This is a genomic window from Peptoniphilus gorbachii, assembly GCF_016908115.1.
GTDB lineage: Bacteria > Bacillota > Clostridia > Tissierellales > Peptoniphilaceae > Peptoniphilus_A > Peptoniphilus_A gorbachii.
On the sequence record NZ_JAFBDH010000007.1, the window covers coordinates 1 to 106,775 of the forward strand.

A 106,775-nucleotide genomic window follows, 5' to 3' on the forward strand; every position below is an offset into this window, starting at 1 on the left:
TATACAACTGTACACATTCTTTTTTAAATTCATAACTATATTTCATAAAAAATACCCTCCTTACTGGTTTGTCCAGTAAAGAGGGTACATATCATAATCCACAGTCTTTTTCTTTTTTATATTTTATAAATTTTTCGAAGAAAAAGTATCCCATTCTGATAGGTCGCCTGCTTCGTAACCTTTTTTAAACCAGCGAGTTCTCTCTTCGCTAGAACCGTGAGTAAAGGACTCTGGTCTTACATAGCCTTGAGCTCTTTTTTGCAAGGTGTCATCGCCAATGGACCAAGCAGCTGATATTGCTTCGTCAATGTCTCCTGGGTCAAGATAGCCCTGGTCCTTTTGATATCTTGCAACAACTCCTGCAAGATAATCTGCTTGAAGTTCTAGTCTAACTGTTAGGGCATTTCCATCTTTTTCAGATAATTTCCCCATCATTTCTTGATACTGACTCATAATTCCTGTAACTTCTTGCACATGGTGACCAACTTCGTGACTTATTACGTAGGACAAAATAAAGTCGCCTTCATCGGCACCAAAATCTTTTATAAGTGAATCATAAAAGGAAAGATCCATGTATAGAGTCTCGTCTCTTGAACAGTAAAAAGGTCCCATACCTGAGCTTGCAAGTCCACAACCAGATTTTACTTGACCCTTAAATATTTTTAACTTAGGCTCTCTATAATTAATACCTTCCTTTTTTAAAATAGAGTGCCAAGCATCTTCTGTATCTGCAAGAACTACGGCTGAATAATCGTATAATTCTTGTTCCTTTTCTGAAAGCTCATAATTTTGCGTACTTTGTGGCTCACTGCTTCCTCCAAAGCCAGATCTAATTGCATCTCTTGGACTTCCTGTAATTAAAAAAACAATTAGTGCTATTAAAAGTCCACCGCCACCAAGGGCTACTCCGCCGCCTCTACTTCTGCTGACATTTGAACTTTGTCTTCGTCCTCTCCATTTCATAATATCCCTCCTTTTTTTATTTTACCCAAAAAGCCATAAAAGAACTCTATTGGAATAAATTTGTCCATATAATATAATTAATTAAGTGGTGAATATGAAAAAACTTTTTATAATAAGTTCTAAGTCTGGCAGGTCTTATGACGAGAAATTTGAAAGAGAACTTTTAAAATATTTTGATAAAGATGAAATAAAAGTCACAAAAAAAGCTTGTGACACAGTAAAATTTGCACAGGACTTTAGAGATAAGGGCGGCGAAATTTTATACATAAGGGGTGGCGACGGTGCCCTATCGGAAGTTGCCTCTGTCCTTTGCGGAAGTGGGACTGCCCTTGGACTAATACCTGGCGGCACAGGTAACGACTTTTCCAAAAATTTTTCTTACCATAATTTTAAGCTAGAAAATATTTTTGCTTATGAAATTTCTCCCATTGACCTAATAGAAGTTAACGGTAAAATCTGCATCAATGTCACAAGTCTAGGCTTTGACACCAATGTCTTGAAATACACTTACCAGCTTTTGAAAAATAAAAAAGCAAGTGGCAAGCTGGCTTATCTCTATGGAGTCTTAAAATCTGTAATAAATTTGGAAAATTTAGATTTAAAAATTTCCTGCCTTGATGAAAAAAATGAAGAAGTGAATTTATCTGGCAGTTTTTTAATTTCAGCACTTTGCAATGGCTCTTATTATGGCAATGGTTTTAATCCTTCACCTAGAGGAAAAATTGACGATGGCATTTTAAATTTAATTTTGGCAGAAAAGATGGGTCCCCTTAGGATAGCAAGCTTATTTACTTCCTATAGAAAGGGAAAGCATCTTGGTAAAAGTGGCGTGAGAGAAATTTTAACGAGATCAGGAAAAATTTCATCGGACAGAGAATTTTTATATAACATTGATGGAGAAATTTATTCTGGAAGGGAAATTAAGTATAAAATTTTGGAAAAAAAATTAAAATGGATTTATTTTAAAGGAGTGAAAAAATGAAAGTAGGAGTATTTGCAGGGACTTTTGTTGATACAAAAATGGGAGAAGAAATTTTAAGAGAAAGGGGTTTTGAAACTTTAAGCTATCCAATTTCTAAAAACCCAAAGGATCAATCTCTTCTTCAATATTATTCAAGAGAAGAGCTTACAAATATTGTTGAAGAAAAAATTATTAGGGCAAAAAATAGTGGAGCCGAAAAAATTTTCATCTACTGCAATTCTCTTTCTGCTTCAATTGATTTAGATAAAATATATAAGAGTCAGGGCATACAAATAATTAGTCCAATGGATTTTTATGAAAATTTAGATGCTAAATACCAAAAGCTTGTAATCCTTGCTGCAAATTCAAAGTCAGCCCACGAAGTTGATAAAATTATTTCAAAAAAGATTTTTAGGGACACAACTTCAATAGGTATGCTTGAAATTGTTGAAGAAATTGAGAAAAAAACACCGCCAGAAGAAATTGTAAAAAAACTTGGCATGAAAGAACTCTTTAATTTTTTTAATTCCATGAGTAAAAAGCCAGATGCAATAATTCTTGCCTGCACTCATTTCCCATACATGAAAGACGAATTTAAAAAATTGACAGACATAGAAATTTTAGACCCAGCAGAAGACATGATAAAAAGATTAAAAAGTGCATAATAAAAGAGCTGTTTTCGCAGCTCTTTTTTTTTATCCACAAATCTTGATAACTTTTGACAAATTGTGGATAAAATTGTATATTTATTGTAAAAATCTAGTTAAAAATTTGAAAATATAGACATTTTTTATGTTTAATGATAATTTTTTCAAAATGTGCATGAATTGTGCACTATTTTTTAAGAGGGAGCTTCAATTATCTGTGGATAATGTGCATAACTTTGGGGATAAAGTGGTTATCACAAAATTAGCTGTGGAAAAAATTTTTTAAAATCTTTTAATTTTCTTCTAATTCCATCCAAGATTCATAAAGCTCTTCTAAAGTGTTTGCAAGGCTTTGACGCTCTATTGATAAATCATTTGCTAGTTGATAATCGCTGTAAGTCTCTTGATCTTGCAGTTTTTCATCTATTGTGGATAACTTTTTTTCTATGTCGGCAATTTCTTCTTCAAGCTTTTCTTTTTTCTTGCGAAGGACCTTATTTTTTTTGCGTTCTTCTCTTTCTTCCTTTTTTTCCTTGGCAATTTCTGTCTTAGACTTGTATTCATCATCTAAAGTTTCAACTTCTGTTGTTTTTTCTAAGTAATAATCATAGTTGCCTAAAAATACATTTATGCCGTCCTCTTTCATTTCAAAAATCTTGTCCACAGTTTTATTTAAAAAATATCTGTCGTGAGAAATAGAAAGGACAGTGCCTTCATATTTTAAAAGAGCATCTTCTAATATTTCCTTTGAGTCAATATCTAGGTGGTTTGTTGGTTCGTCAAGTACGAGAAAGTTTGCACCCTTTAACATAATTTTTAAAAGGGATAATCTTCCACGTTCACCACCAGAAAGTTCATCAACAGTTTTAAAAATATCGTCGCCTACAAAGAGAAATTCTGCCAAATATTTTCTTACTTGAAAATGTTCAAGCTTTGGAAATTCGTCCCATATTTCATCCATAACAGTTTTTTCTAAACTTAAATTGTCAAGTTCTTGGTAGAAAAAAGCTATATCAACATTGGAACCAATTTTAACCTCTCCAGAGCTTGGATTTAATTTTCCTGCAATAATTTTAAAGAGGGTGGACTTGCCAACACCATTTGGGCCAATTAAACCAATTTTGTCCTGTTTATAGACAAAGGCATTTAAATCGTGAAAAACTAAATGGTCATCGAAGGATTTTGACAGATCCTTTATCTCTAGGACGTCTCTGCCAGAAGTTTTATTTGTGGCAAAGGAAAGATTTGTTTTTTTATTTGATGTAGGCATTTCGATTTTTTGCATCTTATCTAGCATTTTTTTTCGGCTTTTGCCCTGCTTAATAAATCTGTCACGACCAAGGTTCATGTATCTCTTTATAATTTCTTCTTGTCTTTTTATTTCCTTTTGTTGGTCATCGTATTGTCTTTTCAAAACCTCAAAATCTTTTTTTCTCTGTTTAATGTAATTGTCATAGTTGCCAGAATAAGTTTTTGTAGCACCATTTTCTAGTAGGACAATTTTTGAAACAATATTATTTAAAAAATATCTATCGTGGCTAATTATAATAATTGCCTTGTCCACATCCTTTAAATATTTCTCCAGCCAAGAAATTGCATCAATATCTAAGTGGTTGGTAGGTTCGTCAAGAAGAAGTAAATCTGCATCTTCAAGTAGGAGCATGGCAAGAGCAACACGAGATTTTTGCCCACCAGATAAAGTTTTTATGTCCTTATCAAAATCATCTTCACTAAAACCAAGACCGATTAAGGTTCCCCTAATCCTTGAGTGAAAAGAGTAGCCATCTCTTTTGTGAAACTCGTCTTGCATCCTTTGATATTTATTTAATTCCTCTTCCAAATTTTCTGGATTTTCTGCAATAATATGCTCTTGGGCTCTAAGATTTTTTTCCAGCTCAATTAAATCAGAAAAAATATAAAGGCAGTTGTCATAAATGCTGCCCTCTTGATGAAGACTTAATTGTTGCTCCAAGTATCCAATTTTTAAATCTTTTTTTCTAAAGATTTCCCCATCATCATAGGATAGATTTTCTGTAATTATATTAAAAAGAGTGGACTTGCCACTGCCGTTAATTCCAATAAGGCCAATTTTGTCGCGGTCTTCCACTATTAAATTTCCATCTCTAATAGTTTCCTCGTCTATGTAGGATTTTTTTATATTCGTTAAACTAAGTATTGGCATAATGACCTCCTATCTATATTTTAACAAATAATGAAAAGCATTAAAAGACGGAGACTTGTGGACCAGTTGACAAAATAAAATGAAAAAAACAGCAAATTTTGATTTTATTTTGTTTATTCTAACAAATAAAATCAAAAAAAGGCAAAATTTTGATTTTGTTTTGACTTTTCTGACAAATAAAATCAAAAAATGAGAGACTTTTAATTTTATTTTCCAAATCTATCAGCAAAAAATTAAAAATCCATAAAAAATAATAAAGCAGAAAAAATTAAAAAACCAAAAAGTTTTAAGCGAGCAAAAAAATTTATGCAAATAAAAAAGTTGTGCCCTTGACACAACTCATAATAATATAAATATTAAGCTTCAGAATATCCAAGATTTTTTGAAAATTCTATGCCGCAGTTTTTTACCGCTTCTATATATTCTTTTTTTGTAGCTTCAGTAACTCTTTCCTTTGGAATTACAACTCCAATAGCCCCAACTAAATTATCCTTATAATTAAAAACTGGAGCGCCAATTCCAATGGCATCTTCAATGTATTCTGAATCAGAAACTGAAATTTTTTTGTTCCTAATTTCCATTAAATCTTTTCTTAAGGCATCTTTATTTACAGGCGCATCTAAATAATTAGAAAGATCTTTTTTTAAGTAATAATTGATGTATTCTTCAGGTTGAAAAGCTAAAATTGTCTTTCTAATTGCTCCCTTATGAAGATCTATTTCAATTCCAAAATTTTCTACGATTTTTAGTGTATGTTTGCCTTCAGCCTTTGAAAGCATAAGGCCCTTATCTCCAGATTTTATTATGAAGAAAGAATCTTCCATAGTTATTTCAGATAAATTTTCAAGGACAGATTTTCCAACAGCTTGTGGATCTAGCTTTGAGGATGCCTTTATGCCAAGAGGGATAAGGGCTGGACCAAGGGCATAGAGGTGGGTTCTATCGTCTTTTGATACATAGCCTACTTCAATTAATGTAGATAAAATTCTATGGGCTGTGCTTGGTGGTATATTTAAAAATTCAGAAATTTCTGCAATTGTAAGTTCGCGATTTTCATTTTTTAATATGTCTAAAACATTTGCTGCTTTAACTAAACTTTGGATCATTTTTTCACCTTCCATTAAAATTATATCATATAATGGAAAGTATTTCACTAAAAGAAATAAAAAACATATTTTAGTAGTAACATATTATAAAAAAATATAAAGATATGCCAGATGTATAATCTGGCATATCTTTTAATATAGAAAGGTTAACACGCGACTTAACGTAATTGACAAGTGTCAACTTATTTTTAGCTTTGTCTATTATAATAAAGTCCCATCCATTAATATAGCTATTGCAATAGTTATTTGTATTTAACTTTTTATTCAAAAAGAATAAGGTTATTAGAGAACCTTCTTGAAGGTTATTTTCTAAATATGATTGTAGATTTAGATGGGACAATATTAACATAAAGTTATTGTCTTTTTTCAAATTATCTAGTTCTTTTTTATCAAAAGAACTAATAGAATTGTATATTTTTTTATCACGAATTCTAAATTCAAATATATTTATTTCATCTGAAGTATTATAAAGATAAAAAGTTTTTTTATCTTCAAATATTAAAGATTTTTTATCTTTTAAATTTAAAAGTCTATAAATATAGTTATTTTGAAAATAAGAATCTATTGGTAATAATAAAAAATTTAGCAAGATAATTAAAGTTAAAAATAAAAAAGTTTTATTTTTATCCTTCATAATAAGGTAATTGTTCCTTAAATCCTTTTTTATCATTTTGGTACCAATACTTTAAATGTTCTATTGCTTCATGAGCTTTAGATTTTGCAGCTAAATCAGAATTGAACCCTTGATGGGCTTGTACATAAAAATTTTCTTGTAACGAAATTGAATTGTTAATAATTTCTTTAGCAGCTAAAACATCGATATTATTAGATGTATTTTGACTTCTTAAGTCTTCTGTTAATTCAGCTTCATGACTAAAAACATCTAATCCTAAACCGAGTATTTTATTTTCTCTATATAATTTTAAAAGAACATTTTCAGGAGCAATTTCTCCTCTAGTAACATTGATAAATATAAAATTCTTTTTATTTTTTCTCAAATATTCCTCATTAAAATAATTTACATTGTAAAATTTAGAATCTTTTATTTTTGTTAAATTCATTACATTTACTATAATATCTGATTCTAATATGGCATCTTCTTTACATATAAAATTAAAATCTTTATATTTTTCCATAGATTTTAATTCTTCACTTCTAATGTCTACGGCTTGAACAGTAAAACCTATATCTTTAAAGTATTGGTATACTTTAGAACCAATTTTACCAACACCATAAACTGTTACAATTCTGTTTTTACTAATTTCAATAAATGAATTAGTTTTATTCCTTTCAAAAGACTGAGTATTTTTAATATATTCGTTTAACAAACCGCAAGTACATAGTCCAAATTTTAGAGCAGTTTGAGCAACAGCATTGACACAATATTCTCGAAGAGATGCAATATTCAACTTGTCTTGATATTCTTCAAGATGATCATATCCAGCACTTCTTGTAATAATATTATTTTTATGTGTACTGTTAATATATTTATCAGGTAAAATAGAGTGTGTTTTTGTAGTTATAATTTCAGGTAACTCTATATTATTTTCTGATAAATATTCTTGAACTGTTAAAGGAGTTATAAGCGAGTTAAAATTTTTGGGTAAAACATTTTCTTTAATTAAATTATTTGTTTCTATTTCTAGATAGTTAGCTTCTTTTCCCAAAGCTTCAAAATGTATAATATCATAACTCATAGGGCACCTCATTTATGTTGATTTCCTTGCATTTTTCCTGGTGTCCACCATTTAAATACAAGAGCAATAACTGTAAGCACAATAAAAGCAGCCCACATTACTAGAGTTGTGTACATAGGGTATTTTCCACCAAAACTTATAAAAAGTGGTGGTAAAACTTGTAATGCAATAGCTATTGGACGATTTAATAAATCAGTAAGTCCAGTATCTTCCAAACCTCTAGATTTTTGATCTGGGTCAACAACTCTATTTAATAAAACACCAGTAGCAACAACCCCATTTGATCTACCAAAGTTTAATATTCCTCTTTCAAACCAGTTTTTAGATGAAGCATATTTACTAACATATAAGAACCACATTACATTTAGAATAAATCCAAATATAAATGTAATTGCTAGTGGTGCTAGATTTGATGCAATTACACCAAGATTTAATGAAGAAACAGCAGAAACTACTAATAAGTCTGTAGAAGAACCACTAATTCTTTGCATTGTAGATCTGTCTACATACTCCTGAGTTCCAGTAACTTTAATAATTCCTTGAACTAAGTAACCAGCAGCTAAGGCTAGAACAAATACAGGAATTGACAACCAATCTATCTTGCTTTTTATGAATACAGAAGCAACTCTTCCCAAATATGCAGCAAATAATGCTATGGATAAGTGGAAAACTAATGAATCTAATGACATATTAGAAACAGTAAGATTTCCAGAAGATTTTTGTTTATCTTTAGGAATTAAACCTTTTTTTATTTCTTCTGGTAGTTCTTTTGGAGAATCAACAAAGTTTGTATACTTCTTTCTAGTTCCCCAGTTTATTAACATCATTCCTACAATAATACCGCCAACTAAACCAACGGTAGCAGACGTATTGCCTAGATCCAAAAATTCAGGGTATCCCATTTCCTTATACATAGCACCAAGGGCTGCAGCAGTTCCATGACCGCCATAGAAGCCTGTAGCTAAAACAAGACCGAAAGAATCATGTAGATTCCATATTTTATTCAATATGCCCAATGTTAAAGCCATACCAGCTGCATATTGAAGGATTAGAATACCTGTATTTTGATAGAAGAATCCTCCTACTCCTTTTAAGTCTTCTTTTGTAAAAGAATCATCTCCAATAGGAGTGCAAGCAAAAACGATTGCTATAAGTACACCAGAATATTTAGACAATTGATCAGAGAAAGGTAAAACATTAAAGCCACTAGGACCTAAAGCTAATCCTATGAATCCTCCAATCAATGATGCTGGCATAAGTAAGCTTTGGAAAATTTTTACTTTTGCCCTTAAAAATTGACCAATTACCATTAATAAGCCTAGTAAAGCAGCATCTTGCAATAAGTCCCATAATGAAAATTCCATAAATTCACCTCAAAAGTAAAATTATCCGGATATTTATAATTTTTATCTTTAATTAGATAAAGAATAGAATTCTATAAAACTATTATAATGTGACATAATGGAACTTGTCAAGGGAATAATCAAAAATAATCGTCAATACGGAACATAAGTTAAAATAAAAAAATTATTGTGATATATTTTAGTTAGTTTTTATATTAGGTGAGTTTATGACGTTTGGAGATAATATTAAAAGTCTAAGAATAGAGAGAAATTTGACTCAAAAAGATCTTGCGGGGAAATTAAATTTATCCAGACCAACCATTGGGAGATATGAAACTGATGAAAGGTTTCCAGATAAAGAAACAATAATTAAGCTTGCAGAATTATTTGATGTTTCCATAGATGAAATGTTTGGCAGGAAAAATTCTAAAAACAATCATGTTTTTATGGAAGAGCAAAGTTCATTTAAAGAAAATAAAATTTATAATATACTTTGTCAAAAAGATATTGATAGAACTTTTTTGAATGACGAAACTTTCATAGAAGATCTTATTGAATTTGGTTATAAAGCAGCTATAAAAATAAAATTAGCTAAAGAAAAAAATAAATAATATATGAAAATCTACAGTTAGCTGTAGATTTTTTATTTTGTGACTTTAGTCAGTTGAGCACACGCAACGCGTGCGAAACATAAAACTACCCGCTATGCGGGTAGGCAACAATAGGTTATACCAAAAATCATCTTCGTATTATAATAGAGTTGTTCAGACCTAAAATAATAAGAGGTGATTAATATGGCACAAAAGGCAAATTCATTATCACACACAAAATGGATGTGTAAATATCATATTGTCTTTACACCAAAGTATAGACGAAAAATAGTATTTAATCAATACCGAGATAGTTTGGGAGAAATATTTAGGACATTATGCAAATACAAAGGAGTAGAAATAATAGAAGGACATTTAATGCCAGATCATGTGCATATGTTAGTTAGTATTCCCCCAAAAATATCAGTGTAAAGTTTCATGGGATACTTGAAAGGAAAAAGTGCACTAATGATGTTTGACAAGCATGCAAACCTAAAATACAAATTTGGAAATAGACATTTTTGGGCAGAGGGATATTATGTAAGTACGGTAGGATTGAATGAACAAACAATAGCAAAGTATATAAGAGAGCAAGAGCAACACGATATATCAATGGATAAATTGAGTGTAAAAGAATACGAAGATCCATTCAAAAGGAGATGAATAAAGCCCTTTCGGGGCTGGCTAAAGAGGCAAAAACAATAAGGTTTGAACAAAGTGAAAACCAGCGCCTTGAGACGCTGGTTGGTATCACTCGGGCTTATAGCCCGTGATCAAACCACCCGTTTTACGGGTGGTTATGATTTCTAATTCGAAATAATTCAAAATAGAGTTGACTTTTATTAAAAATTTTATATAATTAAATTAAATATTTAGATAATTATCAAAATAGATTAGAAGGTGTAATATGTTTTCTGACACTTTTAAGGCCCTATCAGACCCTGTAAGGCTTGAAATTTTAAATATGTTAAAGAAAAATGGAAGGATGAATGCAGGAGAAATTTCAGATAAATTTGATCTTTCCAAGGCGACAATTTCCCATCATTTAAAAATTTTAAGAGAGCAGGATTTGATTTACGAAGAAAAAGAAAAAAATTTTATTTATTACGAATTAAACACTTCTGTATTTGAAGATATACTGACTTGGATTGTAAAATTTAGAGGAGAAGACAATGAAAAATAAATTTAGATTTAGGAAAAACAGCATAGTTTCAATAATTGCATCACTTGCAATTTTAATAATTTTTAATGCCCTCTTTTATAGCAAAATGCCAGCCGAGCTTCCAACTCACTGGAACTTTCAAGGGCAAGCTGATGACTACGGCTCAAAATTTCACGCCATGGTAACGATTCAGGGATTTTTAGTCCTTATGAATTTATTTCTCTGCTTTATGCTTGATAACGACCCAAAAAACGAGAGGCAAAACAATTTTTTAATGACTTTAAGCAAGATGTCCTTGCCAATAATGATGATAGTAATTTATGTCATAACAATTTTAGCTGGCCTTGGAAAAGATATAAATACATCAGTTATAATTTCTATTTTAATGGGAATCCTATTTATAGCCATTGGAAATTATATGCCAAAGGTCAAGAGAAATTACACTATGGGCATAAAACTTCCTTGGACCTTAAATAGCGACGAAAATTGGAGGAGGACTCACAGGTTTGGCGGTCTTTGCTTTATATTTATGGGACTATGTTTTTTTGCTATGCCCTTTGTCAAAAGCGAATTAATAATAATTATACCTATTGCAATAGTTGTAGTTCTTCCAATGATTTACTCCTACTATCTTTACACTAAGGGAATCTAAAAAAAAGCCAGTGCATCTCGCATTGGCTTCTTTAAATTATTTTTATCTTTAAAAATTATTTGCTATCTTAAAATATTTTTTAATACAACTTTCTATTATTTCTTGAAACTTCTAGGGGAAGTTTTTCCCTTTCTCTCTTTACTTTTTCATTTTCCAATTTTATTACAGCAAGATTTTCTTCTTCGTCAAGGTCTACTATTATTTCTCCGCCTGGTGACACACATAGGGAGTGGGCGTAGGCATTTTTTGAAAGGTCAGCATCTCTTGCCATGGCAGGAGAAACTACATAACACTGAGCATCTACTGCACGAGCTCTATTTAATAAGTGGAAGTGTCTTTCGCCAGTTTTTTTCATAAAAGTTGATGGGACAAAAATTACTTCTGCACCAAAATCTCTGAAACTTTGGAAAAGTTCTGGAAATCTAAGGTCAAAACAAATGGCAAGACCAAAAATTCCATATTCTGTTTCAAAAACGCCTAGAGACTTGCCGCCAGAAATGGTATCAGATTCCTTGTAGCCTTCAATATCAAAGAGGTTGATCTTTGAATATCTGTAAATTTCTTTTCCATCTCTATCAAAAACATAGGAGCGATTGAAAATTTTTTCACCAGCTTTAATTGGTATTGAGCCGCCAATCAAGTAAATTTTATTTTCTTTTGCCACTTGGCTCATTTTTTTATAAGTTTCACCAAAATCTTCCTCTGCAAATTTTTTAAAAAAAGAATTGTGGTAGGGGCAGTTCCACATTTCTGGAAGACATATTACATGAGCCCCTTTATTTTTTGCCTGAGATACATATTCTTCCATGGTCTTTAAATTTTTTTCCTTATCAGAAGTAGCTGGTAGCTGAATTATTCCTACATTAAAATCTTTCATATTCACCTCAAATTATGTTAAAAAAGCCAAGGCATAAAACTACAAGTCCAAGGACTATTCTGTAATAGCCAAAGGGAATGAAGTCATGTTCACGAACATAGCCAAGGAATTTTTTAATTACAATAAGGGCAACGATATAAGAAATTACGCCACCAAGTAGAATTAAAAACCACTCCTTTAAGCTAAAGGAAAAGCCAATTTTTAAAATTTTAAGGGCAGTTGCTCCAAGCATAGTTGGAACTGCTAGATAAAAAGAAAATTTTGCTGAGCTTGTCCTTGAACAACCTAGTAGCATGGCACCAATAATTGTTGCTGCAGAACGAGATGTTCCTGGCACCATGGCAAGACATTGGAAAAATCCAATTAAAAGTGCAGTCTTTAGTCCAATGTCATTTAAGCTTTCATACTTAAAAGCCTTATTTTTATTATTTTTTTCCATGAAAATAATTATTATTCCATAAAAAATTAGGGCAATGGCAACTGTAATTGGATTAAAAAGATGAGCGTCTATAAAATCATCTAGTAAAAACCCAAAAAAGGCTGCGGGAAGAAATCCCACGATTATCTTTGCAATTAGCCTCATAGTTTCAAGGTCTCTGTACTTAAATTTTTCCTTAAAAGATAAACTATCGTACTTTTCTTCGCCAAGAACTGGTGCAAGCTTTCCCTTGGCAATGGGATTGATGTCGTAGAAGTATAAATAAACTACGGCAAGAATTGCGCCAAGCTGAATAATTACGCTAAAGGCATTGGAAAAGGACTTTGGCTCAAGTTTTATAAAGCTGTCTGCTATTATTAGGTGACCTGTTGATGAAACAGGCAAAAATTCTGTGAGTCCTTCAATAATACCAAGGACAATTACTTTTATTATGTCTAAAATCATATTTACCTCCAAAATTTATCAAGGCTATTATAACATTTGATTGTAAAAATATAAATAAGGCTCTTGTCACAAAGACAAGAGCCTAAATTTTATTCACTTCTTTGTAAATTTAAGAATTTTGTAAATTCTTTCTTAAACATTAATTCAACTGTTCCCGTAGGACCATTTCTGTGCTTGGCAATAATTACTTCACCAATGTTTGGCTTTTCTGATTCTTCCTTTGTGTAATATTCATCTCTATATAAAAACATTACTATGTCGGCGTCTTGTTCTATGGCACCAGATTCACGAAGATCTGATAAAATTGGTCTGTGGTCAGTTCTAAGTTCTGGGGCACGAGAAAGTTGTGATAAGGCAATAACTGGCACTTCAAGTTCCTTTGCAATAGCCTTTAAATTTCTTGAAATTGCAGAAATTTCTTGTTGTCTTGATTCAGCACGTGAACTCATTTGCATAAGTTGAAGATAATCTATTACTATTAAGTCAAGTCCCTTTTCTACCTTCATCCTTCTACACTTGGCTTTTAGTTCTAGTGGGGAGATACCAGCTGTATCGTCAATTTCCATTTTTAAATTGGAAATAATTGGCATTGTGTTAATTATTTTTGTCCACTCTTCTTCGTTTAAGTTACCGGAAATAACTTTTTGAAGATCTACATGGGCATTTGATGAAATAATTCTTTGGAAAAGCTGGTTTTTACTCATTTCAAGAGAAAAAACTGCAACAGATGCACCACCTCTTAGGGCTGCATTAGTGGCAATATTTACCATGAGGGCAGTTTTACCCATGGAAGGTCTTGCTGCAAGTAAAATTAAATCGGACTTTTGAAGACCTGAAATTTTTCTATCAAGATCTACAAAGCCTGTTGTAAGTCCAGTAAGGGCATTGGGATTTTGTGCCTTTTTTTCCAAATCAGAAAAGGATTCAAGGGCAATATTTTTTATATTTACAAGCCCATTTTTTGTGGAGTCCTGAGTAATATCAAATACAGATTTTTCTGCAAGCTCAATGATAAGATCTGCCTTAGCATCAGAAGAATAGGCAGCAGAAATAATTTTATCAGAGGCATTTATCAATTCTCTAAGTATTCCCTTTTCCTTAATAATTTTGCAGTAAGATCTAATATTTGAAACTGCAGTTACATTAGAAGACAAATCAGCAAGATAAGTTATGCCGCCAACTTCTTCTAGAGAGTCAGTTTTTTTCAGTTCTTCTGCAATAGTTATTACATCAGCAGGTTCATTTCTGTTGTAAATATTTAAAATTGCATCATAAATTTTTCTATGAGCATCTTGATAAAAATCTTCAGTTTTTAAAATTTCAATTGAGGCAGTTATTGCCTCTTTTGAAAGCATCATAGAGCCAAGAGCAGATTCCTCTGTCTCTAAACTGTGAGGTGGCATTTTTAAATTTTCTAGTGAATTTAAATTTAGTTGGTCCTTTGCATCCATATCAATCAAGATTCCGGTCTAACATTTACCTTTAAAGTTGCAACTACATCTGGATATAATTTGATGTCTATATTTTTCATGCCAGCTTCTTTAATATTTTCAGACAAGTCAATTTTTTTCTTGTCTACTTCAATTTTATATTCACTCTTTAAATTTTTTGCAATATCTGCTGAAGTTATTGCGCCAAAAAGTCTTCCGCCTTCGCCAGCCTTTGCCTTAATAGTAAGAGTTATTTCTTCAATTTTTTTCTTAACTTCATTTGCCTTTGCACGGTTTTCTTTTTCTAATTTTTCTTCTTCAATTTTATTTTTCTTCCAGATTTCCATATTTTCTGGAGTAGCTTCAATGGCAACTCCCCTTGGGATTAAAAAGTTTCTAGCATAGCCAGTTTTTGCGTTAACTATGCTTCCCTTAGCTCCTAAGTTTTTGTCGTCCTTTAATAAAATTACTTTCATGTTATTCCTCGCTTTTATTTTCTTCTAAATATTTATCAATTGCGTCTATTAAAATCTTTTCTGCTTCATCTAAATCAGTAGTATCAACTTGGGCTCCAGCCATATTTAAGTGGCCGCCACCTCCGATTTTTTCAAGAATAAGTTGCACTGAAACAACTTCTCCACGAGACCTGCCTGATATATGAGTTTTGCCATCGTTAATTGTTAAAACAAAGGATGCATCAATGCCATTTATATCAAGTAGGGCATCGGCAGCTTGTGCAGCCACAAGGACGGAATTTTTTGCCGCCTTTTCAAATCTCGACACAGCAATATTGTCGTGGATAATTTTTGTATTGTGAATTACATCTGCCCTGTAAAGCATTGTGTCTAAGTCATCTTGGAAAAGAGACTTAACCTTTAACATATTTGCACCGGCTCTTTTTAAAACAGAAGCAGCTTCAAAAGTTCTCACACCAGTTTGGAAAGAGAAATTTTTTGTATCAACTACTATACCACTCATGAGAGCATCAGCTTCAAAGTGAGTCAAATTTAAGTCATCAGACATATAAGATAACATTTCAGTTATTAATTCACAAGTTGAAGAAGCATAAGGTTCCAAATATGTTAAAACTGGATTTTCAACAAATTCCTTGCCCCTTCTGTGATGGTCGATTACAACTATTTGACCAGTTTTCTTTAAAAGGTCAGGATACTCTGTAAAGGATGGCTTGTGATTGTCTACTAAAATTATTAGAGAAGAATGCTTTATAGTATTCATGGCAGTATCTCTAGAAATCACCTTTTCATAAATTTCTGGCTCCTCTTCCTTCATTCTATCAATTAAATTATCAATTGATGGATTGGACTTTTCAAGAACTATAAAGCCTTCTTTATTTCTATTTAAAGTGGCACGAAGACAACCTATGGCTGCACCAATGGCATCCATGTCTGGATTTTGGTGGCCCATAATATAGACATTTTCAGATCTGTCAATTAATTGTTTTAGGGCTTCACCTATAACTCTTGCCTTAACCTTATTTCTCTTTTCAACAGCCTTGGACTTTCCACCAAAGAATTCATAATTGTCATCAACTTTTACAACAGCTTGATCTCCACCACGTCCTAGGGCAAGATCAAGAGATGAGTCAGATTCAATATAGGCATCTTTAAAATTAAGTCCAAAGGAAGAAACTCCAATAGATAAAGTTATGGGAATTGAATTCCCCTTATTTAAGTCTCTCAAATCATCTAAGATGTCAAACCTCTTATCTTTTAAAGAATTAAGGGATTTAAAAGTCATGACAACAAGATATAAATCTTCGTCAACTTTTCTAACTAAAGCGTCATATTCTTCAAAGTATTGAGAAATAGTGGAGTCAATGTCTGCTATAAGTAGGGGTCTAATTTCTGATGGAGCAGAACTTACTGCCTCAGAGAAATTGTCCACTTCAATTTTTGCAATAATTGGATATTCAGAAATGTATTTATCCTTTAAGCCTTGGTAGGCAGTATTATCTACAAAATAAAGTAAAACAGACTTACCTTCATTTTTTTCAGATTTATTTTCCACAACATTTGTGTAGACGCTAAAGGATCTCTTGTTTATCTCAATGGGAAGTGTATTTTCACCATTTTTATTTAAGATATTTGAGATATCAATATCTTTAACTAAATTTTCAAGGTCTTTATCAATTAGACTCTTTTCATTAAATAAATTTATAAAAGGAGTATTGTACCAGAGAATTTTAGCCTTTTCATCAGTAACTACCAAGGGAAAAGGCATATCAAAAATAGCTTTTTTAGTCAAAGAATCAAATTTTTCATTTAAATTTTCAATATGTTTTATTGTCTCTTCATTCTTATTTTTGATATCAGAATAAGTTACATAAATAACATAAGCTAAAGCAAAAACGGAAATAAGACCAAGAATTGGCTTTAGAAATATTAAAACAATAACAACTGCTATACCAAAAATAAGATAGGGGAGAAAATCATTAATTTTATAATTATCTTTCATATTATTCCCACTTAATTTATTTTTCTAAAATTAATAATTTGGTCAAGAGCGCCAAGTATCATAACAAATATTTGTAGTGTTGATATAGCTAAGCAAAGACCAATTAATAAAAATTGTAAAAAACTTTTAAAAGCAAATCTCGTCATGAAAAATTTAAGGACACTTATTCCAGCTACAAAAAGCATAAAATAAAGTAAATTCATTAAATTTAAGGTAAAAATTTCACCGCTTGTTCCAAAATAATCACCAGCTAAAGCAAAAATTGCAAGTGTTGCAAGAGATAGCAAAATTATTTCTCTTGGAAATTTTAAAAATTCAAGAGAAGATGGTTGCATTATAAACTTTCCCTTGGAAAGGAGAGTTCTGCCAGCTGTTGTATAAGTTATATATGAAGTAACTACAGATAAAATTATTAAAATAGAAGGAAATATTTGTAAAAATCCCTTGTAATAAATTTCTGCACTTTGAGAAAAAGCTGTTAAATCACCTTGAGAAAGACCAGCATCTTTTGCAATATTTGTATAAAAACTTGTAATTGCATTAATAGTTTCCCTTGAATTTAAAACTTCACTATTTATGCCAAAGGCAAAAAATAATACCATTATAGATGTAAAAAATATAAGAGATGTTGCAAGAATTGTAGCTGCAACAGATCTATTTGTAGATATCATATAGTGAAAAATTAAGATGAAGGGTCCAAAAATTGTAAAAATTATTATTGCTTCAATTGGTCCTAAAATAGCACCGATTAAGAAGACAACTGCAATTAAAGTCGCCATCACTTTTATAATTCCTTCTTTTACAGATTCAACTACATACATAGAAGGAAATAAAATATAAAGAAAGGGAAAAATCATTCCAATCATGGAAATAATTATAGACCTGGTAAAAAGTCTAAAGAGTCCCTTAAAATCAGTTTCTTTTTCCAATAAATCAACTCCTGTCCTCTTCATTTTACCACAGAATTAGAATTTGATAAAGAAATCTAAATTTAGGTAAAAATTATAAAAATAAAAAATAAAGTTGGCGATAAAGTCTTGGCAAATTTTATAAAAAAAGCCAGGGCAATCCCTAGCTTTAAAAATTAGTAAATAATTAAGTTGTCGCCATCCTTATACATAAAGAAGCTGTCGTAAATTCCATCAGGGCTGTTCTCTAAGTCCAGTAAAAAGTCCTCTATATTTTCCATGACTTCATCAGTAATTTCCAAATCCTCGTAGCGAAAAGTAATGCCCGATAGGATAATTTTCTTTTCCTCCATAAATTCCTTCCTTTCTCAAAAAATAATTAAAAAACAAAAACTACACTTAATAAATAACTTAAAAAAGAAAAAAATTATATAGAAAAAAGTTCCCCTAAAGGAACTTTAAAATTAATTGCTAAAATATGCAAGGAAGAGGGCACCTGGACCTGTATGAGTGCCAACAACGCTTCCTATTTGTATAAATTCTGGAGAAGAAATTTTATCTTCCCAAAGATCTTTTGTCTCTCTCAAATATTTTTCAATCTTTTCACTGTCTCTACCTGTGTAGCCAAGTTTTAGAGGCATAGAAAAATCAATTGACCCATGTTTTTCTATTTCGCTAATAAATAAGTTGTTGGCATTTTTTATTCCCTTTGCCTTGCCAACAGATTCTATTGCACCATCTTCCATGGAAAGAAGTACCTTGACAGAGAAGAGTCCACCTATAAGGGCAGATGCCTTTGAAATTCTTCCGCCTCTTTCAAGATATTCCAAGGTGTCAACTAAAACTACAAGTCTAAGTCTTTTCTTTGCTTCCTCCAAAAGTTCGGCAATTTCTCTTGCAGATTTACCTTCTCTTACAAGTCTCATGGCGTAATCAACGAGAGCTCCCTCTGCATTTGAAACATTTAAGCTATCTACAATAAAAATTTTATCTTCAAGACCCTCACTAGCTATCTTTGCACTTTGATAAGTTCCAGATAATTTTGACGATAAAACAATAACTACAGCTTCATCACCCTTATCTACAACTTCTTTGTAGGCCTCAATAAAAGCCATAGGAGTTGGTTGACTTGTCTTTGGAAATTCTTCTTTCCTTTCAAGCCTTTCATAAAATTCATCCTTTGTAATATCAACTGAATCTAAAAAGTCTTCCTCTCCAAAAGTAACATGAAGAGGAACTACAATTAAGTCCTTCTTAATATTTTCTTCTATGTCACAAGTTGATCCTACAATTATTTTTACTGCCATATATTTCCTCACAATTATTTATATTTTATCCATTTTACTATTATACATAATAAATATTAAAAATCCTTTTATAAATTATTAACATTTCATTAATTATTCACATATTTACTATCTTGTGTAAGCTTTAGTATAAAGAAAAGTATCTGAGCTGTCAATATAGATACAAAGGCATCTATAAAGTTTTTGTGGTAAAATATTAAGTGAAATTGGTTTTATTTGGGGAGATGATTTTATTAATAGATATTCAAAAATTACTAACAAGACAAAGAGAGAAATTGTCCTTTTAAAGGCTAAACCCTGCAAGTGGGGCAAGTGTACTTTTTGTGATTATATAGAAGACAACGAAGTGGACAGTAAAAAAATTGACGAGATAAATTTTGAAGTCTTAAAAAATGTTACTGGAGAATTTGGAGTCTTAGAAGTCATTGACTCAGCCTCAGTTTTTGATTTGACAGAATCTACTCTTAGAGAAATAAAAAGAATTGTTGAGGAAAAAAATATAAGGCGCTTATTTTTTGAAGCCCACTGGATTTATAGAAATAGGCTTCATGAAATGAGAGTTTTTTTTAAAGTTCCCATAACTTTTAAAACAGGCATAGAAACTTTTGACAATGACTTTAGAGAAAAAGTCCTAAAAAAGGGTGCAGACTTTAAAGATTATAGAGAAGTGAAAAAATATTTTGACTCGCCTTGTGTAATGGTTGGCATAAAGGGACAGACGAGAGAAATGATTGATCGCGACATGGAAATTATAAAAAACTTCTCCCACGCAACAGTAAATATTTTTATGAATAACTCAACTGATATAAAAAGAGACGAAGAACTTGTAAAGTGGTTCGTAGAAAAATATAGGTATCTTGAAGATGATCCAAGAGTTGATATTTTATTTGAAAATACAGACTTTGGTGTGGGCTAAAAAAGACGCTGTAGATAAACAGCGCCTTTTTTCATTCATACTTCTTATATTTTAATATTTTATAAATAGTTAAAATAGATAAAGAACTAAGAAAAATAAAAACATGATTTTGTGGTGATTCAGATGCCATTGGAGAAATAAAATCTCCTATAAAAAATTCTAGCAAAACTAAAATAATATAAATTATAGCAAGACATTTTATATGGTTACTAAACTTAAAACTATAAAATTTTTCAAAAAAGCTTAAAATAACTAAGCTTAAAACACTATATATCAAGACAGCTATTTTATTTATTGGATAAAAATAGTTTGCAAAGGAAAGTGCTATAAAGACGAATAGATATAAGATGTGTAAGTTTTTATTTTTTAAAAAATCCATAATAAATCCCTTTCAATTAAGATAGTATTATTTTAACAAAAAATAGGGATTTGTGATTTGAAAATTAAAATTTATAGCATAAAAAATACCCGGTGGAAAATTCACCGAGTTTATTTTTATTGAGAATATTTTATTTTAGATAAATAACATTGTTATCATGTCTTGGACATGAAGTGGTGCTTCTGGTCCAACAGGAAGTCCTATTAGATACCATACTATCATTAAAATTGTCCAACCCAACAAGAAGAACATTGAATATGGAAGCATCATAGATGTAAGAGTTCCAAGTCCAGAGTCCTCGTCGTATTTTTGCATGAAAACAACGATCATTGCAAAGTAAGACATAAGTGGTGTGATGATATTTGTTGAAGAGTCACCAATTCTATAGGCAACTTGTGTAAGTGCAGGTGAAAGTTCAAGATTATACATCATTGGCACAAATATTGGAGCCATAATTGCCCATTTTGCAGAAGCTGATCCCATAAATAGGTTTAAGAAAGCTGAAAGCAAGATGAACATAATTAATAGTGGGAGTCCCTTTAAGTTAATAGAATCCAAGAAGTCTGCTCCGTTTTTTGCAAGGATAAGACCTAAGTTTGTTTTATTAAAGTAAGATACAAACTGTGCAGCAAAGAAAGCAAGAACAAGGTATCCACCCATGCCCTTCATTGCCTTTGTCATTGCATCCACAAGGTCGTGGGAAGTTTTTATAGTTCCAACAGTTTTACCATAAGCGATACCAGGAATCATAAATAATAGTAGCATAGCTGGTATAAGTCCGTGACCTAAGAAAAACTTAAGAGTTTTAATGTCTTTTCCATCTTCTACTGCTCTAAATGGGGCATTTGCTGGGAACATTAAGACTGCCATAACCACAACAAAAATTATAAAAGCTATAAGAGCATTTCTAAGGCCCTTCTTTTCCAAATCAGTTAGTGGACTTTCGTCAGCCTTGTAAGATCCATGGTATTCTCCTAAGTTCTTTTCTACAATTCTATTAGTTACAAGAGTACCAATTATTGTGATTAAGAAAGTTGATACAAATAGGAAGTACCAGTTACAAGTAGCGGCAAGAGTCATATCTATACCACCAGCTTTTAGGGCTTCATTTGTAATATTTGTAAGTAGTGGGTCAGTTGTACCAAGTAATAAGTTGGCAGAAAAACCACCACTTACGCCTGCAAAAGCTGCGGCAATACCGGCAAGGGGATGACGACCTGCATTTGCAAATATAAGTGCTCCTAGTGGAACTACTACTAGGTATCCAGCGTCAGATGCAATATTTGATATAACGCCAGCAAATACAACTGTGGCAGTTAAAAGTGTAGGGTTTACATTTGATAGAAGTCTTTTTAAAGTTGCATTAAAAAGTCCACTGTTTTCTGCAACACCAACACCAAGCATAGCTACAAGAACTGTTCCTAGTGGAGCAAAGCCTGTAAAATTTTCTGTTGCAGAGTTAAAGATATAAGCAAGGCCTTCCCAATTTAATAGAGAAACAGCTTCTTTAGTTACTTCTTCTCCAGCTTTTGCGTCGAAATATGTAACATTCAAGCCTGCTTTTGCTGCAAAATGTGATACTATGATTACGATTACACTAAGTATTGCAAAAATCATGGCTGGATGAGGTAATTTATTACCAATTCTTTCTACGCCTTTCAGAAAACCGCCGACATCATTTTGGTCTTTTATTTTTTTGTTTTTTTCTGTCATATAATCCTCCTTATTAATAAAAATAATATTCTCAAATTTTATATTATAGTATATTTGTTATACTTGCAACAAAAAATTAACAATATTACCGTTTTTGGCATTACTTTAATAGATTAAATTAAATGATTTATTTTAAAACAAAAGTAAAAACATTTATAAACTTCTATTTGCTTATAAATTTGTAAATTCTGGGAAGGAGAAGAATAATTTTATTTCCAAATTTTAACACTTTATGCTAAAATAGACTAAAAGAAGGTGACAAATAAATGAAAGAATACAGTTCCTTTGAAATTCTTGGACCCATAATGGTTGGTCCATCATCATCTCACACTGCAGGCGCTTGCAAAATAGCAAGAGTTGCAGCAAAAATTTGTCCTAATAATTATGAAAGTGTAGAATTTTATCTACACGGTTCCTTTGCATATACGTATAAGGGACACGGAACAGATAGAGCTCTTTTGGGTGGAATTATGGGCTTTAAGACATATGATAATTCTATTAGAAGGGCTTATGAAATTGCAGATGAAAGAGGGATTAAATACTCTTTTATTCCAATGAATTTGGGAGAAGAATATCATCCAAATACTGTTAAAATAAAATTTAATTATAAAGATGGAAATAGCGAATACGTAATTGGCTCTTCAATTGGAGGAGGCAATATGATAATCGTTGATATAAATGGAATAAAAGTTGAGTTTGACGGAAAATTCCCGACATTTTTATTCCAATACGACGAACAAAAGGGCGTTATCGCCGAAGTTTCAACAGCTTTAGCTAATGATAACTACAATATTGAATCTATTAACACAAGTAAGGACGAACTTACAAATATTGTAACTCTTACAGTGGAATTAGACGAAAATGCCAATGAAAACTTAAAAAATCTTTTGTTAAATAATCCTAGATATTTAACTTCAAAATATGTGGAGGTTTAAATGTTAAATACTGCTAAAGAAATTATAGAAGTATGTGAAAGTGAAAATCTTCACCTTTATGACTTAGTATTAAAGGGAGAGACAAAGGCCCTTAAAATGACTGAAGAAGAGATGAAGAAAAAGCTACAAGAAATTTTAGATGTTATGAAAGCGTCATCTCATGAAACACTAGATAAAACTTATGACACTGAATATAAAATGATAGACGGCTTCGCAAAAAAGATGAACGACTATCAAAAAGAAAAAGATCCTTTAACTAGTAAATTTCTAGTTAGGACAATGGCTATGGCCTTTTCCACATCGGAAACCAATGCAAATATGGGAACTATTGCAGCAGCGCCAACTGCTGGAAGTTCTGGTATTATGCCTGCAGCCTTAATGGCAGCAAGGGACAAATATGGTTTAGATGATGAGACTTTAATAAATGGACTCTTGACATCAATAGGAATAGGGCAAATTATTGGTAAATATGCAACATTCGCCGGTGCTGAAGGTGGATGCCAAGCTGAATGTGGTTCTGCCAGTGCTATGGCAGCTGCCGCAGTAACTGAAATGCTTGGCGGAAGCGTAGAAGAAGCACTAAATGCAGCCAGCATTACACTTATTAATGTAATGGGGCTAGCCTGCGATCCAATAGCAGGACTAGTAGAGTATCCATGTACTTTTAGAAATGCCTCAGGAGTTATGAATTCTTTCATATCAGTTGATATGGCCCTTGCAGGTATAAAATCTATTGTACCTTTTGACGAAGTTTGTCAAGCAATGGGTGAAGTAGGGCATCTACTACATGAATCTATTAGGGAGACTGGTCTTGGCGGACTAGCAGGTACAAAAACCGGACAATGTATTAGAGCCGAGTTTTTGAATATTAAGGAGGATTAAAATGACAGAAAAAAAGAAAAAAATAGGTCTAATTCCTAGACTTATTATTGCTATTGCGCTAGGTATTCTAGTTGGACAATATTGCCCTGCAGTAGTAACTAAAATTGCAATCACAATCTCTGGATTATTTGGAAAGTTCTTAAATTTCATTATTCCATTAATGATCATTGCCTTTGTATCTAAGGGTATTGCAGACCTATCTGAAGGTGCTGGTAAACTTTTAGGAGCTACAGTTGCGCTTGCCTATGCATCAACACTAATTGCGGGATCTCTATCCTACACTATGGCAAGAAACATATTCCCAAGCTTTATTAAACCAGAACTTGCAGAACAAGTTCAAAAAGCAACTGCAAATGAAATTGCACCTTTCTTTGAAATTCCGCTAGGAGCTTTCATTGATGTAACTGCAGCACTTGTACTTGCATTTATGCTAGGACTTACAGTTTCAGCACTAAGAGCAAAGGGAAGCGGAGAAGTTTTCTATAAGGGAATTAACGAATTCAACGAAATCATAAATTTAGTATTAGCAAGATTCGTAATACCTCTACTTCCATTCTTTATCTTTGGTAACTTCTGTAACCTATCATATTCAGGTTCAGTATTTGCAATTCTTGGAATATTCTGGAAAATATTCCTATGCATTATTATTTTGCACTTACTTTATATGGTTATTTTATTTGTTGCAGCAGGATCATACACAGGAAGAAACCCATTCAAATGCTTAAAAGCAGCAGTTCCAGCTTACTTAACAGCTGTAGGAACTCAATCTTCAGCAGCAACTATTCCTGTTAACGTTGCTTGTAACAGAAAAATGGGCGTAACAAGACAAATTAGAGAATTCTGTATCCCACTATGTGCAACAGTTCACTTAGCTGGATCAATGATTACTCTAACAGCTTGTGTATTTACATTACTTACAATGTTCGATATGCCTCACTCTTTCCCACTAATTCTTAAATTTATTTGTATCCTAGGAGTTGCTATGGTAGCAGCACCAGGAGCACCAGGTGGAGCAGTAATGAGTGCACTTCCATTCTTACCAGTAGTAGGAATTGATTCATCAGGAACACTTGCTACAATTTTAATTTCACTATATCTAACTCAAGACTCTTTTGGTACAGCAGCTAACGTAACTGGCGATAACGCTATTTCTATGGCAGTTGAAAAAATCTATTACAAGTACATTGTAAAAAGACCTATTCCAGAAGAAAACTTCGAAGAAGAAGCAAGATTAGATATTTAACAAAAATGCATATTTACCTAGAAAAAGCTATGTCAATGACATAGCTTTTTTGTTTATAAAATATATTTTTTAAACAATTAAAGAATTAAAATAAATTTGTTATAATAAAATTAAAGGTTGGTGTTATATGAAAACTGTACTTATAACAGGTGCCTCAAGAGGAATTGGAAGAGATATTGCAAAGAGGCTTGCAAAAGAAGATTACAGAATAATAATTAATTATAATAAATCAGAAGAAGAAGCAAAAAAATTAGAAGAAGAAATTAGAACTATGGGAAAAGATGCCCTTGCAATAAAGGCAGATGTTACAAAGTTTTCTGAAGTTGAGAATATGTTTAAGGAAGTGGCAAAAAAATTTAAGGGCGTTGACATACTTATAAATAATGCAGGAATTTCTAGCTACGCACTTTTTCAAGATATTGATGAAAAAACTTGGGATAATATTTTTGATGTAAATGTTAAGGGAGTTTATAATTCCATTCACGCAGCTCTTCCCTATATGTTAGAAAAACATTCTGGAAAAATTTTAAATATGTCATCTATTTGGGGTATAGTTGGTGGATCTATGGAGAGCCACTATTCTGCAAGTAAGGGTGCCATAAATGCCCTTACAAAAGCTTTGGCACAAGAACTTGGCTACTCTGGCATAACAGTTAATGCTATTGCACCAGGGGCAGTTGATACACCAATGACAAAGGAAATAGGAGAAGAAAATTTGTGTATTCTTTCAGAAGAAATTCCCATGGGACGACTTGCCACAACTGAAGAAATTGCAGAGCTAGTTGCCTTTATGGTTTCAGAGAAAAATTCTTATATGACGGGACAAATCATTTCTCCAAATGGTGGAATGATAGTCTATTAATTTATAAAAAAGAGGTATTTACAATGAAAATTTTATTTATTTACAATCCAAATTCTGGCGACGAAAGTGGAGAAGAGTTTATTGGAGAAGTTCAAAAGTATTTAGAAGGATATTTTGAGGAGATAATTTTAAAGGGAACAAAAAAAGAAGGCGATGGCACAAAATTTGTCCAAGAGACAAAAGATGTAGATGCCATTGGAGTTTATGGTGGAGATGGAACTGTAAATGAAGTTTTACTTGGCATGAATAAAGTTTCTTCAAAGGCTAAGCTTTTAGTCTTGCCAGGCGGAACTGGAAACTTATTTGCCAAAAAACTTGGAATTGATGATGACAAAGAAGCTGCTTTAAGATCCATTGATTTTACTAAGTCAAAAAAGGTTGACCTTGGAAAAGTTAATGAGAATATTTTTAGCCTTTTTGCGTCAATAGGTGCAGTGCCAGAAGCAATTCACGAAGTCTCTTCAGAAGAAAAATCAAAATTTGGGGGACTTGCCTATATAAAGAAGTCCATAGAAAAATTAGCTTCATCAGAAGAATATCAGTTTCAAGTGAAATCTGATGCTGGAAATTATTCTGGACCAGTAGATCACTTAATAGTTGGCTTATCAAATAAAATTGGGAATATAGAATTTACAAGTGAAAATGAAGAAATGGATAATGGAAAGGCAAATTTATTTATACTTACAAGGGACAGCATTAAAGACAGACTAGAAGCTTTAAAGGATTCTATTATTGGAGAAGTTGAAGAAGGCGAAAATGTAGTTCACTATTCTGTAAAAGATGTGGAAATAAATTCAATAGATGGAGAAGATGTTACTCTTGATATTGATGGAGATAAGGGTCCAAATTTGCCAGTAAAAATAGAAATTTTAAAGGAAGCAGTGGAAGTTTATCTCCCAAGAGAGGTGCAGAATGACTAAGGTTTTATATGCCAAGGATTATGTTGATAAAAAGAACAAGGAATTAATTGAAAAAGTAAAAAATTTAAAATCTAAGCCAATTATTTCTATAATTAGAGTGGGCAATGACTACGGCAGCCTTGCCTATGAAAAGGGAATAAAAAAGACGGCTGAAAAAATTGGAGTCCAAGTTGATTCAAATGAGTTTTCAAAAGATTCAAGTGAAGAAGAAGTTATTGAGAGAATAAAAAAGTTAAATGAGGATAAAAAAATTGGGGGTATTCTAATTTTTAGACCTCTTCCAGAAAATTTTAATGAGGAAAAAATTTCTCTTGCCCTTGATCCAAAAAAGGATATAGATTGTATGCACCCAGTAAATATGGCAAAAGTTTTTAGCGGCGATGTAAGTGGATTTACTCCCCTTGCTCCAAAGGCTTCCTACGAACTTTTAAAATTTTATGGCTATGACTTAAAGGGAAAGGAAACAGTTATTATAAACCACTCTAATGTTGTGGGTAAGCCTCTTGCCATGTTTTTATTAAAGGATCTTGCCACAGTTACAATTTGTCATGTTGGCACAAGGGACTTAAAAAAGCACACAAAATCAGCAGATATAATTTTTACAGCCATGGGACGTGCCGAAAGTTTAGATGATACTTATTTTAATGAAGATGCTATCGTAATTGACATTGGAACTTCAAAAAATAAGGAAGGAAAATATAAGGGCGACTTAGACGAAAAGTCTGTAGATGGAAAAATAAGTGCCTACTCACCAGTTCCTGGAGGAATTGGCAGTATTACAAATCTTCTTTTAATTGAAAATGTAGTAAATTATTATTAAAAATTTCAGCTCTCCAAATTTTCTGGAGAGTTTTTTATTTTTAAATTTGTTATAATGAAAAAAAGGAGAAAAAAATGATAACAAATAATGTAATATTAGTTAGGCCCTATGCCTTTAATTTTAATAAAGAGACAGCCGTGGATAATGTCTACCAAGAATGTCCAAAGAAAATATCAGAAGATGAAATAAAAAATAAAGCTTTAGAGGAATTTGACCAAGCCCTTAGGCTTCTTCGTGAAAATAATATTCATGTAGATGTAATAGAAGATTTTGACGAGACTACGCCTGATTCAATTTTTCCCAACAATGTCTTTGTGACTTTCCCTGGAAAAGTTTTTATTTCACAAATGTATGCCAATAATAGAAGTAGAGAATATAAAAAGATTTTACCTCAGCTTAAAAAAATTATTGACTACAATAAAGCTCATGTAATTGATTTTAGAAATGATGAGGGAAAAGTATTAGAAGGGACAGGCGCCCTTGTCATAGATAGGTGGAAGGGTATTTGTTATGGAAGCCTTTCAAAACGCTGTGACAAGAGTGAATTTTTAAGGTTTGCTAAAATTTTTAATTTAAAGCCAATTTATTTTAGGTCAGAAGATAAGGGCAAGGACATTTACCACACAAATGTGGTCATGATGGTGGCAGAAAAATTTGCAATTATTGCAGATAATTTAATAGTAGAAAATAAAGAGGAAGTTCTAAAGTCCCTTAGAGATTCTGGCAAGGAAATTATTTCTTTAGGGGAAGATGAATTTAATAATTACGCAGCAAATGCTATTGAATTAAAAGGTCATGACAAAAATATTCTTGTGCTTTCAAAATCTGCCTATGACGTCCTTAGCAGTGAACACAAAAAAATAATTGAAAAATACGATAAAATTTTAGCCATTGATGTTAAGACTATAGAAAAATATGGCGGTGGCTCCATAAGATGTATGATTGCAGAAAATTTCTTTGACATAAGGGAGCTTTGATATGAAATTATTAAAATTCTTGCTTTTTATATTCTTTGCAATTTTTTGGGCAAGGGAAATCCCTGAAAATTTTAAAAATTATAAAGAAGACAAGTCTAGGAAAAATTTATTGCCACTCTTAGGACGACTTATAATGGTTATAGATTGTATGATTTTAGCAGCAGCGATTTATCTTTAAAAGTTAAAAACCGAAAGGGAGATAAATGAAGAGAAAAATAATAAATATAATAGAAATTATTCTTGCCATAATCTTGCTGGCAAGCCTTTATAGGATTTACAACTACAAGAAGGAGGACAGGGCCTTTAAGTCTGCCACAAGAGAAGTCCAAGAAAAATTTGAAAGGGAAGAAGTAAAGGCTGATTCCAAAACTAAAGAGAAAGAAAAAAGGGACCAGGAAGCCATAGAAAAATTTGAAGAACTTAGAAAAGAATATCCTTCTATTGTGGGATGGATTAGGGTTGGTGGAACAGAAATAGACTATCCTATTGTAAAGGGAAGTGATAACGACTACTACCTAAACCACAATTACAAGGATGACTACAATGTTTTTGGCGCCATTTTTATGGATTATAGAAATAAGGAAGATTTTTCAGACCAAAACACAATTATCTACGGCCACAATAATGTTAGGGCTGGAAACTTTAAGGACCTTCACAAGTACGAAGAAGAAAATTTCTTTAAGGAAGATAAGTTTATAGAAATTTATTCTCTTTCTGGTTACAAAAAATACAAGGTCTTTGCAGTTTATAATGCTGACCCCTATGACAAGTTTAGGAGTCCATCTTATTCAGAAGAAGATGGGAAAAAACTTATTTCATACATTAAAGAGAGAAATATTTTAAAGACAGAAGTGCCAAGTGAAATTAAGGATATTTTAACTCTTCAAACTTGTTCTCCAAAAGACACAAGACTTGTGGTGCAGGGAAAATTAGTAGAAGATTAAAATTTATATTTTTAATATGCCTTATTTTACAAAAATCATAAAGATTGTTATAATATAAACAATTGGGAGGTGTTGATTTGTCCAAGAATGCAAGGGGCATTTCTGAAACTGTTATAAGAAGAATGCCAGTTTATCATAGATATTTAAAAGAATTAATTGACACAGGAATCGAGAGAGTTTCTTCTAAAGAACTTAGTCAGATTACTGGATTTAGTGCTTCGCAAATTAGACAGGACTTAAATAATTTTGGCGGTTTTGGTCAACAAGGTTATGGATATAATACAAAGGCTCTAAAGGAACAGGTTGATAAAATTCTTGGAATAGATAGATCTTATAAAAGTATTGTAATTGGTGCAGGTAGACTGGGACAGGCAATAGCAAGATACAATGGTTTTAGAGATTCTGGTTTTAATGTAACTTCTCTCTTTGATATAAAAGACGACATAGAAGATATAAGTGGTATTAAAGTTAGAAATATGAAAGATTTAGAAAAATACATAAAAGATGAGAAAGTTGATGTTGCAATTATAACAGTGCCAAAGGAATCCTTGGAAGATGTAGCGAATAGAGTTATAAATGCAGGTGTTAAGGGAATTTGGAATTTTGCACCCTATGATTTAAAGGGACCTCAAGGTGTAATAGTTGAAAATATTAGACTTAATGACTCTCTTCTTACACTTTCTTATTTTATGAAAGAAATTGGCTGACCTATTATTTATTAATAGGTTTTTTATTTATGGGAGAATTTAATGAAGATAAAATTTGATGGAGATTTTTGTATTATAAGTGAATTAGAAGAATTTAATCCAAGAGACATTTTCACTTGTGGTCAAGCCTTTAGATGGTATGAAGAAAGTGACGGCTCTTTTACTTTTATAACCCATGGAAAAGTTGTAAATGCAAAAAAAGTCGCTGACGAAATATTTTTAAAAGGAGTTGATAAAAATTCCTTTGATGAAATTTTTTATAATTACTTTGATCTTTCTCGTGACTATAAACTTGTAATGGAAGAACTTGCAAAAGATCCTGTAATGAAAAATGCAACAGACTATGGCAAAGGTATAAGAATTTTAAATCAAGACAAATTCGAGACAATTATTTCCTTTATAATTTCTGCAAACAATCAAATACCAAGAATAAAAAAAGCCATAGAAAAAATTTCTGAAATGTATGGCGATTATCTTGGAGAAGATGAAAATAGAAAATATTATTCCTTTCCAAGTGCCGAAAAACTTTCTCTTGCAAGACCAGAAGAATTAAGAGAATTTGCAAGAGTTGGCTTTAGGGACAAAAGAATTGTTGAAACTGCAAATTTAATAAAAGATAGAATCGTAGATATTGATGAAATAGAAAAAATGGAACTCGAAGATGCAAGGCGTGCCCTACAAGTTCTACCTGGAGTTGGACCAAAGGTTGCCGACTGCATCCTTCTCTTTGCTTTTGACAGAAAGGAGTCCTTCCCTGTAGATGTTTGGATAAAAAGAGTTATGGAAGAACTTTATTTAAAAGAAGTAACACCAAAATCAAAAATTGCCATGAGGGGACGAGAAGTCTTTGGCAAAAACGCAGGCTTTGCCAACCAATATTTATTTTATTATGGCAGAGAAAACAAGTTGGGAAAGTAGCTTGTTATGTTAGGAGTTTTTGTTAATGCCATAGCTGTTTTAATTGTGGGACTTTTGGGTGCCTTTATCGGATAAAAATTTCCAGTGAGAATCCAGGAGTCAATTATGAAATTTTTGCCCCTCTGCGTCTTGGTAATGGGAGTGGAGTCTGCCATGAAGGGCAACATTATTGTTTCTATAATTTCTCTTGTCCTTGGAGTAATTGTCGGCGAGCTATTGGACCTTGATGGAAAATTAAATAATTTTGCCAATTCCATAAAAGGAAAATTCATCAGTGGAGAAGAAGATAAGTTTGCAGAAGGTTTTATCTCTGCCAGCTTAATTTTCTGCGTAGGGTATATGACAATACTTGGCTCTATTGACGCAGGACTAAAGGGCGACAATGAAATTTTATTTGCCAAGGCAACTATGGACGCTTTCACTGCCTTTTTCCTCGCCACGATCTTTGGCAGGGGCGTGTCCTTATCAGCCCTTCCAATTTTTATCTATCAGGGGATTTTAGTTTTCCTCTCAGGCTTTTTGGCACCAATACTCTCGCCAGAAATAGCTGCAAATTTGTCGGGCACTGGCGGCATTATGATTATTGCCATTTGCCTTTCCATGTTAAAACTTGTTGACTACAAAATTGCAAATTCACTTCCAGCAATTTTTGTCCCCATAATTTATGGCGTAATACTTAAAATATTTTAAATAAAGGACTGAGTTTTCCTGCTCAGTCCTTTCTCTTTGGAAAAATTTTTTTATAATAGCGAAAATTTATTTTCAAAATTTTTCTCAGTTAAATTTATTTTTTAAAAATTTCTAGTCTTTCTATCCTATCAAAGGCCTCGTTGATCTTGTTCTTATTAACTGTAACTGCAATTCTTATAAAGCCCTTGCCGGCTGGTCCAAAGGCTTCGCCGTCAATTAAATTTACATGGGTCTTTTCTAAAATTTCTCTTAGGACTTCTTTTGTAGTCATGCCTGGTACAGAAATTTTTGGAAAGATATAAAAAGTTCCCTGTGGCTTTAAAACTTCTACATGCTTTAATTTTTTTAGCCTCTCATAGGCGAGATACATCCTCTCCTTGTACTCTTCATAGAGGGGTGGGCAAATGGTCTTTCTATTGGCAATGCCAAGAGCACCTGCGTACTGGCAAATTGTTGGCACTGAATAAACTATGTTCTCGTGAATGTAGGTCATGGTCTTTATTAAGTCTTTATTAGCAAGAATGGCGCCAAGCCTCCAACCAGTCATGACGAAGTCCTTGGACATGGATGTAATTGAAATTACATTTTTAAATTCTTCATCATAGGAAATCATGGGCTTGAATTTGCTTTCGTAGGAATAAATTGTGTAGATGTCGTCGCAAATCACAAGAAGCTTATATTTTTTTGCCATTTCATAAATTTCTTTTAGAGTCTTATCACTATAGACAGCGCCTGTTGGATTGTTAGGCGTGTTTATTATTAAAGCCTTAGTTTTTGCAGTGATTAATTTTTCAATTTCTCTTGGCTCAATATTAAAGTTATTTTCAAAATTTGTTTCATAAATTACTGGCACGCCACCCGTCATTTCAATTTGGTCTGGATAAACGCTAAAGTAAGGCGATGGCACAATGACTTCGTCGCCTGGATTTATTATTGCTTCTAAAATTATATAGAGGGCTTCAGTGCCAGACATAGTAATTAAAATTTCCTTGGGATCACACTTTACACCATAGTCTTCTAAATATGCCTTGGCAATTTCTTTTCTAAGCCCAAGATAACCTTGTGGATCTGCGTAGTGAGTAAAGCCCTTCATCTGTGAGTCGTAGGCTTCCTTTATAATCATCTCGTCTGTCCTAAGGTCTGGATCGCCTAAGGCAAAATTTATAAAGTCAGGATATATATTTGAATAGTCACTTGAATAAATTGACTCTTTAATATTTTTATATTTTTCTTGAATAAATTCTTTCATATTTTCCTCCCTCCTTAGTATTTTAACACAAAAATTTTTTATTTAAGCTCATGCTTTTAATTCCTTAAATATTAAAGTTGTCTATGTTATAATTAAATAAATATAGATAAAATAATAATCGTAATAAATATAAACATAGGAGGAATCCTTTTGGATAAAATTTTAGTAAAACCAAATGGCCCATTAAAGGGAAATGTTAGAATATCAGGTGCAAAAAATGCTGCCCTACCAATACTTGCAGCTACAATACTTGGAACAGAAGAGATTATTTTGGAAGATGTGCCTGAACTTAAAGATGTTGAAATAATTACAGAAGTTTTACGAAAACTTGGTCTTAAAATAAATAAAGAAGGAAATAAGCTTGTAATTGATCCAAGTGGACTTAATTCTTATAAAACTGATTATGAACTTATGAGCAAGATGAGAGCATCTTTTCTTGTTATGGGACCACTTCTTGCAAAATTAAATAAGGCTTACAACTCCCTACCTGGTGGTTGCAATATTGGTTCAAGACCTATTGACTTACACTTAAAGGGTTTTAGAGCACTAGGAGCCAATATAGAAATGACTCATGGTGAAATTAAAGCTGAGTGTGACAAACTAGTTGGCACAAGAATTTATTTGGACTTCCCTTCTGTTGGTGCAACTGAAAATATTATGACTGCTGCAGTTTTGGCTGAAGGCGAAACTGTGATGGAAAACTGTGCCATGGAACCAGAAATAGTTGATTTAGCAAACTTTTTAAATAAAATGGGTGCTAAGGTAATGGGAGCAGGAACTTCTACTATTAGAATTAGGGGAGTGGAAAAGTTAAGAGGCTGCACTCATCAAGTTATTCCAGATAGAATTGAAGCAGGCACTTTTATGGTGGCAGCTGCAATTACTGCTGGTGATATTACAATTCAAAATATTATTACCTCTCACTTAAAGCCAGTTATTGCAAAGTTAGAAGAAACTGGTGCAAAGATAATTGAAAATGGTGATACAGTTAGGGTTATTGGATCAGATGAAATAAAGCCAATTGAAATAAAAACCCTTCCACATCCAGGTTTTCCAACAGACTTACAAGCACAATTTATGGCACTATTAACTCAAGCTGAAGGACAATCCTCTATTATCGAAACTGTTTTTGAAAATAGATTTATGCACGCAGAGGAATTAAAGAAAATGGGTGCAAAAATTAAGGTAGTAGATAGAGAAGCTATACTTTTGGGTAAAAGTAAACTATACGGATCCAAGGTTGCTGCAACAGATTTAAGAGCAGGAGCTGCGCTTATTCTTGCAGGTCTCGTATCTGAAGGAGAAACAGAAATTTCTGAAATCCATCATATTGATAGGGGATACGAAAAAATTGAAGAAAAATTTAGAAATCTTGGAGCAGATATAAAAAGAGTTTAGAAAACAGAAAGGAAGACGATAATGAAGAAAAAGTTAATAATAGCAATGCTTATAGTGCTGTCGGTTTTTATGGTAGCTTGTTCCAATAAAAAAGAAGAAGCCCAAGGGGAAGGCAAAATTTTAAAGGTTGCAGTTTCAGAAGACACTACAACACTTGAGCCAAATGCACTTTCTGATGACTACGAAGAAAATATTTTAATTCAAGTTTATGATACTTTGGTTAAGAGAAATTCCAAGGGTGAGCTTGTAAATTCTCTTGCAGAAACAATTGAAAACCCAGACCCACAAAGTTTTAAAATTAAGCTTAAAGAGGGAGTTAAGTTTTCCAATGGAGATCCTCTTACTGCTGATGATGTAATTTTCACTCTTCAAAGAGCAGCAAAAAGTGACAGATACAAATCTTTTTATGGAAAGATAGATCCAAATTCTTATAATAAAGAAGATGATTTGACTTTCTCCTTTAAATTAACTGAAGCTGATGCAGCCTTTTTAAATTCACTATCACATCCAGCTGTATCAATTTTATCAAAAAAATATGTTGAAGGTGGAGCAGATCTTACTACTGCACCAATGGGAACTGGTCCTTTTGTCTTAGACGAATGGGTTCAAAATGACCATGCAACTTTTTCAGTAAATGAAAATTATTGGGGCAATAAGCCAAAAATTGCTGGCATTGAAATGAAAGTTATTCCAGAAGCTTCACAGAGAATAATTGAGCTTGAAAGTGGTGGAGTTGACCTAGCATATAAAATCGATCCATCAGAAATTTCTAATATAGAAGAAAATAAGGATTTACAACTTTTTAGAAGGCTAGATAATTCAGTTCACTTTATTGGATTTAATGTGGAAAAAGCTCCTTTTGACAAGAAAGAAGCAAGGGAAGCTATGGTAAATGCCATTGACACTAAGACAATTTTTGAAACTGTCTATATGAACAGTGGAAAACTTGCAACAAGCCCGATAAATCCTAACTTCAAGTATTCTATTGCTGATTCATTAAAAGAAAATACAGTAAATAAAGAAAAAGCAAAAGAACTTTTTGCTGCAGCAGGTATTGGAGAAGGAACAAATATTAAAATCTACACATCTGATAACCAACAAAGAGTTAATGTTGCAACTATGATGCAAGACCAACTTAAAGATTATGGTATTGGTCTTAGCGTAGAAAGACTTGAATGGGGTGCCTTTGTAGATGCAGTTAGAAATAAAGAACATGATATGTTTATCATGAGTTGGAACCCATCAATTGTAGATGCACACTATGAACTTTTCCAACCTTTCCATTCTGAAAATAAAGGTAAGGAGCCAAATGTTACATTCTTTGGCAATGCAGAACTTGATAATTTAATAAAAGAAGGTATTTCAACAATTGATGATGCCAAGAGAGCTGATATTTATAAGAGAGCTCAAGAGCTAATCAATAAAGAATATCCATGGTTATACATCTGCTATGGCGAGACACTTGTTGCTGGTTCTAATAAAGTAGAAGGTCTTGATCTTCTTCCAAAATATCCACAAGAACTTAAAGATGTAACACTTTTAGAAAAATAATTTTTTTAAAATTCACCAAGGTCTTCTTTGGTGAATTTTGTCTTTTCTACAGAAGAAAGGATTAGATATGACTAAATATATATTAAAGAGACTTTTAATTTTAATACCTACACTTTTAGGTGTAAGTTTTATAGTTTTCTTGCTCCTATACTTGTCGCCAGGAGATGCAGCTCTTGCAGTGGCAGGGCCTAATGCAACAAAGGAAGCAGTAGATTCTATTAGAGAAAGTCTTGGACTTAATGAACCCTTTATAGTGCAATATGGAAATTATTTAAAAAATTTAATTTTTCATTTTGATCTTGGCACAAGTTATCATTCAGGAAGACCTGTTACTGATACTCTTATTAGGGTCTTTCCGACAACTTTAAAACTTGCAGGCGGCGCCCTCATCATTGCTATAATTATGGGAATAATTTTTGGAGTTATTGCAGCCTTAAAGAAAAATACTTTTATTGACTCAATAATTACAGCCTTTGGAATGATTGGTCTTGCAATGCCAATTTTTTGGTCAGGACTTTTACTTATAATTGTATTTTCTACAAAGCTAAAAATTCTTCCAGCATCAGGATTTTCATCTTTTAAGCAGATGATACTGCCTTGGTTTGCTTTAGGATTTCAGTCTTCAGCTGTAATTATGAGAATGACAAGATCTGCCATGTTAGATGTCCTTGATAAGGACTACATTAGGACTGCTTATGCCAAGGGACTTTCAAAAACAAAAATTATTTTTGTCCATGCCCTAAAAAATGCAATGATTCCTGTTATAACAACTATTGGACTTCAAGCAGGAGGACTTCTTGGCGGAAGTATTTTAACAGAAACTATTTTTTCTATTCCAGGCATTGGAAGACTAATGGTTGATTCAGTAAAAACTCGTGATTATCCAATAATTCTTGGGGCAATTATGCTTATAGCCATAGTTTATTCTGTAATATCAATTGCAGTAGATATTCTCTATGGATTTATAAATCCAAGGATAAAGTCAGAGTACAAGTAGGTGAATTATGCTAAAAAGACTAAAAACATTTTTTAAATACTACAGCAGAAATAAAATTGCTGTGGCAGCACTTATAATTTTAATTTTAATAATTTTTGCTGCAATTTTTGCCGACCTACTTTCACCCTACGATTACACAGAGCAGTTTCCTAAGGACAACTTTTTAAGACCAAGTAGTGAGCATTTAATGGGAACAGATAATTTTGGACGGGATATTTTTTCAAGAGTTCTTCATGGGGCGCAAGTTTCCCTTAGAATTGGATTTTCATCTGTAATTATTTCAACAGTAATTGGAGTAATCATTGGTGCCTTGGCAGGTTACTATGAGGGAATTTTTGACGCAATAATTATGAGAGTTATGGATACAATTTTATCCATTCCACAACTCGTACTTGCCATTGCCCTTGCAGCAACACTTGGTGGCGGCATGAGAAATTTGATTTTAGCAGTTTCTCTTTCTTCAATTCCATCTTATGCAAGGATTGTTAGAAGTCAGGTTATGTCTGTGAAAAATTTAGAATATATTGAATCGGCAAGACTTGCTGGAGTAAAGACTTTTAAATTAATTTTTGCAGAAATTCTTCCCAATTGTTTTGCACCCATAATTGTGCAAGCTACAATTGGTGTTGGAACTGCAATTTTATCTGCAGCATCACTTTCCTTTATTGGCATGGGAATTATGCCACCAGAAGCAGAATGGGGACAAATGCTTTCTGAGGGTAGAGCTTATATAAGAAATTATCCACACATAACTTTATTTCCGGGCATAGCAATCGCCCTTACAATTTTAGTGTTAAATATTGTTGGCGATGCCTTTAGAGATGCCTTCGATCCAAAGTTCAGGAGGTAATATGTTATTAGAAATAAAAGACCTTGAAGTTTTTTTTAAAAGCTCCCAAGGTATAGTAAAAGCTGTAAACAAAGTTAATATAAATACTCGTGAAAAAATGACAACTGCCATAGTAGGAGAATCTGGCTCAGGTAAATCTGTAACTTCACTTGCAATTATGGGTCTTATTGACAAATCATCTCTTGAAAAAATTTCTGGAGAAATAAATTTTGAGGGGAAAAATCTTTTAAAGCTTTCAGGAGAAGAATTAAGACACATAAGAGGTAATGAAATCTCTATGATTTTCCAAGAACCCATGACGTCACTAAACCCTGCCCTAAAAATTGGCTACCAAATGTCAGAAGTTTTTAGGACACACTTTGACATGGATAAGAAGACCGCAAAGGAAAAATCTCTTGAAATGATAAAAAAAGTTGAAATAGATAGGGCAGAAGATGTTTACAATTCCTATCCTCATGAACTTTCTGGTGGCATGAGACAGAGAATTATGATTGCTATGGCACTTTCTTCTTCTCCAAAACTTTTAATAGCAGATGAACCTACAACAGCACTTGATGTTACTATTCAAAAGGAAGTTTTGGAGCTAATGAAAAAGTTAAAGGAAGACATGAATACTTCTATTATTTTTATTACTCACGACCTTGCTGTAGTTTCAGACATTGCTGATTATGTAAATGTAATATATGCAGGTAAAGTTGTTGAAAGAGCTAAGGCAGAAGATATTTTTAAAAATCCTCTTCATCCCTATACAAGAGGACTTATTAAAGCAATACCTACTGCTCACAAGAAAAAAGATGAGCTCTATACAATTAGAGGTTCTGTGCCAAATCCTATTGATTTACCTGAATCTTGCTATTTCTGTGACAGATGTGACGAGAAGATGAAAATTTGCGGAGAAAAAATTCCTGAAGAAGTTGACATTGATGGTCATTTAGTTAGCTGCTTTTTGTATAGGTGATAAAATGAGCGACAAAATAATTTTAGAAGTTAAAAACTTGAATAAAGAATTTAAAATTAGTGGAGGCAAAAGCTTTAAGGCAGTTAATAATATTTCCTTTGACCTAAAAACTTCTCATACCCTAGGAGTTGTTGGGGAAAGTGGCTCAGGCAAGTCAACTCTTGCCAGATGCATTATGGGACTTTATCCTGATGCCAGTGGCGAAATAATTTATAAGGGGAAAAATATTTTAAAGGAAAATCAAAGAGAACTAAAGGCATATAGAAAAGATGTGCAGATGATTTTTCAAGATCCCTATTCATCTCTTAATCCAAGAAAAAAATGTAAGGACATAATTGCCTCTGGCATAAGAAATTTTTTAGGAGAAAAAGATAAGAAAAAGATTTACAAAAAAGTTCTTGAAACCATGGAAATTTGTGGACTGTCAGAATATCATATGGAAAGATATCCTCACGAATTTTCTGGAGGTCAAAGACAGAGAATTTCTATTGCAAGGGCACTTGCAGTTGATCCAAAAATAATTGTGGCAGATGAGCCAACTTCTGCTCTTGATGTTTCCATTCAAGCACAAATAATAAACCTTCTTGAAGATTTGCAAAGAGATTTAGGTCTTTCTATGATTTTTATTTCTCACGATCTTTCTGTTGTAAGACATGTAGCTGAAGAAGTTCTTGTTATGTATCATGGAAAATGCGTGGAGTATAATGAGTCTGAAGAAGTTTTTGAAAATCCAAAAGAAGACTATACAAAAAAGTTATTGTCAGCAGTTCCAGGAAAGACACTTGCAGCAATAGAAGATGTGTAGAATTTTTTTCTCTTGGGTATTATAATTAGATAAAGTAGATAAACTGTAGGCTTCTACAGTTTTTTATTTTGGAGGTGAAAAGATGCCTAGTGAAAAGGAAAGAAAAATTTTTTTTAACGACTATGAAAATAATATTGACCTTCCCCTTGATATAATTGAGGATATTTATAATAAAAATGAAGATGGAGTAAAAACAAAGACGAGTGAAAATATTGAACTAGAAAAGGAAAGACAAGAAGAAAATTTTATAAGTGATCCAATAGATAATAATTGCGAGGAAGACATAGAAGAAAATAAAGAAAAGGATCAAGATGAAAAAGGATTAGATAGTGAAAATAAATACGATTCAAATTATTTAGATAGAATTGATGAAGTAGAAGAAATTTTGGAAGAAATTTGTGAATCTATTCCATCCTATGCCTATGAGTATCTTAATGGTGGTATAATTCTTACAGAAGAGAGGAAGTTCCATCAAGAATCTTATGCAGAAGACCTCCTTATAATGGGCGAGTATCAAAGGTCAATTCTTGGCAATATGATAAAAATTTATTACGGGTCCTTTATGGATTTGTATAGATTTTCGCCAAGAGAGAGATTAAAAGAAAAACTAGAAGAAGTTTTACTTCACGAGTTTACTCACCACTTGGAGTTTCTTGCTAATGAGTGGGGACTTGTAATTGAAGACAATAAATTTTTAGAAGAATATAGAAAAAGGAAGCAAAATGAATAAAATTTTAGGGTATTTTTATAGGGCTCTGGGCAAATTTTTTGACCTGGTCTTAACTTTTTTAATTGTAATAGTAAATATTGCTGTAGATTTATTTTCAGCTGTAAGAAGACTTTTCTTATATGTAATTTCAATGGGTGGATGTTTAATAATAATATTACTTTTAAATCCCTTTGCCTGGCAGGGACTTGCAAGAAATAAGTGGCTGTCAACTTTAATAATTTTGGCTATATTTGTGCCCCTACTTGGTAATGTCTCAGAATCTTTTTTGAAATACATACATTATATGGTGACAGAATTTTTCTACGACAGGGCAGATCATTATCTCCTTGGAAAAGAAAATGAATTTGAAAGTATTTCTGGCTACGGCAGGGCTTATTGGGAGAAAAAAGAAAGAGAAAGAATTAGACAAGAGGAAGAAAAGAGAAAGAGAAGAGAAGAAGAATTTAGAGAGAGATTTAAAGATTTTGGAGGCTTTACTTGGACAACTTTCGATGATTTTTCTCAGTTTGATGAATTTTTTAGACAGCAAGGTTACGGTGGCTTTTACGAAAATCAAGGTTCTTATGGTAATAACTATGGTGGATCTTATGGAAATCAATCACAAGGAGGAAGCTACGGCTTTAAGGACCAATACGAAAGTGCCTGCGACACTCTTGGAGTAAATTATAACGCAGATAAATATGAAGTGAAGCTTGCCTACAGAAAGATGGCAAAAAAATATCACCCTGACTTAAATAAAGAAGATGGCGCAAAAGAAAAATTCCAAAAAATAAATGCAGCCTACGAATTTTTAAATGACTCAAATATTGAGATGTATAAAAAAATGTCTGGCGCAAATTAAATATTTTAGACAAAAAGAAAGGACCGCGAGAGTCCTTTTTTGGTGCTTAGATTTTTAAATTTTACAACTATCTAATATATAAGAAAAATGTTTTAACTAACTTCGAAAAAATTATTTAATAATTTCTTCTGCCATCTTATAAAATTCATTTACATCCATATCGTCTCCAGCCATTAAAGAATATTGGACTCCCTTGTAGTCAAAGATTAGGTGCTTTGAAGCATCTTCTTCTCTTTTATCGGAACCAATAGCTAGGTTAAAGAAAGGATCATTTTTTGACCTTTCAAGTTCTTCTTTTGTCGCATCTTTTTCATCTGGTAAAACTACACTTTCTAATCTTGAGTAATAAACTTTAACGCCCTTAACATCTCTCATTTCATGATAAAATTGTTTATCAACAGTTTTTGCATTGTCGGGATTCTTGTCAATTGAAAGGATTACTCTGTCGCCGCTATCATTTTTGTAGTCAACATCAATTGCCTTTCTTTTATTTAGTTTTGCTCCAGTGTCATCCATATCTGCCATGTTAACCATTGTGATTCCGTCAAATTTATAGTCGCCTAAATTTTCTGGAGCATAAGTTTCAAAGCCAGCCTTCTTTTCTGCCTTAGCCATGTCAGTGTAATTTGTGTAGTTGTAATATGATGTTGAAGATGAAATTGTTCCAGTAATTTTTCCTGCAGCAAAAACTCCCACTGAAAGGACAAGGGCAGCAGCTGCCACTAATACAAATCTTTTTTTCATTTTAAATTCTCCTTTTTCTCCTTGTGAATTGATTTCTAGATCAATTTTATTTTTTAGATAAGTAGAAGGAGCAGAATTTTCTACACTTTTTTCTAATTTGTCTTTTATATAGTCATCAAAATTATTAAAATTATTCATAAATACTCTCCTTCTCGCCAAAGTCTTGGTCTATTTTCATTATTTCTTTCTTTAAATTTTTTCGAGCTCTAAAAAGTCTAGACTTAACTGTGCCCTTAAAGGTCTTTAAAATTTTTGCAATTTCTTCTATGGAGAAGTCGTCGTAATAAAATAGGACCAGGACTTCTCTTTCTTTGGGATTTAATTTTAAGAGGGCTGATTCAACTTCATTATTTAATACAAATTCATCTTCTCCACTTGAAATAAGCTTTGAGTCAGCCTTTTCAAAAACAAATTCGTCGGGGAATTCTCTCTTTCTATTTTTATATCTTGTATAGCAAGAATTTTTTAAAATTGAAAAAATCCAAGGTCTTAATTTGTTAAATTCCTTCAAGTTAATTATGTTTTTATAAATTGAAATGAAGCTGTCTTGGAGGACATCTTCTGCCTCCTCTTTATTTCCCAAAATGAGTAGGGCAGTTCGGTACAAAATTAAGTAGTATTCTTCGTATAAGAGATCAAAGGAATCTTTGTCGCCTTTTTTTAATTTTTTAAAATTTTCTATATTAAATTTTTGCTGATTCATTTCAACCTCCTTTAGATGCATCTACTTATATGACTATTTAGGATGGAAAAAGGTTCATTTTTTTACAAAAAAAAATCTCCACTTAAGTGGAGAAATTAATTTAAAGTTTTATCAGAAATCCAGCCCCTCATGTTTTCACCAGAGATAGTGTTTTTTACTTCTACATGGCACCAAATTCTCTCACCCTGCTCGATTTTTGTCTCTAAGACATAGAGTTCAGTTCCCTTTTCCAAAATCTTTATAATTTCAGAATCTACACTTGCTTCCTTTCTTAGGTTTGCCTTTTCTGTGGCAACATTTCTGTAAGTGTGAAGGAGTTCAGAAGATTTTTTTGCAGTTTGAGCTGCATCTGTATAGTCATTTTCTTTTTCAAAATTTTCTTTTTGATTTTTATTTTTGCTTAAGTCAATGGCATTTTTACTTTCCATTTCTTTTTTTAGACTTGTTGCTTTTGCAGATTCAGGCACAACACCGAGATAGGAATTTAATAAAAGCATGGCTTCATTAACTTTATTTTCTTTATAGGCATTTTTTACCTGAGTCAAAATAATATTATCTATGGAAAGTAGCTTGTCTTGGGCTGCCTTATAATTTTTTTCATCTTCTTGGACTACTTTTTTGAAATTATAAGCAGAGTCTATATAATTTTCATTTTTATAAAATTCAAGTCCACTTTGATAAAATTCATCAGATTGAACTAATTTTTTAAGTTTTTCCATTTCATTTGAAATTTCAGGACTAGTCTTTTCCTTTGTAGCTTCCTTGTATAAATCTAGGGCGCTTCTATATTCGCCACTTAGGGCAAGACCTCTTGCATCTTCAATTTTATTTTCATTTCTCGATACTTTTACAAAATTAATTATAAAGAGAGAAATTATTGACAAAATAATTATTAAAATTATGGAGAAAAATATTGTCCTAGCAGAAAACTTTTTTGGTTTTTTTGTGCTAACTTCATTAGTTCTGTCGCTTTTTAGGCTCTCAGTATTGGGAGCAATCTTTGATAAATTTGTTTGAGTCAAGTGAGTTTCTAGGGTTTTTAAATTTATGTCCGAAGTTGACCTTGTGTTTTCAAGAACATTTAAAATTTTTGAATTTATTAGTGGTTCTGTCAAATTGTTTAAGACAAAATTTTTATTTCTGCCACAAAAATCACATTCACTTTTTTCTTGTTCATTTATAAAACCACAGACACAGCGCCAAAAATCAATTCTATTTTCACCATAGGTTTTTATTCCATCGCCAAGAGTCTCCTTTATTTGAGCACGCTTTTTTTCTGGAATTACTGGCAGATTCATTTCATGTTTTTTGTCTGAACAAGTTATGGTTTTTCCGTCACAAGTGTATTTTGAAATGTATATGTCTATTGCCCTTGCATCATAAAATCTTTCATCTAATAAAAAAGGCTCCAAGAAATATCTTGTATAGGGCTCAATATTTACAGCTTGTGAAAAATAAAACTCTCTGCCATTAAATAAATAGGAACTTTCTATAGATTTAAATTTCACAGCAAATTCAATGTTAGTAATAAAAGAGTCTTGTGCATTTAATATGTCAATAGCTATTGCAAAATCGCCACTGGTAAGTTCTGCATTGGCAATTTGAATTTTTTCCTTTGTATTAAAGCTAATTTTAGTTGGAAGTGTTCTAAAAAAACTCATAAAGATTCCTTTCTATTTATTACTTAATTATAAGATACTTGAAAAATTTTTACAATATTACTTCTATTTACTAAATTAGGGCTTTAGCATATAATTTAATTATATGAGAGGAGAAGATGAAATGAGTTTAAAAGAAAAATATATTGACCTAAATCATGAAAAAATTTTTTATCTTGAAAATGAAAATAAATCTGACAAAAATATTCTAGTTATACATGGAAATATGTACTCATCTTCTTGTTTTATTGAAATTATAAAAAAATTGGAGGACTATCACATATTTGCTCCCGACATGAGGGGATATGGAAATAGCTCCTATAATAATAAAATTACTACAATAGATGATTTTGCAAAGGATCTTAAAGAATTTATCATAAAACTTGATATAAAAAATTTTACCCTAGTTTCTTGGTCCCTTGGCTGTGGTGTCGCCCTTGAACTTTCAAAGGACGAAGAAATTAATAATAGAATAAAAAATCAAATTTTTCTTTCACCCTTTGGCTACGCACCCTTTAGGACCAATGGCGCAGATATTTTGACAAATAATTTTCACGAGTATTTAAATAATTTTGACTTTATAAATCCTCAGAAAAACTTAGAAATTTTCAAGGGTTTAATGACCTTTAACTTAAATTTAATTGAAGACAGCTTTGCCAGCATGGGCATGACGGGAACAGAATTAAAAAAAGACAACATAAGAGTTCTTTTTAAAACTTTTATCTATAATATAAAGATGCCAGAAAAGGAAGAATTTGAAAGAAATGTAGATTCTGCAATAAAACAGAGAAATTTAGACGAAGTAGCAGGCATTTTAAGAGATTATAAATATTCTGGAGATAAACTAAAAAAAGGAAGTATAGTTTTGCATGGCTATGAAGATAAAATAATATCTTACATGGATGGAAGATTTTTAGCAGAAGAAATAGGTGCAGAATTTAAAAAATTAGATAATTGCGGACATTCTGTAATGACTGACAAAAAAGACCTTGTAATAAAAACTATAAGAAAATTTGTGGAGGAATAAATGAAAGTATTATTAGAAGAAAAAATAGCAAAAAAATATGGCGAAACAATAAAAAAATTAGGCTATCAAGTCATTCAATATGATGAAAAAAATCCAAATGAAAAAGAAGATTATGGTGAAGATATATTAATTGGAGCAATTAATCTAGAAAAAATAAATTACAAAAAGCACAAAAATTTAAAATATATTTTTTTGACATCAGTTGGTATTGATTTTTTAGACTTAGATTATATAAAGGAAAAAGAAATAATTTTATCAAACAATAACGGTGCTTATGACGAGCCAATTGCTGAATGGATTGTATATGGACTTCTTCAAATTGACAAAGAAGATAGAAAAAATATAGAAAATCAAAAGGAAAAAATTTGGCAAAGGAGAAGTTTTTCTCACAACCTATATGGTAAGAAAGCACTTTTTATGGGCACAGGTACAATTGCCATAGCAGGTGCAAAAAGGTTAAAGGGCTTTAGCATGGAACTAAATGGCTTTAACACCAGTGGAAGAAAAGTAGAACCCTTTGACAATGTATATTCAATAGAAGAACTAGATGAAATACTTCCACAAATGGATTACATCATAATGTGTCTTCCAGGAACAGAAAAGACCCATCACATATTAAATAAAGAGCGATTTAAAATTTTAAAAGATAAAGTTGTTATAGTAAATATATCAAGAGGAGCCACAATTGACGAAGAAGCCCTTGTAGAAGCACTTGAAGAAGGAAAAGTAAGAGGAGCAGCACTAGACGTATTTGAAGAAGAACCTCTTAACAAAGATTCTAAACTTTGGGAAATGGAAAATGTCTACATCTATCCACACATATCCTTTACTTGTGAAGATTTGGGCAAAAGACAATTTGAAACAGCCTACCAAAACCTAAAGGCACTAAAAAATGATGGCGACTTCAAAAATATAGTAGACTTCGACAAGGGTTATTAAAAATAAAATAAGTTAGGGAAGAGTTTGTAATTTATAAATATAAGTTACAAACTCTTTTGCCTATAAAACATACTGAATAAATAGCTTAAATTGATTTTATAGGTGACTTCAGTTATAATTATTTTAATAATAATAGAAATTATCGAAATATTGACAGATTCTGCCAAGACCTTATCCCTATGGATTGGGTTTTTTTATGGAGGTTTTATGAGTAATAAGAAATTTTATGTTACGACGCCAATTTATTATCCAAGTGATAATCTTCACATTGGTCATACTTACTGCACTGTTGCAGTTGATTGCGTCAAGAGATTTAAGAAAATTAAGGGCTATGATGTTTTCTTTACTACTGGTACTGATGAACATGGTCAAAAGATAGAAGAAAAAGCTAAGGAATTTGGCATGGAACCAAAGGAATATGTTGATGGTATTGTAAATAACATAAAAAAACTTTGGAAAATGATGGATATTGACTATGATTATTTTGTAAGGTCTACTGATAAGGATCACGAAGAGGATGTCAAAAATATTTTCCAAGAGCTTTATGACAAGGGCGACATTTATAAGGGAGAATACGAAGGTTATTATTGTACTCCTTGTGAATCTTTTTGGACTGAAGCACAAGTTGGTGAAGATCATATTTGTCCTGACTGTGGCAGACCTACTGAACTTACTCATGAGGAATCTTATTTCTTTAGACTTTCAAAATACAAGGATAGACTTTTAAAATATTATGAAGATCATCCAGATTTTATTGAACCTGCTTTTAGAAAAAATGAAATGATTAAAAACTTCTTTGAAGGCAAAGATGGTCTTGAAGATCTTTCTGTTTCTAGATCTACTTTTAATTGGGGTGTTGATGTTCCTTTTGATAAAAAGCATGTTGTTTATGTTTGGATTGATGCTCTTGCTTGCTATTTAACTGCTATTGGTTATGGCACTGACAAGGAAAAATTCAATTCTTATTGGCCAGCTGGTGTTCATTTTGTTGGCAAGGAAATTATGAGATTTCACGTAATTATCTGGCCTGCTCTTTTAATGGCACTTGATTTACCTCTTCCTGACAAGGTTTTTGGTCATGGCTGGATTTTATTTGACAATGACAAGATGAGTAAGTCCAAGGGAAATGTTATTTACCCTGAACCAATTATTAATCTTTATGGCGTTGATGCTCTTAAATATTTCTTGTTAAGGGAATTTTCTTTTGGCTCTGATGGTTCTTTTAATATTGAAAAATTCATGCAAAGACTTAATTCTGATCTTGCTAATGACCTTGGAAATCTTCTTTCAAGAACTGTTTCGATGATTTCTAAATATAATGATGGAGTAATTGAAGACAAAGGCGTAAGAGAAGATGTGGATGATGATCTTGAAAATCTTGCTGTTTCTGTAATTGATGAAGTTGAAAGCGCAATGGAACATTACCAATTTTCTGTTGCTCTTGAATCTATATGGAAACTAATTAGAAGATCAAATAAGTATGTTGATGAAACTGAACCTTGGAAACTAGCTAAAGATGAAGATAAATTAGATAGACTTAATACTGTTTTATATAATTTGGCAGAAAGTTTAAGAATTGTTTCTGTTTTGATTTATCCTTTTATTAAGAATACTTCTTTAAAGATAAGAGAACAACTTGGTCTTTCTCATGAAGTTAATTGGGAAGATGCTAGGGTTTTTGGTCTAATAGAAGATGGCACTAAGGTAAATAAGGGCGAAGTTATTTTCCCAAGACTTGATATTGATGCTGAAATTGAAAGGTTTAACGAAGAAAACATTGCTCTTTTAAAGTCAAGAACTATGGCTGATCCTAAAGATGATATTAATGATGATATTAAAGAAGATATAAAAAAAGAAATTAATATAGAAGATTTTGCAAAGCTTGATATTAGAGTTGCAGAAATTGTTGATGTAGAAGATCATCCTAATGCTGATAAGCTTTATGTTCTTAAATTAAAAATTGGGGACATGGATAGACAAATTGTATCTGGCATTAAGGAATACTACAAGAAAGATGATTTAGTTGGCAAAAAAATCCTTATGATTTTAAATTTAAAGCCAATTAAATTAAGGGGCGTTGAGTCTAATGGAATGCTTCTTGCTGCAGCAGATGATGAAGGAAATTTAACTCTTTCATCAACTTTATCTGATATTAAATCTGGAGCAAAAATTAGTTAGGAGATACTATGATAGATTCACATGTGCACTTAGATGATGAAGCTTTCGAGGAAGATCGTGAAGAAGTAATCAAAAGTTTAAGTGAAAATGGAATAGAACTTGTTATAAATAATTCTTCTGACCTACCTTCATCAGAGAGGTCAGTAAAGCTTGCCAATAAATACAAAAATATTTATGCGGCTATTGGAGTACATCCTCACGAGGCAAGTTCTTATAACGATGAAGTGGAAAAGAGACTTATAGAACTTTCTAAGAATAAAAAAGTTGTGGCTATTGGTGAAATTGGACTAGATTATTATTACGACAACTCACCAAGAGATGTGCAAAAGGAAGTTTTTAAAAGACAAATTGAACTTGCAGCTAAATTAAAGAAAAATATTGTAATTCACTCTCGTGATGCAGCAAAAGACACCTTTGATATTTTAAAGGAAGCTCACGAAAAATATGATTTTACAGCTTTAATTCACTGTTTTTCACAATCTGTTGACATGATGAGAGAATATTTAAAGATGGGAGACTACCTTGCCCTTGGTGGAGCTGTTACTTTTAAAAATGCAAAGACTCCAAAGGAAGTTGCAAAAGCAGTTGATCTTGATAGACTTCTTCTTGAAACAGATTGCCCTTATATGACACCTGTTCCTTATAGAGGCAAGAGAAATGAGCCAAAATTTGTGAAGTTTTCTTGCCAATATATTGCTGATCTTAGACAAATGGATGCAGGAGAGCTTGAAAAAATTACAGCAATAAATACAAAGAGGTTTTTTGGAATATGAAAATGACAATTAAAGAAGTAATTGTCGCAGAAGGTCGTGACGATGAGATTGCCATTAAAAAGGCAGTTGATGCAGAAATTATTACCACTCACGGCTTTGCCTTTGGGAAAAAATTAATAAATCTTTTAAAAGAAATGGATAAGAAAAAGGGAATTATAATTTTCACAGATTCAGACTACATGGGTTCTCAAATAAGAAAGAGAATAGCAGATGAAATTCCAAATGCAAAACACGCCTATCTTTCACAAGATGTTTCCACAAAACATGGCGACATTGGAGTTGAAAATGCAAACCCCGAAGAAATTTTAAAGGCTTTAAAGGCAGCACGAGCTACAAAAATAGATGCAAAAATAGAATACACTATGAGTGATTTAATTGAAAATAGACTTATAAATTCTGATGATGCAAGTATGAGACGGGAAAAACTTTCTGAAATCCTAAAAATAGGATACGGAAATGGAAAAAAGACTCTTCATAAATTAAATTCCTTTGGAATTACCAGAAAAGAATTTGAAGAGGCTATGAAGGAAGTGAATTCTCATAGATAGATTATATAAACCAAGTAAACTCTCAGAAATCCTCACAAAATATGGATTTAGATTTACAAAATCTCTGGGACAAAACTTTTTAATTGACGGAAATATAGTTAGAAAAATTGCTGATGCAGCTGAAATAACAAAGGATGACAATGTACTTGAAATTGGTCCTGGAGTTGGAACGTTAACAGAAGAGTTGGCGCTAAGGGCAAAAAAAGTTCTTGCAGTTGAAATCGATGAAAAGTTAAGAGATCTTCACAAGGAAACTCTTGATATAGACAATGTAAAAGTAATCTATGGAGATTTTTTGGACTTAGATTTAAAAAAACTTACTGAGGATGAATTTGGCGGTGAAAGCTTTAAAGTAGTGGCAAATCTTCCTTATTATGTAACAACACCAATTATTGAAAAATTAATTTTAGCTAAAGTTAATTTAATTTCTATAACAGTAATGGTACAAAAGGAAGTTGCAAAAAGACTTGCAGCAGAGCCAGGTAATAAAGATTATGGATCACTTTCAGTTTTTATAAATTATTACACAGACTGCCTTTACAAATTTCAAGTGCCAAGTTCAGTCTTTATGCCAAAGCCAAATGTGGACTCGGCAGTTGTTAATTTAGTTATGAAAAAAAGAGAAGATCTTGATACAGACTTTTTATTTAAAGTCGTACGTGCAGCTTTTACAACTAGAAGGAAGACAATTTTAAATTCTCTTTCTAATTCAAAATTAAATTACACTAAAGAAGAAATAAAAAGAGCTCTTGAACTAAGTGGCATTGATGAAAGAAGAAGAGCAGAGACACTAAAGCTTGAAGAATTTATAGTTTTAAGTGTAAATTTTAAAAGTGTGGGGTAAAGAAAATATGAATGATAAATTTATAGATGAAATTTCAAAAGAAGTAGAAAAGAATATTTACGAATTTAACAAAAAGGATGACTTAATTGAAATAATTTCACAAATATTTAAATCCCTATCTGATCCTACAAGGATAAAGATCATCTATGCACTTATGAATGGACCTTTATGCGTTTCTGATATTGCAGTCTTACTTAATATGAGTCAGTCTTCAATATCCCATCAACTTGCACTTTTAAGAAATCAAAATCTAATAAAAGTAAAGAGAAATGGTAGAAGAGCCTATTATTCACTAGACGATGAACATGTACTTTGTATATTCAAAGACGGCTTAGAACATGCAAAGCACAAATTATAAAAATAATTAAGTAAAAATTTAAATATTTGATTCACTTATACTATTGGAGTATAATAAAAGAACTAATGAGGAGGAATAAAATGAGTAAAGTAACAGTATACACAAGTAACACTTGCCCTTACTGCACAATGGCAAAGGATTATTTAAAAGAAAGAGAAGTTGACTTCGAAGAAAAGAATGTTCAAACTGACAAAGAAGCAAGAAGCGAATTAATGGCAATGGGATACACGGGAGTCCCAGTAATCTGTATTGATGACGAACAAATCGTTGGCTTTGACAAAAATAGATTAGACGAATTGTTAAAATAATTATTTAAAAATTAGAAGAAAAATAGATGCTGTGGGGGCATCTATTTTTTTGAGGAGTGAAGATGAATTTAATATCGGTATTTTTTATTGGAGTGGGACTTTCTATGGACGCCTTTGCGGCGGCAATATGTAAGGGCCTATCCATAAGAAAAAAATTTTTAGAAAAATCCTTTGTTATTTCCCTATTTTTTGGAGTCTTTCAAGCACTTATGCCCTTTGTTGGATATCTTTTGGGTTCGATTTTTGCAGAAAAGCTTCAAAGAGTAGATCACTGGATTGCCTTTGTTCTCCTATCAATTATAGGAATTAACATGATAAGAGAATCAAGGGAAAAAACTTGTAAAATTGAAGAAGATAAACTTGATCTGAAAAACTTATTAATGTTAGCCATAGCGACATCTATTGATGCTCTAGCAGTTGGAGTTTCCTTTGCCTTTTTAAATATAAAAATATCTATGACAATTTTTGTAATAGGACTAACAACCTTTATCATATCTTTTTTTGGAGTACAAATAGGAAAAGCTTTTGGCATTGCCTTAAAAGACAAGGCCCAAGTAACAGGAGGCTTAATACTAATTTTTCTTGGCATAAAAATTTTAGTAGAGCATCTCGGACTTCTTACAATTTAATACAATAAGATAACTTTAAACTCTCTAAGTTTTTTAACTAGCGAGTTTTTTTATAGTTTAATTAAAAAAATTACTTAAAAATTTTCATTATAAAAATTACTTAAAAATAAGTAAAAATATAAAAATCCATTTTAAAATATTATTAAATTATAAAAAAATTAAATAAAAAAATAAAACTTAAAAAAAATTAAATTTTCATTTAGTCAAAGATTAAGCTTCAAAAATTAAATTTTATAAGAAAATAAATTATAATTAAATCTTTTTTTAACAAATGTAATTAATATTAAAAAATACTTTAATTTTGGATATTTGAAGAAAATTAACAAAAAGGATTTCCTTTATTTTACATGTTTTTTAATGTATAATTGATATGCAAAAGATTTAAATTAATTTATCATACATAGAGATTTTAATTGAATTAATTTTAGGTCTTTGTTATAATATTCTTAAAAGTTGGAATGTATTCCGTAATATGAAAAAAACACATTGGGAGGTGTGATAATGTTAGGAGATGTTACTCTTACCCTTGGAGAAGCCTTTGGTGTAGCGTTGACAGGACTTAGCGTAGTTTTCTTAGCCCTTATTTCTCTACTAATTGCAATTATGATAATTAGTAAGGTAGTTGGAGGTATTCAAGGTAAGGCTGACGCAAATAAGTCTAATCAAAAAGCAGCAGCGCCTGTAAAGGCAGCACCGAAAAAAGCAGTAGCTGATAATTCAATGGACCCTGCACTATTAGCAGCAATAGTTGGAGCAATTAGCATGCAAGAAAGATCGAGAGTTGAAAGTTTTAGAATTGTTTCTATAAACGAAAAAAAATAAATTATTTTAAATTATTCTATTATTTATGAAAAGGAGAAATTAATGAAATATCAAGTTAAAGTAGATGGAAAAGTTTTTGAAGTAGAAGTTGAAAAAGTTGGTGGAGGATATGGATCACTTACTCCAGGATCTTTAACAGCAGCACCAGCAGCAGCTCCAGTAGCTCCAGCAGTAGCACCAGCAGCACCTGCTCCACAACAAGCAGCACCAGCACCTGCACCAGCGGCAGCTCCAGCAGCAGGCGGCGCAGGAGATGTAGTTTCACCAATGCCAGGAACTGTTCTTAAATTAAATGTTAATAATGGTGACACTGTAGCATCTGGAGATGTAATTTTAATTCTTGAAGCTATGAAGATGGAAAATGAAATCGTAGCTCCATGTGCAGGAAAAGTAACACTTAAAGTAACAGCTGGAGAAACAGTAGATACTGACGCATTACTAGCAGTTGTTGAATAATAGGAGGTCGGAATATGTTATTAGAAACATTACAGGGGATTCTAGGTGAATCGGGGTTTGCAGCATTACAGTGGCAAAATGTAGTAATGTTTATTATATCCTTCATTCTTATTTATCTAGCGATTAAAAAAGAATTTGAACCATTATTACTTCTTCCAATTGCCTTTGGTATGCTTTTAAGAAACTTGCCAATGACAGGCTTAATGGAAGTTGGAGACCCATGGCAATCTTCAGGGGTTTTAGCAATTATGTATAACGGAGTTAAGTCAAACTTATTCCCATGTTTAATATTTATGGGCGTAGGAGCAATGACTGACTTTGGACCACTTATTGCAAATCCAATTTCACTTTTACTAGGTTCAGCAGCACAATTTGGTATTTATGTTGCCTTTATTGTAGCTATTAAACTTGGTTTTACTGGACCAGAAGCAGCATCAATTGGTATTATCGGTGGAGCAGATGGCCCAACAGCAATATTTACAACATCACAACTTGCACCACACTTACTTGCACCAATTGCAGTAGCAGCTTATTCATACATGGCTCTTATCCCAATGATTCAACCGCCAATTATGAAGGCACTTACTACTGAAAAAGAAAGAACAACAGTTATGACTTCACTAAGAAAAGTATCTAAACTAGAAAAAGTTATTTTTCCAGTTGTAGTAGTACTTTTCACATCACTACTTCTTCCAGATGTAGCACCACTTCTTGGTATGCTAATGCTTGGAAACCTATTTAAGGAATCAGGAGTAGTTGCAAGACTTTCTGACACTGTACAAAATGCTCTTATGAACATTGTAACAATTATGCTTGGTACAACTGTTGGAGCAACTGCAGATGGAACAACTTTTCTACAACCTGCAACAATTAAAATAATAGTCCTTGGACTAATGGCATTTTGCTTTGCAACAGCAGGCGGTGTTATTTTTGGAAAAATTCTATACATTGTAACAGGTGGAAAGATCAATCCACTTATTGGTTCAGCTGGTGTATCAGCAGTACCAATGGCAGCACGTGTATCACAAGTTGAAGGTAGAAAATATAATCCTACTAACTTCTTACTAATGCACGCAATGGGACCTAATGTTGCTGGAGTTATAGGCTCAGCAGTAGCAGCAGGTGTATTCTTAATATTATTTAGTCATTAATTAAATTCAGCTCCAAAGTGAGCTGAATATTTATGCAATCAAGTTATATATAACAAAAGGAGGTTTTAACTTGAGTAAAGTAATGAAACTTAAAGACGCCATAGCAAAATATGTAGAAAATGGCGATGTAATTTCACTAGGGGGATTTACAACTAACAGAAAACCTTACGCAGCAGTAAATGAAATTTTGCGTCAAGGTCAAAAAGATTTTATCGTTGAAGCAGGACCTGCAGGAGGAGACTGGGACACATTAATTGGAGCTGGCAGAGTAAAGGCATACATAAATTGCTACACTGCTAACTCAGGATATACAAATGTTTCAAGAAGATTTAGAGCAGCGGTTGAAAAGGGTGAACTTCTTATGGAAGACTACTCTCAAGACGTTGAAATGCAAAGAATTCACGCAGCTGCACTTGGACTTCCATACCTACCATGTAGACTTATGATGGGTTCAGGTTTAGTTGACGAATGGGGAATTTCTAAAGAAGAAAGAGAAAAAATTGACAAACTTCCAAATGATAAGTTTATATATGTAGAAAACCCATTCAAAAAGGGAGAAAAACTTGTTGCAGCTCCAGTTCCAGAAATTGACACTGCAATAATTCACGTACAAATGGCATCTCCAGACGGAACTACAAGAATTCTTGGAAACACTTTCCACGATGTTGATATTGCAATAGCAGCTAAAAAAGTTATCGTAACTTGCGAAGAGCTTGTTTCTAACGAATACATCAAAAACTTTGATGCAGCTGAAAACAAAATTCCTGGATTCTGTGTTGATGCAGTAGTTCATGCACCATTTGGAGCACACCCTTCACAATGCTATAACTATTATGATTATGATGCTGCCTTCTATAAGATGTATAACGTTGAATCAAAAACTGAAGAAAACTTCAATGCATTCTTAGACGAATGGGTATATGGTGTTGAAGATCACGAAGCATACCTAAATAAACTTGGAGCTACAAGACTTATCGGATTAAAGAATGTTCCAGGATTTGGTTACTCTACAGACGTACTAAAGAAGGGAGAAGATAAATAATGGCTAGATATGATAATTATACAAATAAAGAAATGCAAGCAGTTACAATTGCTAGACAAATTAAAGACGGTCAAATAGCAATTGTAGGAACAGGACTTCCTCTAATTGGCGCATCTCTTGCAAAAGCAGTTTATGCTCCTAACTGTTATCTAATTGTAGAATCAGGACTTATGGATTGTGATCCAATAGAAGTTCCAAGATCAGTTGGTGACAATAGATTTATGGCACACTGTGGTGTTCACTGGACAAATGCAACTTATGTTGGTTTCCAAGCTAATGAATGGAGACATGACAAAAAGAGAATGATTGCATTTATCGGTGGAGCTCAAATTGACCCATTTGGAAATGTTAACTCTACAGTAATTGGTGACTACCACCACCCTAAGACAAGATTTACTGGTTCTGGTGGAGCTAATGGTATTGCAACTTATGTAAATACTATTATTATGATGCAACACGAAAAGAGAAGATTTATAGAAAAAGTTGACTATATTACTTCTCCAGGTTGGATCGATGGTCCTGGCGGAAGAACTAGAGTAGGTATTCCTGAAAATGTTGGACCACAAATGGTTGTAACTGATAAGGGTATATTAAAATTTGACGAAGATACTAAGAGAATGTATCTTGCTGGATATTATCCTTCTTCATCTCCAGAAGATGTTATTGAAAATACAGGATTTGATATTGATGTATCTCGTGCAGTAAAACTTGAAGAACCAGACGAAGAAGTTATTAAATTAATAAGAGAAGAAATAGATCCAGGCGAAGCTTTCATTAAGAGACCTGTAGAAGAATAAGGAGGACACATGACTCAATATTCACTTGCTTCATATTTTCAAAATATGAAGACAATTGGAAAGCCATTAAAAGCAGTTGATGAAGAAAACTTCAATCAATTAAGAGAAGTTGAAGAAGAAATTAGAGAGTTTGCTGAAAAAGCTCTTGCTGCTGGTAAACCAGATGAAAAAGTAAATGAACGTGGCGAAATGACAGCACTTCAAAGAATTGCTGAACTTATAGACGAAGGTACTTGGTGCCCACTTAATACTATTTACAATCCTGGTGAAAATGACCATGGTACAACTGGTATTGTTAAAGGACTTGCAAAAGTTGATGACAGATGGGTATACATTGTTGCATCAGATAACAAAAAACTTGCAGGTGCATGGATTGCTGGACAAGCTGATGACCTATTAAGAGCATCAGATACAGCAGAAAGACTTAGAATTCCACTAGTATATATACTAAATTGTTCAGGTGTAAAACTCGACGAACAAGAAAAAGTTTATCCAAATAGACGTGGAGGCGGTACTCCTTTCTATAGAAATTCAAGACTTAACCAATGTGGCGTTCCTGTAATAGTTGGTATTTATGGAACTAACCCAGCTGGTGGTGGATATCACTCAATTTCTCCTACAATTATAGTTGCTCATAAAGATGCAAATATGGCTGTTGGTGGAGCTGGAATCCTTGGCGGTATGAATCCAAAGGGATATATCGACGAAGAAGGAGCTAACCAAATAGCTGATCAAACTGCAAATGCTAAGAAAACTACTCCTCCAGGATCAGTAGGAGTTCACTTTGCACAAACTGGTTTTATGAGAGAAGTTTATGTTGAAGAAGAAGGAGTGCTTGAAGGAATTAGAAAATATCTTTCAATGCTTCCTAAATTCCAAAGAGAATTCTTCAGAGTAGACGATCCAAAGAATCCACTATTTGACCCTAACGATATGTATTCACTTATTCCACTTAATGGTAAAAAGGCTTACGATGTATATGATGTAATTTCAAGACTTTTTGACGGTTCTGAATTTATGGAATACAAAAAAGGTTACGGTAGAGAAATGGTAACTGGACTTGCAAAAGTTAACGGACTTTTAGTTGGTGTTGTTGCTAATGTTCAAGGTCTATTAATGGGCTATCCTGAATACTACAATGATCCTAAACACATCTCTATTGGTGGAAAACTTTATAGACAAGGTTTAATCAAGATGAATGAATTTGTAACACTTTGTGCTAGAGACAGACTTCCAATTATTTGGCTACAAGATACTACAGGTATTGATGTAGGCGACGATGCAGAAAAAGCTGAATTACTAGGACTTGGTCAATCACTTATTTATTCAATTCAAAAATCTGATCTTCCTCAAATGGAAATTACAATGAGAAAGGGGACTGCAGCAGCTCACTACGTACTTGGTGGACCACAAGGAAATGACACTAACGCATTTTCTCTAGGATCTGCAGCTACTGAAATCAACGTAATGAATGGAGAAACTGCAGCTACTGCAATGTATTCAAGAAGACTTGCAAAAGATAAAAAAGCTGGAAAAGATCTTCAACCAACAATTGACAAGATGAATGATTTAATTCAAGATTATGCTGAAAAATCAAAACCATTCTCTTGTGCTAAATATGGTTTAGTAGATGAAATAGTAAATATGAACTTATGGAGAAATTATATTATCGCTTTCACTGAAAGTGCATATCAAGATCCTGAATCAATTTGCCCAGTTCATCAAATGCTTACTCCAAGAATCATCAGAGATTACGATAGATTAAATAACATTAAATAATATAAAACATGACAATTTATTGGATAATCTGAAAAAGGATTATCCAATATTTTTGTATATGTCAAATTAATTTACGATAAGTAAACAATACTTTTTAAAAGTAAAAAATAGTAAAACATAAAAGCTCCAAAAGCCTTGTAATTTCACGATTCTTGGCTCTTTATTTTTGACAAAGATACATAAGTATAGTAGAATTAAGAAGAGTAAGATATTAATTTTAAGATAAAGAGGAGATTGTATGGCAGAAGCTATTTATACAATGGGCGTTGACATTGGATCAACTGCGTCAAAGAGTATTATTTTAAAAGATGGTAAAGAAATTATTTCAACTTCTGTTATTGATGTTGGAGCAGGAACAAGCGGACCATCAAGAACAATTAGTGAGACTCTTAAAAATGCAAACATGAAAAGAGAAGATATTTCTTATGTAATGGCAACTGGTTATGGTAGGACAGCCCTTGAAGAAGCTGATTTCCAAATGTCTGAACTTTCATGTCACGCTAAGGGTGCTTATTTCTTATTTCCAAATGTTCGTACAATCATTGATATCGGTGGACAAGATGCCAAGGCTCTAAAAATTGGAGACAACGGAATGCTTGAAAACTTTGTTATGAATGATAAATGTGCAGCTGGTACTGGAAGGTTCTTAGATGTAATTGCAAAAGTTCTTGAAGTTGATGTTTCTAAACTTGAAGAGTTAGATAAGTTATCTACAAAAGATGTTAGTATTTCTTCTACTTGCACAGTTTTTGCGGAATCAGAAGTTATTTCACAACTGGCAAGTGGATCAAAGATTGAAGATATAGTTAAGGGGATCCATGATTCCATTGCTGCAAGAGTTGGTTCTCTTGCTAAAAGAGTGGGATTAAATGATGACGTAGTATTTACTGGTGGTGTTGCCCTTAATAAGGGCATGGTTAGAGCTCTTGAAGAAAACACAGGACATAAAATTCACACTTCACCACTATGTCAATTAAATGGTGCGCTAGGAGCTGCACTATTTGGATATCAAAAATGTAAATTGCAAAAATTAAAAGAAGATAAAGCTAAAGCATAATTTATTTTAGGAGGTAAACTATGGCTGAACAAATTCAAAAAATACCTGGTAAAAAACCAAGACCAATCGAAGGACATATTCCTGCAGCTCAAGCTCTAAGAAATGTTGTTGATAGAGTTTACGGAGCAGCATGGGATGCAAAAAAAAGAGGAGAACTAGTTGGATGGTCATCATCTAAATTCCCTATTGAACTTGCAAAGGCATTTGGACTACATGCAGTATATCCAGAAAACCACGCAGCTACAACTGCAGCTAAAAAAGACGGTCTAAGACTATGTCAAACAGCTGAAGATATGGGATATGATAATGATATCTGTGGTTACGCAAGAATTTCTCTTGCTTATGCAGCAGGTGAACCTACTGACTCAAGAAAGATGCCACAACCAGACTTCGTACTTTGCTGTAACAACATCTGTAACATGATGACTAAATGGTATGAAAACATTGCAAGAATGCACGATATTCCAATGATTATGATTGATATTCCATTCCAAAACACAGTTGATGTACCTGAAGAAAAAGTTGATTACTTAATGGGTCAATTTGAATATGCTATTCACCAACTTGAAAAACTTACTGGTAAGAAATTTGATGAAAAGAAATTCGAAGAAGCTTGTCAAATTGCTAACAGAACTGCAGCAGCATGGCTTAAAGCATGTTCATACATGGCTTACGAACCATCTCCACTTTCTGGATTTGACCTATTTAACCACATGGCAGACATTGTAGCTGCAAGATGTGAAATTGATGCAGCTGAAGGATTTGAACTTCTAGCAGAAGAATATGAACAGTCAGTTAAGGAAGGAACTTCTACTTGGGAATACCCAGAAGAACACAGAATCCTATTTGAAGGTATACCTTGCTGGCCAGGACTAAGAAACCTTTTTGAACCATTAAAACAAAACGGTGTTAACGTAACTGCAGTAGTATATGCACCTGCTTTCGGTTTCCAATACACAACTGTTAGAGAAATGGCTGCAGCATACTGTAAAGCACCTTGTTCAGTATGTATCGAAGACGGTGTTGAATGGAGAGAAACAATGGCTAAAGAAAACGGAGTTTCTGGAGCACTTGTTAACTACAATAGATCTTGTAAACCATGGTCAGGAGCAATGCCTGAAATCGAAAGAAGATGGAGAGAAGACCTTGACATTCCAGTAGTTCACTTTGATGGTGACCAAGCTGATGAAAGAAACTTCTCTCAAGAACAATATAAGACTAGAGTTCAAGGTTTAGTAGAAATTATGAATGAAAGAAAAGCAGATAGAATTGCTAAGGGCGAAGAAATCTACACTAATTTCGAAAACACTAAAGAAACTGACTGGTCTAAGACTACAATTTAATTGAGGTGCAAAATGACTGATATAAAAGAATTATTAAAAGAATTTAAACATATTGCAGATAACGGAAGAGAACAAATTGACAAATACCTTGCTGAAGGCAAAAAAGTTGTCGGAGTTTTCCCTTACTATGCACCTGAAGAAATTATTTATGCAGGTGGACTTGTTCCTTACGGAGTATGGGGCGGACAAGGACCTATTGATAAGGCTAAAGAATATTTCCCAACATTCTACTATTCACTAGCTTTAAGATGTTTGGAAATGGGTCTTGACGGATCTCTTGATGGACTAAGTGCATCAATGGTAACTACTCTTGATGATACTTTAAGACCATTCTCTCAAAACTATAAAGTTTCTGTTGGTAGAAAAATTCCTATGATATTTTTAAACCACGCTCAACATAGAAAAGAAGACTTTGGTAAAACTTACAATGCAAAAATCTTTAAACAAGCTGCTGAAAGATTAGAAGAAGTTTGTGGTGTTGAGATTACTGATGAAAACTTAAAGAAAGCTTTCGAAGTTTATAACGAAAACAGAGCTCTAAAGAGAGAATTCATTAAATTAGTTGGAGATTATTCAAAGACTATTAAAGCATCTGACAGATGTAATGTATTAAAAGCTTCTTACCACATGCTTAAAGATGAACACAACAAGATGCTTAAAGAATTAATTGAAGCATTAAAAGCTATGCCAAAAGAAGAATGCACAGGACCAAGAGTTGTAACTTCTGGTATTATCACTGATAACCCAGCACTTCTTGAAGTTCTTGACAACTTTAACATTTGCGTAGTAGCAGATGACGTTGCAAGTGAATCAAGAGGACTTAAAGTTGATGTAGATACATCAATTGAAGATCCATATATGGCTCTTGCAGATCAATTTGCAAGAATGGACGAAGATCCAATTCTTTACGATCCAGATATTTGGAAGAGACCAAAATATGTTGTTGACTTAGCTCTTGATAATGATGCTGACGGATGTCTATTATTCATGATGACATTTAATGATACAGAAGAAATGGAATATCCATCACTAAAGAAAGCTTATGAAAAAGCTGGCATTCCACTAATTAAAATGGGTTATGACCAACAAATGACTGACTTCGGTCAAGTTAAAACTCAACTAGAAACATTTAGAGAAATGGTTGAACTTAACAGAATGTAATAAAAATAAAATAAATTTTAAGGCGCCTTATTATTGGCGCCTTTTTTATTTGATTAAAATTTTTAAAATAGTCAAAATATTTTTATATGATTAATAAAAAAATGGAGAAAAAATTTTTATATGATAAAATAAATTTATAGAAAGATACAAATTAGATTTTCTTTTAAAACTTATTTTGAAAGCTATTTCTAAGATTTTAAAAATTTTGTGAGATAAAATGAAAAAGAGAGATTATAATTTAGATTTAATAAAATTTATAGCAATAATTGCAACAATTTCAATCCATGTTTTGTCTGCTGGCTCACGCGCTGATTTATTTTCAAAAACTTGGATATTTTTTATATTTGCAGGTTCACTTTTTAGATTTTGTGTGCCAGTATTTTGTATGTGTGCAGGCTATCTCTTATATACAAAAGAAAAAATTGACTTTAAAAGTATTTATAAAAAGATTTTTAAATTTTTTGTTTATTTTATATTGGCTGAGCTAATGTACAGAATGATTTCCTGCTATTATGTAAAGTTTGTTTTTAATGATGCAGTTTCTTTTGAAGCAATAAAAAAAGATATCTTAGAAGGAAACTTCAAAGACCACTTGTATTACATATTTATAATAATTTTTATCTATGCCTTTGCGCCAGTCTGCAATAAATTTGTTAAAAATGAAAAAGGAGAGCTAAAATATTTACTTGGTTTTTGGATTTTTGTATCCTTAACTCTAGTATTTATAATAAATTTATTTAACATAAAAGTACTTAGCATTTTTAGATTATATAATCTTTCAGGAGCCTATAATTATGTACTCTTTGCCTTACTTGGTGCTTATATAAATAAATACAAGGATAGATTATTAGATAAAAACATTTTTTATTACTTTTTGGGATTTTTCATATCTTATCTTCTTATTGTTTACTTAACTATATCAAGAAGTGGGGAAAAATTTAACTCATATATTTGGGACAATCCAAATATTTTAATTTTTGGATCATCCTTTACATTATTTGTAATGTGTATGAAGATTAAAATTAAAAATAATTTTATAAAAAAATTTTTAGAAGTGCTTTCAAAAAATATTTTTGGAATTTATATTTTTCATGTAATTTTTACTGATTATATAAATATTTTTAAATTGGAATATATAAACTTTGATGCATGGAGAAAATTATTTATAATAATTATAGAGATAGGGTTAGTATTTATATTATCCTTTGCTTTAACTTTTATATTAAAGACAATTTATGAGAAAATTTTAAAGAAGATATTTCTGAAAATAGAAAGGTAAATTAGTAAGAATAAAGAAAAGTATTGTGAAAGTTTTAGTTTTAAATAAAAAATATATATTGGAAGAAGTGGACATAATAAAACTGTCACAAATAAGTTGTGGCAGTGTTTTTTAGTTATTTTAAAAATTTTTGTAATAAAAAACTGTTGCTTGTGGCAACAGTTTAAAATACTTAATTTAATTAGTCTCTTTTAACAACAACATTTTCTTCGAAAGCTCTGTCATCGAATTTTTCAATTCCAGAAGGTAATTGTACTTCCATAATGTTATTTTTTCTGAAAGCATACATGTCGATTTCTTTGATGTTTTCAGGCAATTTAATTTCAGTAAGGTTGTTCTTGTAGAATGCACTTACGCCAATAAATTCAACTGTATCAGGAATTTCAATTTCACCAATTTGGTTTAGTGAAAAAGCATTGTCGCCAATATATTCTAATTTTTCAGGCATTTTAACATCAGTTAATTTGTTTCTGTAGAATACATAAGCATCAATTTTTTTAACTGAATCAGGAATTTCTACTTCAGTTAAGTTGTTAACTCCAAAAGCTTCGTATTTAATTTCTTCAACAGTATCAGGAATTACAATAGAGTTAAGTTTTCTTCTGAAGAAGCATTGTTCTCCAATAACTCTAATTTTAGTTCCATCTGGTCCTTCACTAGGCACTACCATATCAAATAATTCTTCATTTTTGATTTTATCTTTGCCCTTTCTTGTCATGCCCTTTAGCACATCGCCATCAAATATAAAATCGTCAAACTCCCAAGGTTTTTCCATAATATGTACGTCCTCCCTCTACATAAAATATTTTCTTAATTACATTATAACATAGTAGAAAGAAATTATAAAGGAAGGTTGTTAAACAGACAAAGGATGAACATTTTTATTAAATAAAAAGAACTTATTTACTAAAAGTCTTTTTATAAAAAAATATGTTACTAAATATAAATTATAATTAGTTTAATTGGGTAAAGATATATTAGGAAAAATTTTTATTTTTAAAGAAAGAATTAATTTGTGAAAATTTAAAAAATTTTGGGGAAAAGGTAGTCATTATTTGACGATAAAATTTTTTAAAGTTATAATCTAGTAAAGTGGAATATTGATAAAGAAAAATGGTGTATGCTATTTAAGAGGAGGAAAAATGGATAATAAGAATTTTTTTGAAGATATGATGGAAATGCAAAAAAATATTTTTGAAAATCAAAAGGAAGCCTATAGCAAATTTATGGAGTCTTTTAAACTTGGAGATTTTAAACCTTTTGGTACAAATATGTTTGTAAACAACTTTAAAAATCTGATGGAATTTTTCAAGGACTATAAGGAAATTAATGAAAAATTTGAAAATAATTTTAAAGACTTCTTTGCACAAGTTCCTGGATACAAGGAATCTTTGGAAAGCTATAACAAAAATATGGATTTTTTAAACAAGCTTTACCTTGCTTATGGTGATTTTTACAAGGACCTTGATCTTGTTTCTGCACAAAATAAATTAATAGAATTGTTTGAAATTTACAGCGATGAATTAGTAGAAATGTCTAAAAAATATTTCTATAAATTAATTCCTGATAGTTATTATAGAGTTTTAGAAAACTTTAATTTAGAAAAATTTATAAGACCTGCAATTGAAAATTCTAAGAAATCAATTGATTTTTATGAAAATGCTATAAAAAATAGACCTGAATTATTAGTTGCTGATGTAAAAGATTTTTACCAAGGAATTTTGGATAAGATTTTTGAAATGCCAACTCTTGGCATAAGTCCAGAAGATAAGGAAAAATCAAAGAAAGAACTTCAAAATTATCTTGACCTTGAACTTGAATTATTAGATTTTAATTTGTTCCTAGAAAAGAAAAATCAAGAAACAGCTTTAAAGGCTCAAAGGGCTTATATCAATGGTCTTGAAAGTGAAGCATCCTTAGAAGATTTTGCTGATTTCTTTAAATTCTATATGAATAACTTTGAAAAAGCTTATAAAGAACTTGTAAATTCTGATGAATATAAGGAAAAAGCTCAAGAAGTTTTAGATATTGTTGAAAAAAATAAAGAATCTTACAAGGAAAGACTTGCAGAAAGATTAAAGGACATTCCAGTTGCAACTCTTAAAGATAAAGAAGAATTCATGGGAGATATTGAAGGACTTACTAAAGAACTTGATGACGCAAAGAAAGCTAAATCAAGTCTTGAAAGAAAGGTAAATAAGATAAAGAGCGATTCTGAAAAAGAAATTAAGGCCCTTAAAGAAGAAGTTGCAAAATTAAAAGAAGAAAATAAGTCTGCAAATGATGAAGCTCTTAAAAAAGAACTAGATAGTTTGAAAAAAGAATTTGCTGCTTTAAAGACACAAGTTAATACTAAAGCTAAATAAAACATAAGAATCTTCTCCTAAAAAGGTCTGTAGGTTTTCCTACAGGCTTTTTTTATGCCCTAAAATATTTTGCCAAGCTTTTGAATTGTAAGAATAAAAATTTACGCCCACTATAATTTATTGATAAACGATAAATATTTATTGTAATTCATTAAATAAAGTGATATACTCCTAGCAAAGGGAGGTTATTATGAAATCTTTACGAGTAAAATTTATTGGAGCACTTCTACTAATCGCTATTTTTATTTTAGGGGGAACTTTTTATGGACTTCTTAAAATGGCAAGCTTTATGGCAAAAATTTATCCAATGTTCATGAATATGAAGTATCCCATGTTATTTTTGTGCCAGGGAATAATTTTAGCCTTGATCCTTGCTCTTCTATTTGGACTTTTTGCCCTAAAAAAATATGGGGAAGACAAAATTTTTGAGAGAGGGATGTTATTTGACCTTCAAGTTATAGCCATTTCCTTTATAGGAATTTTTTTCCTTTCAATTCTTTCCATAATTTACACAAATTTTAACCTAGATGGCTCAATTACCAACCTAATTTTTATAGGGGGAGCAATTGTTGCCATGTTAATTGCGCAAATTTTTCTTCTACTTTGTGATTTGATCAAAGAAGGAATGGCACTAAAAGAAGAAAATGACTTAACGATTTGAGGTGGACCATGGGAAAAATAATTGTTAATTTAGATGTGGAAATGGCAAAAAATAAAATGTCTCTTACAGAATTATCAGAGAAAGTTGGCATAACTATTGCAAATCTTTCGATTTTAAAGACAAATAAGGCAAAAGCCATAAGATTTTCTACTCTTTCAGAAATTTGTAGAGTTTTAAATTGTGATGTAGGAGATATTTTAAGGTATGAAGGTGATGAAAATGAGTGATAAAAAATTTAAAAAAGTTTTAATTATTATGGCTTTAATTTTTCTTGTAGCTATTCCTCTTTTATACTTGCTTTCAGATAGTAGAGACCAGTCAGTAAAGGAAGTGGAAAATGAATTTAATATAAGATTTCCAATAAGCGTAAAAAGAGTAAGAGAGCTTTATAAAGAGCCAGACTTTCACGGAGATGGGGAAGCTGCAATTTTATTTTCTGTAGACAAGGATGATATAAGAGATATAAAAAATAGTCTTAAAGCTTATAATGTTGAAAGTGATGAAAATAAACTTTCTCAAATTGAAACTTGCCTTTTAAAAGTAAGAGAAAGGGGCTTTGACACAGACATTGATTTGAATAATGAAGTTTACTTTAAAAAAACATCTGACAATGTCTTTAATAATTTGTATGGAAATTTTATAGTCCTTATAATAGACGAGGAAAAGGGCGAAATCTTGTTCTTGCAGTGGGACACTTAATAAATTATGAACTCTAATTAATAATGTTTTCCTAGTTTTCAAAAGGGATTATAAAAGTAAAAATACATATTAAGAGAAAAAGCTCTTTTTATGTATTTTTTCTTTTGATAAATATATTATTTTATTTTTCTTAAAAGAATTTTTGAAAATAATTCTTTATTTAAAACAAGGAAAAATGGATAGAATAAAGAAAATCTACTAAATTTTACGAAATAAAAAACTTTTTTAGTTTAAACACGTTAGCAAGATAAAATATTAAGCTGAAAAAAATTTTACCTTACGATTAGAAAAAAGATTAGTCCAAAAATCTTAAATTTGTATTTTTTAATAAAAATTTTTATGACAAAAAGCTTTTAAAAATGAAAACCTTTTGATATAATTAAAGCATAAAAAAATATAGAGAGGTGATATTTATGACAATTGAAATGGACATGATCCAAACAATTGGTCTAGCAGTAATACTATTGCTAATTGGTAGGTACATAAGAAGTAAGGTTTATTTCTTCCAAAAGTTCGCTATTCCAGCGCCTGTAATTGGTGGATTCTTATTCGCAATCATTCACTTAGTTTTAAGACTAACAAATACGGCTGCATTTGAATTTGACACTACATTGCAATCATTTTTCATGACAATATTCTTTACTAGTATTGGTTTTGGAGCAAGTATCAAAATACTTAAAATTGGTGGACCTAAGGTAATTAAATTCTTAATCGTTGCCAGTGTACTTTGCGTACTACAAAACATTCTAGCTGTTGCCTTAGCAGGACCTGTAGGAGTAGAACCAGGACTTGCACTTATGACAGGTTCAACACCAATGACTGGTGGACACGGAACAAGTGCTGGTATTGCACCACTTGTTGAAGCAGCTGGTATTACTGGAGCAGAAACTGTAGCTTATTCAGCAGCTACTTTCGGATTAGTAATGGGTTCATTAATGGGTGGACCATTAGCTAACAAAATTATTCTTAAAAACAATCTTGTTGAAAAGAAAAAATTAGAAAAAGACATCGTAGTTGACGAATCCATCTTAAAAGAAGAAAATAAAATTTTAGATGGAAAGAAAGTTCAAATGGGATTCTTCGCAATAATAGTTGCTATGGGAATTGGTGTTTACATTTCAGCATTCTTAAATGGACAAATTGCTAAGTTTACTGACAAGGCAGCTCTTCCAATTTATATTGGACCAATGATACTTGGTATTCTTTTCAGAGCTATTTCTGATAAGCATGATAATTTCCTTCCAAACGAAGAAATTGCAATTGCTGGAGAACTAGGACTTAACCTATTCTTATCAATGGCTTTAATGACATTGAAATTATGGCAATTAGTTGACCTTGCAGTTCCAATGTTAATTCTATTAGCTGCTCAAACAGTATTAATGGCAATATTTGCTTACTTTGTTACATTCAAAATTATGGGTAACAACTATGACGCAGCAGTTATTGCTGGTGGACACTGTGGATTTGGTATGGGTGCAACACCTAATGGTGTAGCTAACATGGAATCTATTTGTGATAAATTCGTTTACTCAAAGATGGCATTCTTTGTTCTTCCAATAGTAGGCGGTATGTTTATCGACTTTGCAAATGTATTTATTATCACAGTATTCTTAGGATTCTTTGCTTAATAAAAACTATAAAGGCACCAGACAAGATCTGGTGCTTTTTTATTAAAAAGAATTATATTTCTAAAAATATTGAAGCATTTATAAGAAGAAAAAATATTAAATAAATAGTAGATTTTATTTTAAAAATATTAAATAAATAGTAGATTTTATTTTTTAGAAAAAATTTTAGAATTAGTTAAATAAAAAAATTTAAAGTTAGTGAATAAATTAAGACTTTTAAATTATTTATATTATTTAAGTTATTTAAAAGGAGATTATTAAAATGAAAAAAACTAATCCAATAGGGGTTTTTGATAGCGGCGTAGGTGGACTTTCTGTATTAAAGGAATTATTAAAAGTATTTCCTGAAGAAAATTTCAAATATATTGGAGATACTTTGAGAATGCCTTATGGAGTTAGAAGTCCTGAAGATGTTAAAAACTCAACTTTTGAATGTTTAAGTTTTCTAGCAAAAGAAGGAGCTAAGGGAGCAGTTATTGCTTGTAATACAGCAACTTGCTATGGTCTAGAAAATGCACAAGAAAAACTAGATATACCAGTAGTTGGAGTTGTTGAACCAGCTTGCAGTTATGCATCACTAGTTACAAAAAATAATAAGGTTGCCCTTATAGCTACTGAAGGAACAGTAAAATCAAAGGTTTATGATGAAACTATTAAAAAGTTTAACAAGGACATAATTATTAAGGGAGTTGGAGCTCCACAATTAGTTTTAGATGTTGAAAATGGAAATTTAGAAAATGATATTGTTGAAAAAACAATTAATGGATATTTAGAAGAATTGGGAGATTTTGACTACGATACTCTTATATTAGGTTGTACACATTTCCCACTTGCTAGAAAGGCTTTTGAAAGAATTTTTGAAAAGCAAAATAGAGATGTTAAACTTGTAGATCCAGCTAACAGAACAGCCATTGCTTTAAAGGAAATTTTAGAAAAAGATGATTTATTAAATCAAGAAAAAAATCCTAAAATTGACTTTTTCTCAACAAATGATATAGAAAAATTTAAAGCCACTGTTAAAAATGTCATTGACACTGAAAATGAAGAGACTTTTAAAGAAGTTACTCTATAATTTTATTAAATTAAAATAAGACTATGAAATTGTACATTTTGTTTAAAATTTTAAGCGGAATGTACAATTTTTTTATTTTTAAGTTTTATTTAAAAAAATTCTCTAGACTAAATTATTTTTATACGTTTTAAACTATTTATGAGGGGTATTTCTTATATGAAAGCTTTTTATGATGTATTAAATAAAGATAAGGAGTATATTATGACTAAACCAAAAATTAATTTAGATAAAAAATATGGACTATTTATTGGTGGAGAATTTGTTGATAGTGAAAATGGAGAAACTCTTGATACATTTTGTCCAGCTGATGGTGAACTTTTAGCTAGTATTGCTCAAGCATCTGAAAAAGATGTTGATAAAGCTGTTAAAGCTGCTTGGGAAGGCTTTAATGAGTACAAAAAAACAAATAAATATGAAAGAGCAAAAATTTTAAATAAAATAGCTGATATAATTGATGAAAATGCAGAACACCTTGCCATGGTAGAAACTCTTGACAATGGTAAGCCAATTAGAGAAACAAGAAATATTGATATTCCTCTTGCATCTGAACACTTTAGATATTTTGCAGGAGCAATTTTGGCAGAAGAAGGAACTGCCAATGCAATTGATGAAAACACACTTTCAATTGTTCTTCGTGAACCTCTTGGGGTTGTTGGCCAAATTATTCCATGGAACTTCCCATTTTTAATGGCAGCATGGAAATTATCTCCAGCTCTAGCAGCAGGCGATGCTGTTGTAATTAAACCATCTTCAACAACTTCTCTATCACTTCTTGAACTTATGAAGTTAATTAAAGATGTAGTGCCAAAGGGAGTTATAAATGTTGTAACTGGTTCTGGTTCAAAATCTGGAGAATATTTACAACATCACCAAGGTCTATCAAAACTTGCCTTTACTGGATCAACAGAAGTTGGCTACAAAATAGCAAGTGCTGCAGCAGAAAAATTAATTCCTGCTACACTAGAACTTGGCGGAAAGTCAGCTAATATTTTCTTTGATGACTGTGATATGGATCTTGCTCTTGATGGACTTGCTATGGGAATTTTATTTAACCAAGGTCAAGTTTGCTGTGCAGGTTCAAGAGTTTTCGTTCACGAAAATATTTATGATGAATTTGTAGAAAGAGCGATAAAAAAATTTGAAGGCATAAAAGTTGGACTTCCTTGGGAAGAAGATACACAAGTTGGTGCCCAAGTAAATAAATCACAAACTGAAAAAGTTCTTGGCTATGTTGAAATAGCTAAAAAAGAAGGGGCAAATATTGCTGTTGGTGGCGAAAAGGCTACAAAGAATGGCACAGAAAAGGGCTACTTCACAATGCCAACTCTTATTACTAATGTAAACAACAACATGAAAGTTGCAAGAGACGAAATCTTTGGACCAGTTGCTGTTGTAATTAAATTTAAAGATGAAGAAGAAGTTATTAAAATGGCAAATGACTCTGACTATGGTCTTGCTGGTGCTGTTTGGACAAAAGATATCAATAAGGCTATAAGAGTTGCAAGAGGCGTTGAAACTGGCAGAATGTGGGTTAACACTTATAATCAACTTCCTGCAGGAGCACCTTTTGGAGGCTATAAAAAATCTGGTATAGGTAGAGAAAACCACAAGATGATGCTTGATGCATATTCACAAGTTAAAAATATCTTTATAAACACTTCTGAAAAATTATCAGGATTATACTAATACAGATTAAAAAAGTTAATAAGTACAAAAATAAAGGACTAGTAGTTTTAAACTATTAGTCCTTTTATAATATTTAAAATTAAATTTATAAATTTTTAACTTTAAAACAAATTTAAATTACATTCCTGCACCCATTTTAATAGCAATATATAAGAATTTTTAATGATAAAGGCATTAGTAAAAGTTGAAATAAAGGAGAAAATATAATACTTTCATTTAATATCATACAAAAGTACAAAAAGTAAAGAACTTGTGATAAAATAAAATTAACAAATTTAAAAATGCTAAAAATTAAAATAAAAATAGGAGTGATATTATGAGTATAGTAAAACCTTCAACTCTTCCAGGATTTATGGAGCTACTTCCTAAAGATCAAATGCTCTTTAATGAAATGAGAGATATAATTAGAGATAATTTTGAAAAACATGGTTTCTTGCCAATAGATACGCCAGTTATAGAAAAATCAGAAGTGCTACTCGCAAAGGGCGGCGGAGAAACTGAAAAACAAATTTATAGATTTTCTAAGGGCGACACAGATATGTCTCTTAGATTTGATTTAACAGTTCCCCTAGCAAGATACACTGTAGAGCACATGAATGATTTGTCTTTTCCTTTTAAAAGATATCAAATAGGAAAGGTCTACAGAGGAGAAAAAGCTCAAAAAGGACGTTTTAGAGAGTTTTATCAATGTGACATTGACACAATTGGCATGGGAGAATTATCTCTTGTAAATGATGCAGAATTTCCAGTTGTAATTTATCACACTTTTAAAGATTTAGGCTTTACAGATTTTACAATTCACCTAAATAATAGAAAGATTTTAAAGGGATTTTTCGGATCACTTGGCATAGAAGACTCAATGAATGTTTTGAGAATAGTTGATAAAATTGATAAAATTGGCGAAGAAAATGTCTTGTCTGAACTATCTGAGCTTGGAGTAGAAAAAGATAAGGGCGAAAAAATTTTAGAATTTATAAAAATCAAGGGCAGCACAGATGAAATTATTAAAGCTTTAAATGACCTTAAAATTGAAAATGAAATCTTTTTAGAAGGTTTATCTGAAATCACAGAAGTAGTTGGCTACATGAGAGATTTTGGCATAGACGAAAATTGTTTTGATATTGATTTAAAAATTGCAAGAGGTCTTGATTATTACACAGGAACAGTTTATGAAACAACTCTTGATAATTATCCAAAAATTGGATCAGTTTGTTCTGGCGGAAGATACGAAGACCTTGCAAGTTACTACACAGACAAAGTTCTTCCAGGAGTAGGAATTTCTATTGGACTTTCAAGACTTTTCTACCAATTAAATGAAGCAAATATTATTTCTAGTGAAGAAAAATCACTTGTTGATTTATTAATTATTCCAATGGACGACTGCTTGCACCAAGGAATAAAACTTTTAAATGAACTAAGAGAAAAGGGCCTTAAAGTTTCTGTATACACTGAATTTGCTAAGTTAAAGAAAAAATTTAAGTACGCAGATCAAACAAAAGTGCCTTATGTAATTGTACTTGGTGAAGAAGAAGTAAATACTAGAAAATATACTTTAAAAGACATGAGAACAGGTGATCAGGAAGAAGTAACTTTTGATGAACTAGTTGAAAAGTTTAGTAAATGAGTGCGACTCCTTTGAAAAAGCTTCCTATTCGGTCGCTGGCTAAGACTTGAGTTGCTTGCTTGCAAGCTTACTAAGTCTTGCCCATGAATTTTTGCTTGCAAAAATCCATGTTCCACTAAATCAGTCGCTGCATAAGCTTCTTCATCAGTTCAGCCTTCGCATGGCTCGGCTTCACTGTGAAGAACATTCCAATCGCAAATTTTTTGCGATTGTCATTAGCATTAACAAGAAATCGTGCAACTTATGTTGCACTTTTTTTTAATTAAGATTAAAATAGGATAGAAGTTTGAAGAAATGAGATGAGATTTTGAAAAGAGAAGATATTAGAAATATAGCAATTATTGCCCATGTCGATCATGGCAAGACTACACTTGTAGATGCTCTACTTAGACAATCAGGTATTTTTAGAGATAATCAACAAGTAAATGAGAGAGTTATGGACTCTAACGACATTGAAAGAGAAAGAGGTATTACTATTCTTTCTAAAAACACTGCCGTAAATCACAATGGTGTTAAGATCAACATCATTGACACACCGGGACACGCTGACTTCGGTGGCGAAGTTGAACGTGTGCTTAAAATGGTAAATGGAGTTGTACTACTTGTAGATGCCTTTGAAGGTCCAATGCCTCAAACAAAATTTGTTTTGAAGAAATCTTTTGAGCTTAACCTTCCAGTTATTGTTTGCATAAATAAAGTCGATAGACCAGAAGCAAGACCTCTTGATGTTGTTGACGAAGTTCTGGATTTATTTATTGAACTTGGAGCAGATGACGAAGTGCTTGAATGTCCTTTTGTTTTTGCATCAGCAAAGCAAGGCATAGCTGCCCTCGATTTAGACGATAAAATGGAATCAATGGATCCACTTTTTGAAACTATTATTAAGTACATTCCAGCACCAGAAAATAGGGATGATGAACCTTTTAAACTTTTGATTTCAACAATTGATTACAACGAATATGTTGGAAGAATTGGTATTGGAAAAATAGAACAAGGTATTATTCAAGAAAATGATAAGTTAGTTAGAGTTAATAAATTAAAACCTGACTTTAAAGAAAATATTAAAATTGCGCAAATTTATGAATTTGAAGGTCTTAATAGAGTTGAAGTTGACTCTTCAAGATCAGGATCTATTGTTGCAGTTACAGGTATTGAAGACATCAACATTGGAGATACTATTACATCAACTGAAGATACTGAAGGTCTTGAATTTGTAAAAATTTCCGAGCCAACAATTTCCATGAACTTTTCTGTAAATGATTCACCTTTTGCAGGTAGAGTTGGCAAGTTCTTGACATCAAGACAAATTAAGGCAAGACTTAATAGAGAATTACAAACTGATGTTGGACTAAGAGTTGAAGAAACTGAAACTACTGACTCTTTTAAGGTTTCTGGTAGAGGAGAACTTCACCTTTCTGTATTAATTGAAAACATGAGACGTGAAGGATACGAATTCCAAGTTTCTAAGCCACAAGTTTTATATAAAATTGATGAAAATGGCAAAAAACTTGAACCAACTGAAAGAGTTACAATTGATGTTGATAGTGTCTACGCAGGATCTGTTATAGAAAAACTTGGCAGAAGAAAGGGCGAACTTGTAAACATAGTTGAACCTAATGGTGGCTATCAAAGACTTGAATTTATAATTCCATCAAGGGGACTTATTGGCTATAGAACTGAATTTATGACAGACACAAAGGGAAGCGGAATTTTAAATTCTATTTTCGAATCCTATGTTCCTTTTAAGGGCGAAATTCCAAGAAGAGTAAATGCTTCTATTGTTTCCTTTGATACAGGAGTTGCATCAACTTATGGACTTAACAATGCACAAGATAGAGGAACTCTATTTGTAGAACCAGGCGAAGATGTTTACGAAGGTCAAGTTGTAGGTGAATCTCCAAAGGGAATTGAAATCGAAGTTTCAGTTACAAAGGCAAAAAAACAAACTAACGTCAGAGCTTCAGGTTCAGATGATGCGCTTAGACTTTCTCCAGTTAAGAAGATGAGTCTTGAAGAAGCCCTAGAATTTATTGAAGATGACGAACTTATAGAAATTACTCCAAAAGAATTTAGACTAAGGAAGAAAATTCTAGATTCACAAAAAAGATACAAATCAAAGAAAAATAAATAATAAATAACAGAGGTGCTCCATGTTTAATGCTTATTATGGAATGATCAAAAACTTTGCCCAAGTTTATTCATTCTTATTTATAGCAAATGTATTAATTTCAGGATTTATTATCCTCTATGACAATAAAAAGCCTATTTCAACACTGTTATGGGTAATGGCTATAAATTTTTTGCCAGTAATTGGATTTATATTATATCTTTTTATAGGTCAAGACATTTCAAAATCGAGAATTTTTGACGGAAAATATAAGGCTGATATGATTCTCGAAAAAGAATCGGAGTATCAGCTTAAACAAATTGAAAATGATGAATTTGTATACTCAAATAATAGGACAAAAAATCATCTTGATATGGTAGAGATGTTTAATCGTGCTGAAGATGAAATTTTATATACCAAAAACAGTGTCAAGGTTTATAACGAAGGCGAAAGCAAATTTGAAGATTTGTTTTATGATTTAAGAAATGCAAAGCACACAATTTATGTTCAATACTACATTTATAAGTCTGACGAACTTTCCAAAGAATTTACAAATATTTTAAAGGAAAAGGCAAGAGAAGGCTTAGATGTTTACCTATTAATTGATGGAATGGGTATTAGAAAAATGACTCTAAGTGATAAAAGAGAGCTAAAGGAGTCAGGAGTAAAATTTGGAATTTTCTTCCCAGGGCTTATTTTAAAGATAAACACTCACATCAACTACAGAAACCACAGAAAAATTGTAGTAATAGACAAGAGAATTGGTTATGTAGGTGGTTTTAATGTTGGTGACGAATATGTCTCAAAGGGACCAATGGGATTTTGGCGAGACACCCATCTTAGAATAGTGGGACCAGCAGTTAATGGACTTTCTTGGAGATTTTTCTTGGATTTTAAATTTGCTTCAAAGGAATACACTAAGGGATTTACAACAGAAATTTTTCCTGAAATAGAAGATGGCATTGACATAAATATTGTAACAAGTGGACCAGACACAAAAGCAGACTCCATAAGAAATGGTTACGAAAAACTTATAACATCGGCGAGAAAAGAACTCTACATTCAAACACCTTACTTTGTACCAGATGAAGGACTTTTAAAGGCCTTAAAGGTTGCAGCCCTATCTGGAGTTGAAGTTAACTTGATGTTTCCAAAAAAGAGAGACCATGTCTTTGTTCACTGGGCATCACTTTCCTTTATGGGTGAACTTTTAAAGTGGGGAGCTCATGTATATCAATATGAAGGCGGCTTTCTTCACACAAAAATTGTCATATCAGATGACTATCTATCAAGCGTTGGAACTGCTAACTTCGACATAAGATCCTTTGAACTTAACTTTGAAGTAAATGCCTTTTTATATGACGAAGAAATGAACAAAAAATTAAAGGAAGACTTTAAAGAAGACTTAAAGTCCTGCACAGAAATAACTCCAGAAATGTATAAGAATAGATCTAGATTCACAAAATTTAGAGAATCTATATCAAGACTATTGTCTCCAGTTTTGTAAAATGGAAATAGAAATAAATAGAAAAAAAGTAAAAAAGCTTCGAATAAAAGTAGAAGATGGTATAATAAAGGTGTCGGCACCACTTAGAACAAGTGAAAGAGAAATAAAAAAGCTTGTTGAAAATAATAGAGAGCTAATAGAAGAATTAAAACTTGCTGATGAAAGTAGAAAGAGATACAAAAATCATCTCTTTGGCAAAAAAATAGATTTTACATCAGTTAAAGAATTAGAAAAAATTTATAGATCTGAACTTAAAAAAGCTTTAGATGAAATTTTTGAAAAATATGGAAAACTAACAGGCCTTTTTCCAAAATCAGTTGAAATAAGAAAGATGAAGGTAAGATGGGGCACTTGCTATCCACAAAGTGGCGCCATAAAAATAAATCTTTATCTAGCCGAAAGACCAAGAGAAGAGATCGAGGCAGTGGTCCTACACGAACTAGTGCACCTCAAATATTTTTATCATGACAAAAAATTTATTGAAGAGTGCAAAAAGTATATGCCAAATTATGAAGAAATTGAAAGAGACTTAAAGAGATAGGTGATGAAATGAAAAAAGCATTAAAAATAATAGGAATAATCGCCCTTGTGATAATCCTCATGAAACTTTTTAATATTTCAATATTTGTTGGAAATCAAAAAATAGATAAAAACCTAATAGTAGAGGGCATAAGAAATTTTAACCTTGGAGATCTCTTTGACAGAGTTTCAAATTTCTTCAACGAACTTATAGGTGGAGTAAAAAGAGCAGTAAATAGCTTGTAAATATATAAAAAATTAGCACGCCTGGCGTGCTTTTTTGATGGAGTAAAAAAATTTATCTTTATGTTATAATAAAAAGCAGGTGAGAAAATGAATTTAACTTTTATTATACTTGGCTGTATAGTGCCAGGACTTATGACTGGGGTTGGTGCAATCCCAATATTTTTTGCAAAAAATGTAAGCCAAAAACTTTTAGATGTACTTCTTGCAGCAGCTGCAGGAGTAATGCTTTCAGCAACTTGCTTTTCCCTTATTATACCAAGCCTTGAAGCAGGAGAAGGAAGACTTGGAGTATTAATAACTGGACTTGGAATCTTTTGTGGCGCACTTATGCTTGACTTAATAGATAGGTATGCTCCCCACGAGCATTTAATCGACAAGAAACATGAGGGAGTAGATGTAAAAAATCTATCAAGAATTTGGCTTTTTGTAATAGCAATAGCAATTCACAATTTTCCAGAGGGACTTGCCACAGGAGTTGGCTTTGGCGGAGACAATATGTCCAATGGACTTTCCGTTGCCTTTGGGATTGCCCTTCAAAATATGCCAGAAGGACTTGCAGTTGCCCTTGCCCTTGTAAGAGAAGGCTACTCACGCAAGAAGGGTTTTGCCATAGCAACATTGACTGGTCTTGTTGAACCCATAGGAGCCTTTTTGGGAGTTTGGCTTGTGTCAATTTTTTCAGCCACACTTGGCTTTATCCTTGCCCTAGCAGGAGGAGCCATGCTCTTTGTAATTAGCGATGAAATAATACCAGAGACCCACAACAATGGCTACGAAAGGCCAGCAACTTATGGCGTAATCTTCGGCTTTATCCTAATGATGTTTTTAGATGCTTTAATTTAATTTTTAACTATAAAGGATTTTACAAAATTTAAAAAGAACAAGTAGAACATATTGTAAAATTTAATTTATAATTTGTATTATATTGAAATATTAATATTAGAGTGATATATTATAAACTATAAAACAAAAAGGACTTGACAAGTCATGAAGAAAAATCTTAGAATCAAGGCAGGCAGGAAGACAAACAACTATAAGTGTATATTCAGGCGAAAGGATAATTTTGTCTTATTTGAATATAATTTTTTGTGAGCAGGAAAATTTAGCTATTTAATAGCTTTCTTTTCTTGCTCTTTTTGATTTTTTAATAAAAGGAGGTTTAAAATGAAAAAAATAATTAAAAAATCATTGAGCTTATCTTTAGCTCTAGTAATGTTATTGGCAGTTTTTGCAAGCACATCAGTATTTGCTCAAGGAGGCATTGAGAAAAAGGTAGAAAGTAATCTAAAATTTGAAAAGGGTCTCTTTAAAGGCAGAATAACAGGTAATATTAATGTAAGCAGGACTATAACGAATAATTTTGACAGTGTTTTAGACCAAGAATCCAATTCTTATAAGGGAGAAATAAAATCAAACGTTGAAGCAGGTGAATTATTTGATGGAGCTTATAATTTATATAAAACTGAATTCGAACCCTTTGCGCCCTTTGGAAAGCCATGGAAAAATATTGTAATGTATGGTAAAGATAAAAGTTCTTTTCCAAGTGCAACTTTTACTATAACTTTTCCTAAAGAAGTAAAATTTAATGAAGATGATATTAAAATTGTAAATAATTCTAAGTCAATAAGTAGTATAAAAATCAACAATATCAATAATGAAGAAAATTCTATAGAATTTATTTTTTATCTAGGATATTGGAGTGATTATGGTCAATTTTTCGATATTGTAAAAGACGAAATAGATAATGTTGGAAAAAATATAGAAATAAGCATTCCATATTCTATTGATTCAAGTAATTCTTTAGAAAACCTAAAGGATATCAAGGCTTCAGGCAAATGTGAGCTATCATATTTTGGCAAGAGACCTGTCATTAATCCCGTAGTTTCAATAGATATTTTGTGTGATTCAATGGATATTACTAGATAGGGGTGCAGTTAATGAAAAAAACAATTAGTAAATTAACAGTTATATCTTTAGCGTCTATTTTAGCTTTTAGCAGTTTTTCTACTATATTTGCACAAGACTCTGAAGAAGAAATAAAAAAACTAGATCCATTAATTTTTAATTATGAATTAAATGAATCAATAGGAGATACTGAAGATAAGTCTGAACAAATTAAGACTAATAATTATTGGTCAGATTTAAAATATGTGAAAGTTAGTGCAAAACATGCAGGTCATAAGTCAGGTGAAGAAGGATACGAAAGGTCTTTTAAGATGTTAATTCCTAAATATATCACAGAACCTGATAAAACGGCTTTGCATCAATATTCACAAGCTGCATCTTCATCAGCTTATGAAAATGGGCTAGAATTTAATAATATAGGAATTAGAAAAGACGCAAGGGGCCTTGAACCAGCTGTTGGATTTTTTGATAAACCAAATGTTTATATCAATCACTATTGGGATTTAAATTATAGCTATACAAAAAACCCTTTTAATTTTAAAGCTAATGACTTATTGAAAGAGTCAGAATGCAGCAATAGATTTGCCAACTTAAAAATTATTGGAGATTTACAAAAGAAAGGTAGTAAAGATTCTAAAAAGGTTGATGAGCTAAAAGCCAAAGAAGATTTGAATCTAGAATTTTTATTAAATGCTTCATGGTTTAAAAAATACTATAATGGAAATGCCATACTTCTAGTTAGTCCATCGGGAATTAAAGATGAAGAAGCTAAAAAATCTTATGAAAATAGATTTGCTATGAGCGATTCTGAAATTGTATTTAATCTTGATATTCCTGATGAAGTAAAAATTGATGAGTCTAAATTAAAGGCTAATATTGAAGATTCTCAAAAGGGAATAAAGGACTTGTTTGATATTACAACAGAAGTAAAAACAGAAAATATTAATGGCAAAAACAAAAAAGTCCTTCTTGTAAAATTAAATAAGAAAGAAAAAGCACAACAAAACACAAAGTGGTCTGAATTACTTAAGAAAATAAATGACCTTGATACAAGTAATATTAAAATTTCAATTTCAGGACTTAGCATTGCTGAAGATGCAAAAACAAACGAAAACATTACAATAAAAGCTGGAATAGGTGGATTTTATGATTTTGCTTTATCTAATTCAAAAGAATTTTATCTTCCTTCATCTGAGCACAATCAAAGAACTTCTGAAGATGGAACTGGACATTTGTACTCTGAAAGATTTTATTGGTCTTTTGCTGCTGTTCAAGATCCAGCTGGACTAGATGAAGCTGCACCAAAAGATAAGCCAAATCTAATTTCCTATACTTTCAAGGTAAAAGCAGTAGAACCAACTCCGGAACCAGAACCAGAACCAACTCCGGAACCAGAACCAGAACCAACTCCGGAACCGGAACCAGAACCAACACCAATTCCTGAACCTGAAGTTATAGAGCCAAAGGTTCACGAACATGTAGAAACTTATCCTGTGTATGCATCTGTTGACAAAAAAGAAGTTGTTAACTCTCATGAAAAATATATCTTCGGATATCCTGATGATACTATTAGACCTGATGGAGATATGACAAGAGCTGAAGCAATTGCAGTAGTTGCAAGACTTCAAAAACTTGATTTAAGCGACAAGTCTTCTAAGATTTATAAAGACACTAAGGCGGATATGTGGTACAACGGTGCTATCAACGCTGCATATAGAGAAGGTTATTTATTAGAAAAAGAAGGCGAAAATGTTAGACCTAATGACAAGATCACTAGAGCAGAACTTGCTGAGTTAATCAGTCATATTGACAAGAAGAACAATGCTACTGCTCTATTTGAAGATGTGAAAGGTCACAAATTTGAAGCTGCAATCAACCAAGCTTATGGAAATGGAAGAATTGAAGGTTATCCAGATGGAACTTTTAAGCCAGACAATCCTATTACAAGAGCAGAAGTTGCAACAATGTTAAATAAGTTGTACGACAGATATCCTGATGAAAAATTTATCGATGCAAATCAAGATGCAGTTCACAATTACAAGGACATGTCTCATAAGGGACATTGGGGATATTATGAACTTGTTGAAGCTTACCACAGCCACACTTATCTAAAATTAAAGGATAATATGGAAGAATGGAAAGAGATAATCAAATAATCAATTAAATATAAACAAGGAGGGACTCCTATGAGTCCTTTTTTGTTGGCCTTACACAAAAATACCTCACAACTTTTTTAAGTCATGAGGTATTTTTTATTTTATCCTTGTATTTATATTTATTTCAAAGGAGTTTTCATCGAGAAAGTCTTCTCTCATCTCTACTGCTTCTGTGAAATAAATTTCTGCTTCATTTAAAAAATAAATTGGGTGGATGCCATCTGCAAACTTTAACTGAGCATTTGTCCTCACATCGCCATAGGAAATTATTTCGCCCACTGCGTGATATTTTAAAATTAAGTCCTTGCCAAGTTTTTTTATGTAGCTTGGCTTTTTGTAGTCTATGGACATTTCAGCCAGGGTGGAAATTATTTTTTCGCCCAAATCCACAGCCACTGAATTTAACTTTTTCATAAATTCTTCTGTCTTATAGGTATTTACATTTATCATGTAAGAGTCAAAGGAAAAAATCATACTAGCACCTCAAAATTTTAGTCCTTTAATATCATTCCAATTCTTCTAAATCATCATAGATAAGCTCAGCATCATTGTTATAGTAAATTTCAAGTGATGCCTCTTGCCACTCATTTGCATCCTCAAAGCTTGTTACAATTCCCTGAAATCTCATGTAGCCGTAGCCAAAGGACTCATTTATTATTTCAAAATCAAGTTTTAAAAATTCATCAAGAGAAATTTTCTTGTAAGTCCCATCTTTATAGAGATTTATTTCCACTCCATCGAAAGAGCCATCATCAAGGCCATTAAGTCCGCCATCTATGTCAAAGTCAGGGTCAAAGGCGTGAATCAGTCCTCCAATAATTTCTCCCAGATCTTCCTTAGAAAAGCTGGTGTCAGTTTTATGGAGAAGGAGTCTTGGCTTTGTCATCATATAATCTATTTGTCTTTCGCCCTTTTTTTCAAAATAAAGGCCCTGATCAAAATATAAAATTACCTTGTCAGGTAAATTTTCAATATTTGTAAGATGAAAGTCGTGGAAGGAAAAAACTTGATTGAGTAAATTTAATTTCATAAGAACCTCACTTGTGGTAGGGGTGGTTATTTATTATTCTAAAGGCTCTATAAATTTGCTCCATTAAAATAACTCGCATTAGTTTGTGGGGGAAGGTCATTTTGGAAAAGCTTAGCTTGTAGTCAGCTCTTTCTAAAACTTCATTGGATAAGCCAAGGCTCCCGCCAATTACAAAAGTTATGTTGGAGTAGCCATTTATCATGAGGTCATTGATTTTATCTGCAAAGGCGACAGAGTCAAGGCTCTTTCCCTCAATGGCAAGGGCAATTACATAGGCATCGCCTTTTATTTTTGATAAAATCTTCTCGCCTTCAATATTTTTCACCTTCTCCATGTCCTTGTCTGATAAATTTTCGGGGCAAGGTTCGTCCATAATTTCAAAAATGCTTAAATCGGCATAGGATTTAAGCATTTTTTTGTACTCATTTATGGCATCTTTAAAATAATTTTCCTTGATTTTGCCAAGTACAATTAAATTAATATTTATCATTTTAATTTTTTAACTTCTTCAAGAGCCTTTTCAAAGTTTACTTCGTGAGTTACTTCAGGAACATATTCTACATAAGCTACTTTTCCGTCTCTATCAACAATTACAACGCCACGAGCAAGAAGTTGTAATTCTTCCATCATAAAGCCATATTTTTGTCCAAATTCCTTGTATCTGTAGTCAGAAACAATATCTGCATTTTCGATTCCCTTTACTGAACAGAATCTTTCTTGTGCAAAAGGAAGGTCAACTGTTACAGTTACGATTTTTACATCATCAGATAATTTTGTAGCTTCTTCGTTAAAAGTTGTTGCTTGGATAGCACAAACTGATGTGTCAATTGATGGTGCAACTGAATAAACTACGATTTTGCCCTTTAAATCTTCTGAGTTAAAATCAGATAAATCCCTTTTTACTGCCTTAAATTCAGGAGCCACATCTCCAACTTTGATTTCTTTACCTTCTAAGTTTACTTTATTTCCGCCAAATGTTATATCCATTTCAATTCCTCCTAAAATTATTTTTGTTTTAGTTTACACTACATTTATATCCAATTATCATGAATCATAACAAGTATTGAAATAAAATGCCAATTTTACTTAAATATAAGTGAGAAAAATTTTGTAAATTAAAGTAATAAATTAGACTAACTATATGAAGTCAACAATAAAACGAGTAAAAAACAAAAGACAATTAAATAAAAATAAGCATAACAAACAAGACTAAATTAATTAGGAAAGAAAATAATAAAGTTTTAATTATGAGGAATAAATTTAGAAATAGTTTTTAAAAGCTTAAAAATAACTCTAATTAATTTTTTAGCAATATGAATTAAGGTAAGATTATGATGCTTGCTCTCATCTCTTTTCTTTTGCTAATAGTTTTTAAAACAAGGATCTCTCATAGCTAGAGTTCTAGCTGCAGTAAGTAGAGCCCAGCTTAAATAAGATTAAGCTCTTTTAACCATAGAGACATCTTTAGCAACAAACTTACCAGATTGATGAGTAGCAGGATCTAAATCTGCAAAAGATTGAAGCTGACTAGGAGTATCAAATTTATTGATGTCACAAATTTCAGTCATTATGATTGAAGTCAAAGTAAAAGATATTCCAGGAATAGATAAGAGGACAGGATCCATATCAATTACAATCTCCTTTATCTTATCTTCTAACTCATCAATCTTAGAAGAATAAAAATTAATAATATCAATAGTTTGAACAAGCTCAAAACTAGTAGCATCAGAATAGTGCCAATAGAATTAATTTAAAGTCGCGACCAATTGATAATTATTATCACAAAATCCAGTGTTTAAGCCATTTGTAAAGGGTTATATATAATATATTGGAAGTATATCCAAATAAAAAATAAAGAGGTAAGTAAAATGAAAAAATTAAAAGGAACGAAAACAGCAAGTAACTTAATAACAGCCTTTGCAGGAGAATCTCAAGCAGTTCAAAGATACACTCTATCTCAAAAAATTGCTGATAAAGAAGGCTACAAGCACATAGCAAAAGTTTTTGAAGAAACAGCTATAAACGAAAGAGCTCACGCAAACGCACTTTATAAGTACTTAAAAGACGAATTTGAAAATGAAGCTATTGAACTAAACCCTGACTATACAGCCTTTCCAGTAGTTTATAAGGACACAAAACTTGCCCTTAAAGGAGCTATTGATGGTGAAAATGACGAAGCTGAAACTATGTATCCAGAATTTGCAAAAGTTGCAAAAGAAGAAGGCTTTGACGATATAGCAAAATCATTTACAGAAATAGGCGAAGTAGAAGAACACCACAGAGACAGATACAAAACCCTTCTAGACACTCTAGAAGCAGGAGAAATGTTTAAAAAAGATGAAGTAACAATTTGGAAATGCCTAAACTGCGGATATATCTTCGAAGGCAAAGAAGCTCCAAAAGTATGTCCAGCATGTAAACACCCACAAGGCTTCTTTATGGCAGTAGGCCTAGTAAAATAAAACATTAGAAATAAAATATAAAAGTATAGAAGCCTGACCTAGCATATAGGTCAGGTTTTTTTACTAAATTGTAAACTTAAAAATCTTTAACTATGCTATAGTTTACTAAAGAAAATGGAGGTTAATATGAAGAGACATCTTTAGCAACAAACTTACCAGATTGATGAGTGGCAGGATCTAAACCTGCAAAAGCTTGAAGCTGACTAGGAGTATCAAATTTATTGATGTCACCAATTTCAGCTCACAAGAAAATTGTTTAAGTTAAAACTATAGTGTCCAGTAGCTTCAAATCACACTTTTAAATTTTAAGAAGGATATGGTCTACTAGATAGTAGAAGATTAAACCCCTCTAAATCCTTAGAAAAAGTGAAGTCATCCTTAAAAACTTCAACATCAGAATTAAAGACAAAACAATCATGCTTATCCTTAGCAACATCGATACCAACAAAAACATAAAAATCACATCATTAATAAAAATTGGCTGTGGGATCCACAAAAACTATGTATCCTATCCCTGCTCGAAATAAAACGTCTAGTCTTATCTAACTCATAAACAAATAAACATAGAACTGTGGTTGGAACCTAAATAAAATAGTCAAAGCTTTAGAGGACGAACCAATCCACAAGCCTATGCTTATCATATAGTAAAAAGAAAAAAGAACACTAATTACTATGTGTTCATTATACAAGGAGGTAGACATGAAAAAAATTTTAAAATTTTTATTTTTAATTTTTGTGGCAGGAATAATTTTTACGGCCTGCACAGGAAAGGATGAAGGTTTTCCAGACAAAAAAATTTATAATGTTAATTGGACAATTGAGGACATTACAAGGATGGAGGATGGCAAAAAAGTAGATAATGACATGGCAATAAAGTTTGACAAGAAAAATTTTGTCATGACTGATAGAAATAATGCCATGGACTTTACTGGAACTTATAAATTAAAAAAAGCAGGCGCAGGCTACCAAGTAATAATGAAGTTTGATGACTTTGAAGAAACTGTGATTGCTGGTTATGGCATGAAAACTGAGAAGGACAAGGACCCTGTGCCAAACTTAGTATTTGAAGATAAGGGAAGGACCTACTCCTTTATAGGTGAAGAAGAAAAATAAGTAAACAAAAACTGTTGGAAAAATAAATCCAACAGTTTTTTCATGTCTATTAATTTTTCAAAAATTATTTTTCCTTAAAAATTTTTAGCATTATTTTTGTAAAGATGTAGAAAAGTATTAGGACTGCAAAAACTCCAGCAAGTCCCCAAAGTGCAACTTCTACTCCCTGCATAAATACTGTCATATCCATTTTATCACTCCTACATAAACATTGGCACGAGAGCCAAGATCATTGAACCTGCAACTACTGAACCAAGTTGTCCTGCAACATTGGCTGACATGGCTTGCATAAGGATAAAGTTAGTTGGGTCTTCCTTTGCCGCCATCATTTGCACAACTCTACCAGACATAGGAAAGGCTGAGATACCAGCTGCACCAATCATTGGGTTTACTTTGTTCTTTAAAAATAAATTTAAAAACTTTGCAAAGAGAACGCCGCCTGCTGTATCAAAGATAAAGGCAACAAGTCCCATGGCAAGAATCATTAGTGTGTTAAGATTTAAAAAGGCATCGGCAGACATAGTCCCACCAATTGTGATTCCAAGTAAAATTGTAACTAGATTTGAAAGTTCATTTTGGGCAGAAATAGAAAGCCTTTCAAGAACTCCGCAGACTCTAATTAAATTTCCAAACATCAAGGCGCCAATAAGGGCAACAGACATTGGTGCGATAATTCCTGCTATAATTGTAATGACAATTGGGAAGAGAATTTCAACTTTTTTTGGCACATGAACAGTTGTGTACTTCATTCTGATTTTTCTTTCCTTTTCAGTTGTGAGAAGTTTTATAACAGGTGGTTGAATAATTGGAACAAGAGACATATATGAATATGCCGCAACAGAAATTGGTCCAAGATAATTTGGTGCAAATTCCTTGGCAACATAAATTGATGTAGGACCATCTGCTGCACCGATTATGCCAATTGAAGCTGCTTCTGGTAGGCTAAACTTGCCAGTTGAAATTGCAAAAAGCATTGTGGCAAAAATTCCAAATTGAGCCGCTGCTCCAAAGAAGAGCATAAAGGGAGATGATATAAGTGGTTTAAAATCAATCATTGCACCAACAGCAATGAAAATTAAAACAGGGAAGAGTTCTGTTGCAATCCCTGCCTTATATAAAATTGTTAAGAAACCTTCTTCGCCAATGGCAGATGATAGTGGAATATTTGAAATAATTGCTCCAAAACCAATTGGAAGAAGAAGTGACGGTTCGTATTCTTTATCAATGGCAAGATAAATTAAAATTCCGCCAATAATAAACATAATTATGTGTTTAACTTCGAGATTTAAAATCCCTGATAATAGTGTTTCCATTTGACCTCCTATATTTTTTACATGACAAGTAATATAACACAAAAAGGGCAAATATTCAATTCTTGTGGAAATTATAAAAGCTCACATTTTTATGTGAGCTATATTTATATTAAATTTATAAAATTTTTATTACATAAGTTTTGATACATTTCTTGCGTAGGCGATTGGGTCTTTTATTTCAAGACCTGCTACAAGTCTTGCACCGTCGTAAAGTAATTCTGTATAAGTTTTAAATTCTTCTGAGTCTTTATCCATTTCCTTTAATTTTTTAACGGCTGTATGATTTGGATTTATTTCCAAAACTTTATCTGCTTTAAAGCCTTCATTATTTGGCATGTGACTTAAAGTTTTTTCCATTTCTATGGAGATTTCGCCCTTACTTGATAGATAAGCTGCGTCATCTTTTAAGTTTGGATTTTCTTTTATTGATGAAACTTCACCAGTTAAAAGGTCCTTCATCTTCTTTACATAGTCGCCAAGATTTTTGTCGTCTTCTTCTTTTGCATCAGTTTCTGAAATTGATTTAAATTTCTTTTCATCGTATTCATCAAGCATTTTTATGACAAATTCGTCTATAGGATCAGTTAAGGCAAGAACTTCAATGTCCTTTTCTATAAATTGTTTTATTTGTGGAAGTTCCTTTATGCTTTCAAGAGATGTTCCATTGGCATAATAGATAAAGTCTTGGTCTGGAGCCATGTCCTTTCTGTATTCGTTAAATGTAACATTTTCTCTTTTTGTTGTTGAATAAATAAACAAATCTTTTAACTTGTCCTTGTCGGCTCCATAATTTTCATAGGCACCAGATTTTAAACTTACGCCAAAGTTTTTGAAAAATTCAGCATATTTTTCTCTGTCATTTTTAAGAATTTTTGCAAGCTCATCAAGAATTTTCTTTTCAATATTTTTCTTTATAAGTTGAAGCTCGCGAGTTTTTTGTAGCATTTCACGAGAAATATTTAGGGAAATATCTTCAGAGTCAACTATACCTTTAACGAAGTTCAAATAATCTGGAAGAAGATCTTGGCATTTTTCCATAATTAAAACCCCGTTGGAATAAAGTTCAAGTCCGCCCTTTCTTTCTGGACTTAAGAAGTCAAAAGGTCTTCTGGAAGGAATATATAAAATTGCCTTAAAGGAAATCATGCCTTCCACACTTACATGGATGTGGGCAAGAGGATCTTCAAAGCCAAAGTGTCTTTGTCTAAAGAAGTTGTTGTAGTCCTCATCCTTTAATTCATTTTTATTTTTTCTCCACATAGGAACAGAGGAATTAAGAACATCATCTTCTCTATAGGATTCAAATTTTGGATCATCTTCACTTGAGTCAGCAGCCGGTCTTTTCTTCTCAACTTCCATCTTTATTGGATAGGAGATGTAGTTTGAGTAGTGGCTTACAAGTTCTCTTATTTCATATTCATCAAGGTACTTGTCATAGTCTTCGTCCTTAGTATTTTCTTTTAAGTGAAGAGTTATTGTAGTTCCCTGACTATCTTTTTCTGCGTCAGAAATTGTGTAGCCTTCTGCACCCTTTGACTTCCAAAGATGAGCGACCTCTTCCTTATAAGACCTTGTTAGGACAGTAATTTCATCGGCAACCATAAAGGCAGAATAAAAACCTACCCCAAATTGACCGATTATTTCATGACCCTCATTTTTTTCGTTTAGATTTTTAAAATCAAGAGAGCCAGATTTTGCAATTGTGCCCAAGTTTTCTACAAGTTCATTTTCAGTCATACCAATGCCATTATCTTCAATGGTAATAGTTCTTTTTTCTTTATCAGGTCTAATTCTTATATAGTAATCTTCGTGATTGAATTTAACTTTGTCGTCATTAAGGGCGATGTAGTACATCTTGTCCATGGCATCAGATGCGTTTGAAATTAATTCACGCAAAAATATTTCTTTATTTGTGTAAATGGAGTTAATCATTAAATCCATTAATCTTTCAGTTTCAGCATTGTATTTTTTATTTTTCATTTAATCACCTTTATTCAAATAATTTTTTAAATCTTTTATTAGCACTCAATAAGTACATCTGCTAATAATATATATCTTTTCATATAAATAGTCAAACTTTTATAAAAAAATTATTAGATTTATTAAAAATAATTATTTAAAAAAATTAAAAAAAATGAGGCAATTGTTTTCAAAGTCTTATTATTGATGTATAATATATTTGGTATTTTAGAAGGGAGGAGAAATGTTTACTGAAGTAGAAAAAGGCAATAGGATAAAAATTATTACAGGACACTTTGGCAGTGGAAAGACTGAATTTGCAATAAATTATGCCCTATACCTAAGAAAGTATTTTGACAAAGTAGCAGCAGTTGATTTAGACATTATAAATACATATTTTAGACTTAGAGAGAAAATGGATTTTTTAAAGGAAAATGGAGTAGAATCCTTTTCATCTAATATGCGTGAAAAAAATGCACTAGACATACCAGCAGTTGATGCGGCAATTTTAAAACCACTAGAAAATAAAGACTACAGAGCTGTATTAGATGTTGGTGGAAATCCAAAGGGATCACTTTCTCTTGGCAGGTATAGAGATATTTTAAAAAGAGAAGGCTATGATCACTACTTTGTCATCAATAGAAATAGACCAGAGACTAAGGACTTTAAGTCTGTTAGAGATTTTATTGGACAAGTGGAAGGCCATTCACAAACTAAGGTGACGGGAATAATTAACACTACTCATTTTTTGAAGGAAACTACAGCAGATGATCTTTTGTATGGCGATGAGCTTGCAAGAGAAGTTTCAGAAAAATTAAATCTGCCCTATGTTTATGCAGTATGCCTAAGAAGTATTGAAAGTGATGTTAGAGCTTTAAATTTAGCAGCAGAAGTTTTTCCAATAGACTTATATTTTAGAGAAGATTGGATGTTATAGGAGGTAAATAATGGCTAAAGGAAGAGTGGAGTTTGAAAGCGACAGATGTAAGGGATGTGGGTTATGTGTAACTGTATGTCCAAAAGATGTAATTGAAATCGATATGGATACTATTAACAAAAAAGGTTACGCACCTGCTATGGCAAAAAGACCAGAGGATTGCATTGCTTGTCAAAATTGTGCAATTACTTGTCCTGATTCAATTATTACAGTATATAAAATTTCTTAAGGGGTGTTTACATGACAAAGGTACTTATGAAGGGGAACGAAGCAGTTGGTGCAGCAGCTATTGAAGCTGGTTGCAAATATTTTTTCGGTTATCCTATTACTCCTCAATCTGAAATTCCTGAATATTTATCAAGGGAACTTCCAAAGGTTGACGGATGTTTTTTGCAAGCTGAATCTGAAGTTGCAGCTATAAATATGCTTTATGGTGCTGCAGGAGCTGGAGCAAGAGTTATGACTTCATCTTCTTCTCCTGGAGTTTCACTAATGCAAGAAGGCATTTCTTATATGGCAGGGGCAGAACTTCCTTGCGTAATTGTAAATATGATGAGAGGTGGTCCTGGACTTGGATCAATCCAACCTTCTCAAACTGATTATTTCCAATCAACTAGAGGTGGCGGAAATGGTGACTACAGAACTATTACTTTGGCACCATCTTCTGTGCAAGAGCTTGTAAATTTAATTGAACTTGGTTTTGATTTAGCTGATAAGTACAGAAATCCTGTTGTTATTATGAGTGACGGTGTACTTGGACAAATGATGGAACCAGTTGAATTTGGAATGCAAGAAAAAATGGATCTTCCTGAAAAAACTTGGGCAACAAGAGGCAAGGGAAAGAATCATGGTGAAAGAAATATTATAAATTCAATTTATCTTTCTGCTGATGAACTTGAAGAACACAACAAGCACTTAATTGAAAAATATAGACAAGTTACAGAAAATGAAATTAGAGTAGAAGTTGATGGCATTGAAGATGCTGATTTAGTTATCAGTGCCTATGGAACTACTGCTAGAATTGCAAAGAGTGCAATTGAACATTTAAGAAAAGAAGGTCACAAAGTTGGTCTTATCCGTCCAATAACTTGTTGGCCATATCCTTATGAAGCCTTCAAGGGCATAAATCCAAATTGCAAAGATATTCTAGTTTGCGAAATGAACCAAGGTCAAATGACTGACGATGTAAAGATTGCAGTTGAAGGAAGACAAAAGGTTCACTTCTTTGGAAGACAAGGCGGCGTAATTCCAAATGTGGAAGAAATTAAAGAAGCTGCTCTTAAAGTTTTAGGAGGTCTCAAATAATGGAAAAAACTAATGAACAAGTTTTATATAAATATTCAGAAGGTTTGACTAGAAATGAAACTCACTATTGCCCTGGATGTACTCATGGTGTTATCCACAAATTAGTGGCAGAATCTTTAGTTGAACTAGGAGTTTTAGACGAAGCAATAGGAGTTGCACCAGTTGGTTGTGCAGTTCTTGCTTACAAATATTTTAACTGCGACATGCACGAAGCAGCTCACGGTAGAGCACCTGCCGTTGCAACAGGAATTAAAAGAGTTCATCCTGATAATTTAGTATTTACTTATCAAGGCGATGGCGACTTGGCTTCTATTGGTACTGCAGAAATTGTTCAAGCTGCTCACAGAGGAGAAAATATTTCAACAATTTTTGTCAACAACGCAATTTATGGTATGACTGGTGGACAAATGGCACCAACAACACTAGTTGGTCAAGTTACAACAACTTCTCCTTACGGAAGAGACGAAGCTTGGTGTGGTAAGCCAATTAAAGTTTCTGAAATGCTTGCTACTATTGATGGAGCAAAATTTGTTGAAAGAGTTTCTGTTGACACTCCAGCAAATATTAGAAAGGCAAAGAAAGCTATTAAAGAATGTTTCAAATATCAACTTGAAGGCAAGGGATTTGGAATTGTAGAAGTTTTATCATCTTGCCCAACAAACTGGGGACTTCCTCCTGCAGATGCACTTGCATGGCTTAGAGATAATATGATTCCATACTATCCACTTGGTAATTTTAGGAGGGGTGAATAATGGCTACTAGAGATATTATTGCTGCTGGCTTTGGCGGACAAGGTATTATGGCAATGGGTCAACTTATAACTTATTCAGGAATGCTTGAAAACAAATTTGTTTCCTGGCTTCCAAGTTATGGTCCAGAAATGCGTGGAGGTTCTGCAAACTGCTCAGTTGTAGTTTCTGATGAACCCGTTGGCTCTCCAGTAATTTCACAAGCAACAGATGTAGTGGTTATGAACGAGCCATCTCTTGAAAAATTTGAATCCCATGTTGCACCTGGTGGAAATTTATTTATAAATTCATCTCTCGTTAAAAAAGCACCAAGAAGAGATGACATAAATGTCTTTTCTATTCCAGTAAATGACTTGGCAAATGAACTTGGCAATTCAAAAGTTGCAAATATGGTAATGCTTGGGGCATTTTTAGAGGTTACAAATACTGTAAAAGTTGAATCAGTAATAAAAGCTTTTACAAAAGTTTATGGAGATTCTAAGAAAAAACTTCTTCCAATAAATGAAAGAGCTATTGCCACTGGACAAGAAGCAATTAAGGGAGCAGGCTGCGTTGGTGGAATTTGTCAAATCCTTCCAGAAAAGACAAATTCTAAGGTTAAGAGTCACTATTCAAGACAAACTGCAGCAAATGTTGAATTAAGCGGAAGTGACCTTGAAAATATTGAATACCTAAAGACAATTAAAAAATATTCAAAAGAAGATGACGAAAAGATTTTTGAAAACGAAATGTCAATAGTTGAAGAAGCACTTTTCATTGAGGGTGAATCTATAAAATTCTGCGACAAGGCTGCTGAAATGTTAAAGGGCGACGATGCAGGAGAAATTTTCGCATCACTTTCACATCAATCAGAAGAACACATCTCTTACTTAAAGGGACTTAAAGAAACATTAAAATCTAAGGATGAAACTTCTCTTGCCGATAAGATCAAGGCAAAACTTACTAAGAGAGAAGATTACGATTGGGGCAAGGTTGACCCTGAAAAGGCAAGACTTGCACTAAATGTATTTGCAATTGCTAAAGACATTAAAAATTCTTCTATTGCTTTTTATGCTAAGGCTAAGGAAAAATCTGAAGATGCCAATGCAAAGAAACTTTACGATGAACTTGAATATTGGGAAAACTTCCAATTAAAACAAGTTGCTGGTCAGTACGAAATTTATAAGGAAGAATGGTGGGCTGACCAAATGTTCTCAAAAATGTAATAAAATTTTTAAGAGGCACCTTAGGTGCTTCTTTTTTTGTAATTTTTTAGGGGATTTTTGTGAGTTAGAAAATTTTTTGGCCAAAAAAAATTAATTGTGAAGATGAAAATTATTTTTGAGAGAGATATTTTTATTTTTAAAAAATTTATCCATAGTAAAAAATAGACTCTGAAAAATTTTATGAAATTTAATATACAAGAAATAAGATAAAAAAAATAAGATAAAAAAGCCACAAAGAAATCTCTGTGGCTAAAAATCTATTTTATAAAATTATTGTGGAATATATTTTTTATTATCCTTGCCTAACTTATGTTGTGCCATAGTTGATACAACAGTGTAAATTAAAATTGATGCCAAGTTTGCAGTTACAGAGTCGTGATCAAATCTTGGAGAAACTTCACAAATGTCAAAGCTCATTGGTTTTCCAGTTGAAAAGACATGTTTTAAAAGTAAAATTACTTTTTCTGGGTCAACTCCAAGAGGTTGTGGAGCAGAGACACCTGGTGCAAAACTTGATGTAAAGCAGTCCATGCAAATTGTAATGTATAGGTGATCTTTTTCTGCAATGTACTCGTCAAGATTTTGGGCAATGTCAAATAAATTGCCATTGATAAGATCTTTTCCCAATACATATTTAACTCCCAAGTCATCAGCTGTTCTAAAAAGTGCAAGAGTGTTGGAATGTTTTTGGATTCCCATTACATAGTAGGCATATTCAGTTCCCTTTTCACGAGTGTAGTCTGCAATTTGCCTAAACATTGTGCCGCTTGTTCCAGTTCCCTTTTCATAAGGACGAAGGTCAAAGTGAGCATCGAAGTTTAAAATGCCAAGCATTTTGTCATCCTTGTCGTCAAGGTAAGTGGAGAGACCCTTGTAGTGACCAAAGGCAGTTTCGTGACCGCCACCTAAAACTAGGGGAAATAAATTTAATTCGAGAACTCTTTTTACAGCTTTTGCTAGTTCGTCTTGGCTGGCTTCAAGAGTTGTGTACTTACTTGTAACATTTCCGCAGTCGAAAATTTTAAGGTCCTTAGAAAATTGACATGGAAGCTTTGCAAGTTCCTTTCTAATAGCAGCAGGACCTGCAGCAGCACCAAATCTTCCCTTGTTAAGCTCAATACCTTGGTCTGATTCAAAACCTAGTATGCCAAAGCCAAGTTTTCCGTCAAAGGGACTTAAGCTTTCGTCATTTAAATCAAGGGGCTTCACCCATTGATGCCATCTAAAGGATTCGTAATCATTTTCGTCGTCAATTCTACCTGACCATATTCCCATTTCTTGGGGACTGTAATAATTTATCATTTTACACCTCAGTTTACTTTATTTTTTGGAGTTTTTCCATTTTTAAAATCAATTAAATTATCTTTTGCATTTTCGCCCATTTCTAGCCTTGCTTCAAAAGTTGCATTGCCAAGGTGAGGAGCGAGAATTACATTAGAAAGATCCATTAGTTTTTCATTAACTTTTGGCTCAAATTCGTAGACATCAAGAGCAGCGCCTGCAATTTCCTTTGCAATAAGCGCATGGGCAAGAGCTTCTTCGTCAACAACTGGACCTCTTGACGCATTAATTAATATAGCAGATTTTTTCATCATTTCAAGTTCTTTTTTAGAAATCATGTGGTGAAGTTCTGGCACAAAGGCAGTGTGGAGACTCAAAAAGTCAGAATTTTTAATTACATCATCCTTGTCCCTATATTCAATGCCAAATTCCTTTTCAAAATCTTCCTTTCTTGTGCGTGAATAATAAATTACCTTCATTTCAAAAGCCTTAGCTCTCTTTGCAAGGTTCTTTCCTATATTTCCAAGACCAATTATGCCAAGAGTCTTGCCCTTTAATTGGCTTCCAAGGTAAAAAGTAGGTCTCCAGCCATAAAAGCCGCCTTCTCTTGTAACCTTATCGCCAGATACAATTTTTCTTGCAGCAGCAAGCATAAGACCGAAGGCAAGTTCAGCAGTGGAGACAGCAGAGGCAGGGGCAGGTGCATTGGTAACAACAATTTCCTTTTCTCTTGCGTAAGCTATGTCGATATTGTCGAAGCCTGCGCCGTAGTTTGCAATAATTTTCAAGTCCCTTCCTGCATCAATTACATCCTTATCGATTTTATCAGATAGGGGACACAAGAGGGCATCCTGACCCTTAATTTTTTCTATAGTTTCTTCTTTTTTAAGGGGCACATTGGAGTCGTGGTAAGTTATTTCAAAATTTTTATCTAGTTCGTCGTAAATTTCTTCTGGAATATTACTTGTAATCAATAATTTCATAAAATCACCTCGTTATTTTTATTTTAACATTAAATGATTATTGTATAAAGTAGACTGGAAAACAATTAAAAAATAAATTGACAAAAAAGATTCAATATTATATTTTTAAATAAAGTTAATATAGTAATAGCATTTAGTAATTTTTTTATTTGAGAAAAATTAAATCTAGAAATCAGCGAAGATTCTGAAATTATTAGGTTTGATAGGTGGTATTTTGAAGAAGAATAAAACGCTAATATTTTTAAATTTTATATTTTTAATTTTTACTGTAATATCATATTTTAAAAGAGGTCGGAGTATATTTTTGTTATTTGCTTTTGCGTTTTTTGTTCAGATTTGTTATTGCTTATACGATATGCATAAAAATAAATAGGATTGGTTGAAAAATATGAAAGAAAAAGTTAAAAATCTGATGTTAAATCCTGCTATGCAGATAAAAATAATAGCATCTTTTTTCATATTTATGTTATTTATAAAATCCTATGTCGATACTAGCTTTATATTATCTTTGATTGATGAGGTTATATTGACGTATTTTATAATTAATTTTGTATTTCTTTTTGTAAATAAAAATAAATTAGGAAAACAATTAAAAAAAAGATTGACAGATGTTGTTATTTCGGCCTTACCCTATGTAATTGGACGTTTAATCTCAATAGTAATAATTATTATTATAAAAGTTTTATAATTTAAAAGTTAAAACATAAAAATATGGTTTAGGAATAATTCTTTAACCATATTTTTATAGCGATAGCTTGTAATACTAAACACTAATTAAAAATAAGTGTATTTTTAATTAGCTCAAGAGTTATGATACTCTTTAGAAGAAAGGGGTTAGCTTTTAACTCTATAATTTATTTTATAAATTATATTAAATCGAAAATTACAGGAGATATAAGTCAAAGCATAAAGTATTTAGATTTTTTTCAAATTGTTGAAATTATAATATGTCTTATTGGTTTAACCTTATTTATCTATCCTATTACGAACATATTATTACTGTTAAAAGAAAAAAATGATATTTAAGAAGTTGGGAATTTTCCTAACTTCTTTTTTAACTTCAAAAATCTTATAATCTCCTATATAATATATAAAGTTAAGAGGTGATTAGGTGCAAAGTAATGAAAATAAATTGGGGACTATGTCAATCCCAAAACTTTTATTTCAAGTATCCTTTCCCATTGTAGTTTCCATGTTTATACAGTCCATGTATAACTTGGTTGACTCCTATTATATAGGAAAGATTAACGAAGAGGCCTTCACAGCAATTTCCATTGCCTTTCCCATTCAAAATATAATGATAGGAATTGCAGTGGGAACGGGCGTCGGTATGAACTCTTTGATATCAAGATACTTGGGAGAAAAAAATTATGAAAAATCAAATAGGACGGCAGAAACTGGTCTAGCCCTTGCCATAATTTATGGAATAATTTTATTAATTTTATCGAGATTTTTGCCAAGACCCTTTTTATCTGCACAAACTACTAATGAAAATATAATTGCCTATGGTATAGATTACCTTCAAATTGTTATGGGACTATCTATAGGAGTTTTTACACAAATTTTTCTGGAGAGGACCTTGCAGTCCACAGGCAGGTCAATTTTTACTATGCTGACACAGCTTATTGGAGCAGTATTAAATATTATCCTTGACCCAATATTTATCTTTGGATACTTTGGACTACCTGCCATGGGAGTTAAGGGTGCAGCAATTGCAACTGTAACGGGACAAATTATCGGGGCCCTCTTTGGATCTTTCTTTGAATATAAATTTAATAAAGAGATTACTATAAAGAAGCCGGTATTAGATTTAGAAATAGTAAAGGGAATTTATGTAGTTGGAGTTCCTTCCATGATTACCATAACCATTCAGTCTTTTACAATTTATGTTTTAAATAAAATGCTCTCAGAGATTTCAACTTCTGCCATAGCAGCCCTTGGAGCCTACTTTAAGGTTCAATCCTTTGTCTTTATGCCAATCTTTGGAGTGAACAATGGTCTTGTGCCAATAGTCGCCTATAATTATGGAGCAAAGAATAAAGATAGAATAATAAAAACCATAAAACTTGCCTTTATCACAGTAACTTTCATGATGATTTTTGTATCGGCTATAATTATAATTTTCCCAAGGGAATTACTTGGCATATTCTCTGCCAGTGGCAAGATGCTTGAAATAGGAATACCAATGCTTAGAATCTGTGCCCTATCCTATGTCTTTGCAGGCGTATCCATTGTAGGCACTGCAGTTTTCCAAGCCTTTGGCAATGGAATATTGACACTATTTGATTCTATTTTAAGACAAATTATTGTGCTTCTACCTGTTGCCTACATTGCCATAAAATTTTTCACAGTCAATGAAATATGGTGGGGCTATGTAATTGCAGAATTTGCATCCACACTTTTTGTAATTTATTTAATGAACACCTTTGTTAGAAAAAAATTAGAGCTTATTTAAGCCTTAAAAGTGGCGTAAATGTTGAAAAAATTTTGATTTTGATGTATTATGAATTTAATTTAAAATATCCTAGGAGGAATAGCATGGCTAAAGCAAAATTTGAAAGAAATAAACCACACGTAAACATTGGAACAATTGGTCACGTTGACCACGGTAAGACAACTCTTACAGCAGCAATCACACTTGTAATGAACAAGAGATACGGCGGAGGAGAATTCGTAGACTACGCACACATTGACAAGGCACCAGAAGAAAGAGAAAGAGGAATCACAATTTCAACATCTCACGTAGAATACGAAACACCAAACAGACACTACGCACACGTAGACTGCCCAGGACACGCTGACTATGTAAAGAACATGATTACAGGAGCAGCACAAATGGACGGCGCTATCCTAGTAGTATCAGCAGCTGATGGTCCAATGCCACAAACAAGAGAACACATTCTACTAGCTCGTCAAGTAGGTGTACCAAAGATTGTAGTATTCCTAAACAAAGAAGACCAAGTAGATGACCCAGAACTAATCGAATTAGTAGAAATGGAAGTAAGAGACCTACTTTCAGAATACGACTTTGACGGAGACAACACACCAATCGTAGTAGGCTCAGCACTAAAAGCCCTAGAAGATCCAGACGGAGAATGGGGAGACAAAATCGTAAAACTAATGGAAGAAGTAGACGAATACATTCCAACACCAGCAAGAGATACAGAACACCCATTCCTAATGCCAATTGAAGACATCTTCTCAATCACAGGAAGAGGAACAGTAGCAACAGGAAGAGTAGAACAAGGTGTAGTAAAAGTAGGAGATACTGTAGAAGTAGTAGGACTTACAGACGAAAAGAGACAAGTAGTAGTAACAGGTGTAGAAATGTTTAGAAAACAACTAGACCAAGCCGAAGCAGGAGACAACATCGGAGCCCTACTAAGAGGTGTACAAAGAGAAGAAATCCAAAGAGGACAAGTTCTAGCAGCACCTGGAACAATTCACCCACATACAAAATTTGAAGCAGAAGTATATGTACTAACAAAAGAAGAAGGTGGAAGACATACACCATTCTTTAACGGATACAGACCACAATTCTACTTCAGAACAACAGACGTAACAGGAGATATCCAACTAAAAGAAGGAACAGAAATGGTAATGCCAGGAGATAACTCCACATTTACAGTAACACTAATCACACCAATCGCAATGGACGAAGGATTAAGATTCGCTATTCGTGAAGGTGGAAGAACAGTAGCATCTGGAGTAGTATCTAAGATTCTTGACTAATCCTTTAGATTAAAATAAAAATTAAGGGCGAGGAAACTCGCTCTTTTTTTATTGGAAATAAAATTATAAATTTTTAACTATTGAAATATTATAAAATTACTCACTAATTTTCTTTTAAAAACTCTATATGCTAAAATGAATCTACGGAGGATTTATGAATATATATAAAGGACTTAATAAATATAAAATTAGAATAATTGTTGTAATACTTCTTACCTTTGGAAATGCTCTTGGAGAATTATTTTTGCCAAAACTTATGAGCCTTGTAATAGATAAGGGCGTAGCCTATGGCGACACATCTTATGTGCTAAAAATTGGAGCCCTTATGATTTTTGTCGTCATATTAACTGTTATGTGTAGGGCATCAGCAGCTTATCACTCTTCAAAAACTACTATGGCTTTTTCAAGAGATCTTAGATATGAATTATTTAAAAAAATAAATTATTTAAGCTTTGACGATGTTGAATACTTTTCAATTTCATCACTTATAACAAGGACCACTGACGATGTAAATCAAGTGGAGCAAATGGTTTTAATGGGGCTTAGACCCTTAATTAGAGGTCCTCTTATGTTTATAGGTGGACTAATAATGGCACTTTCTACAAATGTAAAGCTGTCTCTTGTTTTTCCACTTACTATTCCCTTTATTGGACTTGGAATTTTTTATGTATTTAAAATGGGACTACCTTACTTTCCAATTTTGCAGAGAAGATTAGATAAACTTAATGAACTTTTTAGAAGAAGATTAACAGGTCTTCGTGTCATCAGGGCTTTTTCTAAGGATGAATACGAAGAAGCAGTTTTTGATGAGGCTAATAGATCTTATCAAGAAATGTCTACAAAGGTAAATAAGCTTCTAGTAAATGTTAGACCCATGCTTGGCACGATTTTAAATTTTGGAATAATATTTGTTTTATATTATGGAGCAAAATTAATTGATATAAGAGAGCTTGGCATTGGAGAACTTATGGCTTACATTCAGTACATTACTCAAGTTTTAATTGCCATGATTATGATGAGCTTTCTTCTAAGCCTTTTGCCAAGAGTTTTTGCATCTATGGAGAGAATTAATGAAGTCCTTGAATATGAAAGAAGTAAAACTGGTGGAGATAAAAATTTATCAGAGGATATTTATGAAATTGAGGCAAAAAATCTCTCCTTCTCTTATCCTGATGCAAGTTTAAAAGTCTTAAAGGACATAAACTTTCATGTAAAAAAAGGGGAAACCCTTGGTATAATTGGTGGAACTGGTTCAGGAAAGTCAACTCTTTTAAGACTTCTCTTGCAATTTTATGAGCCAGGCGATGGGGAACTTTTTATAAATGGCATTGACATTAAGAGCCTAAAAAACTTTGGTGTGAGGGAAAAAATTTCCTATGTGCCACAGGAAAATTTCTTCTTTTCAAAAACTGTTGCTGAAAATTTATCCTATGCAAGGGAAGATGCTGAAGAAGAAAAAATGCTTGATTCAATAAATAATGCTCATGCAAGAGAATTTTTGGGCGAGGACCCACTAAATAAAGAAATAGCAAGAGCTGGAAAAAACCTATCTGGTGGACAAAGACAAAGACTTGCTATAGCAAGGGCTCTTACTCGTGAGGCTTCAGTTTATCTCTTTGACGATTCTTTTTCAGCCCTAGATTATAAAACAGATTATGAGCTTAGACAAATTTTAAAGAAAAATCTCAAGGATAAAATTGTCATTGTAGTGGCACAAAGAGTTGCTACGATTTTAAATGCTGATAAGATTTTAGTTTTGGAAGATGGAGAGGTGGCAGGCTACGGAAATCATGAAAGTCTCATGAAGACAAATGAAATTTATAGGGAAATAGCCATAAGTCAGGGGCAAGATTATGAAGAAGAAAGATAATACAATTTTAAGAATAATTTCCTATTTAAAAAATTATAAGGCCTTTTTATTTCTTGCTATATTTCTTACTATTGGCTCATCGATTTTTGAAATAATCTCGCCAAAATTAATGGGAAATATCACCACGAGAATCTTTGAAAACTTAAAGATGAAGACAAGTATAGATTTTGACTACGTTATAAAAATTTGCCTAATAATGGGTCTTGTATATTTAGGTCAAGCTATCTTTGAATTTTTTAGGGGCAGAATTTTAGTTGATGTCACACAAGACCTCATTGCTAAATTTAGAAGAGAAATTTCTGAAAAAGTTAAGTACATTCCAACATCTTACTTTGACAAAAATAAAACAGGGGACCTTTTATCTAGGATGACTAACGATGTTGAAACTCTTGGCAAAAATTTGCAGCAGACAATTTCATCAATTTTATCTTCTATAGTTTTAATTGTTGGAATTCTCTTTGTCATGATAAAAATTTCTCCAACTTTGACCTTAGTATTTCTCTTTACTCTTCCCATGACATATTTTTCAACGAAATTTATTTCAAATAAGTCCCAGGGATATTTTAGAAGAAAGTCTAAGGGTCTAGGGTCTATGGTTGGTTTTGTCGAAGAAAATTTTTCAGGGTCAGAGCTTATTAAGGCCTTTAATTATGAAAAAAGGGCAGAGAGAGAATTCTTAGAAATCAATGACAATCTCTATGAAGTTTCCTACAGAGCTTCCTTTATGACGGGCATCATGCTTCCAATTATGACTTTTATTTCAAATCTTGGCTATGTAATGCTTTCCATTGTTGGTGGACTTCTCGTTTTATCTGGCAAATTATTTGTGGGAGATATTCAAGCAGTTCTTCAATATGTTAGAAGACTATCAAACCCTATTGAGCAGTTGGCAGAGATGGCATCAATTTTTCAAGCCTCAATTGCTGCTGCTGAAAGAGTTTTTGAATTTTTGGACCAAGAGCCCGAAGAAGAAATTGTAAAGGACGAAATAAAAAAACCGGTGGAAGATATAGAATTTAAAAATGTTTATTTTTCCTATGATAAGAAAAAACCTGTAATCAACAATCTAAACCTAGAAGTGGAAAAAAATAAAACTGTTGCTATAGTTGGTTCCACTGGAGCAGGTAAGACTACTATTGTAAATCTTCTCATGAGGTTTTATGATATTGATAGGGGATTTATTAAAATAAATGGAAAAGATATAAGAGATGTGTCGAGAAGAAACTTGCGCTCACTTTTTGGCATGGTGCTTCAAGATTCCTGGCTCTTTCGAGGCACAATTTATGAAAATATTTTGTATGGACGAGAAGATGCCACAAGAGAAGAAGTAATTGAGGCTGCAAAAAAAGCCTATTGCCACTCTTTTATAGAGAAACTGCCAAAGGGCTATGATACAGTTTTAAATGAAGAGGCATCAAATATTTCTCAGGGACAAAGGCAGCTTTTGACAATTGCAAGGGCACTTTTGTCAGATCCAGAAATTTTAATTTTAGATGAGGCAACTTCTTCTGTTGATACAAGGACAGAGGCCCTAATACAAAAGGCAATGAAAAACCTTCTCCATGAGAGGACAAATTTTGTTATCGCCCACAGACTTTCCACTATTGTAAATTCTGATGTGATTTTAGTTTTAGACAAGGGAGACATTGTTGAAAAGGGAAATCACAGAGAACTTCTTGCTAAAAAGGGAGTCTATGCTGATTTATATAATTCACAGTTTAAGGACTAGGAGGTCATAATGAAAGATTTTATTTTTAATGTTACGACAAAAATTCTTTTTGGAAAGGACCAAATGAAAAATTTGGCTTCTGAAATAAAAAAATATGGCAGTAGAGTTTTACTTTCCTATGGTGGAGGCTCAATTAAAAGAAGTGGTCTTTATGATGAAATAGTAAAAATTCTTGAAGAAAATAATATTTTTTACAAGGAACTTTCTGGCATTGAACCAAACCCAAGAGTTGAATCAGCAAGAGAGGGCGTAAAAATTGTAAGAGAAAATAATTTGGACTTCATTTTGGCAGTTGGTGGCGGCTCTGTAATTGACCTTTCTAAATTAGTTGCGGGAGCAGTTTATCTTAAATGTGATCCATGGGATATTGTAATTAAAAAGGCAATAATTGAAAAGGCACTTCCTATTGGAACGATTTTAACTCTTTCTGCAACAGGTTCAGAAATGGATGCTGGCGGAGTTATTACAAATCCTGAAACAAAACAAAAACTTGGTTTTGGCTCAGCTTATACTCTTCCAAAATTTTCTATTTTAAATCCAGAACTAACATATACAGTTAATGCAAAACATACTGCAGCAGGAATTGCAGACATAATGAGTCACACTATGGAAAATTATTTCACTTTAGGCGATGGAGCTTATATGCAAAATAGACTTGCTGAAGGAATTTTAAAAACTTGTATACACTATGGACCTATTGCCATGGAATATCCAGATAATTATGAAGCAAGAGCAAATATTATGTGGGCTTCATCTTGGGCTATAAATGGACTTTTATCTACTGGAAAAGAAACTCCTTGGTCAGTTCACGCAATGGAACATGAACTTTCTGCTTTTTATGACATCACTCATGGAATTGGACTTGCAATTTTAACTCCAAGATTTTTAAATCACATTTTAAATGATGACACAGTTGACATGATTAGAGATTTTGGTATAAATGTCTTTGGCATTAAGGCAAGTGATGATAAATTTAATGATGCAAAAAAAGCAATTGCTCGCCTTCACATGTTCTTTGAAGATGATATGAATATACCAATGACTCTTGGTGAAGTTGGTATTGATGATGAAAAACTAGAAGAAATGGCAGAAGCAGCAGCAAGACATGCTGGTGGATCAATAAAGGGCGTAGTAGAACTTAAAAAGGATGATATTTTAGAAATTTACAAGGCATCACTATAAAAAATTAAACTATTTGAGAATTTCTCAAATAGTTTTTTTATGAAAATTTTTATGCTTAGAAAATTGAGTTTAAAAAGATAGTGGGATATAATTATCTTTGATAAAAATTATCAAATCTGTAAATCTTGTAAGGGCCTGTGGAGATGTGAGATGTGAAAATGGAAAAAAATTTAAAAAAATTTTAATCTTCATAATAATTCTAATTATTTGGCAAATTTTATCTAAGCTAAATATTTGGAGTGATTATATTCTTCCCTCTCCAGAAAGAGTTTTATTAACTGCAAGAGAAATGTTTTTAGATGGCTCTATTCTTATTGATACTTTAATTAGTATAAAGAGAGTTTTAATAGGCTTTAGCATATCCTTTATACTGTCAATTTTATTTGCAAGTTTATTTATAATTCATCCAGAAACAAGCATATATTTTGAAGGAATATTTGGATTTATAAAAAATGTTCCACCCCTTAGTTTAGTGCCAATACTAATACTTTGGGTGGGAATTGGAGAAGGAACAAAAATAGTTATTATTATTTTGGCATCTTTTTTCCCTCTCTTTTTAAATATTCAAAAGGGATTTATGGTAGTTGACCCCAATTTATTAGAAGTTGGCGATATTTTTGGCTACAACAAATATGAGAAATTTTTAAAAATTTCACTTCCTTCTGCCCTAAAGGATATTTTTGTTGGCATGAGAATTGCCCTAGGATATAGTTTTAGAGCAATTATTGCAGCAGAAATGATTGCTGCTTCAAGTGGGCTTGGCTATATGATAAATTTTGCAAGGCAGATGTCTCGAATTGATAAAGTAATTGTGGGAATAATTATGATTGGATTTGTTGGTTATTTGACAGATTTTATTTTTGTTAAACTTGCAAGCAAGTGCTTGAAGGGAGATTCTTTAAATGAATGGTATAATTCTTAAAGATGTTTGCAAAAATTATGCCATTCACGGCATAGAAATTAAGGCAATTAAAAATGTAAACTTGAAATTAAAAACTGAGGATAGGACAGTTTTAATTGGCGAATCTTCTTGTGGCAAAAGCACTTTGTTGAGATTAATTTCTGGTCTTGAAAAAGTTTCATCTGGAGAGATTTTTACAAATAATATTTCCACATCTATGGTTTTTCAAGAGCCAAGATTATTTCCTTGGAAAAATGTTAAGGAAAATATAAAATTTTCTTTAAAGGACAAGGTTGATGATAAACTTCTTGAAACTTGGATAGAAAAAATAAAGTTAAGGGGTTTTGAAGGGGCCTATCCATCACAATTATCTGGTGGTATGAAAAGTAGAGTCAGCATTGCCAGAGCCTTAGTGGCAAAAAAAGATTATATCCTAATGGACGAGCCCTTTGCAGCTATTGATGGCTTTACAAGAAAAAAGATGCAAAGAGAAGTCTTAAATCTTTTTGAAGAGGAAAAAATTGGCTATTTATTTGTAACTCACTCTCTAGAAGAAGCTCTTATAATGGGAAACAGGATTTTAATAATGAAGGAAGGTAAAATTCTAGATGATTTTTACCTTGAAGAGAGAAAATTTGGAAGTAAGGAACTAAAAGAACATTTTGACAATTTAATTAAAGGAGAAAGAAATGAAAAAAATATTTAAAATTGCAATTATAGTCATGTCACTATTTTTACTTGCAGCTTGCGGCAAAAGTGACAACAAAAAGGAAGCTAAGGAAGCTGAAAAGTTATCTCTTGATAAGTTAAATGTAACTTATGTAACATCACCACTAAATGTGCCATCAATTGTTGAAAAAGAATTGGGAATATTTGAAAAAAACATGCCAGGAGTTAAGGTAAACTACAGCGAAATAACAAGTGGAGCAGACCAAACTCAAGCTCTTGCAGCAGGTGATGTTGATGTACTTTATGCACTTGGTGGATCATCAGCAATTCTTGCTAAGGCAAATGGAGTTGACTTAAAAGTTTTAAATATGTATTCAAGAGCTCCAGAAGCTTTCGGTTTATATTCAATGGATAAGTCACTTAATAGCCCAGAATCACTAAAGGGCAAAAAAATTGCAGGACCTGCTGGAACTAATTTACACGAACTTTTAATTGCCTATCTTAAAAAAGCAAATATGACAATAGATGATGTGGAATATGTAAATATGTCTATACCAGATGCAGCTGCTGCTCTCGAATCAGGTGCCATTGATGTTGCCATGTTAGGTGGACCAGCTGGATATAAGGCTGTAAAATCTGGCAAAAATGAAATCACAAATGGTAAGGGCTTAATTGATGCCATAATTTGCGTTGCAACTTCAGAAAAATTTTACAATGAACACAAAGATGTAATTGATAAATTAATGGAAGCTCAAAAAGAAACTGCTGATTACATGAAAAATAACAGCAAGGAAACAAGAGATATTGTTATGAAGGCACTTTCTCTTGACCAAGAAGCCTTTGATACAATGTATAAGATGTACGACTTCTCAACAGAAATTACTGATGCTGATAAGGAAGGCTTTAAGAGAACTAAGGACTTTATGCTTGAAACAAAGATGATAGATAAAGATATAGATATTGATTCTTTATTTATAAAATAAAAATTATAAAATTAAGGCGAGGAGACTCGCCTTTTTAATTGTGACTTTAGTCAGTTGAGCACGCAACGCGTGCGAAACATAAAACTACCCGCTATGCGGGTAGGCAACAATAGGTTATACCAAAAATCACCT

General features: G+C 32.3%; 108 protein-coding genes and 1 pseudogene. 77 read left to right on the forward strand and 32 right to left on the reverse strand.

Translation table 11 applies throughout. The annotated features are described in order from the left end of the window. Positions 1–123: 123 nt before the first annotated feature. On the reverse strand, positions 124–963 hold the full coding sequence (gene ypfJ, locus JOD41_RS06960) for a KPN_02809 family neutral zinc metallopeptidase (protein ID WP_205052193.1): 840 nt from the start codon (positions 961–963) through the stop codon (positions 124–126). A 94-nt stretch (positions 964–1,057) separates the two neighbouring features. On the opposite strand from ypfJ, the gene JOD41_RS06965 reads away from it, so the two are divergent. Together JOD41_RS06965 and JOD41_RS06970 are read left to right on the forward strand one after the other, a co-directional pair. Further along, positions 1,058–1,945 (forward strand): diacylglycerol/lipid kinase family protein, encoded by an 888-nt coding sequence (locus JOD41_RS06965; protein WP_205052194.1) that lies wholly within the window; start codon positions 1,058–1,060, stop codon positions 1,943–1,945. After that, positions 1,942–2,589: an aspartate/glutamate racemase family protein gene (locus tag JOD41_RS06970; RefSeq protein WP_205052195.1), complete on the forward strand. Its 648-nt coding sequence runs from the start codon at positions 1,942–1,944 to the stop codon at positions 2,587–2,589. Before JOD41_RS06965 ends, JOD41_RS06970 begins: the two co-directional genes overlap by 4 nt. Before the next feature lie 274 nt (positions 2,590–2,863). On the opposite strand, the gene JOD41_RS06975 is transcribed toward JOD41_RS06970, so the two are convergent. The 5 genes from JOD41_RS06975 to JOD41_RS06995 all read right to left on the reverse strand — a co-directional run bounded on the left by JOD41_RS06975 (position 2,864) and on the right by JOD41_RS06995 (position 8,920). Next, positions 2,864–4,753: an ABC-F family ATP-binding cassette domain-containing protein gene (locus JOD41_RS06975; RefSeq protein WP_205052196.1), complete on the reverse strand. Its 1,890-nt coding sequence runs from the start codon at positions 4,751–4,753 to the stop codon at positions 2,864–2,866. A gap of 356 nt (positions 4,754–5,109) precedes the next feature. Continuing rightward, positions 5,110–5,859, reverse strand: a complete 750-nt coding sequence (locus tag JOD41_RS06980; RefSeq protein ID WP_205052197.1) for an IclR family transcriptional regulator — start codon at positions 5,857–5,859, stop codon at positions 5,110–5,112. A gap of 70 nt (positions 5,860–5,929) precedes the next feature. Then, positions 5,930–6,493 carry a hypothetical protein gene (locus JOD41_RS06985; RefSeq protein ID WP_156701184.1) on the reverse strand — a complete coding sequence of 188 codons (564 nt, stop codon included), beginning with the start codon at positions 6,491–6,493 and terminating at the stop codon, positions 5,930–5,932. Next, the gene (locus tag JOD41_RS06990) at positions 6,483–7,556 is read right to left on the reverse strand and encodes an NAD(P)-dependent oxidoreductase (RefSeq protein ID WP_156701185.1); all 1,074 of its coding nucleotides are present in this window, start codon (positions 7,554–7,556) and stop codon (positions 6,483–6,485) included. Before JOD41_RS06990 ends, JOD41_RS06985 begins: the two co-directional genes overlap by 11 nt. Positions 7,557–7,564: 8 nt before the next feature. Beyond that, entirely contained in the window at positions 7,565–8,920 is a 1,356-nt protein-coding gene (locus JOD41_RS06995; RefSeq protein ID WP_156701187.1) for a sodium/glutamate symporter, read from the reverse strand. Positions 8,921–9,126: 206 nt separating this feature from the next. Between JOD41_RS06995 and JOD41_RS07000 the strand changes: the two genes are divergently transcribed. The 4 genes and pseudogenes from JOD41_RS07000 to JOD41_RS07015 all read left to right on the forward strand — a co-directional run bounded on the left by JOD41_RS07000 (position 9,127) and on the right by JOD41_RS07015 (position 11,303). Further along, positions 9,127–9,510: a helix-turn-helix domain-containing protein gene (locus JOD41_RS07000; RefSeq protein ID WP_156701189.1), complete on the forward strand. Its 384-nt coding sequence runs from the start codon at positions 9,127–9,129 to the stop codon at positions 9,508–9,510. A gap of 183 nt (positions 9,511–9,693) precedes the next feature. Then, positions 9,694–10,152 (forward strand): annotated as a pseudogene (tnpA, locus tag JOD41_RS07005) (IS200/IS605 family transposase). A 244-nt stretch (positions 10,153–10,396) separates the two neighbouring features. After that, positions 10,397–10,672: an autorepressor SdpR family transcription factor gene (locus tag JOD41_RS07010; protein WP_205052198.1), complete on the forward strand. Its 276-nt coding sequence runs from the start codon at positions 10,397–10,399 to the stop codon at positions 10,670–10,672. Then, positions 10,662–11,303, forward strand: a complete 642-nt coding sequence (locus JOD41_RS07015) for an SdpI family protein (protein WP_205052199.1) — start codon at positions 10,662–10,664, stop codon at positions 11,301–11,303. The genes JOD41_RS07010 and JOD41_RS07015 overlap by 11 nt, the downstream gene beginning before the upstream one ends. A 79-nt stretch (positions 11,304–11,382) precedes the next feature. Here JOD41_RS07015 and JOD41_RS07020 read toward each other — a convergent pair whose 3' ends face one another. From JOD41_RS07020 to JOD41_RS07055, 8 genes are all read right to left on the reverse strand, one after another. Further along, positions 11,383–12,180, reverse strand: a complete 798-nt coding sequence (locus tag JOD41_RS07020; protein ID WP_205052200.1) for a carbon-nitrogen hydrolase family protein — start codon at positions 12,178–12,180, stop codon at positions 11,383–11,385. A 7-nt stretch (positions 12,181–12,187) separates the two neighbouring features. Then, positions 12,188–13,063, reverse strand: coding sequence for an undecaprenyl-diphosphate phosphatase (locus JOD41_RS07025; RefSeq protein ID WP_205052201.1), 876 nt, complete (start codon positions 13,061–13,063; stop codon positions 12,188–12,190). A gap of 89 nt (positions 13,064–13,152) precedes the next feature. Next, the gene (gene dnaB, locus JOD41_RS07030) at positions 13,153–14,514 is read right to left on the reverse strand and encodes a replicative DNA helicase (protein WP_156701455.1); all 1,362 of its coding nucleotides are present in this window, start codon (positions 14,512–14,514) and stop codon (positions 13,153–13,155) included. Between the two features lie 5 nt (positions 14,515–14,519). After that, positions 14,520–14,969 carry a 50S ribosomal protein L9 gene (rplI, locus tag JOD41_RS07035; RefSeq protein ID WP_205052202.1) on the reverse strand — a complete coding sequence of 150 codons (450 nt, stop codon included), beginning with the start codon at positions 14,967–14,969 and terminating at the stop codon, positions 14,520–14,522. A 1-nt stretch (position 14,970) separates the two neighbouring features. Further along, positions 14,971–16,968, reverse strand: coding sequence for a DHH family phosphoesterase (locus JOD41_RS07040; protein ID WP_205052203.1), 1,998 nt, complete (start codon positions 16,966–16,968; stop codon positions 14,971–14,973). A gap of 11 nt (positions 16,969–16,979) precedes the next feature. Then, positions 16,980–17,921: a DUF2232 domain-containing protein gene (locus JOD41_RS07045; protein WP_205052204.1), complete on the reverse strand. Its 942-nt coding sequence runs from the start codon at positions 17,919–17,921 to the stop codon at positions 16,980–16,982. A 131-nt stretch (positions 17,922–18,052) separates the two neighbouring features. Further along, the gene (locus tag JOD41_RS07050; RefSeq protein ID WP_205052205.1) at positions 18,053–18,229 is read right to left on the reverse strand and encodes a hypothetical protein; all 177 of its coding nucleotides are present in this window, start codon (positions 18,227–18,229) and stop codon (positions 18,053–18,055) included. A gap of 111 nt (positions 18,230–18,340) precedes the next feature. Beyond that, positions 18,341–19,183 carry a DegV family protein gene (locus tag JOD41_RS07055; protein ID WP_205052206.1) on the reverse strand — a complete coding sequence of 281 codons (843 nt, stop codon included), beginning with the start codon at positions 19,181–19,183 and terminating at the stop codon, positions 18,341–18,343. Positions 19,184–19,415: 232 nt separating this feature from the next. On the opposite strand from JOD41_RS07055, the gene JOD41_RS07060 reads away from it, so the two are divergent. Continuing rightward, positions 19,416–20,099, forward strand: a complete 684-nt coding sequence (locus tag JOD41_RS07060) for a radical SAM protein (RefSeq protein WP_205052282.1) — start codon at positions 19,416–19,418, stop codon at positions 20,097–20,099. 31 nt (positions 20,100–20,130) lie between these two features. Here the strand turns inward: JOD41_RS07060 and JOD41_RS07065 are convergent, their stop codons facing one another. Beyond that, the gene (locus JOD41_RS07065) at positions 20,131–20,478 is read right to left on the reverse strand and encodes a hypothetical protein (protein ID WP_205052207.1); all 348 of its coding nucleotides are present in this window, start codon (positions 20,476–20,478) and stop codon (positions 20,131–20,133) included. Positions 20,479–20,613: 135 nt separating this feature from the next. Next, on the reverse strand, positions 20,614–22,191 hold the full coding sequence (locus JOD41_RS07070; protein WP_205052208.1) for an AbgT family transporter: 1,578 nt from the start codon (positions 22,189–22,191) through the stop codon (positions 20,614–20,616). A 266-nt stretch (positions 22,192–22,457) separates the two neighbouring features. On the opposite strand from JOD41_RS07070, the gene sdaAB reads away from it, so the two are divergent. From sdaAB to JOD41_RS07130, 12 genes are all read left to right on the forward strand, one after another. After that, on the forward strand, positions 22,458–23,126 hold the full coding sequence (gene sdaAB / locus JOD41_RS07075; RefSeq protein WP_205052209.1) for an L-serine ammonia-lyase, iron-sulfur-dependent subunit beta: 669 nt from the start codon (positions 22,458–22,460) through the stop codon (positions 23,124–23,126). Further along, positions 23,127–24,008, forward strand: coding sequence for an L-serine ammonia-lyase, iron-sulfur-dependent, subunit alpha (gene sdaAA, locus JOD41_RS07080; protein ID WP_205052210.1), 882 nt, complete (start codon positions 23,127–23,129; stop codon positions 24,006–24,008). A 1-nt stretch (position 24,009) separates the two neighbouring features. Then, positions 24,010–25,251, forward strand: coding sequence for a dicarboxylate/amino acid:cation symporter (locus JOD41_RS07085; RefSeq protein WP_205052211.1), 1,242 nt, complete (start codon positions 24,010–24,012; stop codon positions 25,249–25,251). A 127-nt stretch (positions 25,252–25,378) separates the two neighbouring features. Further along, positions 25,379–26,113 carry an elongation factor P 5-aminopentanone reductase gene (ymfI, locus tag JOD41_RS07090; protein ID WP_205052212.1) on the forward strand — a complete coding sequence of 245 codons (735 nt, stop codon included), beginning with the start codon at positions 25,379–25,381 and terminating at the stop codon, positions 26,111–26,113. Between the two features lie 23 nt (positions 26,114–26,136). Next, the gene (locus JOD41_RS07095) at positions 26,137–27,033 is read left to right on the forward strand and encodes a diacylglycerol/lipid kinase family protein (protein WP_205052213.1); all 897 of its coding nucleotides are present in this window, start codon (positions 26,137–26,139) and stop codon (positions 27,031–27,033) included. After that, positions 27,026–27,853, forward strand: coding sequence for a bifunctional 5,10-methylenetetrahydrofolate dehydrogenase/5,10-methenyltetrahydrofolate cyclohydrolase (locus tag JOD41_RS07100; RefSeq protein WP_205052214.1), 828 nt, complete (start codon positions 27,026–27,028; stop codon positions 27,851–27,853). Before JOD41_RS07095 ends, JOD41_RS07100 begins: the two co-directional genes overlap by 8 nt. Before the next feature lie 74 nt (positions 27,854–27,927). Beyond that, positions 27,928–28,830, forward strand: coding sequence for an arginine deiminase-related protein (locus JOD41_RS07105; protein ID WP_205052215.1), 903 nt, complete (start codon positions 27,928–27,930; stop codon positions 28,828–28,830). A gap of 1 nt (position 28,831) precedes the next feature. After that, positions 28,832–29,008 carry a hypothetical protein gene (locus JOD41_RS07110; RefSeq protein ID WP_205052216.1) on the forward strand — a complete coding sequence of 59 codons (177 nt, stop codon included), beginning with the start codon at positions 28,832–28,834 and terminating at the stop codon, positions 29,006–29,008. A gap of 25 nt (positions 29,009–29,033) precedes the next feature. After that, on the forward strand, positions 29,034–29,774 hold the full coding sequence (gene srtB / locus JOD41_RS07115; RefSeq protein ID WP_205052217.1) for a class B sortase: 741 nt from the start codon (positions 29,034–29,036) through the stop codon (positions 29,772–29,774). 77 nt (positions 29,775–29,851) lie between these two features. Next, positions 29,852–30,481, forward strand: a complete 630-nt coding sequence (locus JOD41_RS07120) for a redox-sensing transcriptional repressor Rex (RefSeq protein WP_205052218.1) — start codon at positions 29,852–29,854, stop codon at positions 30,479–30,481. 42 nt (positions 30,482–30,523) lie between these two features. Continuing rightward, entirely contained in the window at positions 30,524–31,399 is an 876-nt protein-coding gene (locus tag JOD41_RS07125; RefSeq protein ID WP_205052219.1) for a DNA-3-methyladenine glycosylase family protein, read from the forward strand. Between the two features lie 84 nt (positions 31,400–31,483). Then, positions 31,484–32,089, forward strand: coding sequence for a DUF554 domain-containing protein (locus tag JOD41_RS07130; protein ID WP_338046855.1), 606 nt, complete (start codon positions 31,484–31,486; stop codon positions 32,087–32,089). Positions 32,090–32,183: 94 nt separating this feature from the next. On the opposite strand, the gene JOD41_RS07135 is transcribed toward JOD41_RS07130, so the two are convergent. Beyond that, positions 32,184–33,338, reverse strand: coding sequence for an aminotransferase class I/II-fold pyridoxal phosphate-dependent enzyme (locus JOD41_RS07135; protein ID WP_205052220.1), 1,155 nt, complete (start codon positions 33,336–33,338; stop codon positions 32,184–32,186). A gap of 150 nt (positions 33,339–33,488) precedes the next feature. On the opposite strand from JOD41_RS07135, the gene murA reads away from it, so the two are divergent. The 8 genes from murA (at position 33,489) to JOD41_RS07175 (ending at position 41,468) form a co-directional block, all read left to right on the forward strand. Then, positions 33,489–34,736, forward strand: coding sequence for a UDP-N-acetylglucosamine 1-carboxyvinyltransferase (gene murA / locus JOD41_RS07140; RefSeq protein ID WP_205052221.1), 1,248 nt, complete (start codon positions 33,489–33,491; stop codon positions 34,734–34,736). 21 nt (positions 34,737–34,757) lie between these two features. Next, positions 34,758–36,287 (forward strand): ABC transporter substrate-binding protein, encoded by a 1,530-nt coding sequence (locus tag JOD41_RS07145; protein ID WP_205052222.1) that lies wholly within the window; start codon positions 34,758–34,760, stop codon positions 36,285–36,287. A gap of 67 nt (positions 36,288–36,354) precedes the next feature. Further along, complete coding sequence (locus tag JOD41_RS07150; protein WP_205052223.1) at positions 36,355–37,284, forward strand: ABC transporter permease; 930 nt, start codon at positions 36,355–36,357, stop codon at positions 37,282–37,284. A gap of 7 nt (positions 37,285–37,291) precedes the next feature. Then, the gene (locus JOD41_RS07155; protein ID WP_205052224.1) at positions 37,292–38,134 is read left to right on the forward strand and encodes an ABC transporter permease; all 843 of its coding nucleotides are present in this window, start codon (positions 37,292–37,294) and stop codon (positions 38,132–38,134) included. Between the two features lies 1 nt (position 38,135). Further along, positions 38,136–39,092 carry an ABC transporter ATP-binding protein gene (locus JOD41_RS07160; protein ID WP_205052225.1) on the forward strand — a complete coding sequence of 319 codons (957 nt, stop codon included), beginning with the start codon at positions 38,136–38,138 and terminating at the stop codon, positions 39,090–39,092. 4 nt (positions 39,093–39,096) lie between these two features. Further along, a complete protein-coding gene (locus JOD41_RS07165) occupies positions 39,097–39,897 on the forward strand; it encodes an ATP-binding cassette domain-containing protein (protein ID WP_205052226.1) in 801 nt (266 codons plus the stop codon). Positions 39,898–39,979: 82 nt separating this feature from the next. Continuing rightward, positions 39,980–40,627, forward strand: coding sequence for a metallopeptidase family protein (locus tag JOD41_RS07170; protein WP_239541124.1), 648 nt, complete (start codon positions 39,980–39,982; stop codon positions 40,625–40,627). After that, positions 40,620–41,468 carry a DnaJ domain-containing protein gene (locus JOD41_RS07175; protein WP_205052227.1) on the forward strand — a complete coding sequence of 283 codons (849 nt, stop codon included), beginning with the start codon at positions 40,620–40,622 and terminating at the stop codon, positions 41,466–41,468. The genes JOD41_RS07170 and JOD41_RS07175 overlap by 8 nt, the downstream gene beginning before the upstream one ends. 111 nt (positions 41,469–41,579) lie before the next feature. On the opposite strand, the gene JOD41_RS07180 is transcribed toward JOD41_RS07175, so the two are convergent. The 3 genes from JOD41_RS07180 to JOD41_RS07190 form a co-directional block, all read right to left on the reverse strand. Beyond that, a complete protein-coding gene (locus JOD41_RS07180) occupies positions 41,580–42,350 on the reverse strand; it encodes a hypothetical protein (protein WP_205052228.1) in 771 nt (256 codons plus the stop codon). After that, positions 42,343–42,915, reverse strand: coding sequence for an RNA polymerase sigma factor (locus tag JOD41_RS07185; RefSeq protein ID WP_205052229.1), 573 nt, complete (start codon positions 42,913–42,915; stop codon positions 42,343–42,345). Before JOD41_RS07185 ends, JOD41_RS07180 begins: the two co-directional genes overlap by 8 nt. A gap of 95 nt (positions 42,916–43,010) precedes the next feature. Continuing rightward, entirely contained in the window at positions 43,011–44,576 is a 1,566-nt protein-coding gene (locus JOD41_RS07190; RefSeq protein ID WP_205052230.1) for an SH3 domain-containing protein, read from the reverse strand. Between the two features lie 121 nt (positions 44,577–44,697). Between JOD41_RS07190 and JOD41_RS07195 the strand changes: the two genes are divergently transcribed. The 19 genes from JOD41_RS07195 to JOD41_RS07285 all read left to right on the forward strand — a co-directional run bounded on the left by JOD41_RS07195 (position 44,698) and on the right by JOD41_RS07285 (position 63,064). Further along, a complete protein-coding gene (locus JOD41_RS07195) occupies positions 44,698–45,600 on the forward strand; it encodes an alpha/beta fold hydrolase (protein ID WP_205052231.1) in 903 nt (300 codons plus the stop codon). Further along, positions 45,601–46,539 carry an NAD(P)-dependent oxidoreductase gene (locus JOD41_RS07200; protein WP_205052232.1) on the forward strand — a complete coding sequence of 313 codons (939 nt, stop codon included), beginning with the start codon at positions 45,601–45,603 and terminating at the stop codon, positions 46,537–46,539. 207 nt (positions 46,540–46,746) lie between these two features. Continuing rightward, a complete protein-coding gene (gene metG / locus JOD41_RS07205; RefSeq protein WP_205052233.1) occupies positions 46,747–48,717 on the forward strand; it encodes a methionine--tRNA ligase in 1,971 nt (656 codons plus the stop codon). A gap of 8 nt (positions 48,718–48,725) precedes the next feature. Then, a complete protein-coding gene (locus JOD41_RS07210) occupies positions 48,726–49,490 on the forward strand; it encodes a TatD family hydrolase (RefSeq protein ID WP_205052234.1) in 765 nt (254 codons plus the stop codon). Continuing rightward, entirely contained in the window at positions 49,487–50,038 is a 552-nt protein-coding gene (gene rnmV / locus JOD41_RS07215; protein WP_205052235.1) for a ribonuclease M5, read from the forward strand. Before JOD41_RS07210 ends, rnmV begins: the two co-directional genes overlap by 4 nt. After that, positions 50,031–50,882 carry a 16S rRNA (adenine(1518)-N(6)/adenine(1519)-N(6))-dimethyltransferase RsmA gene (gene rsmA, locus JOD41_RS07220; RefSeq protein WP_205052284.1) on the forward strand — a complete coding sequence of 284 codons (852 nt, stop codon included), beginning with the start codon at positions 50,031–50,033 and terminating at the stop codon, positions 50,880–50,882. Before rnmV ends, rsmA begins: the two co-directional genes overlap by 8 nt. Before the next feature lie 7 nt (positions 50,883–50,889). After that, positions 50,890–51,240 carry an ArsR/SmtB family transcription factor gene (locus tag JOD41_RS07225; protein ID WP_205052236.1) on the forward strand — a complete coding sequence of 117 codons (351 nt, stop codon included), beginning with the start codon at positions 50,890–50,892 and terminating at the stop codon, positions 51,238–51,240. 80 nt (positions 51,241–51,320) lie between these two features. Beyond that, complete coding sequence (locus JOD41_RS07230) at positions 51,321–51,548, forward strand: glutaredoxin family protein (protein WP_205052237.1); 228 nt, start codon at positions 51,321–51,323, stop codon at positions 51,546–51,548. 62 nt (positions 51,549–51,610) lie between these two features. Beyond that, on the forward strand, positions 51,611–52,177 hold the full coding sequence (locus JOD41_RS07235; RefSeq protein WP_205052238.1) for a manganese efflux pump MntP: 567 nt from the start codon (positions 51,611–51,613) through the stop codon (positions 52,175–52,177). A gap of 501 nt (positions 52,178–52,678) precedes the next feature. Then, positions 52,679–52,999, forward strand: coding sequence for an OadG family protein (locus JOD41_RS07240; protein ID WP_205052239.1), 321 nt, complete (start codon positions 52,679–52,681; stop codon positions 52,997–52,999). A gap of 42 nt (positions 53,000–53,041) precedes the next feature. After that, entirely contained in the window at positions 53,042–53,455 is a 414-nt protein-coding gene (locus tag JOD41_RS07245) for a biotin/lipoyl-containing protein (protein WP_205052240.1), read from the forward strand. Between the two features lie 14 nt (positions 53,456–53,469). Further along, the gene (locus tag JOD41_RS07250; protein WP_205052241.1) at positions 53,470–54,606 is read left to right on the forward strand and encodes a sodium ion-translocating decarboxylase subunit beta; all 1,137 of its coding nucleotides are present in this window, start codon (positions 53,470–53,472) and stop codon (positions 54,604–54,606) included. A 70-nt stretch (positions 54,607–54,676) separates the two neighbouring features. Then, complete coding sequence (gene gctA / locus JOD41_RS07255) at positions 54,677–55,648, forward strand: glutaconate CoA-transferase subunit A (protein WP_205052242.1); 972 nt, start codon at positions 54,677–54,679, stop codon at positions 55,646–55,648. Continuing rightward, positions 55,648–56,445, forward strand: a complete 798-nt coding sequence (gene gctB / locus JOD41_RS07260) for a glutaconate CoA-transferase subunit B (protein ID WP_156701285.1) — start codon at positions 55,648–55,650, stop codon at positions 56,443–56,445. The genes gctA and gctB overlap by 1 nt, the downstream gene beginning before the upstream one ends. A 9-nt stretch (positions 56,446–56,454) precedes the next feature. Continuing rightward, positions 56,455–58,224 (forward strand): acyl-CoA carboxylase subunit beta, encoded by a 1,770-nt coding sequence (locus tag JOD41_RS07265; protein ID WP_205052243.1) that lies wholly within the window; start codon positions 56,455–56,457, stop codon positions 58,222–58,224. 238 nt (positions 58,225–58,462) lie between these two features. After that, on the forward strand, positions 58,463–59,281 hold the full coding sequence (locus tag JOD41_RS07270) for an acyl-CoA dehydratase activase (RefSeq protein ID WP_239541127.1): 819 nt from the start codon (positions 58,463–58,465) through the stop codon (positions 59,279–59,281). Between the two features lie 20 nt (positions 59,282–59,301). Continuing rightward, complete coding sequence (locus JOD41_RS07275) at positions 59,302–60,624, forward strand: 2-hydroxyacyl-CoA dehydratase subunit D (RefSeq protein ID WP_205052244.1); 1,323 nt, start codon at positions 59,302–59,304, stop codon at positions 60,622–60,624. A gap of 12 nt (positions 60,625–60,636) precedes the next feature. Beyond that, entirely contained in the window at positions 60,637–61,785 is a 1,149-nt protein-coding gene (locus JOD41_RS07280) for a 2-hydroxyacyl-CoA dehydratase subunit D (RefSeq protein WP_205052245.1), read from the forward strand. A gap of 217 nt (positions 61,786–62,002) precedes the next feature. Continuing rightward, on the forward strand, positions 62,003–63,064 hold the full coding sequence (locus tag JOD41_RS07285) for an acyltransferase (RefSeq protein WP_205052246.1): 1,062 nt from the start codon (positions 62,003–62,005) through the stop codon (positions 63,062–63,064). Between the two features lie 181 nt (positions 63,065–63,245). On the opposite strand, the gene JOD41_RS07290 is transcribed toward JOD41_RS07285, so the two are convergent. After that, the gene (locus JOD41_RS07290; protein ID WP_205052247.1) at positions 63,246–63,839 is read right to left on the reverse strand and encodes a leucine-rich repeat domain-containing protein; all 594 of its coding nucleotides are present in this window, start codon (positions 63,837–63,839) and stop codon (positions 63,246–63,248) included. A 367-nt stretch (positions 63,840–64,206) separates the two neighbouring features. On the opposite strand from JOD41_RS07290, the gene JOD41_RS07295 reads away from it, so the two are divergent. The 15 genes from JOD41_RS07295 to JOD41_RS09215 all read left to right on the forward strand — a co-directional run bounded on the left by JOD41_RS07295 (position 64,207) and on the right by JOD41_RS09215 (position 81,240). Continuing rightward, entirely contained in the window at positions 64,207–65,430 is a 1,224-nt protein-coding gene (locus JOD41_RS07295) for a poly(R)-hydroxyalkanoic acid synthase subunit PhaE (protein ID WP_205052248.1), read from the forward strand. Between the two features lie 190 nt (positions 65,431–65,620). Beyond that, positions 65,621–66,091 (forward strand): DUF2975 domain-containing protein, encoded by a 471-nt coding sequence (locus JOD41_RS07300; RefSeq protein WP_205052249.1) that lies wholly within the window; start codon positions 65,621–65,623, stop codon positions 66,089–66,091. A gap of 8 nt (positions 66,092–66,099) precedes the next feature. After that, a complete protein-coding gene (locus tag JOD41_RS07305; RefSeq protein ID WP_205052250.1) occupies positions 66,100–66,318 on the forward strand; it encodes a helix-turn-helix domain-containing protein in 219 nt (72 codons plus the stop codon). Further along, complete coding sequence (locus JOD41_RS07310; protein ID WP_205052251.1) at positions 66,311–66,790, forward strand: hypothetical protein; 480 nt, start codon at positions 66,311–66,313, stop codon at positions 66,788–66,790. Before JOD41_RS07305 ends, JOD41_RS07310 begins: the two co-directional genes overlap by 8 nt. 413 nt (positions 66,791–67,203) lie before the next feature. Next, entirely contained in the window at positions 67,204–68,418 is a 1,215-nt protein-coding gene (gltS, locus tag JOD41_RS07315; RefSeq protein WP_205052252.1) for a sodium/glutamate symporter, read from the forward strand. Between the two features lie 262 nt (positions 68,419–68,680). Continuing rightward, the gene (gene murI, locus JOD41_RS07320) at positions 68,681–69,490 is read left to right on the forward strand and encodes a glutamate racemase (protein ID WP_205052253.1); all 810 of its coding nucleotides are present in this window, start codon (positions 68,681–68,683) and stop codon (positions 69,488–69,490) included. A gap of 201 nt (positions 69,491–69,691) precedes the next feature. Further along, positions 69,692–71,176 (forward strand): aldehyde dehydrogenase family protein, encoded by a 1,485-nt coding sequence (locus tag JOD41_RS07325; protein WP_205052254.1) that lies wholly within the window; start codon positions 69,692–69,694, stop codon positions 71,174–71,176. A gap of 316 nt (positions 71,177–71,492) precedes the next feature. Beyond that, positions 71,493–72,800 (forward strand): histidine--tRNA ligase, encoded by a 1,308-nt coding sequence (gene hisS / locus JOD41_RS07330; protein ID WP_205052255.1) that lies wholly within the window; start codon positions 71,493–71,495, stop codon positions 72,798–72,800. Between the two features lie 307 nt (positions 72,801–73,107). Further along, entirely contained in the window at positions 73,108–74,931 is a 1,824-nt protein-coding gene (typA, locus tag JOD41_RS07335) for a translational GTPase TypA (RefSeq protein WP_239541130.1), read from the forward strand. A gap of 19 nt (positions 74,932–74,950) precedes the next feature. Beyond that, positions 74,951–76,414, forward strand: a complete 1,464-nt coding sequence (gene cls, locus JOD41_RS07340) for a cardiolipin synthase (RefSeq protein WP_205052256.1) — start codon at positions 74,951–74,953, stop codon at positions 76,412–76,414. Position 76,415: 1 nt separating this feature from the next. Further along, the gene (locus JOD41_RS07345; RefSeq protein ID WP_205052257.1) at positions 76,416–76,955 is read left to right on the forward strand and encodes a M48 family metallopeptidase; all 540 of its coding nucleotides are present in this window, start codon (positions 76,416–76,418) and stop codon (positions 76,953–76,955) included. An 8-nt stretch (positions 76,956–76,963) separates the two neighbouring features. Beyond that, complete coding sequence (locus JOD41_RS07350; RefSeq protein ID WP_205052258.1) at positions 76,964–77,179, forward strand: hypothetical protein; 216 nt, start codon at positions 76,964–76,966, stop codon at positions 77,177–77,179. 87 nt (positions 77,180–77,266) lie between these two features. Further along, positions 77,267–78,022: a ZIP family metal transporter gene (locus JOD41_RS07355; protein WP_205052259.1), complete on the forward strand. Its 756-nt coding sequence runs from the start codon at positions 77,267–77,269 to the stop codon at positions 78,020–78,022. Positions 78,023–78,343: 321 nt separating this feature from the next. Then, entirely contained in the window at positions 78,344–79,105 is a 762-nt protein-coding gene (locus tag JOD41_RS07360) for a hypothetical protein (RefSeq protein ID WP_205052260.1), read from the forward strand. An 11-nt stretch (positions 79,106–79,116) separates the two neighbouring features. Then, on the forward strand, positions 79,117–81,240 hold the full coding sequence (locus JOD41_RS09215) for an S-layer homology domain-containing protein (RefSeq protein ID WP_239541134.1): 2,124 nt from the start codon (positions 79,117–79,119) through the stop codon (positions 81,238–81,240). Between the two features lie 96 nt (positions 81,241–81,336). On the opposite strand, the gene JOD41_RS07370 is transcribed toward JOD41_RS09215, so the two are convergent. The 5 genes from JOD41_RS07370 to JOD41_RS07390 form a co-directional block, all read right to left on the reverse strand. Continuing rightward, positions 81,337–81,714, reverse strand: coding sequence for a hypothetical protein (locus tag JOD41_RS07370; protein WP_205052261.1), 378 nt, complete (start codon positions 81,712–81,714; stop codon positions 81,337–81,339). Positions 81,715–81,745: 31 nt separating this feature from the next. Further along, positions 81,746–82,270 (reverse strand): hypothetical protein, encoded by a 525-nt coding sequence (locus JOD41_RS07375; protein WP_205052262.1) that lies wholly within the window; start codon positions 82,268–82,270, stop codon positions 81,746–81,748. Between the two features lie 7 nt (positions 82,271–82,277). After that, positions 82,278–82,757, reverse strand: a complete 480-nt coding sequence (rlmH, locus tag JOD41_RS07380) for a 23S rRNA (pseudouridine(1915)-N(3))-methyltransferase RlmH (protein ID WP_205052288.1) — start codon at positions 82,755–82,757, stop codon at positions 82,278–82,280. Next, positions 82,757–83,257, reverse strand: coding sequence for a thiol peroxidase (tpx, locus tag JOD41_RS07385; protein ID WP_205052263.1), 501 nt, complete (start codon positions 83,255–83,257; stop codon positions 82,757–82,759). The genes rlmH and tpx overlap by 1 nt, the downstream gene beginning before the upstream one ends. A gap of 449 nt (positions 83,258–83,706) precedes the next feature. Then, positions 83,707–83,895, reverse strand: coding sequence for a transposase (locus tag JOD41_RS07390; protein ID WP_205052264.1), 189 nt, complete (start codon positions 83,893–83,895; stop codon positions 83,707–83,709). Positions 83,896–84,138: 243 nt separating this feature from the next. On the opposite strand from JOD41_RS07390, the gene rbr reads away from it, so the two are divergent. Next, the gene (gene rbr / locus JOD41_RS07395) at positions 84,139–84,732 is read left to right on the forward strand and encodes a rubrerythrin (protein WP_205052265.1); all 594 of its coding nucleotides are present in this window, start codon (positions 84,139–84,141) and stop codon (positions 84,730–84,732) included. Between the two features lie 121 nt (positions 84,733–84,853). On the opposite strand, the gene JOD41_RS09330 is transcribed toward rbr, so the two are convergent. Then, a complete protein-coding gene (locus tag JOD41_RS09330; protein ID WP_205052289.1) occupies positions 84,854–84,967 on the reverse strand; it encodes a transposase in 114 nt (37 codons plus the stop codon). Positions 84,968–85,431: 464 nt separating this feature from the next. Between JOD41_RS09330 and JOD41_RS07405 the strand changes: the two genes are divergently transcribed. Beyond that, positions 85,432–85,845, forward strand: coding sequence for a hypothetical protein (locus JOD41_RS07405; protein ID WP_205052266.1), 414 nt, complete (start codon positions 85,432–85,434; stop codon positions 85,843–85,845). Positions 85,846–85,909: 64 nt separating this feature from the next. Here JOD41_RS07405 and JOD41_RS09265 read toward each other — a convergent pair whose 3' ends face one another. The 3 genes from JOD41_RS09265 to htpG form a co-directional block, all read right to left on the reverse strand. Next, the gene (locus JOD41_RS09265) at positions 85,910–86,035 is read right to left on the reverse strand and encodes an OadG-related small transporter subunit (RefSeq protein WP_275587965.1); all 126 of its coding nucleotides are present in this window, start codon (positions 86,033–86,035) and stop codon (positions 85,910–85,912) included. Positions 86,036–86,045: 10 nt separating this feature from the next. Further along, complete coding sequence (locus JOD41_RS07410) at positions 86,046–87,158, reverse strand: sodium ion-translocating decarboxylase subunit beta (protein WP_205052267.1); 1,113 nt, start codon at positions 87,156–87,158, stop codon at positions 86,046–86,048. Positions 87,159–87,287: 129 nt separating this feature from the next. Continuing rightward, positions 87,288–89,138: a molecular chaperone HtpG gene (htpG, locus tag JOD41_RS07415; protein WP_205052268.1), complete on the reverse strand. Its 1,851-nt coding sequence runs from the start codon at positions 89,136–89,138 to the stop codon at positions 87,288–87,290. 223 nt (positions 89,139–89,361) lie between these two features. On the opposite strand from htpG, the gene JOD41_RS07420 reads away from it, so the two are divergent. The 5 genes from JOD41_RS07420 to JOD41_RS07440 are packed head-to-tail and all read left to right on the forward strand — an operon-like array spanning position 89,362 to position 93,313. Beyond that, positions 89,362–90,054 (forward strand): ATP-binding protein, encoded by a 693-nt coding sequence (locus tag JOD41_RS07420; protein WP_205052269.1) that lies wholly within the window; start codon positions 89,362–89,364, stop codon positions 90,052–90,054. Positions 90,055–90,064: 10 nt separating this feature from the next. Further along, entirely contained in the window at positions 90,065–90,283 is a 219-nt protein-coding gene (locus JOD41_RS07425; RefSeq protein ID WP_019108373.1) for a 4Fe-4S dicluster domain-containing protein, read from the forward strand. Positions 90,284–90,294: 11 nt separating this feature from the next. After that, complete coding sequence (locus tag JOD41_RS07430) at positions 90,295–91,359, forward strand: 3-methyl-2-oxobutanoate dehydrogenase subunit VorB (RefSeq protein WP_205052270.1); 1,065 nt, start codon at positions 90,295–90,297, stop codon at positions 91,357–91,359. Further along, positions 91,359–92,111 (forward strand): thiamine pyrophosphate-dependent enzyme, encoded by a 753-nt coding sequence (locus JOD41_RS07435; RefSeq protein ID WP_156701344.1) that lies wholly within the window; start codon positions 91,359–91,361, stop codon positions 92,109–92,111. Before JOD41_RS07430 ends, JOD41_RS07435 begins: the two co-directional genes overlap by 1 nt. Next, positions 92,111–93,313: a 2-oxoacid:acceptor oxidoreductase family protein gene (locus tag JOD41_RS07440; protein ID WP_205052271.1), complete on the forward strand. Its 1,203-nt coding sequence runs from the start codon at positions 92,111–92,113 to the stop codon at positions 93,311–93,313. Before JOD41_RS07435 ends, JOD41_RS07440 begins: the two co-directional genes overlap by 1 nt. Before the next feature lie 270 nt (positions 93,314–93,583). Here the strand turns inward: JOD41_RS07440 and hutG are convergent, their stop codons facing one another. Further along, positions 93,584–94,615 carry a formimidoylglutamase gene (gene hutG / locus JOD41_RS07445; RefSeq protein ID WP_205052272.1) on the reverse strand — a complete coding sequence of 344 codons (1,032 nt, stop codon included), beginning with the start codon at positions 94,613–94,615 and terminating at the stop codon, positions 93,584–93,586. Positions 94,616–94,623: 8 nt separating this feature from the next. Next, positions 94,624–95,577, reverse strand: coding sequence for a 2-hydroxyacid dehydrogenase family protein (locus tag JOD41_RS07450; protein ID WP_205052273.1), 954 nt, complete (start codon positions 95,575–95,577; stop codon positions 94,624–94,626). Positions 95,578–95,965: 388 nt separating this feature from the next. Between JOD41_RS07450 and JOD41_RS07455 the strand changes: the two genes are divergently transcribed. The 9 genes from JOD41_RS07455 to JOD41_RS07495 all read left to right on the forward strand — a co-directional run bounded on the left by JOD41_RS07455 (position 95,966) and on the right by JOD41_RS07495 (position 106,643). Then, positions 95,966–96,265: a hypothetical protein gene (locus tag JOD41_RS07455; protein WP_205052274.1), complete on the forward strand. Its 300-nt coding sequence runs from the start codon at positions 95,966–95,968 to the stop codon at positions 96,263–96,265. A gap of 423 nt (positions 96,266–96,688) precedes the next feature. Next, complete coding sequence (locus tag JOD41_RS07460) at positions 96,689–98,032, forward strand: MATE family efflux transporter (protein WP_205052275.1); 1,344 nt, start codon at positions 96,689–96,691, stop codon at positions 98,030–98,032. Between the two features lie 83 nt (positions 98,033–98,115). After that, positions 98,116–99,309 (forward strand): elongation factor Tu, encoded by a 1,194-nt coding sequence (gene tuf / locus JOD41_RS07465; RefSeq protein WP_205052276.1) that lies wholly within the window; start codon positions 98,116–98,118, stop codon positions 99,307–99,309. Between the two features lie 154 nt (positions 99,310–99,463). Then, positions 99,464–101,179: an ABC transporter ATP-binding protein gene (locus tag JOD41_RS07470; protein ID WP_205052277.1), complete on the forward strand. Its 1,716-nt coding sequence runs from the start codon at positions 99,464–99,466 to the stop codon at positions 101,177–101,179. Then, complete coding sequence (locus JOD41_RS07475; protein WP_205052278.1) at positions 101,163–102,908, forward strand: ABC transporter ATP-binding protein; 1,746 nt, start codon at positions 101,163–101,165, stop codon at positions 102,906–102,908. The genes JOD41_RS07470 and JOD41_RS07475 overlap by 17 nt, the downstream gene beginning before the upstream one ends. A 9-nt stretch (positions 102,909–102,917) precedes the next feature. Further along, a complete protein-coding gene (locus tag JOD41_RS07480; RefSeq protein WP_205052279.1) occupies positions 102,918–104,090 on the forward strand; it encodes an iron-containing alcohol dehydrogenase in 1,173 nt (390 codons plus the stop codon). Positions 104,091–104,187: 97 nt separating this feature from the next. After that, entirely contained in the window at positions 104,188–105,012 is an 825-nt protein-coding gene (locus tag JOD41_RS07485; RefSeq protein ID WP_239541139.1) for an ABC transporter permease, read from the forward strand. Then, positions 104,993–105,697: an ABC transporter ATP-binding protein gene (locus tag JOD41_RS07490; protein WP_205052280.1), complete on the forward strand. Its 705-nt coding sequence runs from the start codon at positions 104,993–104,995 to the stop codon at positions 105,695–105,697. The genes JOD41_RS07485 and JOD41_RS07490 overlap by 20 nt, the downstream gene beginning before the upstream one ends. After that, complete coding sequence (locus tag JOD41_RS07495; protein WP_205052281.1) at positions 105,681–106,643, forward strand: ABC transporter substrate-binding protein; 963 nt, start codon at positions 105,681–105,683, stop codon at positions 106,641–106,643. Before JOD41_RS07490 ends, JOD41_RS07495 begins: the two co-directional genes overlap by 17 nt. Positions 106,644–106,775: the final 132 nt, after the last annotated feature.

Coding starts and splice junctions, on each gene's coding strand:
- ypfJ (WP_205052193.1), bottom strand. CDS start 963: ATGAAATGGAGAGGACGAAGACAAAGTTCAAATGTCAGCAGAAGTAGA.
- JOD41_RS06965 (WP_205052194.1), top strand. CDS start 1,058: ATGAAAAAACTTTTTATAATAAGTTCTAAGTCTGGCAGGTCTTATGAC.
- JOD41_RS06970 (WP_205052195.1), top strand. CDS start 1,942: ATGAAAGTAGGAGTATTTGCAGGGACTTTTGTTGATACAAAAATGGGA.
- JOD41_RS06975 (WP_205052196.1), bottom strand. CDS start 4,753: ATGCCAATACTTAGTTTAACGAATATAAAAAAATCCTACATAGACGAG.
- JOD41_RS06980 (WP_205052197.1), bottom strand. CDS start 5,859: ATGATCCAAAGTTTAGTTAAAGCAGCAAATGTTTTAGACATATTAAAA.
- JOD41_RS06985 (WP_156701184.1), bottom strand. CDS start 6,493: ATGAAGGATAAAAATAAAACTTTTTTATTTTTAACTTTAATTATCTTG.
- JOD41_RS06990 (WP_156701185.1), bottom strand. CDS start 7,556: ATGAGTTATGATATTATACATTTTGAAGCTTTGGGAAAAGAAGCTAAC.
- JOD41_RS06995 (WP_156701187.1), bottom strand. CDS start 8,920: ATGGAATTTTCATTATGGGACTTATTGCAAGATGCTGCTTTACTAGGC.
- JOD41_RS07000 (WP_156701189.1), top strand. CDS start 9,127: ATGACGTTTGGAGATAATATTAAAAGTCTAAGAATAGAGAGAAATTTG.
- JOD41_RS07010 (WP_205052198.1), top strand. CDS start 10,397: ATGTTTTCTGACACTTTTAAGGCCCTATCAGACCCTGTAAGGCTTGAA.
- JOD41_RS07015 (WP_205052199.1), top strand. CDS start 10,662: ATGAAAAATAAATTTAGATTTAGGAAAAACAGCATAGTTTCAATAATT.
- JOD41_RS07020 (WP_205052200.1), bottom strand. CDS start 12,180: ATGAAAGATTTTAATGTAGGAATAATTCAGCTACCAGCTACTTCTGAT.
- JOD41_RS07025 (WP_205052201.1), bottom strand. CDS start 13,063: ATGATTTTAGACATAATAAAAGTAATTGTCCTTGGTATTATTGAAGGA.
- dnaB (WP_156701455.1), bottom strand. CDS start 14,514: ATGGATGCAAAGGACCAACTAAATTTAAATTCACTAGAAAATTTAAAA.
- rplI (WP_205052202.1), bottom strand. CDS start 14,969: ATGAAAGTAATTTTATTAAAGGACGACAAAAACTTAGGAGCTAAGGGA.
- JOD41_RS07040 (WP_205052203.1), bottom strand. CDS start 16,968: ATGAAAGATAATTATAAAATTAATGATTTTCTCCCCTATCTTATTTTT.
- JOD41_RS07045 (WP_205052204.1), bottom strand. CDS start 17,921: ATGAAGAGGACAGGAGTTGATTTATTGGAAAAAGAAACTGATTTTAAG.
- JOD41_RS07050 (WP_205052205.1), bottom strand. CDS start 18,229: ATGGAGGAAAAGAAAATTATCCTATCGGGCATTACTTTTCGCTACGAG.
- JOD41_RS07055 (WP_205052206.1), bottom strand. CDS start 19,183: ATGGCAGTAAAAATAATTGTAGGATCAACTTGTGACATAGAAGAAAAT.
- JOD41_RS07065 (WP_205052207.1), bottom strand. CDS start 20,478: ATGGATTTTTTAAAAAATAAAAACTTACACATCTTATATCTATTCGTC.
- JOD41_RS07070 (WP_205052208.1), bottom strand. CDS start 22,191: ATGACAGAAAAAAACAAAAAAATAAAAGACCAAAATGATGTCGGCGGT.
- sdaAB (WP_205052209.1), top strand. CDS start 22,458: ATGAAAGAATACAGTTCCTTTGAAATTCTTGGACCCATAATGGTTGGT.
- sdaAA (WP_205052210.1), top strand. CDS start 23,127: ATGTTAAATACTGCTAAAGAAATTATAGAAGTATGTGAAAGTGAAAAT.
- JOD41_RS07085 (WP_205052211.1), top strand. CDS start 24,010: ATGACAGAAAAAAAGAAAAAAATAGGTCTAATTCCTAGACTTATTATT.
- ymfI (WP_205052212.1), top strand. CDS start 25,379: ATGAAAACTGTACTTATAACAGGTGCCTCAAGAGGAATTGGAAGAGAT.
- JOD41_RS07095 (WP_205052213.1), top strand. CDS start 26,137: ATGAAAATTTTATTTATTTACAATCCAAATTCTGGCGACGAAAGTGGA.
- JOD41_RS07100 (WP_205052214.1), top strand. CDS start 27,026: ATGACTAAGGTTTTATATGCCAAGGATTATGTTGATAAAAAGAACAAG.
- JOD41_RS07105 (WP_205052215.1), top strand. CDS start 27,928: ATGATAACAAATAATGTAATATTAGTTAGGCCCTATGCCTTTAATTTT.
- JOD41_RS07110 (WP_205052216.1), top strand. CDS start 28,832: ATGAAATTATTAAAATTCTTGCTTTTTATATTCTTTGCAATTTTTTGG.
- srtB (WP_205052217.1), top strand. CDS start 29,034: ATGAAGAGAAAAATAATAAATATAATAGAAATTATTCTTGCCATAATC.
- JOD41_RS07125 (WP_205052219.1), top strand. CDS start 30,524: ATGAAGATAAAATTTGATGGAGATTTTTGTATTATAAGTGAATTAGAA.
- JOD41_RS07135 (WP_205052220.1), bottom strand. CDS start 33,338: ATGAAAGAATTTATTCAAGAAAAATATAAAAATATTAAAGAGTCAATT.
- JOD41_RS07145 (WP_205052222.1), top strand. CDS start 34,758: ATGAAGAAAAAGTTAATAATAGCAATGCTTATAGTGCTGTCGGTTTTT.
- JOD41_RS07150 (WP_205052223.1), top strand. CDS start 36,355: ATGACTAAATATATATTAAAGAGACTTTTAATTTTAATACCTACACTT.
- JOD41_RS07155 (WP_205052224.1), top strand. CDS start 37,292: ATGCTAAAAAGACTAAAAACATTTTTTAAATACTACAGCAGAAATAAA.
- JOD41_RS07160 (WP_205052225.1), top strand. CDS start 38,136: ATGTTATTAGAAATAAAAGACCTTGAAGTTTTTTTTAAAAGCTCCCAA.
- JOD41_RS07165 (WP_205052226.1), top strand. CDS start 39,097: ATGAGCGACAAAATAATTTTAGAAGTTAAAAACTTGAATAAAGAATTT.
- JOD41_RS07170 (WP_239541124.1), top strand. CDS start 39,980: ATGCCTAGTGAAAAGGAAAGAAAAATTTTTTTTAACGACTATGAAAAT.
- JOD41_RS07175 (WP_205052227.1), top strand. CDS start 40,620: ATGAATAAAATTTTAGGGTATTTTTATAGGGCTCTGGGCAAATTTTTT.
- JOD41_RS07180 (WP_205052228.1), bottom strand. CDS start 42,350: ATGAATAATTTTAATAATTTTGATGACTATATAAAAGACAAATTAGAA.
- JOD41_RS07185 (WP_205052229.1), bottom strand. CDS start 42,915: ATGAATCAGCAAAAATTTAATATAGAAAATTTTAAAAAATTAAAAAAA.
- JOD41_RS07190 (WP_205052230.1), bottom strand. CDS start 44,576: ATGAGTTTTTTTAGAACACTTCCAACTAAAATTAGCTTTAATACAAAG.
- JOD41_RS07195 (WP_205052231.1), top strand. CDS start 44,698: ATGAGTTTAAAAGAAAAATATATTGACCTAAATCATGAAAAAATTTTT.
- JOD41_RS07200 (WP_205052232.1), top strand. CDS start 45,601: ATGAAAGTATTATTAGAAGAAAAAATAGCAAAAAAATATGGCGAAACA.
- metG (WP_205052233.1), top strand. CDS start 46,747: ATGAGTAATAAGAAATTTTATGTTACGACGCCAATTTATTATCCAAGT.
- JOD41_RS07210 (WP_205052234.1), top strand. CDS start 48,726: ATGATAGATTCACATGTGCACTTAGATGATGAAGCTTTCGAGGAAGAT.
- rnmV (WP_205052235.1), top strand. CDS start 49,487: ATGAAAATGACAATTAAAGAAGTAATTGTCGCAGAAGGTCGTGACGAT.
- JOD41_RS07225 (WP_205052236.1), top strand. CDS start 50,890: ATGAATGATAAATTTATAGATGAAATTTCAAAAGAAGTAGAAAAGAAT.
- JOD41_RS07230 (WP_205052237.1), top strand. CDS start 51,321: ATGAGTAAAGTAACAGTATACACAAGTAACACTTGCCCTTACTGCACA.
- JOD41_RS07235 (WP_205052238.1), top strand. CDS start 51,611: ATGAATTTAATATCGGTATTTTTTATTGGAGTGGGACTTTCTATGGAC.
- JOD41_RS07240 (WP_205052239.1), top strand. CDS start 52,679: ATGTTAGGAGATGTTACTCTTACCCTTGGAGAAGCCTTTGGTGTAGCG.
- JOD41_RS07245 (WP_205052240.1), top strand. CDS start 53,042: ATGAAATATCAAGTTAAAGTAGATGGAAAAGTTTTTGAAGTAGAAGTT.
- JOD41_RS07250 (WP_205052241.1), top strand. CDS start 53,470: ATGTTATTAGAAACATTACAGGGGATTCTAGGTGAATCGGGGTTTGCA.
- gctB (WP_156701285.1), top strand. CDS start 55,648: ATGGCTAGATATGATAATTATACAAATAAAGAAATGCAAGCAGTTACA.
- JOD41_RS07265 (WP_205052243.1), top strand. CDS start 56,455: ATGACTCAATATTCACTTGCTTCATATTTTCAAAATATGAAGACAATT.
- JOD41_RS07270 (WP_239541127.1), top strand. CDS start 58,463: ATGGCAGAAGCTATTTATACAATGGGCGTTGACATTGGATCAACTGCG.
- JOD41_RS07275 (WP_205052244.1), top strand. CDS start 59,302: ATGGCTGAACAAATTCAAAAAATACCTGGTAAAAAACCAAGACCAATC.
- JOD41_RS07280 (WP_205052245.1), top strand. CDS start 60,637: ATGACTGATATAAAAGAATTATTAAAAGAATTTAAACATATTGCAGAT.
- JOD41_RS07285 (WP_205052246.1), top strand. CDS start 62,003: ATGAAAAAGAGAGATTATAATTTAGATTTAATAAAATTTATAGCAATA.
- JOD41_RS07290 (WP_205052247.1), bottom strand. CDS start 63,839: ATGGAAAAACCTTGGGAGTTTGACGATTTTATATTTGATGGCGATGTG.
- JOD41_RS07295 (WP_205052248.1), top strand. CDS start 64,207: ATGGATAATAAGAATTTTTTTGAAGATATGATGGAAATGCAAAAAAAT.
- JOD41_RS07300 (WP_205052249.1), top strand. CDS start 65,621: ATGAAATCTTTACGAGTAAAATTTATTGGAGCACTTCTACTAATCGCT.
- JOD41_RS07305 (WP_205052250.1), top strand. CDS start 66,100: ATGGGAAAAATAATTGTTAATTTAGATGTGGAAATGGCAAAAAATAAA.
- JOD41_RS07310 (WP_205052251.1), top strand. CDS start 66,311: ATGAGTGATAAAAAATTTAAAAAAGTTTTAATTATTATGGCTTTAATT.
- gltS (WP_205052252.1), top strand. CDS start 67,204: ATGACAATTGAAATGGACATGATCCAAACAATTGGTCTAGCAGTAATA.
- murI (WP_205052253.1), top strand. CDS start 68,681: ATGAAAAAAACTAATCCAATAGGGGTTTTTGATAGCGGCGTAGGTGGA.
- JOD41_RS07325 (WP_205052254.1), top strand. CDS start 69,692: ATGACTAAACCAAAAATTAATTTAGATAAAAAATATGGACTATTTATT.
- hisS (WP_205052255.1), top strand. CDS start 71,493: ATGAGTATAGTAAAACCTTCAACTCTTCCAGGATTTATGGAGCTACTT.
- cls (WP_205052256.1), top strand. CDS start 74,951: ATGTTTAATGCTTATTATGGAATGATCAAAAACTTTGCCCAAGTTTAT.
- JOD41_RS07345 (WP_205052257.1), top strand. CDS start 76,416: ATGGAAATAGAAATAAATAGAAAAAAAGTAAAAAAGCTTCGAATAAAA.
- JOD41_RS07350 (WP_205052258.1), top strand. CDS start 76,964: ATGAAAAAAGCATTAAAAATAATAGGAATAATCGCCCTTGTGATAATC.
- JOD41_RS07355 (WP_205052259.1), top strand. CDS start 77,267: ATGAATTTAACTTTTATTATACTTGGCTGTATAGTGCCAGGACTTATG.
- JOD41_RS07360 (WP_205052260.1), top strand. CDS start 78,344: ATGAAAAAAATAATTAAAAAATCATTGAGCTTATCTTTAGCTCTAGTA.
- JOD41_RS09215 (WP_239541134.1), top strand. CDS start 79,117: ATGAAAAAAACAATTAGTAAATTAACAGTTATATCTTTAGCGTCTATT.
- JOD41_RS07370 (WP_205052261.1), bottom strand. CDS start 81,714: ATGATTTTTTCCTTTGACTCTTACATGATAAATGTAAATACCTATAAG.
- JOD41_RS07375 (WP_205052262.1), bottom strand. CDS start 82,270: ATGAAATTAAATTTACTCAATCAAGTTTTTTCCTTCCACGACTTTCAT.
- tpx (WP_205052263.1), bottom strand. CDS start 83,257: ATGGATATAACATTTGGCGGAAATAAAGTAAACTTAGAAGGTAAAGAA.
- JOD41_RS07390 (WP_205052264.1), bottom strand. CDS start 83,895: ATGGATCCTGTCCTCTTATCTATTCCTGGAATATCTTTTACTTTGACT.
- rbr (WP_205052265.1), top strand. CDS start 84,139: ATGAAAAAATTAAAAGGAACGAAAACAGCAAGTAACTTAATAACAGCC.
- JOD41_RS07405 (WP_205052266.1), top strand. CDS start 85,432: ATGAAAAAAATTTTAAAATTTTTATTTTTAATTTTTGTGGCAGGAATA.
- JOD41_RS09265 (WP_275587965.1), bottom strand. CDS start 86,035: ATGGATATGACAGTATTTATGCAGGGAGTAGAAGTTGCACTTTGGGGA.
- JOD41_RS07410 (WP_205052267.1), bottom strand. CDS start 87,158: ATGGAAACACTATTATCAGGGATTTTAAATCTCGAAGTTAAACACATA.
- htpG (WP_205052268.1), bottom strand. CDS start 89,138: ATGAAAAATAAAAAATACAATGCTGAAACTGAAAGATTAATGGATTTA.
- JOD41_RS07420 (WP_205052269.1), top strand. CDS start 89,362: ATGTTTACTGAAGTAGAAAAAGGCAATAGGATAAAAATTATTACAGGA.
- JOD41_RS07425 (WP_019108373.1), top strand. CDS start 90,065: ATGGCTAAAGGAAGAGTGGAGTTTGAAAGCGACAGATGTAAGGGATGT.
- JOD41_RS07430 (WP_205052270.1), top strand. CDS start 90,295: ATGACAAAGGTACTTATGAAGGGGAACGAAGCAGTTGGTGCAGCAGCT.
- JOD41_RS07435 (WP_156701344.1), top strand. CDS start 91,359: ATGGAAAAAACTAATGAACAAGTTTTATATAAATATTCAGAAGGTTTG.
- JOD41_RS07440 (WP_205052271.1), top strand. CDS start 92,111: ATGGCTACTAGAGATATTATTGCTGCTGGCTTTGGCGGACAAGGTATT.
- hutG (WP_205052272.1), bottom strand. CDS start 94,615: ATGATAAATTATTACAGTCCCCAAGAAATGGGAATATGGTCAGGTAGA.
- JOD41_RS07450 (WP_205052273.1), bottom strand. CDS start 95,577: ATGAAATTATTGATTACAAGTAATATTCCAGAAGAAATTTACGACGAA.
- JOD41_RS07455 (WP_205052274.1), top strand. CDS start 95,966: ATGAAAGAAAAAGTTAAAAATCTGATGTTAAATCCTGCTATGCAGATA.
- tuf (WP_205052276.1), top strand. CDS start 98,116: ATGGCTAAAGCAAAATTTGAAAGAAATAAACCACACGTAAACATTGGA.
- JOD41_RS07470 (WP_205052277.1), top strand. CDS start 99,464: ATGAATATATATAAAGGACTTAATAAATATAAAATTAGAATAATTGTT.
- JOD41_RS07475 (WP_205052278.1), top strand. CDS start 101,163: ATGAAGAAGAAAGATAATACAATTTTAAGAATAATTTCCTATTTAAAA.
- JOD41_RS07480 (WP_205052279.1), top strand. CDS start 102,918: ATGAAAGATTTTATTTTTAATGTTACGACAAAAATTCTTTTTGGAAAG.
- JOD41_RS07490 (WP_205052280.1), top strand. CDS start 104,993: ATGAATGGTATAATTCTTAAAGATGTTTGCAAAAATTATGCCATTCAC.
- JOD41_RS07495 (WP_205052281.1), top strand. CDS start 105,681: ATGAAAAAAATATTTAAAATTGCAATTATAGTCATGTCACTATTTTTA.